We start from the raw sequence: 113,567 nt of genomic DNA on the forward strand, positions 1-113,567 counted from the left end.
CAGGCCCAGCCGGGCGAGCCGGGTGCCCCGCTCCGTGGCCCGCCCGTCGGCGCCGACGGCTCCGATCGCGGTCAGGACGGCCCCGGCCGCCGCCATTGCCCCGGCCGGGGGCGGATCGAGCAGGGCGAGTCCGGAGGCGTCGGGATCGCCCCAGCAGGCCGCCTGCAGCGCGAACGCCGTCAGGTCGGCCACCTTGATCTCGGGGGAGGGGAACCGCGGCAGCCGGACGTCCTCCGCCTGTGCCCAGCACCGGTACACCGCGCCCGGCGCCTCGCGCCCGGCCCGTCCCGCCCGCTGCCGGCCCGCCGCCTGCGAGGCCCGTACCGTCGTCAACGCGCTCAGCCCGCGCGCGTGGTCGACGCGGGGCTCACGCGCGAGGCCCGGGTCCACGACCACCCGGACCCCCGGCACCGTCAGCGACGACTCCGCCACCGAGGTCGCCAGCACCACCCGGCGCCGCTGCCCGGGCGCCAGCACCGCGTCCTGCACGGCGGCCGGCGCCCGCCCGTGCACCTGGAGCACCTCCACGTCCGGGAGCGGCCCCAACTGCGCGGCCACCCGGGCGATCTCGCCCACGCCCGGCAGGAACACCAGGACGTCCCCGTCCCGTTCGGTCAGCGCCCGCCGCACCACCGACGCCACATGTGTCAGCAGCACAGGGTCGACCCGCATGCCGTGCGGCGGCCGCACCGGACGGACGGGAGGCGCCCACACGACCTCCACCGGGTGCGCCGTCCTGCGCGCCTCGACGACGGGCGCGTCGCCCAGCAGCCGTGCCCAGCCCGCCGCGTCGGTCGTCGCCGACGCGGCCACCAGACGCAGCTCCGGACGCAGCGTCTCGCGCACGTCGCACAGGAACGCCGCCGCCGTGTCCGCGTCCAGATGCCGCTCGTGGCACTCGTCGAGGATCACGACGTCCACGCCGGTCAGCTCCTGGTCGCGTTGCAGCCGTTGCAGGAGCACGCCGGTCGTGACGACCTCCACGCGCGTGTGCCGTCCGGTCACCCGCTCCCCGCGCACCGTGAAGCCCACCGACCCGCCGGGCTTCTCGCCCAGCAGCCAGGCCATCCGCCGGGCCGCCGCGCGCGCCGCGATCCGTCGCGGCTCGGCGACCAGGACCCGCCGCGCGGGACCGGCACCGGCCAGTCCTGCCAGCACCAGCGGCACCAGGGTCGTCTTGCCGGTGCCGGGCGGTGCGACCAGGACGGCGGTGCCGCGTTCCCGAAGGGCGTCGGTCAGCGGGGCAATCACCTCGCGCACCGGGAGGGCGCCGAGAGCGTCATGACGGATCACGCACTCAGTCCCGTACGCACACGAAGATCGCCGTCCCCGGGATCAGCCGGCCGCGCAGGGGGGACCAGCCGCCCCACTCGGAGCTGTTCCACTCCGGCCACTGAGGCTCCACCAGGTCCACCAGACGGAAGCCCGAGGCGGCGACGTCGCGGACCCGGTCACCCAGTGTCCTGTGGTGCTCGACGTACACCGCGTGGCCCTCCTCGTCCTGCTCCACGTAGGGCGTGCGGTCGAAGTACGACCCGGAGACACTCAGCCCCTCCGGGCCGGGCTCGTCCGGAAACGCCCAGCGGATGGGATGCGTGACGGAGAAGACGAACCGGCCGCCCGGCCGCAGCACCCGGCGCACCTCGCGCAGCACCAGCCGCGGGTCGGCGACGAAGGGCAGCGCCCCGTACGCCGAGCAGGCCAGGTCGAAGGAGCCGTCCGCGAACGGCAGGGTGCCCGCGTCCGCGCACACCAGCGGGAACGGGCCCCCGATGCGCAGCGCGTGCTGCAGCTGCCGGTGCGAGATGTCCAGGGCCACCGGGCGCGCGCCCTGCGCGGCCAGCCAGCGCGAGCACTGGGCCGCGCCGGCGCCGAGCTCCAGGACGGTGCGGTCCTTCAGCTCCTCCGGCGGGCCGAGCAGCTCGGCCTCCACCTCGTCCAGCCCCTCGGGGCACCACACGAAGCGGTCGTCGCCGAGGAACGTGCCGTGCTCGACCTGGTACTCGTCCGCGTTGCGGTCCCACCAGCCGCGGTTGGCGCGGGCGCTCTCGGTGACGCCGGCGTCCCGTCGGGTCGCCTCCGGCCCGGATGCTTCGGGACCTTCGGGCTCTTGGATGATCGGCTCCATCGTCGTACTCTTCCGTCCAGTCGCCCCGGCTGTCGTCACAGGGGCGCACAGTGTCCTGCTGCGTGTGTCCGAAGTGGTGTCCGCGGGGTGGGTTCCGCGGGGCAGCGAGGCGGCATCCGACGTGCGGCTCTCCCCCGGACGGGGGAATTGTGCCGGTTTTGCGGCGATCCGCCCCGGGTGGGGGGCTTCGCGCATTGACCCTGCCCGGCTGCCCCCGTATGCTACAAGTTGCGCTGCGAGCCTGCGCACCTCAGACATAGCAGGTTGTGCTCGCATCTGTTGTATGTCCCCTCGGTTGTCGAGGCGCCACCGGACACCCGGTGTCCGGTTGAATGGCGCTTCCTAGGCTGTCCGGCTTCTGCAGAGCGAAACGGGCTCGGGCGTAGCAGTACCTACGACTCACTGTCCGTACCGGAGCCCTTTCCCACATGACGAGCAGCACCGAGACCACCGCCACCACCCCGCAGGTTGCGGTCAACGACATCGGTAACGAGGAAGCCTTCCTCGCCGCGATCGACGAGACGATCAAGTACTTCAACGACGGCGACATCGTCGACGGCGTCATCGTGAAGGTCGACCGGGACGAGGTCCTGCTCGACATCGGTTACAAGACCGAAGGTGTCATCCCGAGCCGCGAACTCTCGATCAAGCACGACGTCGACCCCAACGAGGTCGTCGCCGTCGGTGACGAGATCGAAGCCCTTGTTCTCCAGAAGGAGGACAAGGAAGGCCGCCTGATCCTCTCGAAGAAGCGCGCCCAGTACGAGCGTGCCTGGGGCACCATCGAGAAGATCAAGGAAGAGGACGGCATCGTCACCGGTACCGTCATCGAGGTCGTCAAGGGTGGTCTCATCCTCGACATCGGCCTCCGCGGCTTCCTCCCGGCCTCCCTGGTCGAGATGCGCCGCGTCCGCGACCTCCAGCCCTACGTGGGCAAGGAGCTCGAGGCGAAGATCATCGAGCTGGACAAGAACCGCAACAACGTGGTCCTGTCCCGCCGTGCCTGGCTGGAGCAGACCCAGTCCGAGGTCCGCCAGACGTTCCTCACCACCCTTCAGAAGGGGCAGGTGCGTTCCGGCGTCGTCTCCTCGATCGTCAACTTCGGTGCCTTCGTGGACCTGGGTGGCGTCGACGGCCTGGTGCACGTGTCCGAGCTGTCCTGGAAGCACATCGACCACCCCTCCGAGGTCGTCGAGGTCGGTCAGGAAGTCACTGTCGAGGTCCTCGACGTCGACATGGACCGCGAGCGTGTCTCCCTGTCGCTGAAGGCGACCCAGGAAGACCCGTGGCAGCAGTTCGCCCGCACCCACCAGATCGGCCAGGTCGTGCCCGGCAAGGTCACGAAGCTGGTTCCGTTCGGTGCGTTCGTCCGCGTGGACGAGGGCATCGAGGGTCTGGTCCACATCTCCGAGCTGGCCGAGCGCCACGTGGAGATCCCGGAGCAGGTCGTCCAGGTCAACGACGAGATCTTCGTCAAGGTCATCGACATCGACCTCGAGCGCCGCCGCATCAGCCTCTCGCTGAAGCAGGCCAACGAGGCCTTCGGCGCCGACCCGTCGGTGGTCGAGTTCGACCCGACCCTGTACGGCATGGCCGCGTCCTACGACGACCAGGGCAACTACATCTACCCCGAGGGCTTCGACCCCGAGACCAACGACTGGCTCGAGGGCTACGAGACCCAGCGGGAGGCGTGGGAGACCCAGTACGCCGAGGCGCAGACCCGCTTCGAGCAGCACCAGGCGCAGGTCATCAAGTCCCGCGAGGCGGACGAGAAGGCCGCTGCCGAGGGTGTCGACACCGCGGGTGCGGCTCCGGCCGCGTCCGGTGGCGGTGGCGGTGGCGGTGGCTCGTACTCCTCCGAGGGCGGCGACAACTCCGGCGCCCTGGCGTCGGACGAGGCGCTGGCCGCGCTGCGCGAGAAGCTGGCCGGCGGCCAGAGCTGACCTCCCGCCGGAGGCGGACCCCCACCCGCTGAGGCATGACCGGTGACTGAAGGGCCGCACCTTTCGAGGTGCGGCCCTTCAGCGCTGCGCTCCGGGGCGGGCGTTGCCTGCGTGCGGGCCGGTGGAGTCTTGTCGCGCAGTTCCCCGCGCCCCTCCCCTCGGGGAGTCGCCCTCACCTGGGAATACCGGTGCCCCGTGTCACGTTGTCCACGGGGAAACACGAGGAGGGGCGGTCACTGTGCTTGATCCGCAGGATTTGTACGCATGGGAGCCGAAGGGGCTGGCGGTCGTCGACATGGCGCTCGCCCAGGAATCGGCCGGTCTTGTCATGCTCTACCACTTCGACGGGTACATCGACGCGGGCGAGACCGGCGACCAGATCGCCGAGCGGCTGTTCGACTCGCTGCCCCACCAGGTCGTCGCCCGGTTCGACCACGACCGGCTCGTCGACTACCGGGCCCGTCGCCCTCTGCTGACCTTCACGCGTGACCGCTGGACCGACTACGAGGTACCCGCGCTCGAGGTGCGGCTGGTCCAGGACGCCACCGGAGCGCCGTTCCTGCTGCTCTCCGGCCCGGAACCGGATGTGGAGTGGGAGAGGTTCGCCGCCGCGGTGCGGCAGATCGTGGAACGGCTCGGCGTCCGCCTGTCGGTGAACTTCCACGGGATCCCCATGGGCGTCCCGCACACCCGCCCCGTGGGTATCACCCCGCACGGCAACCGCACCGACCTCGTCCCCGGCCACAGCAGCCCCTTCGAGGAGGCACAGGTTCCCGGCAGCGTCGAGGCCCTCGTCGAGTACCGGCTCATGCAGGCCGGACACGACGTGCTCGGCGTCGCCGCGCACGTGCCGCACTACATCGCCCGCTCCCCTTACCCGGACGCGGCGTTGACCGTCCTGGAGACCATCACGGCCGCGACCGGTCTGGTCCTGCCCGGCGTGGCGCACGCCCTGCGCACCGACGCGCACCGCACCCAGACCGAGATCGACCGCCAGGTGCAGGAGGGCGACGAGGAGCTCACGGCCCTCATCCAGGGCCTCGAGCACCAGTACGACGCCGCCGCGGGTGCCGAAACCCGGGGCAACATGCTCGCCGAGCCGGTGGAGATCCCGTCGGCGGACGAGATCGGACTCGAGTTCGAGCGATTCCTGGCGGAGCGCGAAGGCGACGTCTGAGACCGCCGGGGCCCACCCGGCCACGGGCGGGGCCGGGATCCCGCCCGGCGTGCTGCCGGCGGCAGGCCCTAAGCTCTCGGACATGCTGAAGGTGGGACTGACCGGTGGGATCGGTGCCGGCAAGAGCGAGGTGTCGCGGCTGCTCGTCGAGAGCGGCGCCGTACTGATCGACGCGGACCGCATCGCGCGCGAGGTCGTCGCACTGGGGACGCCCGGTCTCACGGCAATCGTGGCGGCCTTCGGTGAGGAGATCCTCACCGAGGACGGCAGCCTGGACCGGCCGGGGCTCGGCGCGATCGTCTTCGCCGACGCGGAGAAACTCGCCCTCCTCAACTCGATCGTCCACCCGCTGGTGGGCGCCCGCTCCCGGGAGCTGGAGGAGGCCGCCTCCGGGGACGCCGTCGTCGTCCACGACGTGCCCCTCCTCACGGAGAACGGCCTCGCGTCCCTCTACGACCTCGTGATCGTGGTCGACGCGAGCGCCGGGACCCAGCTCGAGCGGCTCGTCGGCCGACGCGGCATGAGCGAGGAGAACGCCCGCGCGCGCATGGCCGCCCAGGCGACGCGCGAACAGCGCCGGGAGATCGCGGACATCGTCATCGACAACGACGTACCTCTGGACGAGCTGGAGCGGCGGGTCGAGGACGTATGGGCCGAGCTCGTACGCCGGGCGGAGGCGGCCCGGCGGCCCGCGCAGGAATAGAGGTGCCCGGCCGGGGCGTTGAACCGGTTCGGCAAGGGAAGGATGCGGCTGTGCCCCAGAACAGTGGTTCGACCGGACGTACGCCCGAGACGCATGTCATCGACTTCCGTGCCGCCGAGCACCTGCTTGCCTCACGGGACCCGCGGGGTGCGGTGAAGCTGCTGGACGGGGTCATCGACGCGTATCCGGAGAACACGGCGGCGCGTCTGCTGCGCGCGCGGGCGTTCTTCGCGGCGGCCCAGCTGCGTCCGGCGGAGCTCGAGTTCTCCATCGTCCTGGAACGCGAACCGGACAACGCCTTCGCGCACTTCGCGCTCGCCCGCACCTACCAGCGACAGCGGCGGCCCGACCCGGCCAGGCGCCATTTCCGGCTGGCCGCCGCCCTGGACCCGAACCCGGAGTACCTGAAGGCCGCGCGCTTCGACGACAGCCAGGACGACGAGGGCTGAGGCGGCGACGCGCCGAGAGGGAGCATCCGGGTCACCTCGTGTCCCGGGGCGGATCGTACGGTGGTGCATCACGACCCGGCTGGTAGCGAGGTCCCTGGCGCATACGCCGGACGATCACGATCAGGTTGACGGTGACGACCAGCCACAGCAGCGCGCATCCCAGGGCCCAGCCGGGATGCCCGGCGACCGCGAACGCCACCGTCCCGAAGACGGTCCAGGCCTCGCCCCACACGCTCAGCCAGAACCGCATGCGCAGCGCACTGCGCGCGGTCCTCGGCTCACTGCCCGTTCGCATGCCGTCACCACCATTCCTCTTTCCACGGTTCCACGGTTCCACGGTTCCACGGTTCCACGGTTCCACGGTACGTCCGGCCGGTGGGAAGCGGCCGCTGTCGCCTGTCGGAGGCATGCCGTCACTCGGTCGAGTGAACTGGGGGAGCGTGGGAACGGGTGTGCGGATCCGGTCCGTTGGACGGACATGAAGCCGAAGATGCGTGAGGGGTACGAGGGGGCGGGCCCCGGGGCGATCACCCCGGACGGCTGCGCGGTGGAGCTGTACTCGCGGCTGCCCGTCGGGGACGAGCCGGACATCATCGCCGCCGCGGTACCGGCGGGCGCGCGGGTCCTGGAGCTGGGCAGCGGTGCGGGGAGGATGACCCACGCACTGCTGGAACGCGGGTTCACGGTCACGGCCGTGGACGAGTCCGCCGAGATGCTGGAGCGCGTGCGCGGGGCGCGGACCATGTGCGGCCCCATAGAGAAGCTGCGGCTGGACGAGACGTTCGACGTGGTGCTGCTCGCCTCGTTCCTGGTGCACGCGGGCGACGCCGAGGTGCGTCGGGGACTGCTGCGCACCTGTGTGCGGCATCTGGCGAAGGGAGGGTGCGTACTGATCCAGCGGGAGGGCGAGGACTACCACACGAACGTGCCCCGCGAGCGGGTGGACCCGGCGGGCTTCACCGTGCGCATCGTGTCGGTCGAGCCGGTCGGCGACGGAGTCGACGCGGTGCACGTCGGGTATGTGTTCCCGGACGCGGTGTGGACGCAGACGTTCCGGTCACGGCCGCTGACGAAGACGCGGTTCGAGGAGGCGCTGGGGGAGGAGGGCCTGCGCGTCGACCGGTATCTGACGGAGGACGGGATGTGGGTGAGGGCGGTGGCGGCAACGACCGAGGGCTGAGCGGAACGCGGTGACTTCCGTTCCAGGCCGCTGCCGCCGTGCGTTCACGGCCGCGCGGTGCCGCCGGAACGTCTGCCACGGTTTTTGCGACCGGCGGACTTTCCTTGATCCACGAGACCGCTGGGGTCCCCGGACCCGCCGCGGCCACCGGGCCCGGCCGGTCCGGCGGATCCTTCCAGGGCCCGGGGGATGTCGGGGCCACCCGGGCCGCCGAGGCCGCGCAGGCGTTCCAGTTCCCGGCGGTCGCGCTTCGTCGGGCGGCCCGCGCCGCGGTCCCGGATGCCGGCCGGGGCGACGGCGTCGCGGGGCGGGGACGGAGGGGAGTTGTCGATGTAGCACTGGACCGCGACCGGGGCGCCCACCCGCTTGCGGATCAGGCGCTTGACGACGACGACCCGTTCCCGCCCGTCGTGCCGCAGGCGCACCTCGTCGCCGACGCGCAGGGAGTGCGCGGGCTTCACCCGCTCACCGTTCACGCGTACATGGCCGCCGCGGCAGGCGTTGGCACCGAGGGAACGGGTCTTGACCAGGCGTACGGACCAGATCCAGCTGTCGGTCCGGACGGTCTCCCCGCTCTGCGGTCCGGCAGCCTCGGCAGCCGCCACAGCGGCGGCGGTGTCGGGCCCGGGGGGCGCGGAGGCCGTCGCCTTCGCCGTGTCCCCGTCGCCGCGCGTCCCGCCGTACTGAGCATCCTCGGAAGCCATGGTCCGACTCTAATCCTCCGGGGCGGCCCGGTGAGAAGGGATTTCGGCCGCCGCCGCACCGCCGGTGAGCAGGCCGGGCGGACGGGGCAGCCGCCGGCGCCTGCCGGTGCGCCCTACCGTGGAGGGATGGACCACCCCAGTGGCCTCCCCGGCTTCCGCGGCCTCCCCGATCTCCCGGCCTCCTCCGGTGCCCGCGACCCTTCCGGCCTTCCCGGTCTCGACCGGCGCGTCACCGGGTGCCGTGCCTGTCCGCGGCTGGTGGACTGGCGTGAGGAGGTCGCCCGGACCAAACGCGCCGCGTTCGCCGACCGGACGTACTGGGGCCGGCCGGTGCCGGGATTCGGACCGCCGGACGCCCGGCTGCTGATCGTAGGGCTGGCGCCCGCCGCGCACGGCGGCAACCGCACGGGACGGATGTTCACCGGAGACCGGTCCGGGGACGTGCTGTACGAGGGGCTGTACGACGTCGGGCTCGCCTCGCAGCCGACGTCCACGCACAGCGGGGACGGACTGGAGCTGTACGGCGTACGCGTCACCTCGCCCGTGCACTGCGCCCCGCCCGCCAACAGACCGACCCCCGGCGAACGGGACACCTGCCGGCCCTGGCTGGTGCGGGAACTGCGGCTGCTGCGGCCGACGCTGCGGGCCGTTCTCGTCCTCGGTGCCTTCGGCTGGCACGCCTCGCTGCCCGCCCTCGACGCGGCGGGCTGGACCGTGCCCCGCCCCCGCCCGGCCTTCTCCCACGGCGCCCACGTCGTACTCTCCGCCCCGGACGGCGACGACCTGCGTCTCTTCGGCTGCTTCCACGTCAGTCAGCGCAACACCTTCACCGGCCGGCTCACCCCCACCATGCTCCGAGAGGTCCTGCGCACGGCGGCCGAAGCAGCGGGGCTGCCCGCGCGAAAATGAGAGGACCCCCCGCGCCGGGCGCGCTACGGTGCCCCGATGGGCCGCTACCCGGACATCGAACCGTACGACCACGGCATGCTGGACGTCGGCGACGGCAACCGCGTGTACTGGGAGACCTGCGGGAACCCGCACGGCAAGCCCGCGCTGGTGCTGCACGGCGGCCCGGGAAGCCGCGCGACCCCCGGTCTCCGCCGCTACTTCGACCCCGACGCCTACCGCGTCGTGCTCCTCGACCAGCGTGGCGCCGGACGTTCGACGCCGGGCGCCGCCGACCACACCACCGACATGAGCGTCAACACGACCGCCCACCTCATGGCCGACCTGGAGCGCCTGCGTGCCCACCTGGGCATCGAGCGGTGGCTGGTGTGGGGCGTCTCCTGGGGCTCGGCGCTGGGACTGCGGTACGCGCAGACGCACCCCGGTGTGGTGTCCGAACTGGTGCTCACCGGAGTCACCACAGGGTCCGACCCCGAGGTGGCCCTGCTGACCCGGGGACTGGGGAAACTCTTCCCGGAGGCCTTCGAACGCTTCGTCGGCGAACTGCCCGCCGGTGAGCGCGACGGCAACCTCGCCGCCGCCTACAACAGACTGCTCGAGTCCCCCGACCCCGACGTCCGGGAACGGGCCGCGCGGGCCTGGACCGACTGGGAGACGGCGATCATCCCCGCCCCGCCGGGCTCGGTCGCGCGTTTCCAGGACCCCGGGTTCCGCAGGGGTTTCGCCCGCACCGTCACCCACTACTGGGGCAACGGCCACTTCCTCGGCGACGGCGGGGGCGTCGTCCTCCGCGACGCCCACCTCCTGAAGGGCATCCCCGGCACCCTGGTCCAGGGCAGCCTCGACCTCGGCAACCTCCTCGGCACCGTCTGGCGGCTCCACCACGCCTGGCCGGACAGCGAGTTGACGATCGTGGACGAGGCCGGCCACGACGTCGGCGCCGTCGGCGACGACGTCCTGGTGGAGGCGACGGACCGGTACGCGCGCGGCGGCGGATGAACACCGCCGCACTGTGCTCCATAGGAGGTAATTCCGGCTCTCCGCAAGCGTGATATCCCTGGCGGACATACGATTCCGGCAAGGGGAGGAAATCGCAGCGGAATTCCAGCCGAGGAGGGTCGGTGGCTAAACGTATCACCCGACGACGTGGCTATCGAGAAGGCATCTTCGGTGAGATGCTCGCCGAATTTCTGGGAACATTCGTCCTGATTCTCCTGGGTACCGCTTCGGTGGCCGTAGCCGTCGTCGGACTACCCGGATCAGGCCGGCAGGCGGTGGAGTTCGGGGCCGACAACTGGCTCATCATCACGTGGGGCTGGGGCCTCGCCGTGGTGTTCGGCGTGTATGTGGCCGGCGGAATCAGCGGCGCCCACATCAACCCCGCCGTGACCCTGGCCTTCGCCGTACGGCGGGACTTCCCCTGGCGGAAGGTCCTGCCCTACTGGCTGGCGCAGGTCGTGGGTGCCTTCGTGGCCGCCGCGCTCGTCTACGCCTGCTACAGATGGGCGATCGTCGCGGCCGAAACCCAGGCGGGCGTCCCGCGGGACGAATCGCTGGCAACCTACTCGATCTTCGCCACATTCCCCGCCGAATACTTCGGGAATTCATGGTGGGGTCCCTTGCTCGACCAGATCGTGGGAACCGCAATTCTGCTTCTTCTGATCTGTGCTCTCATCGACATGCGCAACACGGCTCCGATGGCGAATCTCCACCCGTTTCTCATCGGCCTGGTGGTCACCGTCATCGGCCTGACGTTCGGTACCAACGCCGGATACGCGATCAATCCCGCACGGGACTTCGGCCCCCGGCTGTTCACCTATTTCGAAGGCTGGGGCTCGATCGCCCTGCCCGGGTCATTCCAATGGTTCAGCGGCTACTGGTGGATTCCCGTCGTCGGCCCGCTCATCGGCGGAGTCCTCGGGATGGCCGTGTACGACCTGCTCATCAGTCCGGTGCTCAAGGCCCGGGCCGGAGAGGCCGAAGAGGGCCCGGCCACCGAAGAACCCTAGGCACACCAGGAGGCGGCAACGATGCCCGAATTCGTCGGCGCGGTGGACCAGGGGACCACCAGTACGCGCTTCATGATCTTCGATCACGCCGGGAACGAGGTGGCGAGGCACCAGCTCGAGCACCGGCAGATCCTGCCGCGGTCGGGGTGGGTCGAGCACGACCCGGTGGAGATCTGGGAACGCACCAACACGGTGATCCAGAACGGCCTCCGTGCCGGAGGACTGACAGCCGCCGATCTGCGGACCATCGGCATCACCAACCAGCGCGAGACGACCGTGGTATGGGATCCGCGCACCGGCCGCCCCTACCACAACGCCATCGTCTGGCAGGACACCCGCACCGACAGCATCGCCGCCGCCCTCGAACGCGACGGCCACGGCGACGTCATCCGTCACAAGGCCGGACTGCCGCCGGCCACCTACTTCTCCGGCGGCAAGATCAAGTGGCTGCTGGAGAACGTGGACGGGCTGCGTGAGGCCGCCGAGGCGGGCCACGCCCTGTTCGGCAACACGGACGCCTGGGTGCTGTGGAACCTCACCGGCGGCCCCGGCGGGGGCGTGCACTGCACCGACGTGACCAACGCCAGCCGGACCATGCTGATGAACCTGGAGACCCTGGACTGGGACGACGGACTGCTGAACATCTTCGGCATCCCCCGCTCGATGCTGCCGACCATCCAGCCCTCGTCCGATCCCGAGGCGTACGGCGAGGCCCGCACCTCCCGGCCACTGGGCGCCGCCGTCCCGATCACCGGAGTACTCGGCGACCAGCACGCGGCGACCGTCGGCCAGGTCTGCTTCTCTCCGGGCGAGGCCAAGAACACCTACGGCACCGGCAACTTCCTGGTACTGAACACCGGCACGGAACTGGTGCGCTCGAGCCACGGGCTGCTGACGACGGTGGCGTACCAGTTCGCGGACAGCCCCGCGGTCTACGCGCTGGAGGGCTCCATCGCCGTCACCGGCGCCGCCGTGCAGTGGCTGCGCGACCAGCTGAAGATCATCACGAGTGCCTCGGAGAGCGAGCAGCTGGCACGTTCGGTGGAGGACAACGGCGGGATGTTCTTCGTGCCGGCCTTCTCCGGCCTCTTCGCCCCGTACTGGCGCTCCGACGCCCGCGGCGCCATGGTGGGCCTGGCCCGCTACAACACCGGTGCGCACATCGCCCGGGCCACGCTGGAGGCCATCTGTTACCAGAGCCGCGACGTGGTCGAGGCCATGGAGCAGGACTCGGGTGTGCACCTGGACGTGCTCAAGGTCGACGGCGGTGTGACCGCCAACGACCTGTGCATGCAGATCCAGGCCGACGTGCTGGGTGTGCCGGTCAGCCGTCCCGTGGTCGCCGAGACCACCGCGCTGGGTGCCGCCTACGCCGCCGGACTCGCGGTCGGCTTCTGGCGCGACACCGACGAACTGCGCTCCCACTGGCAGGAGTCGAAGCGCTGGAACCCGGAATGGAGCGAGGAGCGCCGCCAGGGCGGCTACCAGGACTGGAAACGGGCCGTGGAACGCACCCTGGACTGGGTCAAGGTCACCTGACGCCCCACGTGGACGGCCCCCGCCGGCAGCCGGCGATGTCCGCCGCTTCCCTCACCCACGTCTCCCGCAGGGGCACGAGGACGTGACGGAAGCAGCCGACACCTCGTCGTCGGAGCGGGGCCGGGCCACGCCCGGCAGCGCGGCGGCGAAGGACCGCAGCCGGACGGCGGCCGAGACGTCGGCGTCGCCCGAAACGGCCCGGAGCGGACTCACTGCCCGGTCACCGGTCATCACGCGTCGGCGGCGTCCGGTACGACCGCCGTCGCCGTGATCTCCACGAGCTGCCCGGTGTACCCGAGACAGGCCACGCCGATCAGGGTCGACGCGTGGGGGCCCGTGCTCAGCCCGGACGCCTCCACCACGTGCCACACGGCGGAGAGCACCGCGGGCTCACCGCTCACGACATACACGTCCGTCGCGATGACATGGGCGAAGTCGCTTCCCACCGAGCGCAGCTGCTCCTCGAGGTTGGCGATCACCCGATGGGCCTGCCGCACCGGGTCCCCCTCGCCGACCAGCTTCCCGCCGACGTCCAGCGGGACCGACCCGGCGAGGAACGCCAGCCTGGTGCCCGCCTCGACGACGGAGACGTGGGAGTAGGCGGGTGGCGGGAAGAGCGAGGGGACGGTGACGCGCCGGATCACGCGGACTCCGATCTACGGGTACGGCGGACGAGCCCCCGATCCTGTGCGACCCGGCACGCCACCGCATCCGAATTTCGGTCACCCCCTCGGTCACCCCCGTATCCGCGTCGGTCAGGGCGTACGTCGTCGTGAGGTACTGCGTCGGACTGCAGACGGCTCCGACGGCTCGGGCAGCGCGGAGACCTGGATCGAGGTCGGTCGCCTGCGGCACACGAGCTTCGTGGTGGACCGGCTCGACGCAGGCACGAGAGGACGGTCCAGGCCGTGACGCCGGACGTGCCGACCGCGGCCCGCCGGGACCACGGGGGCACCCTGTCAGTGCCGGGCGAACTGGACACGCGTCGGCTGCACGACATCCGGCCGCACGCTGATGCCGTCGACGGTCAGCCGCTCCCCGTAGATGTCGGTGAGTCTCAGGGCGCCGCCGCAGCCGGTGCCGTCGGGGGAGAGGAAGTAGTTGTACCCGGTACGGGTCAGCCGGAGCCAGCCGGAGCCGGTGGCGACCTCCAGCCGGGCCAGCGGGTTGCGGTGGCCGATCGCCTGGATGCCGCACCAGTGGCTGCTGGAACCGGTCTTGTAGCGGATCGAGACGGTGTCGGACGTTCCGGGGCTGAGCAGGCTCCACGTGACCGGGATCCGCCCGGCGGAGAGGCCGGCGAGCCCGGCGAAGGCTTCCTTGCTCAGGTCGAGCTGCCCGGGAGCGCAGGGCGAGGGGCACTCGTCGGTGATCCGGACCGTCACGGAGGCGCCACCGGCCGCGCGGACGAAGACGTACGCACCGCACGCCCGGGACGTCTCGTAGTCGGTGGTGTTCATCGCTGCGGTCATGAGGCCGGGGCTCGGACCGTAGAGACAGGCGCCGTCACCGTCCCCGGCGTCGTAGTGGGTGGCGACTCCGCTGTAGGCGGCCCGGGGCTCGATCCGCCCCGCCAGTGGTGCCCCGCCGGAGGCCGGGCGCGGGGCGGCCGTGGGGGTGCTCCCGCGCGACGGCTGGCCCGACGCGGTGGTCGCGGAGGGCTTCGGGGCCGGGGACGCCGTGGACGGCTTCGCCTTTGGTGTCCGCCCGGTCGCCGTGGGCGTGATGCTCGGCCGGGCGCCGGTGGCGGATGTGGCCGTGGCCTGCACGGTGTCGGACTCGCCGTCGGGAGTGAGGGCGACGACCAGCGATATGAGGAGCCCGGCGGCGGTCACGGCGACGGCCGGGACCAAGGGGCTGCGCCGCTCGAGGCAGGGGCGGCGGTGGGAGGGGGATACCACGGACGAGTCCTTACGTGGTGCGGGAGAACACGCGCTTTCGGCTCGGCAGTGGTCACAGCCGCCGGAAAGGTTGCCGGACTCGGACCCGGTGGCGCCGGCCCCGCCCCGCGGAGCACGTGATCACGCCTCTCGGGGCTCGGGGCTCGGGGCCCTCGTCCACCGAGGGCGGGGCCGGGGGTGAGGGTGAGGCGGGAGGCATGACGAGGAAGGCGGCCGCCGGGTCGACGTCGGCGGCGTGGAACAGGGTGGGCAGGTCGTGATCGAGGAGCCCCGCCGTCTCGATCATTTGAATGGGACCGAGCGGGCCACACCGCCGAGGACATAGCGCTGACGCTGCAAGGCGGCGACGCGGGCACCAGCGACCGTCTTCAGCACCTCGGTCTCCCGCACGAAAGGCAGCCGGGTCTCCGGGTCGACCACCGTGGCCGTGACGGCCTTCGCCGTCGCGGGCTCCCCGCCCGGCGACTGCCCGAGGCGGACCAGACCCGTGCCGCCGTGGCCGATGCGGCCGAGCAGCTCGAAACCGCCGAGTGCGGCCGGGTCCCCGGGACCCGGCGGAGCCGCGTTCGTGGAGGAACACGGACCTGGTTCGCACCGTCACATCCCGGAAACGCACGGGTTCGCTTCCCTCCTCCACTCCGCTTATCGTGGACACCACGTCCCCCGCCCGGTCACCGTCGCCCGCGAGCCCGCCCCCGCCCTCGACGTGACGACTGGAGCCCCGTGTCCCGTACCGCGCCCGCCGTACCCCCGTGGCTCGCCCATGCCCTGCGGGCCCAGCGCGGACCGGTTCCGTGGAGCGCGGTCACGCGTGGGGCGCTGTCGGCCGGGCCGGTGCTGCTCGTCGCGGTGCTCGCCGGGCAGCCCACCGCCGGAGTCGCCGCCGCCATCGGCGCCATGCTCGCCGGGGTCAACGACCGGCCCGGGAGCCGGCGGGCCTCGGTCGGACGGATCGGGGTGCCCGCGCTCGCGGGGGCGGCCGGGCTGGCCGTGGGGACGTATGCGGGAGACCACACCCCGGCCGTCCTGCTGACGCTGCTGATGGCCGGGCTCGGCCTGGTCGCCGGCGGGATCAGCGCCCTCGGGCCGGTCGGTTCCGCCGTCGGCACGCAGTTGCTCGTCGGTGCCGCGGTCGGCGCCGGGATGCCGTTGCCGGAGAGCGGCTGGGAGCGGGCGCTCGCCTACCTCGCCGGGGCCTGCTGGCTGCTCCTGCTGAGGCTGGTGCTGCCCACGCCGGGCTCCCTGACGGGGGACTCCCGGTTCGGCTTCCGGTTCGACGGGGAGCGGCACGCCGTGGCCGGCGTGTACGAGGCCGTCGCCGCACTGCTCGAGGCCACCGGCTCGGACACCGCCACCGCGCGGCGGGCCGCCCTCACCGCCGCCCTCGACCAGGCCCAGGACGCGCTCGCCGGGCCCCGGCTGCGGCGGTACGCCAGTTCCGAGGCCGAACGGCGACTGCACGCGCGGTACGCCGCCGCGCTGCCGCTGGCCGAGGCCGCGACCGCGCTGGCCTGGGCCGGGGAGGCCGTACCGGCCCGCGCGTCCGAAGGACCCCGGCGGCTCGCCGTCGCCGTACGCGGCGGCACCTCCACCGGGGCCCTGCCCGCACCGTCCCGGTCCGTCCCCGCGCTGCGCGCCCTCGACGACGCCCTCCTGCGCGCCGCCGTGGCCTTCGACCGGGCCGAGGGCGGTGACCTGCACACGCGCCGGCGGTCCCGCGCGGCCCTCACCCGTACCGCCCTCGGCGCCCGGGGACGGGAGTACGGCATGCGGGTCGCCCTCTGTTTCGGCGTGAGCGTCGCCGTCGCCCAGGCCCTGTACCACTCCGGCTGGTACGGGCAGCACGAGCACTGGTACTGGCTGCCCGCCACCGCCGTCTTCCTCGTCAAGCCCGACCTCGGGCCGCTCGCCTCCCGGGTGCTGAACCGCGCCGCCGGGACCGTGCTCGGGGCGCTCCTCTTCGCCGGGTTCGCCGCCGTGCTGCCCCGCCCGGAAGGGCTCATCGCGCTGGTGGCGGTCAGCGGGGCGCTCATCCCCATCGCCGCCCGGCACTTCGCCGCGCAGACCACCGTCGTCACCGTGCTCGTGCTCGCCCTGGTGATGGTGGGCGGTGAACCGGAGGCCTCCGCCGCGCGGATCGGCGAGACGCTGCTGGCCTGCGCCATCGTGCTCGTCGTCGGCCATCTCCCGATGCCGGGACAGCGCGGCCACGGCATCCGGGCCCGGCTCACCGAAGCGGACGGCGCCGCCCACGCCTACCTCGCCCACGTCCTCGACACGTCCGACGACCGTGCCGCCCGCTGGGTCCTGCGCCGCGAGGCCTACCGCACCCTCGCCGAGGCCCGCAGCGCCATCGCCCTGGCCTCCGCCGAGCTGCCCGCGCTCGCCCGGCACTCCCGCGGCACGGACGAGTTCGCTGCCCTCCTCGAGGAGCTCGTCGACACCACCACCGCCTGTGCCGTCCACCTCGACGACACGGGCCGGCTCGACCCCCGTCACACCGGGCGGCTCGCCGAACTCCGAAAGGAACTGGCGACGTGCCGCGAGCGGGTGGGTGTCCGGCTGCCGGAGGTGCCCGTCGCGGGGTGAGCCGGGCACCCCCTCGCGCGCGGCGCGAGACGAATACGAAGCGTAGGACTTCACGCGCGGAAAGCGACCGAACGTCCGGAAGATCGGAGAGCCGGCTCGCACCTGACGGTGAACGCGTGTCGAGTACGTCTCAGTACGGTCTCCGAGCGAGGCGTTCACCCCGTCGTTGGCGTTTGATTCCACGAGTACAACGCTGGACGAGAGGCTGCCGGTGAACGGGCGAACGGTGCTTGAACGCTTTCCCGCGGGTGGACCGCGCGGGTCCTGGCCCGCGGAGGAGTTCGCGCGGGCACGACGTATGGAGGGCCTGCCCGCCGAGGTGGTCATGGACCTCGCGACCGACATGTTCCTGGTGATCGTCCGCGGCGGCGACGGCAGCGCCGACGCGGTCGCGTGAGGCTCGGGAGCCCTATGCGGTGACCGGGCGGGACCAGCTCGGGGTCGTGTCCGTCAGACGGCACACCGCCAGGTAGAGCGGTATCGGCGGAGTGTACGGAAGCGTCCCGTCCGGGCGGTGGATCAGACCGGGGGAGGCCGGGGCGTCCGGTACGACGGCCCCCGTGTCGTACCGCGCGGGGGCGGGCCACTCCAGGGCGTAGTCCGAATCGGACGGAACCAGCCACCACCAGTGCGCCTCATCGGCGTACACACACCCCACCCGTGGCAGCCGGGGCATGACCAGCGGTCCGAAACGGGCCGGCACAGCCACCGCGTCGCAGCCCATCGGTGCCGTCATCCCGTCGGGGACGGGCAGGCGCCGGAGCGGTGCGGGCGGGGTGAACAGCCCGCGCTGAAGGCGGACCAGCGTGTTCAGGCTCAGGGCCCGAGAGCCCGTCACACCCACCCCCCGTCCCGGCGGTACTGGCGCGGGGCCATGTGCTGACGAGGAGATGTCTGCGGGGCCGTCGGAGCCGCTTTGGAGCGGTGCCGCTGCTCGGGCTCCTCGGCGTCGCCCTGGCCGTCGGCCGGGCCCGGCTTGGGGCGCTCGCCCCAGCCGAGGTCGTTCTGCGGCCCGTCGGGCGGGCGCGGTGTGTCGGCCTTGCGGGGCAGCTCGGCCCAGACCAGCAGGCCGGGACCGTGCTCGTGGGCGCCCCAGGCGTGACACATGGCGTCGACGAGAAGCAGTCCCCTCCCGTGCTCCTCCTCCGGCTGCTGCCGGGTGTTCGCACGGGGCTGGCCGGGCGCACAGCCTTCGTCGCGCACGGCTATGCGCACCAGTTCGTCGCCGTCGTGCAGCTCGCAGACTATGTGGCTGCTCGCCGTGTGCACGATGGCGTTGGTGACGAGTTCGGAGACGACCAGAGCCGCTGTGTCGCAGGTGTCCTCGCACACCGACCAGCCGGTCAGCCGGGCCCTCGTCAGGCGTCTGGCCTGTGCGGGAGAACCCGGATGGGCGGCCAGTTCGAAGCGGAACCGGCGCTGGACAACAGTCCCCGCGGGGTCGGCGGCTCCCTGGGCGGGGCCGGGACCGAAGGGGCGCGCAGCGGCGTCTGTTCCTAAGGGCACGGACGGAATCACGCTTGCCACTATCGCCCCGCCGTGCACACTTGGCAAGTGCCACTCTGAAAAATCCAGAGTGCTGCGTGACGGTCTGGACGGTCGTGGCACACTGCTCGCAACAGCACCCTGCGCGGCGCCAGTTGAGGTCGTCGAAGAAGTGTTCGAGTGAATGGGCTTGAGCAAACCTTCGAACGGTTCTCGGATTGGCGCCGCAGAGCTGTGGGGGGCTCTCGCGGCTGCAGGCGTCAGCGATGCCAGGAACGTCAGGAATCCTTTTCGGGGAGGTGGAGCGTGAGCGAACCGCGGTCCGCGCCGACGGTCGGCCAGGTCGTCCTCGGCCGGCGACTGCTGGATCTGCGGGAAAGTGCCGGCCTCAAGCGCGAGGAGGCCGCACGCGTCCTGCGCGTCGCCCCCGCCACGGTCCGGCGCATGGAGATGGCCGAGGTCGCGCTCAAGATCCCGTACCTCCAGCTCCTGCTGAAGGCCTACGGGGTCTCCGACGAGGAGGCCGACGCCTTCGTGCAGCTGGCGGAGGACGCCAACCGGCCCGGCTGGTGGCAGCGCTTCCACGAGATCCTGCCCGGCTGGTTCTCGATGTACGTGAGCCTGGAGGGCGCGGCTACGCTCATCCGCAGCTACGAGCCCCACTTCGTCCCCGGACTGCTGCAGACCGAGGACTACGCACGTGGCGTGCTGCGCTCGGGTGCCATCGGGCAGACCAGGCCCGAGGACATCGAGGGTCACGTCGCCCTGCGCATGCAACGGCAGGATCTGCTCACCCGTGACGACGCACCCCGGCTGTGGGTCGTGATGGACGAGACGGCGCTGCGCCGCCCGGTCGGCGGCCCGGAGGTGATGCGTGCCCAGATCGACAGACTGATCGAGGCCACGAAGCTGCCCAATGTCACGCTCCAGGTCGCCCCGTTCGCCAGCGGGCCGCACCCCGGCACGTGCGGGCCGTTCGTGCTGTTCCGATTCGCCATGCCCGAACTGCCGGACATGGTCTACAGCGAGTACCTGACGGGCTCCGTCTACCTGGACGCGCGCTCCGAGGTGGCGACCCACCTCGAGGTCATGGACCGCATGGCGGCGCAGGCCGCTACAGCACATCGCACGAAGGTGATCCTCAGGGATCTCCGCAAGGAGCTGTGAATGAAACGCATCAAACCCCTGTCCTCGTCCCCGCTGCCGGTGCCCCCGCAGCGGGTCCGCACCGAGATGATCTACAACGGCATGCCCGCGCGGGAGCTGGGCAGCGAGGGCTGGCACAAGCCGTGGAGCGGTGGCAACGGCGGCAACTGCCTGGAGGCGATGAAGCTCGACGACGGTCGGATCGCCGTACGGCAGTCCACCGACCCGGACGGTCCTGCGCTCATCTACACCTCGGCCGAGATGACGGCCTTCATCGAAGGAGCCAAAGCCGGAGAGGCGGATTTCCTGCTGTCCTGAACTTCGTTGACCGTTCTACCGTTGCTTCCCAGCGTTCCCCGACGTTGCTTGCCCCCGTCCCTTGCCCCGTCCCCGTCCCCGTCCCCGTCCCCTTCTTCCCCACTCCGCTCACCACACTGGCTCGGCACTGAAATTGATCACTAACAGTTGCAGACACTTACGGAGTTCGTCATGACCGGGCAGCAGCACCCCGTCGAGATCGACACGAGCAAGCCGCACACCGCGCGGATGTACGACTGGTACCTCGGAGGCAAGGACAACTACCCCGTCGACGAGGCCATGGGCCGGCAAATGCTCGCCCTCGACCCGAGGGTGCCCGTGATGGCGCGGGTGAACCGCGCCTTCATGCAGCGCGCCACGCGCTGGCTCACCGGCCAGGGTGTACGCCAGTTCCTCGACATCGGCACCGGCATCCCCACCGAGCCCAACCTCCACCAGATCGCCCAGGGCATCGCACCTGACGTGCGCGTCGTCTACTGCGACAACGACCCGATCGTGCTGGCCCACGCCGGCGCGCTGCTGCGCGGCACCGACGAGGGGGTGACCGAGTACCTCCAGGGCGATGTGCGTGAGCCGGAGAGTATCCTGGAGGGCGCGCGGAAGATCCTCGACTTCGACCGGCCGGTCGCGGTCTCCCTCATCGCGCTGCTGCACTTCATCTCCGACGAGGACGGCGCCCACGAGCTGGTCGGCCGGCTGCTCGCCGATCTGCCCTCCGGCAGCTACCTCGTGATCTCCCATGCGACGTCCGACTTCACTCCCGAGGAATCCAGGGCGGCCACCGAGAAGCTCAAGGCCGCGGGTGTCAACCTGGCCCTGCGCTCCCGCGAGGAGTTCACCCGCCTCTTCGACGGCCTCGAACTGGTCGATCCCGGCATCCAGGTGCCCCAGTTGTGGCACCCCGAACTGGGCGAGCCCGTTCCCGGTCAGGACGACGGGGTGATCCCGGGGTACGGGGCGGTCGGGCGCAAGGCGTAGGTCCGGGCGGGGCGAGGGCACCGAGGGTGAGGGGTGGGCGTTCCCCGTCGGTGTGCGTCACGCCGTCATCGGACGGTCGTACGGGCCGATGGGGGACGGGAGCCGGGTGGTGCCGTCGGTCAGGTGACGGTCGACGGCCGCCGCCACCGCCCGGCCCTCGGCGATCGCCCACACGATCAGCGACTGGCCGCGGGCGGCGTCCCCGGCCGCGAACACGCCCGGCACGTTCGTGGCGAAGCCGGCGTCGCGCGCGATCGTGCCGCGCGGCTCCAGCTCCAGACCGAGCCCGGCGACGAGCCCGTCCGCCCGGTCGGGGCCGAAGAAGCCGAGCGCGAGGAGGACGAGGCCGGCGGGCAGCACCCGCTCGGTGCCCGGCAGAGGGCGGCGCTGTGCGTCCACCCCGGCCAGGTGCAACGCCCGCACCCGCCCGTCCGCGTCGCCGGTGAGACGCAGCGTGGACGCCGCGAACAGCCGTGCGTCCGAGTCCTCGGCCGCCTCCGGCGCCGTCCGCAGTGCACCGGCCTCCTCGTGCGAGGCGGACAGCCGGTACAGCTTCGGGTACGTCGGCCAGGGCTCGGTGGCCTCGTCGCGCTCGCCGCCCGGGCGGCCGTAGATGTCCAGCTGCGTCACGGACGTGGCCCCCTCCCGCACGGCCGTGCCCAGACAGTCGGAGCCCGTGTCACCGCCCCCGACGATGACGACGTCCCTGCCCAGGGCGGACAGCGGGGAGGCCTCCAGGTCCCCCTCGCACACCCGGTTGGCGAGCGGCAGATATTCCATGGCCTGGTGAACACCGGTCAGTTCCCTTCCCGGGAGGTCCAGTTCGCGCCACGCGGTCGCCCCGGTGGCGATCACCACGGCGTCGTAACGCGCCCGCAGCCCGGCGGCGTCGACATCGCGCCCGACCGTCGTGGACGTACGGAACTTCGTGCCCTCGGCCCGCATCTGCCCGATGCGTCGCTCCAGATGACGTTTCTCCATCTTGAACTCGGGGATGCCGTACCGCATCAGCCCGCCGATCCGGTCGTCCCGCTCGTACACGGCGACCGTGTGGCCCGCCCGGGTCAGCTGCTGGGCCGCGGCCAGTCCGGTGGGGCCCGAACCGATCACGGCGACCGTCCGGCCGGAGAGCCGGTCCGGCGGAACCGGCCCGGCGAAGCCCTCCTCCCAGGCCCGGTCGGCTATGGCGCACTCGACGTTCTTGATGGTCACGGCGGGCTGGTTGATGGCGAGCACACATCCCGCCTCGCAGGGCGCCGGGCACAGTCTGCCGGTGAACTCGGGGAAGTTGTTGGTCGCGTGCAGCCGCTCCGCCGCGGCCCACCAGTCGTCGCGCGCGACCAGGTCGTTCCAGTCGGGGATCAGATTGCCCAGCGGGCAGGCGTCGTGGCAGAAGGGGACACCGCAGTCCATGCAGCGGTCGGCCTGCGCACCGACGATGGGCAGCAGCGCGCCGGGGACGTGGACCTCGTTCCAGTCCCGGACCCGTTCCCCGACGGGCCTGCGCGGCCAGTCCTGGCGCGGCGTGGTCAGGAACCCCTTGGGATCGGCCATGGCAGCCGTCTTCCTTGTATGCGCGTTCTTTCCTGCGTGCACGAGCGGCCGCGCCGTTCACGGTCGGACGGCACGCACTCCTGCGGGCCGGGGGTGGCTTTCTCCCCGGTGTCTCTCGTCTCTCCGGACCGGCGCTCCGGATGTGGTGCTGCGGGCCGGGCGCTCTCCGGAGCCCGGCATTCTCCTCCACGATACGACTGCTCGTGCCCGCGTGCAGGCCGCCCACGGCGCTTTCCGCGACGTCCGGGTCGTCAGGTGAGACACCGTCAGCACGAAGTGCGGTCCGTCCGTCACGTCGCCAGCTCCCACCCGTCCCCGACCGGGAACCCTCCCGGCGGCCACCGTCACCACCAGTGAAGCCGGACCCGGGCGCGGTACCCATGGCCGAGCGTCGCGGGGCCACACGCGGGCGTCCAGCAGGCCGGCGCATCATGGCGGTGTGCGATTCGAAGCGATCACCTGGGACCGGCTCGGCGACCTCCTCGCCGGGCGTGTGGCGAGGCTGAAGACGTCCGACGGCGGCCCCTGGCCGCGTGTCGCCTTCGACGGTGCCCCGGCCGCCGGTCCCGAAGGCCTCGCCGGACGGGTCGCAGACGCCCTGCGCGTCCGCGGACGCGCATCCGTCGTCGTGAGCGCCGAGGGTTTCCTGCGCCCCGCCTCGGTCCGGCTGGAGTACGGTCACCAGGACGTGGAGTCGTACTACGCCGGCTGGTACGACACCGGTGCCCTCCGGCGCGAGGTGTTCGGGCCTCTCGAACCCGGCGGGAACGGACGGGTCCTGCCCGACCTGTGGGACCCGGTCACCGACCGCGCCACCCGCAGCCCCTACGTCCCGCTCCCGCCCGGCGGCGTACTGCTGCTGCACGGCCCGCTCCTCCTGCGGCACCGGTTCCCCTTCGACCTGAGCGTCCACGTCTCGCTCTCCCCGGGCGCCCTGCGCCGCCGCACCCCCGAGGACGGGCACTGGACCCTGCCCGCCTTCGAACGCTACGAGCGGGAGACCGACCCGGCCTGCACCGCCGACGTCCTGGTACGCGCCGACGACCCCCGCCATCCGGCGTGGCACGGCTGAGCCGTACGGGCGAAGGTGCGGGGCCCCGGCCACACGACGACAATGAAGGGCGCCGGTACTCGCGGTGCGCCCCGCGCCGCGCCGGCCGTCCGGCACCGGGAGGTACCTCATGACCACCGCCGGAGACATCATGCACCGCGGCGCCCAGTGGATCCCCGCCCACGAGACGGTCGACCGCGCCGCTCAGCTGATGCGAGACCTGAACGTCGGCGCGCTGCCCATCAGCGACGAGAACGAGCGCCTGTGCGGCATCCTCACCGACCGCGACATCGTCGTCGGCTGCGTGGCCATGGGCCACGATCCGGCCAGGGTCACAGCGGGGGAGATGGCCAAGGGCACACCGCGCTGGATCGGGGCGGACGCCGACGTCGACGAGGTCCTCCGAGAGATGCAGACACACCGCATCCGCCGGCTCCCCGTCATCGAGGACAAGCGTCTGGTCGGCATGATCAGCGAGGCCGATCTCGCCCAGCACCTGACGGACGGCCAGATCGCCACCTGGGCGGAGCACGTCTACGCCAGGACCCCGTCCGGCTGAACGCGCACCGTTGCACCGAGCCGTGCGGCGGTGGGTGTCGGAGCCGACGGCTGCGCCGGAAGAACCGGTACGGCAGCGGACACGCGACGGGTACGACGCCGATGACCGTGCCGTAGCCGTACCGCCGGCCTAGCTGCAGGACATCGGCCGCCACCTCGCCGCCGTCGCCGCGGCACCTGGATCTGGCGACGACCCTTGTGGTCTCGGCCTGGAGACGTATGGCCCGACCCTGCCCGGGGACGCGGGACGCAAGCCCGAGACCACGGTCCGTCGGAGGTCGGAGGTCGGAGGTCGGAGGTCGGAGGTCGGACGAGGCCGTCAGGCCGGTCGCGGCGGGCGGCCTCCCTCCTGACGCACGGCCAGCGCACCCGCCCTGCACCCCTCGGCCGCCGCATGCTCCGGGTCGGCGCCCGCCATGAGGGCGGTGAGGAACGCGCCCGTGAAGGCGTCGCCGGCGCCCGTGCTGTCCCGGGGTGTCGCCGCTACGGCGGGAACGCGGACGCACACTTGGCCGGCCCGGGCCAGCAGCGCACCCTCGGCTCCTTGTTTGGACACGACCAGCGGAACCCGCCGGCTCAGCCGCGCCGCCGCGTCCGCAGCCCCGGACAACCCCGTGAGCAGGTACGCCTCGTCCCGGCTGGGCAGCAGGATGTCCACACCCTCGACGAGGGACAGGAACCGGTCGGCGCCCAGCTGCGCGAGGAAACCGGCCGACGCCGGATCCACGCTCACCGGCACTCCACGTGCGCGTGCCGCCGTCAGAGCCTCTGCCACGAGCGCCCGGCCCGGTTCGCCGAACAGCAGATAGCCCGACAGGTGCAGACGGGCCACCCCGTCCAGCAGCGCGTCCGACCAGTCAGCGGGTCCGAGCCGCAGCGAGGCGCCACTGTCGGTGAGGAAGGTCCGCTCGGCCGCCGCGCCCTCGTCGACCAGACAGATCACGCTCCCGGTGGGCGCCTGTGGATCGACCACCAGCAGGGGACGCACCCCGCAGGCGGCCAGTTCCCGGGTGTGCCACGCCGCCGCGTCCTCGCCCACCCGTCCGAGCAGCCGCACCTCCGCGTCGCCCCAGCACGCAGCCCAGCAGGCCACATTGGCTCCCGCGCCGCCGGGCACCGTCCGGATCGCCGCCACGGTGTCCGTACCCGGGGCGAGCGGCCCCCGGTGCCGGGCGACCACATCGGTGATGACGTCACCGATGACCAGCAGCGCGCCGGACCGGGCACGGGCACCCGCGCCGGAGCGTGCGCCGGCCGTCTCCGTCGCACGCTCCGCCCCGACGGCGTCGCCGCCCCCGTCACCCGGGATTACCGCCGTCACGCCTCCTCACGCCCCGGTCCAGGCCGTCGCGATGCGGGCCGCCAGCCGTACGTTGCCCCGGACCGCCGCCAGGTTGGCGGCGAGGGACGCACCGTCGGTGTGCCGTACCAGGTGGTCGAGCAGGAACGGAGTGACCGCCTGACCGGTGACGCACTCCTCCTCGCACGCGCGCAGCGCCTCGTCGAGCACCCGCGCGTGCAGCCCGGGGTCCAACTGCTCGTCCTCAGGCACGGGATGGGCCACGATCAGCGCCGACTCGGCTCCGCCCAGGGCGTCCTGCGCCCGCATCACCTCCGCCACCTGCTCCGGCGCGTCCAGCCGCCAGTCCACGGGGTGCCCGGAGTCCGACAGATAGAAGCCGGGGAAGCGGTCCGTGCCGTACCCGGCGACCGCGACCCCCAGGGTCTCCAGCCGCTGCAGCGTCGCAGGTACGTCCAGGATCGACTTCACGCCCGCGCACACCACGGTGATTCTGGTCCGCGCCAGCAGTCCGAGGTCGGCCGACTCGTCCTGGGTCACCGTCCACTCACGGTGCACGCCACCGAGCCCGCCGGTCGCGAACACCCGTACGCCCGCGAGCGCGGCCAGCAGGGCGGTGGCCGACACCGTGGTGGCACCGCTCGCCCCGGACGCCACCGCGAGCGGCAGGTCGCGATGGCCGAGCTTGCGGATGCCGTCCTCATGGGCGATCCGCTCCAGCTGCTCCTCGTCCAGGCCGACCCGGGGCTGCCCGTCCAGCACGGCGACCGTGGCGGGCACGGCGCCCTCCCGCCGCACCACCGCCTCCAGCTCCCTCGCCACCCGGAGACTGCGCGGCCGGGGCAGCCCGTGCGCGATGATCGTGGACTCCAGGGCCACCACCGGTCGGCGGGCGGCGATCGCCTCCCGTACCTCTTCGGACACCGTAGGGCTCACGCGCCGTCTCCCGTCTGTCGCTCCTCCCTCATCCCTGGCGGGTCGGGCAGCCGGTCAAACACCTTGCGGGCCACCACGGATCTCGCGGAGCCTGGGACCCATGACGCAGAAACCCATGACGCAGAAACCCACGACCGGGAACACGGCACGTCTCGACCACGTCGTCCTCTGGGTGCGCGATCCGATCGAGGCCGCCGGATTCTACGAGAAGGCGGTCGGCCTGGAAACGGTCAGGCTCGCCGACTTCTCCGTGGGGGAGGCGCCCTTCCCCTCGGTACGGGTCAACGAGGAGACCATTCTCGACCTCATGCCGCTCGCCATGGCGGAACGCATGACGATGCTGCCCGGCGCCGCCGAAGCCTCCGGCCACCCCGTCAACCACGTCTGCCTGTCCCTGCCCGCGGACGACTTCGACGCCCTCCGCAGCCGCCTCGAGGAACAGTCCGTACCCATGACGGAGCTCTCGCACGGCTCCTTCGGCGCACGCGGACCAGCCAGGCGCAGTTTCTACTTCCGCGACCCCGACGGAAACGTGTTCGAAGCGCGGCACTACGGCTGACCCGCGCGACCGGGCCCGGTGGTCAGAACAAGGGGTCCGGCAGCACGCCCTCCAGGGCGAGCAGCCGGCGTTTGGCCTCCAGCCCGCCCCCGAAGCCGCCGATGCCGCCGTCGCTCTCCACGACCCGGTGACAGGGCACGACCACGGGCAGGGGATTCGCGCCCATCGCCGCGCCGACGGCCTGGGCGCCTTCCGGCCGGCCGACCCGCCCGGCCAGATCGCCGTACCCCACGACCGTGCCGTACGGCACGCCGGCGGCCAGCTCGCGCAGGACCTCCCGGCTGAAGCCGGAGATCAGCGACCAGTCCAGGGGCAGGTCGAAAGCGCGCCGCTCACCCGCGAAGTACGCCTCGACCTGGTGTATCGCCTCGGTGAGCAGCGGGGAACCGGGATCCTCGGCGGGCTTGCTGCCGAGCCGGGACGCCAGCCGCTCCAGCGCGCTGTCGCGGACCTCGTCCGTGGCGTGGAACACGACGCTGACCAGGCCCTCACGGGTCGCGGCCAGCAGCAGAGGACCGATGCCGGTGCCGACGACGGCCCACACGACCCGCTGTTCGTACTGCCCATGGCTGTCCATGCGCCCTACCGTACGACCCGCCACCGACAACCCTCCGAAGGGGAGCAGAGATCAGCCGCCCACCGCGTTCCGCACCACGTCGGGCTTGTTGGTGATGATCCCGTCGACACCGAACCCGGCGGCCCGCCGGGCCGCGGTCGCCTCGTCCACCGTCCAGGTGAGGACCTCCAGAGGCTTGCCGTGCGGTCCCTCGAAGCCCTGGACGGCGGCGACGTAGCCGACGGACAGGGAGGTGTGCGAGGGGTTGATCTGGTCGGCGAAGTCCGCGTACGCGGGCAGGTCCTTCACGGGAGGCGCACCGAGGAAGCCGGTCCTCACCCCGGGTTTCAGCTCGTGCACGGTCCGCACGCTGTCCGCGCTGAAGCTCTGCACGACCAGCCGGGTCTCCAGATGCGCGCGGTCGAGCCACCCCTCGTTGCTCAGGGTTTTCAGGGTCTCGCTCTCGATGCCGGGGTACAGCCGGGGGTTCTTGATCTCCAGGAGCAGCTTCTGGCCGTGTCGCTCGACCCTTCGGACGAACTGCTCCAGCGTCGGCACGCGCGTGCCCGCGAAGGCGGGACCGAACCAGCTGCCCGCGTCGAGCCGGGCGATCTCCGCCGCGGTGAAGTCCTTCACCTTCCAGGGCGACCGGCCGGGGAAGACCTCCTCGACGTCCGTGGTGCGCGCCAGGCTGTCGTCGTGCAGGACGACGAGTTCGCCGTCCCTGGTGCGCTGGACGTCGTTCTCCACCCAGTCGATGCCGAGCCCGGCAGCCGTGTCGACGGCCGGAAGAGTGTTTTCAGGTGCGTATCCGGAGGCGCCCCGGTGGGCGACGACCAGGGGGAGCGCGCCACTGCCGGCGCCATGTGCGGGGGAGGGGGAAAGCAGGAGGGCGGCGGCTCCCAGGAGCGCGGTGGCCGAGGCGACAACGGTGTGCGTGTGCATGCGTACTCCTCGCGTCGAGCGGTCGGGTCGTCGTCCGGCAGGCGGATCACCGCCGGGCGGGTGGGTGGGTGACGCCAGGGCGGTCGGATCATCGTCCTGCGTCGAGATATCACGGGCAGCTCAACTGTGACAGCAGAGAATCGACGGAGAGTGTGCGCAGAATGACCACAGAGTGAACAGGCTTGCCCAACTGTGCACGCCGGAGCCGCACAAGTGAGGCAAGGGCGTGTTTCTTTGCCCGATAGTCGTTGAACCATTCCGGTGAGGTCATACTCTCTGCGTCAACCCTGACCGTCGGCGCGGTCCTGGGAGGGGGTTCACAACCGGGAATTCCGGGACGCAAAGGGTGGGAAGGGCAGCCGCGCATGCAGAGCACGGTCGACGGATTCAGCTACGGTCTGGTCACACCAGTGGCGGCCTTCCTCATGGCCTGCCTCGGTGGCGCCCTGGGGCTCAGATGCGCCACCCGGCCGCTCGTCATGGCCGGGTCGTGGCGCCCTGGCTGGCTCGCCCTGGGCTCGGCGGCCATCGGATCCGGCATATGGACGATGCACTTCGTCGCGATGATGGGCTTCACGATCGAGAGCACGCCGATCCACTACGACCGCGTGATGACGTTCGCCAGTCTCGCCGTCGCCGTCGTCATGGTGGGTACCGGGATCTTCATCGTCGGCTACCGGGGTGCCACCGGAACGGCCCTGTTCACCGGCGGCACCATCACCGGCCTCGGCATCGCCTCCATGCACTACCTGGGCATGGCCAGCATGAGCCTCGACGGGCGGCTGGAGTACAACACCCTCACCGTCGCCGCGTCCGTCGCCGTCGCCATGGCCGCCGCGACCGCCGCCCTGTGGGCGGCCGCACAGGCCAGGGGTTTCCTGTGGAGCGTGGGCGCGAGCCTTGTCATGGGCCTCGCGGTCACCGGCATGCACTACACCGGCATGGCGGCCCTGGAGATCCACATCCACGGGACGGCAGATCCCACCACGGGAGAATCCGCAGCCGCCCTGCTCGCGCCCATGATGCTCGGGCCGCTCGCCCTCCTGGTCCTGGCCGGCATCGTGGTGATCTTCGACCCGTTGGTGATCATGGGACGGCCCGGCCCCGCACCCGTCGAACACAAGCCCGGCATCCCCGCCCACCCCTGGCACCACTCCTCCTCGACGCACCCGACGCGCCTGCGACTGCGTGCCCGCGGCCCGGTCGAGCACCGCACCCGCACCCCGCAGAAACGCTGACCGGGACCCCTTGTCAGTGGGGGGCCGTACGGTGGGTGGCATGCGGCCCGTTTCCCAGATCGAACGCACGGTGGCGCCCTTCGAGGTCGTCAGCCCCTACCAACCCGGCGGCGACCAGCCGACGGCCATCGCCGATCTCGCCCGGCGTATCGAAGCCGGCGAGAAGGACGCCGTCCTCCTGGGCGCGACCGGCACCGGCAAGTCCGCCACCACCGCGTGGATGATCGAAAAACTCCAGCGCCCCACCCTGGTCATGGCGCCGAACAAGACCCTGGCCGCCCAGCTGGCCAACGAGTTCCGTGAGCTGCTGCCGAACAACGCGGTCGAGTACTTCGTCTCGTACTACGACTACTACCAACCCGAGGCGTACGTCCCGCAGTCGGACACCTACATCGAGAAGGACTCCTCGGTCAACGAGGAGGTCGAGCGGCTGCGCCACTCCGCGACCAACTCGCTGCTCACCCGCCGTGACGTCGTCGTGGTGGCCTCGGTCTCCTGCATCTACGGTCTCGGCACCCCGCAGGAGTACGTGGACCGCATGGTGCCGCTCCGCGTCGGCGAGGAGTTCGACCGGGACGAGTTGCTGCGCCGCTTCGTGGACATCCAGTACACGCGCAACGACCTGGCCTTCACCCGGGGCACCTTCCGCGTCCGCGGCGACACCATCGAGATCTTCCCGGTCTACGAGGAGCTCGCCGTCCGCATCGAGATGTTCGGGGACGAGATCGAGGCGCTCTCCACGCTCCACCCGGTCACCGGTGAGATCATCAGCGACGACCAGCAGCTGTACATCTTCCCGGCCTCCCACTACGTCGCCGGCCCCGAGCGGATGGAGCGGGCCGTGGGCGACATCGAGAAGGAGCTCACCGGCCGCCTCGCCGAGCTGGAGAAGCAGGGCAAGCTCCTGGAGGCCCAGCGTCTGCGGATGCGCACCACCTACGACCTCGAGATGCTCCGCCAGATCGGCAGCTGCTCCGGCGTCGAGAACTACTCGATGCACTTCGACGGCCGCCTGCCCGGTTCCCCGCCGAACACCCTGATGGACTACTTCCCCGACGACTTCCTCCTGGTCATCGACGAGTCCCACGTGACCGTGCCCCAGATCGGAGCCATGTACGAGGGCGACGCCTCCCGCAAGCGCACCCTCGTCGACCACGGCTTCCGTCTCCCCTCCGCCCTGGACAACCGCCCGCTGAAATGGGAGGAGTTCCAGGAGCGCATCGGCCAGGCCGTGTACCTGTCGGCCACCCCCGGCCAGTACGAGCTCTCCCGGTCGGACGGCGTCGTGGAGCAGATCATCCGCCCCACCGGCCTGGTCGACCCCGAGGTCGTCGTCAAGCCCACCGAGGGCCAGATCGACGACCTGGTGCACGAGATCCGCTCGCGCGTCGAGAAGGACGAGCGCGTCCTGGTGACCACGCTCACCAAGAAGATGGCCGAGGACCTCACCGACTACTTCCTCGAACTCGGCATCCAGGTGCGCTACCTCCACAGCGACGTCGACACCCTGCGCCGTGTCGAGCTGCTCCGGGAGCTGCGCAGCGGCGAGTACGACGTCCTCGTCGGCATCAACCTGCTGCGTGAGGGCCTCGACCTGCCCGAGGTGTCCCTGGTGGCGATCCTCGACGCAGACAAGGAGGGCTTCCTGCGCTCGGGCACTTCCCTGATCCAGACCATCGGCCGCGCGGCGCGCAACGTCTCCGGCCAGGTCCACATGTACGCGGACAAGATCACCCCGTCGATGGAGAAGGCCATCGACGAGACCAACCGCCGCAGGGAGAAGCAGGTCGCCTACAACCGGGCGAAGGGCATCGACCCCCAGCCGCTCCGCAAGAAGATCAACGACATCGTCTCCCAGATCGCCCGCGAGGACATCGACACCGAGCAGCTGCTGGGCTCCGGCTACCGACAGGCCAAGAAGGACGGCGGCGGGGCCAAAGCCCCCGTGCCCGCGCTCGGTACCAAGACGGCCAAGGGCGCGAAGGCCAGGGCCAAGGGCGCCGGACCGGTACCCACCGACCGGCCCGCGGCTGAGCTCGCCGAGCAGATCGAGGAGCTCACCGCGCGGATGCGGGCCGCCGCCGCCGACCTGCAGTTCGAGATCGCCGCCCGGCTGCGCGACGAGGTGTCCGAGATGAAGAAGGAGTTGCGGCAGATGCGGGAGGCGGGCCTGTCCTGACGGCGCCGCGTTCCGGCACGGCGTCCGTCCGGCACGGGCTGTGTTGCAAGACCGACACAAAGTGCGGACCGGGGTGCGTCACTGTCAGTTCTCCTGCGTAGGGTTCTGAGCATCCGCGGTTTCGCGGCAACAGGGGAAGTCCGAGAGGGGAATCAGCGCGTGACCGTCAACATGACCAAGGGTCAGGCCATCAGTCTGCAGAAGAACGACGGCGGCAGCCTGACTGCGGTCCGTATGGGTCTCGGCTGGCAGGCGGCCCCCCGCCGCGGCCTGTTCGGCTCGCGTACCCGGGAGATCGACCTGGACGCCTCCGCAGTCCTGTTCGCCGACAAGCAGCCGGTCGACGTCGTCTTCTTCCGCCACCTGGTGAGCGACGACGGCTCCGTGCGCCACACCGGCGACAACCTCGTCGGCGGCGTCGGCCAGGGCGGCGACGACGAGGCCATTCTCGTCGACCTGTCCCGTGTCCCGGTCCACATCGACCAGATCGTCTTCACCGTGAACTCCTTCACGGGCCAGACCTTCCAGGAGGTGCAGAACGCGTTCTGCCGTCTCGTCGACGAGACCAACGGTGAGGAGCTCGCCCGCTACACGCTGGCCGGCGGCGGCTCCTACACGGCCCAGCTGATGGCGAAGGTGCACCGCTCGGGCACGGGCTGGACGATGACGGCCCTCGGCAACCCGGCCAACGGCCGCACCTTCCAGGACCTGATGCCGGCGATCCTGCCGGTGCTCTGAGCGTCCAGAGCGGCCCCCGGACCACCGCAGGCGACGCGGCGGGCAGCGCGTCACCAGCGGTACGTCACGCACGGCAGAACACGAGCGACACACGCGACACAGGGGGAAGAGGGCGATGACGGCTGAGCTGGTGCGGGGACAGAACCACCCGCTCTCCCGGTCCCGTCTCGAGATCCGGGTCTCGGCCGGCACGCCGGTCGTGACCGCGGCCGCGCTCGGCGACGAGAACGGCAGGATCCACGGGATGGAGTGGGTGGCCCACCCGGGCTCGCCCACCCAGCCCGGTCTGGAGGTGTCACGGCAGGCCGCGGCCGACCACCGGCTCGCGGTGGACCTGGACGCCCTGGCCGACGCGGTCCACCGCGTCGGTGTGCTGCTCGCCCTGCCCGCCCCCGCCGGCCAGGGCCCCACCCGCTTCGGCGCCGTCGCCGCACCCTTCGTCGCGGTCACCGGGCTGGACGGCACCGAGGTGGCCAGCTACACCATCACCGGCCTGGAAGCCGAGACGGCCGTCGTCGCCCTGGAGCTCTACCGGCGCCAGGGGGCCTGGAAGGTGCGCGCGGTCGGTCAGGGATACGCAGGCGGCCTGGCCGAGCTTCTCACCGACCAGGCCCTGCCCCAGGCACGGCAGCTCGCGGGCAGCATCGAGGAAGTGGTCGCCCGGGGCCTGGCCCGCTCCGTGCAGGCGCCCCCGCCCCGCCCTTCCGAAGGCGACCGTTCCCGCCGGGCGGCCACTCCGGCCCGCCACCCCGACCAGGCCGGCGGCACCGCACCCCCGGGCGCCCCCGGCCCCGTGCCGCCCGCGTACGGTGGGCAGCCGACCGGGCCGCCGGGCCAGGGGGGACCACAGCCGGCCTGCCCCGGAGGAGCCGCGGATCCGTCCACGACGACCGTCGGCGGCCCCATCGACTACAGCCATCCCCGCCGGCAGAGTACCGCCCCGCCGACCGCGCCCCAGGCCCCGCCGGGACAGCCCGCGCAGCCCGTCGCGGGCGACGCGACCGGCTGGTCCATGGAGGAGCGCCTCTACAACCAGGTCTGGGGCATGTTCGAGGACCTGGCCCGCACCACCGCCGCCTACCGCAGTGCCGTCGATTTCGCCGAGTCCCGCATGGACAAGGAGCTGGAGCAGGTCCTGTCCGACCCGCGCAACCGGATCGGCGGCCAGGGCGACGCGGCGCGCGAGGTGGCCAGAGCCCGGCAGGCCCAGCTCGTCGACCGGGCGAGGGAGGCCCTCGACCGCGACCTCGCCCAGCTCGCCGCCGAGGCCGGGGTCGTCGAACCCGCCCTGCCCGCGGCGTACGCCCGCTGGGACAACCCCGTCTGGTGCGCCTACCGGGTACCGATGGAGATTCCCATGGCGCTGCGCCTGGGCGACCTCCGGCTGCCCGAGGCCGACCGGATCCGCATCCCGATGCTGCTCCGGCTGCCGCTGGAGCGCGGCCTGTGGATCGACAGCGGCCGGACCGAGGCCCTGGACGAGTTGTTCACCGACGCCCACGACATGCGGCGTCTCGCCGTGGAGGCGGCGGTGGCACACGCGGCACGCCTGCTCGCGGTCTATCCGGCGGGCGAATTCACCGTGCACGTCGTCGACCCGGCCGGGGCGGGCACGCAGCCGCTGGTGCCGCTGACGCGCAACGGTGTGCTGGCGGCCCCGCCCGCCCAGGGTGCCGCGGGCGTCACGGATGTCCTGGGCCGGCTCACCCGGCGCGTCGACCTGGTGCAGATGGCGCTGCGTGGCTCAGCGGCCGACTCGCTGCCGCCCGGCTTCGACACCTCCCAGCAGCTGCTGATCGTCAACGACTTCCCGCACGGTTTCGACGACCGTGCCGTGAACCAACTGCGCTACCTCGCCGACGAGGGCCCGTCCTCCGGCGTCCACCTGATGATGGTCGCCGACCGTGAGGAGTCCTCCGGATACGGCCCGCTGCTCGACCCCCTGTGGCGTTCCCTGCTGCGGCTGACCCCGGTGGCCGGCAGTCATCTGGCCGATCCGTGGGTCGGACACGCCTGGACGTACGAGCCTCCGCTCCTGCCGCCGGGCAGCCAGGTTCTCCAGCAGGTGCTCACCCGGGTCGCCGAGGCCCGACGGGCACGGCGGCCCTGACCGGGAACCCGTGACCGTGCGTCCACAACCGCCGCAGTGGTGTCCCACCTCTTGGACCATGTCTCCGTAAGACCGCCTCCCAACTGGGCCCTTGGGGTTTCTTTTACCTCGCTCTTTACCAAACCTTGGTGATGAGGGTAAAGTTTTGCACACGGAGGGGAGTACTCCCCGTCTGTGCGGCGACCCCGTCAATACGGATCAGGCCTGATCCCGGGGCGTCGGCCCATGGGCCCGTCCGGGTGCCGGCAAGCACCAAAGGGCCTGGGTGGAAGAGACCTCCGGCAGCGATGACGCTGACATTTCCCGTGAGACGTATCTGCCGGAGGCGCAGTGGACGTTACCCCGACCCTTTGGGTCCTGACCGTCGTGGGCCTTGTCGCCCTCATCGCGATCGACTTCTTCATCGGGCGCAAGCCGCACGACGTTTCCCTCAAGGAAGCCGGGACCTGGACCGTTGTCTGGATCGTCCTGGCCGTGCTCTTCGGGCTCGGCCTGCTGGTCTTCGGTGGAGGGCAACCCGCAGGTGAGTTCTTCGCCGGCTACATCACCGAAAAATCTCTGAGCGTAGACAACCTGTTCGTCTTCGTCCTGATCATGGCGAAGTTCGCGGTGCCGTCGCAGTACCAGCAGAGGGTGCTCCTGATCGGTGTGGTCATCGCCCTGGTGCTGCGGACGATCTTCATCGCCGCGGGCGCCGCGATCATCGCCAGTTTCTCGTGGGTCTTCTACCTCTTCGGTGCCTTCCTGATCTACACGGCCTGGAAGCTCGTCCAGGAGGCCCGCGCCGACGAGGAGGACGAGGAGTTCGAGGAGAACAAGCTCCTCAAGGCCGCCGAGCGCAGGTTCGGCGTGGCCGACCGGTACCACGGCACCAAGCTGTGGATCGAGCAGAACGGCAAGCGGGTCATGACCCCGATGCTGGTCGTGATGCTCGCCATCGGCACCACGGACGTGCTCTTCGCGCTCGACTCGATCCCCGCGATCTTCGGTCTGACCCAGGACCCGTACATCGTGTTCACCGCGAACGCGTTCGCCCTCATGGGTCTGCGGCAGCTGTACTTCCTCATCGGCGGTCTGCTGCGGAAGCTGGTCCACCTGTCCTACGGCCTGTCGATCATTCTCGGCTTCATCGGCGTGAAGCTTGTCCTGCACGCACTGCACGAGTCCGGGGTGCATGTTCCCGAGATCAGCATCCCGGTGTCGCTGGCTGTGATCTGCGGTGTCCTGGTCGTCACCACGATCACCAGCCTCAGGGCCTCCAAGAAGCAGGCGCTGAAGGGCCAGGCGGAGAAAGGCCGGTCCGAGGGCACCGACAAGGACAGCGTCGACGTCTGACCCGACGTCCTGCCCGTCCGGGGACGGGCAGGGGGTTTCCGGGAGCGGGGTGCGGCAGGCAGTCGCGCCCCGCTCCCGGCATCTGCCTGTCCCCTGCCGGACCAGGAAAGAACAACCCGCGGGGGGACGCGGCCACGCTCACTGCCGTCCGCCCATGACCGTCCCCTCAGCCAGTAGAGGAGATCATGCGCGACCACCACGACCACCACCTCGAAACGACAGGGACGACGCGAGCGATCGGGTCCGCCGGGTGTCGGCGAGACCGGTCGCACGGCCGGACACCCGCACAGGGCGGGAGTCTTCAAGTGGCCGATATGATGATTCATCCCTCGGGGCGCCGAGCGGCCGAACTCCGGGGTCCGTTCAGGTCCGAGGGCTCCGCATGAACACTTCGAGCAGAACACTCGCGGGCCGGTGGACGACCGCGGTACCCGTCCTCGCTGTGGTTCTCCTGGCTCTGACCTGGGGAAGCAAACTGTCCGGCGTGGTCATCGCCGTGACGGTCGTGGCGCTGGCGGCAGCTGTGCTGGCCGCGGTGCACCACGCGGAGGTGGTGGCCCACCGGGTCGGTGAACCGTTCGGGGTGCACCTGGTGATCCTCGCGGCCTATCTCGAACTGGCGATCAACCCGTAGCACCGAACCTGGAAACCGCCTCCGGGCGGGGGCGTGTCCCGCGCAGACCCACGTGCCGACGCACCCCCACCCGGAGGGCTCCGTCGGCACGGCGGTACCGGGGCAACCATCGGCATGGGGCGTGATAGACCTTTTCCCGATCTTTTTCGAACGGACCGGAGGAACTGTGCACCGCAGCCTGGCCGATGCCCCGATCATGATTCTCAACGGTCCCAATCTGAACCTGCTCGGGCAGCGGCAGCCGAAGATCTACGGCTCCGAGACGCTCGCCGACGTGGAGGTGCTGTGTGTCGAGGCGGCAGGCGCCCACGGAGGCACGGTGGACCTGCGGCAGTCCAATCACGAGGGCGAGCTGGTGGACTGGATCCACGAGGCGCGGCTGAACCACAGTGGCATCGTGATCAATCCCGGTGCCTACTCGCACACCTCCGTCGCCATCCTGGATGCCCTCAACGCCTGCGACGGACTGCCCGTGGTGGAGGTCCACATCTCCAACATCCACCGGCGCGAGTCCTTCCGGCACCACTCCTACGTCTCGCTGCGGGCCGACGGGGTCATCGCGGGCTGCGGGGTCCAGGGGTACGTGTTCGCGGTGGAGCGGATCGCGGCGCTGGCCGGCACCGGGCGGGCACCGGCGTGAGCCCCGCCCTGGAAAGGCGGGGCTCACGCCGGACCTGCGCCCGGGCCGTGGGGCCGTGCCGCCCGGCCGCCCCTCACCAGCCTCGTGCGTGCCACTGTGGCAGTTGCGGGCGCTCCGCGCCCAGCGTGGTGTCGTTGCCGTGCCCGGGGTGGACCCAGGTCTCGTCCAGGAGCACGTCGAAGATCTTCGTCTCGACGTCATGGAGCGGTCGGGCGAACGCCTCCGGGTCCTTCTGAGTGTTGCCCACACCGCCGGGGAACCCCGCGGTCCGGCAGATGACCGGCCGGGACCAGGAGGAGACCGCGGCCGTCCTCAGCACCCCCGGCATCCCGGAGCTGATCGCCGCGACCACCCAGGCCGCCCGCGCGTTCCTCGCCGGGCCGAGCGCCGGACCGCTGAACATTGCGGTCGGCTGCGTCGGCGGACGTCACCGAGGTCGTACGTCTGTCCGGACGGGCGGCAGGTCATGGGCGGTGGCGCTTCGGCGAGCGGGCGTGAGTCCGTCCTGATCTCGTCGAAGCCCGGCTTCAAGAGCGAGGGTGCCCGCAGCGACGGCTGGTGGGGTCAGGCGGGCAGCTTCTACGAGCCGATCACCTTGGACGTATACGTGACGAGCGCCGGCAGGTAGCAGCCGGAGCATAGGAGGGCCCGCCGACCCGACCGGCCGTGCAAGCCCTCTGCTGCGCGGGGCGGGGGCCCTGAGGTCAGACTCCGAGCAGTGAGCCGCGGGACCCAATCGGATGGTGGACCTGGACGTCGGGTCGGCAGAGGCGCGGTCGGCACCGGTCTTACGGAGCGCGCTCTGGCGCCAGTGGGTGGGGGGCAGCCGTTGCGCCGCGTCCCTGAGGGGGTGGGGTGCGGCCGTGCAAATCCAGTCGCCCTCGGTCACCAGCCCCGTGCGTGCCACTCCGCGAGGTTGGGCCGCTCCGCGCCGAGGGTGGTGTCGTTGCCGTGCCCGGGATAGACCCACGTTTCGTCGGGGAGGACGTCGAACACCTTGGTCTCCAGGTCGCTCATCAGGGAGTCGAACTCCTCCGGCTCTGTTGTCCGGCCAGGACCGCCGGGGAAGAGACAGTCCCCGGTGAACAGATGGGGATGCCCGTGCGGATCGTCGTAGACGAGGGCGATCGAGCCGGGCGTGTGGCCGACGAGGTGACGCGCGGTGAGTTCCACGTGTCCGACCCTGATCGTGTCGCCGTCGTCGACCAGGACGTCCGTCGGCACCGGGATGCCCTCGGCGTCGTCCCGGCCCGCGTGGGTGCGGGCGCCGGTGGCCGCCACCACCCGGTCGAGTGCCTGCCAGTGATCGCCGTGGCGGTGCGTGGTGACGACGGAGGCGATGCCGTCGTCACCGATCGTGCTCAGCAGGGTGTCCGCGTCGTTGGCCGCGTCGATCAGCAGCTGCTCGTCGGTGGCCCGGCAACGCAGCAGATAGGCGTTGTTGTCCATGGGGCCGACGGCGACCTTGGTGATCATCAGGTCCTTGAGTTCGTGCACGTCGGCCGGTCCGCCGACCGTCACACGCCCGCTGTACGTCATGGCGGCCAGCCTATAGCGGAGGGAGGGCGGGCAGGGTGCCGGACGTCACCGTCAGCCCCGAGCCGTCACGGCGCCCGGCGAGCCAGCCGAGCAGCTCGGCTGGTGGCCCCCCGGCCTCGACCGGGTCGCCGGCCGCCCCGCCTCCGGTGCTCCAGGTCCGGCCGCCGGTGGTGGTCAGGCGGGTCGTGGGCACGTCCTGGTGGCCGTCGAAGCGCGCCGCCAGGAAGCCGATCTCCCGCTCGGTGAACTCCGCCGGAAGGTCCTCCAGCTCGTAGCCGACATCGAGGTCCACGTGGTGCAGTTCCACCTCGACCCAGCGCCGGAAAGGCACCCGGGCCGCCCGGTCCGTGACACCGCCGCGCAGTTCCACGGTGCGCGACCAGTCCGCCGGTGCCGCACCCACCTGCTGGACGCGGGCCGCCGTCTCCCGCAGGTCCGCGAGCTGGACGTCGAGGGGACGCAGGGCGTCCCGCCCGATATCGGCCTCCCGCGCGGCGCCGGAGACGTACATGGGTCGCCCCTCCAGAACGTTCACCAAGGCGTCCGCGTTGCGTGCGAGGTGGGCCAGCACATGTCCACGGGTCCAGCCCGGAAGCCGTGACGCCTTCGTCACAGCGGCGTTGTCCAGTGTGCCGACCGCGAGGAGCAGCCGCTCGGTCGCGTCGTGTACGGACGCCAGGTCATGAGCGTGATCAATCATGGCGCCGACCCTAGTCCCGCCACACCTTCGGGTGAAGGCGGCGAAAGAAGAGCGTGAATCGAATACACGTGCTATAAGCTCGGATGCGGCGTCGGGCATGCTGGAGAGCCGGGGATTGTTGTGAACCCGTGAATCCGACCGGCGTTGTCAGTGGCTCGCCCCAGTGTGAGAAGGCACGGGGGTCCCGCCCCTGTCACTTCCCTCAAGAAAGGTGCGGACCGGCGTGGCCGACCGTCTCATCGTCCGTGGAGCGCGCGAGCACAACCTCAAGAACGTCTCGCTCGACCTCCCGCGTGACTCGCTCATCGTCTTCACGGGCCTGTCGGGGTCGGGCAAGTCCTCGCTGGCCTTCGACACGATCTTCGCCGAGGGACAGCGGCGCTATGTGGAGTCGCTCTCCTCGTACGCCCGGCAGTTCCTCGGCCAGATGGACAAGCCGGACGTCGACTTCATCGAGGGACTGTCCCCGGCCGTCTCCATCGACCAGAAGTCGACCTCGCGCAACCCGCGCTCCACGGTCGGCACCATCACCGAGGTCTACGACTACCTGCGGCTGCTCTTCGCGCGCATCGGCAAGCCGCACTGTCCCCAGTGCTCCCGGCCCATCTCGCGCCAGTCGCCGCAGGCCATCGTCGACCGGGTGCTGGAGCTGCCGGAGGGCAGCCGCTTCCAGGTGCTGTCGCCGCTGGTGCGGGAGCGCAAGGGCGAGTTCGCCGACCTCTTCGCCGAGCTCCAGACCAAGGGCTACTCCCGCGCGCGGGTGGACGGCGAGACCGTCCAGCTGTCCGACCCGCCCACGCTGAAGAAGCAGGAGAAGCACACCATCGAGGTGGTCGTGGACCGCCTCACGGTGAAGGACACCGCCAAGCGCCGCCTCACCGACTCCGTCGAGACCGCGCTCGGCCTGTCCGGCGGCATGGTCGTGCTCGACTTCGTCGACCTCCCGGAGGACGACCCCGAGCGCGAGCGCATGTTCTCCGAGCACCTGTACTGCCCCTACGACGACCTGTCCTTCGAGGAACTGGAGCCCCGCTCCTTCTCCTTCAACTCGCCCTTCGGAGCCTGCCCCGAGTGCGGCGGCATCGGCACGCGTATGGAGGTCGACCCGGAACTGATCGTCCCCGACCCGGACAAGAGTCTCGACGAGGGCGCCATCCACCCCTGGTCGCACGGACACACCAAGGACTACTTCGCCCGGCTGATCGGCGCCCTCGCCGACGCGCTCGGCTTCCGCACCGACATCCCCTTCGCCGGTCTGCCGCAGCGAGCCAAGAAGGCCCTGCTGAACGGCCACAAGACCCAGGTGGAGGTCCGCTACCGCAACCGGTACGGGCGCGAGCGCCGGTACACGACGGCCTTCGAGGGGGCCCTTCCCTTTATCAGGCGCCGGCACAGCGAGGCCGAGAGCGACGCCAGCCGCGAGCGCTTCGAGGGGTACATGCGAGAGGTCGCCTGCGCCTCCTGCGCGGGCACCCGTCTCAAGCCCATCGTCCTCGCCGTCACGGTGATGGGGAAGTCGATCGCCGACATCTCGGCCATGTCCATCAGCGAGTGCGCGGACTTCCTGGGCGAGCTCAAGCTCTCCGCCCGTGACAAGAAGATCGCCGAGCGGGTGCTGAAGGAGGTCAACGAGCGGCTGCGGTTCCTGGTCGACGTGGGCCTCGACTACCTCTCGCTGAACCGCGCGGCGGGCACCCTCTCCGGCGGTGAGGCCCAGCGCATCCGCCTGGCCACCCAGATCGGCTCCGGCCTCGTCGGTGTCCTCTACGTCCTCGACGAGCCGTCCATCGGCCTGCACCAGCGTGACAACCACCGGCTGATCGAGACGCTGGTCAGGCTCCGCGACATGGGCAACACGCTCATCGTCGTCGAGCACGACGAGGACACCATCAAGGTCGCCGACTGGATCGTCGACATCGGTCCGGGCGCCGGTGAGCACGGCGGGAGGGTCGTACACAGCGGAGACCTGAAGGAACTGCTCGAGAACACCGAGTCACAGACCGGGCAGTACCTGTCCGGCCGGAAGGCGATCCCGCTGCCGGACGTCCGCCGCCCGCTCGACCCGTCGCGTCGGCTCACGGTGCACGGAGCCCGCGAGAACAACCTGCGGGACATCGAGGTGTCCTTCCCCCTCGGCGTGTTCACGGCGGTCACCGGCGTCTCCGGCTCCGGCAAGTCCACGCTGGTCAACGACATCCTGTACACCCACCTGGCCCGCGAACTGAACGGCGCCCGCCACGTCCCCGGCCGGCACACGCGCGTGGACGGCGACGACCTCGTCGACAAGGTCGTGCACGTCGACCAGTCGCCCATCGGGCGCACCCCGCGGTCCAACCCGGCGACGTACACCGGTGTCTTCGACCATGTCCGCAAGCTGTTCGCCGAGACGGCGGAGGCGAAGGTCCGCGGCTACATGCCCGGCCGGTTCTCCTTCAACGTCAAGGGAGGCCGCTGCGAGAACTGCTCGGGCGACGGCACCATCAAGATCGAGATGAACTTCCTCCCGGACGTCTACGTCCCGTGCGAGGTCTGCCACGGCGCCCGCTACAACCGGGAGACCCTGGAGGTCCACTACAAGGGCAAGTCCATCGCCGACGTCCTGAGCATGCCGATCGAGGAGGCCATGCACTTCTTCGAGGCCGTCCCGGCGATCTCCCGTCACATGAAGACACTCCACGACGTCGGTCTCGGGTACGTGCGGCTCGGCCAGGCGGCCACGACCCTGTCCGGCGGCGAGGCCCAGCGGGTGAAGCTCGCGAGCGAGTTGCAGCGGCGCTCCACCGGCCGCACGGTCTACGTCCTGGACGAGCCGACCACCGGACTGCACTTCGAGGACATCAGCAAGCTGCTGACCGTCCTTTCCGGCCTGGTCGACAAGGGCAACACGGTCATCGTCATCGAGCACAACCTCGATGTGATCAAGACTGCGGACTGGGTCGTCGACATGGGCCCCGAGGGCGGCTCCGGCGGCGGTCTGGTCGTCGCGGAGGGCACGCCCGAGCAGGTGGCCGCCGTCCCGGCCAGCCACACCGGCAAGTTCCTGCGCGACGTCCTCGGAGCGGACCGGATCAGCGACGCCGCCCCGGTGACGGCCCCGCGCAAGGTGGCGGCGAAGAAGGCCACGGCCAAGAAGACGGTCGTCACCAAGACACCTGCCGGCAGGACGGCCGCCGCCAGGACCGCCGGGAAGGGGGCGGCCCGGACGGCGAAGACCTGACCTGTCTGCCCGGCCGGACGGACCCGGATCCGTCCGGTTGGGGCGAGCGGTACGGTGCGGAGGCCTGCGGCACGTACGATCCGCCCGGCCGATCCCCCCTCGTGCCTGGGACGTGGGCCTCAAGCCTCCAGTTCGTGGGCGTACGGAGGCTCCGCGCCCGCGCGTGAGCAGGTGATCGCCGCCGCGCGCGCCGCGAAACCGAGCAGCTCCCGCCAGCCGTCCGCGCCCAGCTTGGCCGCCCCCCGCTCACTGAGCGCGTCCCGGGCCGCCAGACCGTGCAGCAGCGCCGCGGTGACGGTGTCACCCGCGCCGATCGTGTCCACCACCGCGACCCGCTCACCCGGCACGGTGTACTCGCCGCCCTCCCGGGTGAACACGGTCAGCCCGTCACCGCCCCGGGTGACCACGACCGCCGCCGGACCGGCCGCCAGCCACCGGGCGGGGGTGCCGCCGAGCCACCGGGCGTCCTCCTCGGACAGTTTCAGCAGCGACACCGACGGCAGCCAGCTCATGAACCGGCTCCGGTAGGCGTCGGGGTCCGGGATCAGCCCCGGCCGGATGTTGGGATCCAGTGCCGTGAACACGCTCCGTGAGTGGGCGGTGCGCATCAGCTTTTCGTACGCGCTCGCTCCTGGCTCCAGCACGAGGGAGCAGGTGCCGAACGACACCGCGCGGGTGCCGGCCGGCAAGGCGTCCGGCACCGCGAAGAGCCGGTCCGCCGTCCCCTCCACGTAGAAGGAGTAGACCGCCGAGCCGTCCGCCGCGACCGTGGCGACGGCGAGCGTCGTGGGCTCGTCACCCCGCTGCACCGACGACACCGCCACTCCGGTCTCGCGCAGCCGGTCCAGCAGTGCCTCGCCGAAGGCGTCGCGGGACACCCGGGAGCAGAAGACGGCGGGGGAGCCGAGACGGCCCAGTGCCACCGCTGTGTTGTAGGGGCCGCCACCGAGCGCCGGCGTCAACGCCGCGAGCGCGCCCGCGCCCTGCGGTACCAGGTCGATCAGTGCCTCACCGGCTACGACGATCACGAGGGGTCCCTTTCTCGGGTTCCGTGGGGGGCTGCCGTGTCCGGGCAGCCGCAGGACGTGCGGTGCACGAAGGCGCAGGAGAGCCGCTCGGTCCGCGCGGGCCGGTCCGGCGCGGCCAGGCGGTCCAGGAGCACCTGGACGGCACGGGTGCCGATGTCCCTGCCGGGCTGGGCGACCGCGGTGAGCCGGGGGGAGAACAGGTCCGCCCAGGCGAAGTCGTCGAAGCAGCACAGTGCGATGTCCCCGGGCACGGAGAGACCGCGGGCGCGCAGGGCGCGCAGCGCGCCGATCGTCATGGCGTTGTTCCCGGTGACCAGCGCGGTCGGGGGAGCGCCGAGGGAGAGCAGGCCACCGGTGGCGCGTTCGGCGCCGGCCGACTCGGAGTCGCCGTGCACCAGGAGCCGTTCGTCGAACGGCAGCCCCGCGCCCGCCAGGCCGTGCCGGTAGCCGGTGATCCGCTCGGCGGTGGTGCTGAACCCGGGCCGCCCCGCGACCAGGGCGATCCGGCGGTGACCGAGCCCGGCGAGGTGCGTGACCAGCGCGGCCGTCGGCTCGGTGTTCTCGGCGCAGACCTGGTCGAAGCGCGGGCCGCCCTCCTCGGAGTCCCCGACCACCCGGTCCAGGAACACAGCCGGCACCTGATGGCGGCCGAGGTAGGCGAGCAGCTCGCGCGGCTGCGCGGACGGTGCGACGACCACGCCCTCCACCCGGCGCTCGTACAGCAGCTGCACCACCTTGCGCTCGTGCTCGGGGTCGTCGTGCGGATCGGCGATGAGCAGGCTGTAGCCGCACTCCAGGGCGGCCGCCTCGACGCCCTGGAGGATCTCGGTGAAGTACGGGTTGCTGATCGCCGACACCGCGAGCCCGATCGAACGGGTGCGGGAGGTCACCAGCGAGCGGGCCAGCGTGTTCGGGGTGTAGCCGAGTTCCTCGACGGCGTCCAGGACCGCCCGGCGGGTGTGCGGGAGCACCGGACGTGTGCCGTTCAGGACGTGCGAGACGGTCGCGACCGAGACCCCGGCGCACCGCGCCACGTCCGTCATGGTCGCCATCGCCCACTCCCTTCGCGCATCCGGCCGGCGCGGGTGCCTCGTCGAGGCTCCGTGACGGGGAAACTATCTCATCCGACGGTAGGCGTAAACGCTTGCGCAAACGTTTACGTCGCTCGGGCACGTCCGGTCCCGGCCAGCCCCGTCCCACCGTCCTCACCCGCCCCCCACCCGGCAAGCGGAAGGGGCACTCCCGGTGTGGTCGCCCCGTACCACCGCCCGACCAGCGAAGATCCCCTGCCCGGCCGATCCGCCGCGAGCCGTCGTACCGTCCTCAGAGGTATGGCCCTCACCCCTGTCGCCGGACTCGGCCTCACCGCCTGCGGGGGGGGCGAGGAGAGGCCCTCGCAGCCGGCAGGGCCCGTCGGACTCGGCACGGAGGGCGAGGTCGCCCCAGGGAGCAGCAAGCCGTTCCGGGACCACGACATCGTGGTCAGCCGGGACGGGAACGGCTCCTTCACGGCGTACAGCACCCTCTGCACGCACGCGAGCTGCCCCATCAGCCAACTGGAGGGGACGAAGCCGATCTGCCCCTGTCACGGCAGCGAGTTCGACGCCACCGCCGGCAAGGGGCTGCGCGAGCCGGCGGCACCGCTGACACCGCTCTCCGTCGAGGTCCGCAACGGCACGATCGTCGCGAGGCCGCAGACCTGAGCCGCTGGGCCGAGCCGCAAGGACCGGCCCAGCTCGGAGGCGAGGTTCAGTCCCAGTCCCAGCCGATCCCCACGTACCCCGTTCGCACGCGCGGTTCGACCAGGTGCACCGAGCGGTGTCGGGCGCTGACCGCCAGCTCCTGACGGCCGCCGCGCGGCGCCGCCGCGGAGTGCTGGGTGAACCGGTGGCAGCGCGCCGGGAGGACGCCGGTGTCGAAGCACACCTGGAGCGCGTACTGGCCGCCGGGGGAGTCCGTCCCGTGCACGTACTCGCGTGAGACACCGGCGGTGCCGTCCTCCACGGCGTACCGGAAAAGGAACGTGTCACCGGCCCGCAGCCGTGTGTCGAAGAGCAGCTCGGCCGCGAGCAGGCCGGTGTCCTGCTGCCGGCGGACGCGGCCGGTACGGCAGTTGTCCAGGGCGTGCACGGTCATCCGGGCCGGTGCGGCACCGGGGTCGCCGTGGTGGACGGCCACGAAGCGGTCGATGCCGTCCCGGTGGGCGCGCACGATGTGGTGGGACTCACGCTCCGCCAGCTCCCGGTGCTCCCCGATCCGGACCCGCTCATGGTGCCCCAGGGTCTGCAGCCCGCTGTCCCGGGTGGCGTCGAGCTCGGCCAGCAGCCTCGCCAGGACGCCGGAGGCCTCGACCAGCGAGCGGTAGGAACGGCCCGTGGGGCGGCCGTCCGGGGTCTGCTCGTCGGACTCGGCGAGCAGACGGATCAGCGACTCCTCCGGCAGCTCCAGGATCTCCTCCAGCGCCCGTACGGCCCGCAGCGACTCGGCGCGCTGCGGGCGGCGGGCGCCCTGTTGCCAGTAACTGAGGCTGGTGACCCCCACCTTCACGCCGTGGCGCGACAGATGGTGCTGCACCCGTTGCAGCGGCAGGCCGCGAGCGGCTATCGCGGCCCGCAGGGCGACATGGAAGGGGCCGCCGCGCAGGGCCGAGTCCAGCTCCGCGGTGGTGGTGTCCGTGTGCGGTGTGGCGTGCGGCATGCAGGGGCCTTTCTCTGAATGTCCACAACGGCTGGTCAGGCCGTTCGCTCGGCGCACCCCGGGGCCCTCCCTGTCGGCGCGGAGGGGTCCTCACATCCGTACACCGCCGTTCAGGGCCCCCGAGTTCCCCCGCATTGAAGCGTGTTGACCAATTCCCGACAACACCTGATGCCCTACACGTGGGCACCGCGCGGCGCTCGCCGCGCGGGTCGCCGCCGACCCGCGCCCGCTGCAGGCGCTCGTCACAACGCCGGCGTCCCGGTGAACGTCCCGGTCGAAGTCCTGCCGATGGCCGAGTGGCGGCAGGTCCTCAAGGCCAATCTGTTCGGTCACCTGGCCGTCATCCAGGCGCTCCTGCCCGCGCTGCTGTGCGACAAGGGCCGCGTGATCAACATCAGCTCGATCGGAGACAAGCACGCCATGGCCGCATACGGCGCGTACGCCGGTGCGGAGTTCGCCCCGGAGGCGGTCGGTGACTCGCTCCGCCGGAAGGCCGCGCCGCTGGTCGTCCAGGTGGTCGTGGCCGAGCCCGGCGGCGTCCGCACGGAGACGGCCGCCCGCGGGATCGCGACGGCGGACGACCTGGCCGCCCGGATGACGCCGGAGCAGGAAGAGCGCCACGGCAGCCTGGTCCGGGCGAACAACGAGTTGACGGCCTCGGGCACCGCGTCGGGCCTGACCGCCGGTGCCGCCGCCCGAGTCGTCGCGAAAGCCGTGACGGCCCGCCGCCCGCGCACCCGCTGCACCGCCGGCCGGGATGCCGCCCTGATCATGGGCCTGGGCCGGATGCTGTCCGACCGCACGCCGGACCGTGTCCTCGCCGCCGGCCTGCGCCGCCACCACCCGAAGGGAGCCGTCGGCCGACGAGGGCTCCGCGGACAGCTCCGTCCCAGTGGCGCGGCCACCAGTGAGGAAACAAGGAGGGCCGACGGGACCGGCAGCCCCACCCCAGCCTCACTTCGAAACGGACATCACCTCACGAACCGCCCCCTGGCGCCCTGACGGGGGACCGGCGGAGCATAAGTGGTGTGTTCCACAAGGTCACATTGCCGGCCGGATCGCCACAAGGCGCTGGAAGCACGTCACTTGTTCATCGACGGGCTCCGGGAAGGGTCCCCGTGACTTCCCTACGACCGTCCTGCCGCGTCCCGGCCGCCCTGCGGACGCCGACCCAGGCGCTTGGCGCGCACGATGTCGGGGTCGCGCGGGTCGAGGGACTCGAAGAGGGTGGCCGTCTCGTCCGTGTGCCGACGGGCGCGGGCGGCCGGCCGTCGTGTTTTCTCGATCCGTGTCTGTCGCATTGTCCGACCAGCCCTCCGACTCGTGACCGCGTCCGCATCCTGCTGGCATCCCGCCCGAGGGGCCGGACCCCCCACCTTCCCGCTTCCCACCGGTCGTAACCCTTCTCCGGAGCGGTGCCCGACCCGTGGCCGCACGGCCCCGCCGCCGTGTCGGTCCCCGCCAGTAGGGTGTGAGACATGGCCGACCCCTCCAGCTACCGCCCCAAACCGGGCGAGATCCCCGACTCGCCGGGGGTCTACCGTTTTCGCGACGAGCACCGCCGGGTGATCTACGTCGGAAAGGCGAAGAGCCTGCGCCAGCGCCTGGCGAGCTACTTCCAGGACCTCGCCGGGCTCCATCCCCGTACCCGCACCATGGTCACCACGGCGGCCTCCGTGGAGTGGACGGTGGTGTCCACGGAGGTCGAGGCGCTCCAGCTGGAGTATTCCTGGATCAAGGAGTACGACCCCCGGTTCAACGTCAAGTACCGCGACGACAAGAGCTACCCCTACCTCGCGGTGACGATGAGCGAGGAATTCCCGCGCGTGCAGGTGATGCGCGGTCACAAGAAGAAGGGCGTCCGGTACTTCGGCCCGTACGGGCACGCGTGGGCGATCCGCGACACCGTGGACCTGCTGCTGCGGGTGTTCCCGGTGCGTACCTGCTCGGCCGGTGTCTTCAAGAACGCCGCCCGTACCGGCCGCCCCTGCCTGCTCGGCTACATCGACAAGTGTTCCGCGCCCTGCGTGGACCGCGTCTCCGCCGAGGAACACCGTGAACTCGCCGAGGAGTTCTGCGACTTCATGGCCGGCCGCACCGGCACCTACGTGCGCCGCCTGGAGCAGCGGATGACCGAGGCGGCCGAGGAGATGGAGTACGAGCGGGCCGCCCGTCTGCGCGACGACATCGGGGCCCTGAAGAAGGCCATGGAGAAGAGCGCGGTGGTGCTCGCCGACGCCACCGACGCCGACCTGGTCGCGGTTGCCGAGGACGAGCTGGAGGCGGCCGTCCAGATCTTCCACGTGCGTGGCGGACGTGTACGCGGCCAGCGCGGCTGGGTCACCGACAAGGTGGAGGAGATCACCACCGGTGCCCTGGTGGAGCACGCCCTGCAGCAGCTGTACGGCGAGGAGACCGGCGACGCCGTCCCGAGGGAGGTCCTGGTCCCCGCGCTGCCCGACCCGGTGGAGCCCGTCCAGCAGTGGCTCACCGGGCGGCGGGGCTCGGGGGTCTCCCTGCGGGTCCCGCAGCGCGGGGACAAGCGGGCCCTGATGGAGACCGTGGAGCGCAACGCCCAGCAGGCCCTCGTCCTGCACAAGACCAAGCGCGCCTCCGACCTGACCACGCGCTCGCGCGCGCTGGAGGAGATCGCCGACGCCCTGGGCCTGGACAGCGCCCCGCTGCGGATCGAGTGCTACGACGTCTCGCACCTCCAGGGCGACGACGTCGTGGCCTCCATGGTCGTCTTCGAGGACGGGCTGGCCCGCAAGAGCGAGTACCGCCGCTTCCAGATCAAGAGCTTCGCCGGCCAGGACGACGTCCGGTCCATGCACGAGGTGATCACCCGCCGGTTCCGGCGCTATCTCGCCGACAGGGAGCGGACCGGCGAGTGGAGCGACGGCGCGGAGCCCGATGGCGGCCGGCCCGTGGACGGCACCGCCGGCACCGCCGCGAACGCCGGTGGTTCCGCCGTACCGGCCGCGAACACGCTCACGGAGGACGACGGCCGCCCCAAGCGCTTCGCGTACCCGCCCCAGCTGATCGTCGTCGACGGCGGCGCCCCCCAGGTCGCGGCGGCCCGCCGGGCCCTGGACGGGCTCGGCATCGACGACATCGCCGTGTGCGGCCTCGCCAAGCGGCTGGAGGAGGTGTGGCTGCCGGACGACGGCGACCCGGTGGTGCTGCCCCGCACCAGTGAGGGCCTCTACCTGCTCCAGCGCGTCCGGGACGAGGCCCACCGTTTCGCCATCAGTTATCAGCGCGTCAAGCGGGCCAAACGCTTCCGGTCCGGTCCGCTGGACGATGTGCCCGGCCTCGGAGAGAGCCGCAAGCAGGCGCTGATCAAGCACTTCGGCTCGGTGAAGAAGCTGCGCGCGGCGACCATCGAACAGATGTGCGACGTGCCCGGCGTGGGCCGCAAGACGGCCGAGGCGATCACCGCAGCCCTCGCCGGGGCGGTCCCTTCCGGTCCCGCCGTGAACACGGCGACGGGCGAGATCATGGATGACATGGTTGAGATGGATGGCATGGACGACGTGGAAGAACCCGGGGAGTCCGGGGGTTCTCCCGGGGAGCCCGTGTCCACGGGCGCCCCGGACGACCGACGGGGGCTGGAGACATGACCGAGTACGAGACACGCAAGGAAACGGGCCAGGACGCGGGTGCGGGCCGGGACACCGGCCGGGGCCGGACCAAGGACCCAGGCCCCGGGACACGGCAGGGCGACGGCGACGGAACAGGTGACGGAGCACAGGTGAGTACGGGCAAGGAAGCGGCCGGGGCCCCCGAGATGGCGATCCCCGAGCTCGTGATCATCTCCGGCATGTCCGGGGCCGGCCGCTCCACGGCCGCGAAGTGTCTGGAGGACCTGGGCTGGTTCGTCGTCGACAACCTCCCGCCCGCGCTGATCCCCACCATGGTGGAACTCGGCGCCCGCTCCCAGGGCAACGTGGCCCGGATCGCGGTCGTCGTCGACGTCCGCGGCCGGCGCTTCTTCGACAACCTCCGCGAATCCCTCGCCGACCTCGACAACCGGGGCGTCACCCGGCGGACCGTCTTCCTGGAGTCCTCCGAGGAAGCCCTGGTGCGCCGCTTCGAGTCGGTACGCCGACCGCACCCCCTCCAGGGCGACGGCCGCATCGTCGACGGCATCACCGCCGAGCGCGAACTGCTGCGCGAACTGCGCGGCGACGCCGACCTGGTGATCGACACCTCCAGCCTCAACGTGCACGAACTGCGCGCCAAGATGGACGCCCGGTTCGCCGGCGACGAGGAGCCCGAGCTGCGGGCAACCGTGATGTCCTTCGGCTTCAAGTACGGCCTCCCGGTCGACGCCGACCTGGTCGTGGACATGCGGTTCCTGCCCAACCCGCACTGGGTTCCGGAACTGCGTGCCTTCACCGGCCGCAACGAGGAGGTGGCGGCGTACGTCCTCAACCAGCCCGGCGCCAAGGAGTTCCTCGACCGGTACGCCGAGCTGCTGCGGCTGATCGCCGCGGGTTACCGCCACGAGGGCAAGCGCTATGTGACCATCGCCGTCGGCTGCACCGGGGGCAAACACCGCTCGGTCGCCATGTCGGAGAAGCTCGCCGACCGACTCGCCGCGGAGGGTGTGGAGACGGTGGTCGTTCACCGGGACATGGGACGGGAATGACCGCACGTACTCCGCGGCTGAACCGGCTGCGCCGGGTGATGCCCGAAGGGCGCGCTGCCGGACGGCAGGCCGGGGCCCGCGGCGCCAAGCCGCGGCGCCGCGGCGCCCAGCCCAAGGTGGTCGCCCTCGGCGGCGGCATGGGACTGTCCGCCTCGCTCGCCGCGCTGCGCCGGATCACCGGCGATCTCACCGCCGTCGTCACCGTGGCCGACGACGGCGGCTCCAGCGGGCGGCTGCGCGACGAACTGGGTGTGCTGCCGCCCGGCGACCTGCGCAAGGCGCTGGCCGCGCTGTGCGGCGACGACGACTGGGGCCAGACCTGGGCCCGGGTCATCCAGCACCGCTTCCAGTCCAAGGGCGAGCTGCACGAGCACGCGGTCGGCAATCTGCTGATCGTCGCCCTGTGGGAGCAGCTCGGCGACCACGTCCAGGCCCTGGACCTGGTGGGCCGGCTGCTCGGCGCGCACGGGCGGGTGCTGCCGATGTCGGCCGTACCACTGGAGCTCCAGGCGCTGGTGAAGGGCCATGCCCCCGAGCGCCCCGAGGCCGTGGACACCGTCCGCGGCCAGGTGGCCGTCGCCCTCACCCCCGGCGAGGTGCAGTCCGTGCACCTCGCGCCGAACGATCCGCCCGCCGTCCCCGAGGCGGTAGAGGCGGTCCTCGACGCCGACTGGGTGGTGCTCGGCCCCGGCTCCTGGTTCTCGTCGGTCATCCCGCACCTCCTGGTGCCGGAACTGCTGGACGCGCTCATCCGCACCAAGGCGCGCCGGGTGCTCTCCCTGAACCTCGCTCCGCAGCCCGGAGAAACCGAGGGCTTCTCCCCGCAGCGTCATGTGGAGGTTTTGGGACGACACGCCCCTAAACTCGCCCTGGACGTGGTGCTGGCCGACGAGGCCGCCGTGCCCGACCGCGACTTGCTGACCGATGCCGCCAAGCGGCTCGGCGCCGCGGTCGAGCTGGCGCCGGTGGCCCGGCCCGACGGAAGCCCCCGGCACGACCCGGAGCTGTTGGCCGCCGCGTACGACCGTATTTTTCGGATGCATGGAAGGATCGGCCCATGGCGATGACGGCAGCGGTGAAGGACGAGGTTTCCCGGCTCCCCGTCACCCGGACCTGCTGCAGAAAGGCGGAGGTCTCCGCCGTTCTGCGGTTCGCCGGCGGCCTCCACCTGGTGAGCGGGCGCATCGTGATCGAGGCGGAGCTGGACACGGCGATGGCCGCCCGCCGCCTCAAGCGGGACATCCTGGAGATCTTCGGTCACGGCTCCGAACTGATCGTGATGGCACCGGGCGGGCTGCGCCGCGGCTCGCGCTACGTCGTCCGGGTGGTCGCGGGCGGCGATCAGCTGGCCCGCCAGACCGGCCTGGTGGACGGCCGGGGCCGTCCGATCCGCGGGCTGCCCCCGCAGGTGGTCTCGGGGGCCACCTGCGACGCCGAGGCGGCCTGGCGCGGGGCCTTCCTGTCGCACGGCTCCCTCACCGAGCCGGGCCGCTCCTCCTCACTGGAGGTGACCTGCCCCGGTCCGGAGGCCGCGCTGGCCCTGGTCGGTGCCGCCCGACGCCTGTCCATCGCCGCCAAGGCCCGCGAGGTGCGCGGCGTGGACCGGGTCGTCGTCCGTGACGGCGACGCCATCGGTGCGCTGCTCACCCGGCTGGGCGCGCACGACTCGGTGCTGGCCTGGGAGGAGCGCCGGATGCGCCGCGAGGTGCGCGCCACGGCGAACCGGCTGGCCAACTTCGACGACGCCAACCTGCGCCGCTCGGCCCGCGCGGCCGTCGCCGCCGGCGCCCGGGTGCAGCGCGCCCTGGAGATCCTCGCCGACGACGTCCCCGAGCACCTCGCCGCGGCCGGGCGGCTGCGCATGGAGCACAAGCAGGCCTCGCTGGAGGAACTGGGCGCGCTCGCCGACCCGCCGCTGACCAAGGACGCCGTGGCCGGCCGGATCCGCCGGCTGCTCGCGATGGCCGACAAGCGCGCCACCGACCTCGGCATCCCCGGCACGGAGGCCAACATCGGCGAGGAACTCGCGGACAACCTCGTCGGCTAGTTCCGTCCTCCGCGGGTCACTCTTTTGTACAGCCTCCGAGCTTGATCACGGTCCTGAAGCGATCGTGCTTCGGCGGGTTCTGCACCGCGGACCGCTGCGCTGATCGGTGGCTGACCAGCTGTGATCAGTTGATCTTCCCGAATGGGTGACCTGCGGAGGATGGGGCTAGTCGGCCAAGGGCTGTCCGGCGGTTCAACTCGGCAGCGGGACAGGGGGTGTGTGGCCTCCGGCTCAGGCCGAGCCGCCCTTCGTGACGGAGCCGCGGCAGGTCCCCCGGCCTGGGCGGTCCGTACCCTACCGGCGGGTAAGGGGCGGCCTGCCGGGAACGGCCCGACTCGATGTCACGGGCATGGGGCCGGAGAGGTAGGGTCGGGGGTGGTCGGGGACATCCCAATACAGCTCGCCGGCGACTTGAGCCGGCGCACCAACGAGGAGATCGGTTCGTGACGATCCGCGTAGGCATCAACGGGTTTGGCCGCATCGGCCGGAACTACTTCCGCGCATTGCTCGAGCAGGGCGCAGACATCGAGATCGTGGCGGTCAATGACCTGGGTGACACCGCGACCACTGCCCACCTGCTGAAGTACGACACCATTCTGGGCCGCCTCAAGCAGGAGGTGACCCACACCTCCGACACGATCACCGTCGGCGACAAGACGGTCAAGGTGCTCTCGGAGCGCGACCCCGCGGACATCCCGTGGGGCGAGCTGGGCGTCGACATCGTGATCGAGTCGACCGGCATCTTCACGAAGAAGGCCGACGCCGAGAAGCACATCACCGGTGGCGCCAAGAAGGTCATCATCTCGGCTCCGGCCAAGGATGAGGACGTCACCATCGTGCTGGGCGTCAACCAGGACCAGTACGACCCGGCGAACCACCACGTCATCTCCAACGCCTCCTGCACCACCAACTGTGTGGCGCCGATGGCGAAGGTGCTCGACGAGAACTTCGGCATCGTCAAGGGCCTGATGACGACGGTGCACGCGTACACGAACGACCAGCGCATCCTGGACTTCCCGCACAAGGACCTGCGCCGCGCCCGTGCCGCCGCCGAGAACATCATCCCGACGACGACCGGTGCGGCGAAGGCCACCGCCCTGGTGCTCCCGCAGCTCGAGGGCAAGCTGGACGGCATCGCGATGCGCGTCCCGGTCCCGACGGGCTCGGTCACCGACCTGGTCGTCGAGCTCGGCCGCGAGGTCACCAAGGAGGAGGTCAACGCCGCCTTCCAGAAGGCCGCCGAGGGCGAGCTCAAGGGTCTCCTCGAGTACACGGAGGACCCGATCGTCTCCTCCGACATCGTCAACGCCCCGGCGTCCTGCACGTTCGACTCGTCCCTGACCATGGTCCAGGACGGCAAGAGCGTGAAGATCATCGGCTGGTACGACAATGAGTGGGGCTACTCCAACCGCCTCGTGGACCTCACGGTCTTCATCGGCAACCAGCTCTGATCGTGGGGCAGACCGCCTGACATGAGTGCAGGGCTCGGCCGGCGCGCCAACGCGCTGTCCGAGCCCTGACGCGCGTATCGGAGCGGTCGACCGCTTCCGATCACGAGCGATCACGAGCGAACACAAGCTCTTCTCCAGGAGTCCCTTCATGAAGACGATCGACGAACTCCTCTCCGAAGGGGTCGCGGGCAAGCGGGTCTTCGTCCGCGCCGACCTCAACGTGCCGCTGGACGGCACCACCATCACCGACGACGGCCGCATCCGCGCGGTGCTGCCCACCGTCAAGGCGCTCGCCGAGGCGGGCGGCCGTGTCGTCGTCGCCTCGCACCTGGGCCGCCCCAAGGGCGCCCCGGACCCCGCCTTCTCGCTCGCCCCGGCCGCCGCCCGCCTGGGTGAACTTCTCAGCGCCGAGGTGGCGTTCGCGACGGACACCGTCGGTGAGTCCGCCACCGCCACCGTCGCCGGCCTCGCCGACGGACAGGTCGCCGTCCTCGAGAACCTGCGCTTCAACGCCGGAGAGACCGCCAAGGACGACGCCGAGCGCGGCGCCTTCGCCGACCGCCTGGCCGGCCTGGCCGACCTCTACGTGGGCGACGGCTTCGGCGCGGTGCACCGGAAGCACGCGTCCGTGTACGACCTCCCGGACCGCCTGCCGCACGCCGCGGGCTACCTCATCGCCACCGAGGTCGGTGTCCTGAAGAAGCTCACGGACGACGTCCAGCGGCCCTACGTCGTCGCCCTCGGCGGCGCCAAGGTCTCCGACAAGCTCGCCGTCATCGACGAACTGCTCGGCAGGGCCGACCGCATCCTCATCGGCGGCGGCATGGCGTACACCTTCCTCAAGGCCAAGGGGTACGAGATCGGCACGTCGCTGGTCCAGGAGGACCAGCTGTCCGTCGTCACCGAGTACCTGGAGCGCGCCGAGAAGAACGGCGTCGAACTGCTGCTGCCGGTCGACACCCTGGTCGCCGAGGCGTTCCCGGACCTGAAGACCAAGGCGCCGGCCCACCCCGTCGCCGTCGCCGCGGACGCCATGCCGGCCGGCCGGATGGGTCTGGACATCGGCCCCGAGACCTGCACGCTCTACGCCTCGAAGCTCGCCGACGCGGCCACCGTCTTCTGGAACGGCCCCATGGGCGTCTTCGAGCACCCCGACTACGCCGAGGGCACCAAAGCGGTTGCCCAGGCCCTCCTCGACTCCCCGGGCTACACCGTGGTCGGCGGCGGCGACTCCGCCGCGGCCGTCCGCATCCTGGGCTTCGACGAAAAGGCATTCGGCCACATCTCGACCGGCGGCGGCGCCTCCCTCGAATACCTCGAGGGCAAGACGCTCCCCGGCCTCGCCGCACTGGAGGACTGACCCTCAATGACCGCTGCTGAAAAAGGCCGCACCCCGCTGATGGCGGGCAACTGGAAGATGAACCTCAACCACCTCGAGGCCATCGCCCACGTCCAGAAGCTCGCCTTCGCACTCGCCGACAAGGACTACGAGGACGTCGAGGCCGCCGTCCTGCCGCCCTTCACCGACCTGCGCTCCGTGCAGACCCTGGTCGACGGCGACAAGCTGAAGATCAGGTACGGCGCCCAGGACATCTCGGCGCATGACGGCGGGGCCTACACCGGCGAGATCTCCGGCCCGATGCTGGCCAAGTTGAAGTGCACGTACGTGACGGTCGGGCACTCCGAGCGCCGGCAGTACCACGGCGAGACCGACGAACTCGTGAACGCCAAGGTGAAGGCCGCGTACAAGCACGGCATCACGCCGATCCTGTGCGTCGGCGAGGAACTGTCCGTCCGCGAGGCCGGCAGCCACGTCGCCCACACCCTCGCCCAGGTCGAGGGCGGTCTGAAGGACCTGACCGCCGAGCAGGCCGAGTCCGTCGTGATCGCCTACGAGCCCGTGTGGGCCATCGGTACCGGCAAGGTCTGCGGCGCCGGGGACGCCCAGGAGGTCTGCGGTGCCATCCGCGGCAAGCTCGCCGAGCTGTACGCGCAGGACGTCGCCGACCGGGTCCGCATCCAGTACGGCGGCTCGGTCAAGTCGGGCAACGTCGCCGAGATCATGGCCCAGACCGACATCGACGGCGCCCTGGTCGGTGGTGCCTCACTGGACGCGGACGAGTTCGTCAAGATCATCCGCTTTCGCGACCGGTGAGTAGGCTCTAGCCGAGATCCGTCGTACCCTTGCGGGGTCCAGTCCTGTGCTGGACCCCGCGTCGTCCATCCGAATCCGAGGAAGTTGGTCCAGCCGTGGTTTTGGGGTTCTCGATCGCCCTGATCGTCTTCAGCCTGCTGCTGATGCTGCTGGTGCTGATGCACAAGGGAAAGGGCGGCGGCCTCTCCGACATGTTCGGTGGAGGCATGCAGTCCTCCGTCGGCGGCTCCTCGGTCGCCGAGCGCAACCTCGACCGGATCACCGTCGTGGTCGGTCTGCTCTGGGCCGTGTGCATCGTCGCGCTCGGCATCATGATGAAGACGAGCTGACCCGGGCGAAAGACCCTGGCGGACAATACGCCCGCATCGGGTACGCATTCCCCGCGTAAGGTCCCATGTCCGGTACGCGCGGCACAGCGCGGCCTATCATGGGGCTTGCGTCTGGACAGGGGAGCGGTAACTCCAATCACTGGACGCGCGTTGGGCCTTACGTAGACTGAGGCGCTCGCAGCGAAGCGGAACGCCGACTCGCTTCGCCGCACCATCACGCAGGGAGTTACAACCGTGGCAAGTGGCAACGCGATCCGGGGAAGCCGGGTCGGGGCGGGGCCGATGGGCGAGGCCGAGCGCGGTGAGTCAGCGCCGCGGCTGCGCATCTCCTTCTGGTGCTCCAACGGGCACGAGACCCAGCCGAGCTTCGCGAGCGACGCGCAGGTCCCCGACACGTGGGACTGCCCCCGCTGCGGCTTTCCGGCGGGCCAGGACCGGGAGAACCCCCCGGACCCGCCGCGCACCGAGCCCTACAAGACGCACCTCGCCTATGTGCGGGAGCGGCGCAGCGACGCGGACGGCGAGGCGATTCTCGCCGAGGCGCTCGCCAAACTGCGGGGCGAGATCTAGCGGTTCGGTTCGACACCAGTGCTGCGGTGTACCTGTGCCGTGCTCATGCCCGGCTGTTCACCGTCGGCTCCTTGCCGCGCCCCTGCTCCTTTTTCCCGCCCGTGGCCCCGCCCGACGTCCTGCCCCTCGCCGTACCGACACCCCGGGGCCGGACAGCCGTATCTGTTGTTGCGTCCCACGACGGCGTCACGACAGGTGACGTCCACCTCTGATCAATTAGGTTGGAAACCGGCAGCGGGGCGGATACGCAGCACAGGCAGCAAGGAAGAAGGCTGAAGTCCGAGATGAACGCAGACGGCCGTACCAGGCTCGACCAGACTCCCGAGTGGACCGCACTGACCAAGCACCGCGAGGAGCTCGGGGACCTGCGGTTGCGCGAGGTGTTCGCCGCCCACCCGGACCGGGGCACCGCGTACACCCTCCGGGTCGGTGACCTGTACATCGACTACTCCAAGCACCTCGTCACCGACGACACCCTGCGGTTGCTGCGCGAACTGGCCGCAGCCACCGATGTGTTCGGGTTGCGCGACGCCATGTTCCGCGGCGAGCGGATCAATACCACCGAGGACCGGGCCGTCCTGCACACCGCCCTCAGGGCGCCGCGCGACGCGGTGGTCGAGGTCGACGGTGAGAACGTCGTCCCCGGCGTGCACGCCGTTCTCGACAAGATGGCCGGCTTCGCCGGCCGGGTGCGTTCCGGCGAGTGGACCGGCCACACCGGCAAGCGCATCCGCACCGTGGTCAACATCGGCATCGGGGGCTCCGACCTGGGCCCCGCGATGGCGTACGAGGCGCTGCGCGCCTTCACCGACCGCGACCTCACGGTCCGCTTCGTGTCCAACGTGGACGGCTCCGACCTGCACGAGGCCACCCGCGACCTGGACCCGGCCGAGACGCTGTTCGTCATCGCGTCCAAGACCTTCACCACCATCGAGACGGTCACCAACGCCACCTCCGCGCGGACCTGGCTGCTCAACGCGCTCGGTGACGAGAGCGCCGTCGCCAGGCACTTCGTCGCCCTGTCGACGAACGCGGAGAAGGTCGCCGACTTCGGCATCGACACGGCGAACATGTTCGAGTTCTGGGACTGGGTCGGCGGACGCTACTCGTACGACTCGGCGATCGGCCTGTCGCTGATGATCGCCATCGGACCGGACCGCTTCCGGGAGATGCTCGACGGGTTCCACCTCGTCGACGACCACTTCCGCACCGCCCCCGCCGAGTCCAACGTGCCGCTGCTGCTGGGGCTGCTGGGCGTCTGGTACGGCAACTTCCTGGGCGCCCAGTCGCACGCGGTGCTGCCGTACTCGCACTACCTGTCGAAGTTCACCGCCTACCTCCAGCAACTCGACATGGAGTCCAACGGCAAGTACGTCGGCCGGGACGGGCGCGAGGTCCGGTGGCAGACCGGCCCCGTCGTCTGGGGCACGCCGGGCACCAACGGGCAGCACGCCTACTACCAGCTGATCCACCAGGGAACGAAACTGATCCCGGCGGACTTCATCGGCTTCGCCGAGCCGGTCGCCGAGCTGAGCGACGAACTGAAGGCGCAGCACGACCTGTTGATGGCCAACTTCTTCGCCCAGACACAGGCCCTGGCCTTCGGCAAGACGCCGGACGAGGTGCGCGGCGAGGGCGTGCCCGAGGAACTGGTACCGCACAAGACGTTCAAGGGCGACCACCCCACGACCACGATCCTCGCGCGCGAGCTGACGCCGTCCGTCCTCGGCCAGCTCGTCGCCCTCTACGAGCACAAGGTGTTCGTGCAGGGCGCGGTCTGGAACATCGACTCCTTCGACCAGTGGGGCGTGGAGCTCGGCAAGGTGCTGGCCAAGCGCGTCGAGCCCGCGCTCGCCGAGGGCGCTGACGTGCCCGGCCTGGACGCCTCCAGCCGGGCCCTGGTCGCCACCTACCGGGAACTGCGCGGCCGGAGCTGAGAGCGGAGCGGGAAGCGGACGGCGCACTGTCGTCCGCTTCCCGTAGAATCCCCCGTCGATCATGACGACCACCATCACGGCAGACGTTCGGGGGCGCTCAAGTTGGTTCGTGCGCGCGGGAGTTGGACAGGCGGAACGCTCAAGGTCGCGACAATCCTGAAACCCCATCAGCTGGCGCGGGCGCTGTTCCACCCCGCGTGGGTACCCGACTCGCCCGATCCGTCCGTCGAACGGCTCAAGCGCATACGGACCATCGCCGGACTGGCCGCCACTCTCGGCGTGTACACCTTCCTCGCCGGCGGGTTCGACTTCACCGAGCTGCTGACGAACACCCTGACCGCGGCCCTGGTTCTCCTCTTCCTCACCCCGCTGACGGTCGGCGTGATGCTCCTGGTGTGGCGGCGCACCGGCACCGTACGGCAGCTGCGGGTACCGCTGTTCGACGCGCTCAAGCTGCTGCTGCTCTTCGTCTGCGCCTTCGCCGCCCCGGTGCTGCTGGGATGGGCGATGCTCGGGCTCGGGAGGGAGGACCTGGGGCTGTTTCTGGTCCTCTGCCTGGTGATGCTGTGGCTCTTCGTCTTCGTCTTCGCCGCGGCGCTGCGGGTCTCCGGGAACTTCTTCGGCACGGGCGCCGTGCACCGCTCGCTGCCGGCCCTGCTCGCCGTCGTCACCTGCTGGCTGATGTCCCTGCCGGACCTGATCACCGGTGATCTGAAAGGACTCGGTCTCGGCCTGGGCGTCGTCTTCATCCTGGCCGCCCCGGTGACCGTCACCGGGATCGCGCTGCTGGAACTGCGACGGCTCAAGCGGCGCTACGGGATCCGGCTGGCGGATCACCCGGAGACCCGGGGGCCGCTCCCCGGGCCCGTCCCGCAGACCCCGGCCCCGGCATCGCACCCGGCCTCCGCTTCCCGCCACGCCCCGGCGCACGGTCCGGGGCAGCCGCACATCCCGGTGCAGGGGAACCCCTACGTCTATCCGCAGTCCCCGTACGCCCCGGGCACGCCCGGCCGTCCGCACGGAGCCTCCGCCCCGCAGAACCCGTACGCGCGCTGACCCGCCGGAGGAACCCTCCGCGCACCCACACCTGCCTGCCGCAGCCCCCGGGGCCGGCAGACCGTCACGCGACCGCGCTCAGGGTGCCCGCGAGGCGGCGCCGGGCCGCGCGGGCGGCCGGGACGGCGGTGCCCAGCACGGCGGCGGTGCCGAGCAGCGCCAGGAGCGCGGGGGAGGGATCCCGGGCATCCCGGCGCCGATGCCGCTGGACCGCCCCTGGGCGTCGATCAGCCAGTGCGCCGGCGGCAGCCCCATGGCGACGAGCACGGCGGCCAGTGCCGTGCAAAAGGCGGCCGTGCCCGTGATTCCGGTGATCTGTCGCGGCGAGAGGCCAATCGCCTTGAGCGCGAGCAGGTCCCCTTCGCCCTCGCGCACCGTGCCGCCGATCGCGCTGAGCAGCCCGATCAGTCCGATCGACCGGATCAGTCCGATCAGGGCGAGTACGGCGATCAGCCCGACGACGACCGCGCGCAACGCGGACAGCCCCTCGGCGGGGTTGTGGTCACCGCATGCACGTCCAGCCGGCCGTCTCCCACCCCGGCCAGCCGTTCGGCGACGGGCCGCGGGGTCGGCGCCGGGCTCCAGCCGGAGCTGGTAGAGGGCGGGCCCCAGCCCGGGGTCGTTGCCGCGGAGGGTGTCGAGCGAGGTGGAGATGCCCCGTCCGGCGTTCTCCGGCTCGATGCTGCGGCCGACGATGCGCAGCTCTCGGCCCGGTAGGGGCCTCCTCCTCGAACTCCCCAGGCTCTTCGTGCAGGGAGGTGCCCCCGGACGGGACGGTCAGGCCGACGCCGGCGGATAGAGCGACCGGGGCAGCTGCGAGGCCGCTGCCGCGTCCAGGAGCCACAGGGTGCGGGACCGGCCGTACGCGCCTGCCGCCGGGGCCTGGATCTCGCCCGCGCCCGACAGGGCGATCGCCGCGGCCTTCGCCTTGTCCTCGCCGGCCGCCAGCAGCCACACCTCGCGTGCCGTACGGATCGCCGGCAGGGTGAGCGTCACCCTGGTCGGCGGCGGCTTGGGCGCGCCGTGGACGCCGACCGCCGCGCGCTCCGTCTCCCGGACCGCGGGCAGCTCCGGGAAGAGGGACGCCACGTGCGTGTCCGGGCCGACGCCCAGCATCAGCACGTCGAACTCCGGCACCCCTCCGTGGTTCGCCGGTCCCGCGGCACGGGCCAGCTCCTCCGCGTACGCGGCCGCCGCCGCGTCCACGTCGGTGCCGTACGGTCCGTCGGACGCGGGCATGGCGTGCACGCGCTCCGGGTCCAGCGGCACCGCGTCGAGCAGCGCCTCGCGTGCCTGGGTGACGTTGCGCTCCGGGGCGCCGTCCGGCAGGAACCGCTCGTCGCCCCACCACAGGTCGATCCGGCCCCAGTCGACCGCGTCCCGGGCGGGCGCCGCCGCGAGCGCGGCCAGCAGGCCGTTGCCGTTGCGGCCGCCGGTCAGGACCACGGACGCCGAGCCCCGTGAGGCCTGGACGTCCACGACCCGGGTGATCAGCCGGGCCGCCGCGGCCTGTGCCATCAGCTCCTTGTCGCGGTGCACGACGAGCTGCGGTGCCGTACTCATGTCGCCGCCGCCCCCTTCACCGGTGCCTGCGCCGCCGCCGCGGCGGCCCGGGAACCTTCCGCAGCCGCTTCGCCGGGAGCGGCGCTCCCCGCTCCCGGCGCTCCTGCTCCTTTGGCCGGCGACTCACCCGCCGACTGCTTCCCGGAGTCACCGGACGCCTCGTCCAGTTCCCGCGACACATCGTCGAGGGTGCTGGACGCCTCGGTGAGCCCGCGCGACACCGCCGTCAGCCGTTCGCCCGACGGCGCCTTCGGCGCCCCCGGATCCGCCGCCGGCCGGTGCGCCGGGTTCCTCAGCCGCTCGACCCCGTACCGCAACGCCGACGCGTACGTGTCGTCCGGGTCCAGCCGGCGCAGCTCCTCCGCGATCAGCTCCGACGTGGCCCGGCGCTTGAGCGCCACCGCACGCCCCGGCTGACCCTGGATCGACAGCGTCGCCAGCGAACCGTCGGCCCGGTCCAGCACGATCGGGCCGCAGTCGGTCGTCAGACGGACCGCCGTGAGTCCGGGACCGGCGGACAGCGAACGTTTCACGGGGACGTCCAGCCGGTCCGCGAGCCACATCGCCAGCAGCTCGCAGCTCGGGTTGGACTCCTCGCCCTCCACCTCGACGCCCTGCACCTCGCAGGCCACCTGGTCCAGGGCCGCCGCCAGCATCGAACGCCAGGGCGTGATCCGCGTCCAGGACAGGTCGGTGTCGCCCGGGGTGTAGGAGTCGGCACGGGCGGCGAGCTCCCGCACCGGCTGCTCGCAGGCGTAGGTGTCGGTCACCCGGCGCTGGCCCAGCGCGCCCAGCGGATCGCCGGCCGGGTCCAGCGGTGCGTCGACCGGCCACCAGACCACCACCGGGGCGTCCGGCAGCAGCAGCGGCAGCACGACGGACTGGGCGTGGTCGGCGACCTCGCCGTACAGCCGTAGTACGACCGTCTCGCCGGTGCCCGCGTCGGCGCCGACCAGCACCTCGGCGTCCAGCCGGGACTGCGTACGGCCGCGGTGCGGGCGGGAGACGCGCTTGATGACGACCAGGGTGCGCGAGGGGTGTTCGCGCGAGGCGTCCCCGGCGGACTTCAGGGCGTCGTAGGCGTTCTCCTCGTCGGTGACGATGACCAGGGTGAGCACCATGCCGACGGCCGGGGTGCCGATGGCCCGGCGGGCCTGCACCAGCGATTTGTTGATCTTGCTGGCCGTGGTGTCCGTGAGGGCTGTCTTCATGGCCGGCGCCAGCTCCGTCCGTCTCGCTCGAGCATGTGGTCCGCCTCGACGGGCCCCCAGGTGCCGGCCGGATACTGGGCCGGCCTGCCGTGGTTGTCCCAGTACTCCTCGATCGGGTCGAGGATCTTCCAGGACAGCTCGACCTCCTCGGTGCGCGGGAAGAGGTTGGAGTCGCCGAGCAGCACGTCGAGGATGAGCCGCTCGTACGCCTCCGGGCTGGACTCCGTGAACGACTCGCCGTAGGCGAAGTCCATCGACACGTCGCGGATCTCCATCGACGTACCGGGAACCTTCGAGCCGAACCGCACCGTGACACCCTCGTCCGGCTGGACGCGGATCACGATGGCGTTCGACCCGAGCTCCTCGGTGGCCGTCGTGTCGAACGGCGAGTGCGGTGCCCGCTGGAACACGACCGCGATCTCGGTGACCCGGCGGCCCAGCCGCTTGCCGGTGCGCAGGTAGAAGGGGACGCCCGCCCAGCGGCGGTTGTCCACGCCCAGCTTGATCGCCGCGTACGTGTCGGTGTTCGAGGAGGCGTCGATGCCCTCCTCCTCCAGGTACCCGACCGCCTTCGCGCCGCCCTGCCAGCCCGCCGCGTACTGCCCGCGCACGGTGTCCCGGCCCAGGTCCTTCGGCAGCCGCACGGCGCCGAGCACCTTGGTCTTCTCCGCGGCCAGCGCGTCCGCGTCGAAGGACGCCGGCTCCTCCATGGCGGTGAGCGCCATGAGCTGGAGCAGGTGGTTCTGGATGACGTCGCGGGCGGCGCCGATGCCGTCGTAGTAGCCGGCCCGGCCGCCGATGCCGATGTCCTCGGCCATGGTGATCTGCACGTGGTCGACGAAGGACCGGTTCCAGATCGGCTCGAACATCGTGTTCGCGAAGCGCAGGGCCAGGATGTTCTGGACGGTCTCCTTGCCCAGGTAGTGGTCGATCCGGAAGACCTGGTCCGGGGCGAACACCTCGTGCACGATCGCGTTGAGCTCCTCGGCCGACCTCAGGTCGTGGCCGAACGGCTTCTCGATCACCGCGCGCCGCCAGGAACCGCTCGACTGGTCGGCCAGCCCGTGCTTCTTCAGCTGCTGGATGACCACCGGGAAGGAACGCGGCGGCACCGACAGGTAGAACGCGAAGTTCCCGCCCGTGCCCTGGGCCTTGTCCAGCTCCTCGATCGTGCCGCGCAGCCGTTCGAAGGAGTCGTCGTCGTCGAAGGTGCCCTGGACGAACCGCATGCCCTGGATGAGCTGCTGCCAGACCTCCTCGCGGAAGGGAGTGCGGGCATGCTCCTTGACCGCGTCGTGGACCTCCTGCGCGAAGTCCTCGTGCGCCCACTCGCGGCGGGCGAAACCGACCAGCGAGAAGCCCGGCGGCAGCAGACCCCGGTTGGCGAGGTCGTACACCGCCGGCATCAGCTTCTTGCGCGACAGGTCGCCCGTGACCCCGAAGATGACCAGGCCCGACGGCCCCGCGATACGCGGGAGCCGTCGGTCTGCTGGGTCACGCAGCGGATTGCTGCTCGACAAGGTGTCAGCCCTCCGAGGGGGCGAGGCGCGCGAGCTCCGCCTCGGTCGACTTCAGCAGGTCGGTCCAGGACGCCTCGAACTTCTGGATGCCCTCGTCCTCCAGCAGCTGTACGACGTCGTCGTACGCGATGCCGAGCTTCTCCACGGCGTCGAGGTCGGCGCGGGCCTGCGCGTAGGTGCCGGCGATGGTGTTGCCGGTGATCTCGCCCGACTCCTCGGTGGCCTCCAGCGTGGCCTCCGGCATGGTGTTCACCGTGTTCGGCGCCACCAGCTCGTCGACGTACATCGTGGTCTTGTACGCCTTGTCCTTCACCCCGGTGGAGGCCCACAGCGGACGCTGCTTGTTGGCGCCCTCGCGCTCCAGCGCGCTCCAGCGGTCGGTGGCGAAGACCTCCTCGTACGCCTGGTAGGCCAGGCGCGCGTTGGCGACGGCGGCCTTTCCGCGCAGCGCCTTGGCGGCGTCGGTGCCGAGTGCGTCGATGCGCTTGTCGATCTCGGTGTCCACCCGGGACACGAAGAACGACGCCACCGAGTGGATCTTCGACAGGTCCAGGCCGCGCTCCTTGGCCTTCTCCAGGCCGGTCAGGAACGCGTCCATGACCTTGCGGTAGCGTTCCAGCGAGAAGATCAGCGTGACGTTGACGCTGATGCCCAGGCCGATGGTCTCGGCGATCGCCGGGATGCCGGCCTCGGTCGCCGGGATCTTGATCAGGGCGTTGGGCCGGTCCACCAGCCAGGCCAGCTGCTTGGCCTCGGCCACGGTGGAGCGCGTATTGTGCGCGAGCCGCGGGTCGACCTCGATGGAGACCCGGCCGTCCTGGCCGCCGGTGGCGTCGAAGACCGGGCGCAGGATGTCGGCGGCGTCGCGGACGTCCGCCGTCGTGATCATCCGGATGGCCTCTTCGACCGTGACCCTGCGGGCGGCGAGGTCGGCGAGCTGCTGATCGTAGCCGTCGCCCTCGGAGATCGCCTTCTGGAAGATCGACGGGTTGGTGGTGACGCCCACGACGTGCTGCTGGTCGATCAGCTCGGCGAGGTTGCCGGACGTGATCCGCTTGCGCGACAGGTCGTCCAGCCAGATCGCGACGCCTTCGTCGGAAAGGCGCTTGAGTGCGTCTGTCATGGAAATTCCATCTCCTACGTCTCGTGTCGTATGTGAGCGTCAGCGCTGGGCGGCGGTCAGCGATTCCCGGGCGGCGGCAGCCACGTTCCCGGCGGTGAAGCCGTACTCCTCGAACAGCACCTTGCCGTCGGCGGACGCGCCGAAGTGCTCCAGGGACACGATGCGCCCGGCGTCCCCCACGTACTTGTGCCAGGTGAGACCGATGCCGGCCTCGACGGCGACGCGGGCCTTCACGGCCGGCGGCAGGACGCTGTCCCGGTACCCCTGGTCCTGCTCCTCGAACCACTCCACCGACGGCATGGACACCACGCGCGTCGGCACACCGGCGGCCTGCAGCCGCTCGCGTGCCCCGACGGCGACATGCACCTCGGAACCGGTGGCGATCAGAACGACCTGCGGAGCGCCGCCCTCGGCCTCGAACAGCACGTAGCCACCGCGCGCGGCGTCCTCGTTCGGCTCGTAGGTCGGCACACCCTGGCGGGTGAGGGCCAGACCGTGCGGGGCGCCCTTGCCGAACTCCTTCGTCCAGCGCTTGAGGATCTCCCGCCAGGCGATCGCGGTCTCGTTGGCGTCCGCGGGGCGCACGACGTTCAGACCGGGGATGGCGCGCAGCGAGGCCAGGTGCTCGACGGGCTGGTGGGTCGGGCCGTCCTCGCCCAGACCGATGGAGTCGTGCGTCCACACATAGGTCACCGGCAGGTGCATCAGGGCGGACAGCCGCACCGCGTTGCGCATGTAGTCGGAGAACACCAGGAAGGTGCCGCCGTAGATCCGGGTGTTGCCGTGCAGCGCGATGCCGTTCATCTCCGCGGCCATGGAGTGCTCACGGATGCCGAAGTGGATCGTGCGGCCGTACGGGTTCGCCTCGGGCAGCGGGTTGTCCGCCGGGAGGAACGACGACGTCTTGTCGATCGTCGTGTTGTTGGAGCCCGCCAGGTCGGCCGAGCCGCCCCACAGCTCCGGGACGACCGCGCCGAGCGCCTGGAGCACCTTGCCGGACGCGGCGCGCGTGGCGACCGCCTTGCCCGGCTCGAAGACCGGGAGCTTGTCCTCCCAGCCCTTGGGCAGCTCACCGGCCGCGACCCGGTCGAACTCGGCCGCGCGCTCCGCGTTGTTGCTCCGCCACTCCCGGAACGACTTCTCCCACTCGGCCCGCGCCTGCCTGCCGCGCTCCAGCGCCCCGCGGGTGTGGCCGATGACCTCGTCGCTCACCTCGAAGGTCTGCTCCGGGTCGAAGCCCAGCACCCGCTTGGTGGCGGCCACCTCGTCGTCGCCGAGCGCCGAGCCGTGCGCGGCCTCGGTGTTCTGCGCGTTCGGCGCCGGCCAGGCGATGATCGAGCGCATCGCGATGAACGACGGCCGGTCGGTGACCTTCTTCGCCCCGGCGATCGCGTCGTAGAGCGCGCTCGGGTCCAGGTCGCCGTCCGGCTTCGGAGCGACACGCTGCACGTGCCAGCCGTAGGCCTCGTACCGCCTGACGGTGTCCTCGGAGACGGCCGTCCCGGTGTCGCCCTCGATCGAGATGTGGTTGTCGTCCCACAGCAGGATCAGGTTGCCGAGCTTCTGGTGACCGGCCATCGAGGACGCCTCGGCGGAGATGCCTTCCTGCAGGCAGCCGTCGCCGGCGACGCAGTACACGAAGTGGTCGAACGGGGACGTGCCGGCTGCGGCCTCGGGGTCGAACAGACCGCGCTCGTAGCGGGCGGCCATCGCCATGCCGACCGCGTTGGCGACCCCCTGGCCCAGCGGCCCGGTCGTCGTCTCCACGCCGGTGGTGTGCCCGTACTCGGGGTGACCCGGCGTCTTCGAACCCCAGGTGCGGAACGCCTTGAGATCGTCCAGCTCCAGACCGAAACCGGCCAGGTACAGCTGGGTGTAGAGGGTCAGGGACGAATGGCCGGCGGACAGGACGAAACGGTCCCGCCCGACCCAGTCGGCGTCCGAGGGGTCGTGCCGCATCACCTTCTGGAAGAGGGTGTACGCGGCGGGCGCCAGGCTCATCGCCGTACCAGGGTGGCCGTTGCCGACCTTCTGTACGGCATCGGCGGCCAGGACGCGGGCGGTGTCCACGGCCCGCTGGTCCAGTTCGGTCCACTCGAGGTCTGTGATGGTCGGCTTGGTGCTCACCCTGGGTCAGGGCTCCTCTCCACATGTCTTCGGATACCGGACGAGTACATACCGGCGGAGTCGAGCCTACCCCCGCAGGACGTGCTTCCCCCGAGCCCTTCCCGACAGCCCGGGCTCCCGGCGATCCGCCTTCTGACGGGGAAGTATTTGCATGCGGTAGATGAATACGGAGCCGCTCATCCGGTTGCTCAATCGAGCCGGGGTCCGTGCCGTGAACAGCCCCGTCCAACACGACCGGACCCCCGCGAATGTCCGGGTCTGGGCAACGTCTAAGGTGGCGTGGTACGCGCGAGCCTTTACCGCCGCTTCATCCGGGAGGGCTTGCTGGGATGTCTCTGTCAGGGGTGCGAGTGACGGCCGTTGAATCCCGTCCTGCGGGGGTTATCGGGACGAGCCAGAGCCCGAGTCACCGGCCGATCGGGGCCCGTGTCAAGGCGTTCGTGGCGTTGACCAAGCCGCGGATCATCGAACTGCTGCTCATCACCACCGTTCCGGTGATGTTCCTGGCGCAGCGGGGTGTGCCCGATCTGAAACTGGTGTTGCTGACCTGCCTCGGCGGCTACCTGTCGGCGGGCGGGGCCAACGCGCTCAACATGTACATCGACCGCGACATCGACGCGCTGATGGACCGCACCTCGCAGCGCCCCCTGGTCACGGGCATGGTCAGCCCACGCGAGTGCCTGGCCTTCGGCATCACCCTGGCCGTCGTCTCGACCCTGCTGTTCGGCCTCGCCGTCAACTGGCTGTCCGCCTGGCTCTCCCTCGGCGCGCTCCTCTTCTACGTCGTCGTCTACACCATGATCCTCAAACGGCGTACGTCGCAGAACATCGTGTGGGGCGGCATCGCCGGCTGCATGCCGGTGCTGATCGGCTGGTCCGCGGTCACCGATTCGTTGTCCTGGGCGCCGGTCGTCCTCTTCCTCGTCATCTTCTTCTGGACGCCGCCGCACTACTGGCCGCTGTCCATGAAGGTGAAGGACGACTACGCGCGCGTGGGCGTGCCGATGCTCCCGGTCCTAGCCTCCAACAAGGCGGTCGCCAAGCAGATCGTGGCCTACAGCTGGGTCATGGTCGTGGTGTCGCTGCTGCTCACCCCGCTCGGCTACACCGGCTGGTTCTACACCGCGGTCGCGCTGGCCGCGGGCGGCTGGTGGCTCTGGGAGGCGCACGCGCTCCTCAACCGGGCCAGGTCCGAGGCGACCGGCGGCAAGCTCAAGGAGATGCGCCTGTTCCACTGGTCCATCACCTATGTGTCGCTGCTCTTCGTGGCCGTCGCGGTGGACCCCTTCCTGCGGTAGAGCGTCCGCTGACCGTCCGACGGGCGGGGTCCGTGGCCAAGGCCACGGACCCCGCCCGTCGCCGTTCGATCTACCCGTCGGTAGCATCCTGGTCATGGCAGAAACGCAGCAGTCGGACCCGAAGGCCGAGCAGACCTCCGAGCAGCGGGCCGTACAGAAGGCCGAGCGCAAGGCCGACCGGAAGGCGGCCAGGCTCGCCAAGCGGATCAGCGGCTTCGCCGCGGCCCACGGCGGAGCCGAAGGCCAGATCGCGTACCTCGGACAGCGCGGCGCCCGGATCGTGCTGGTCGGAGAGGACGGCGACTGGGGCGACCTGGTCGCCCACTCCTACCCCATCGCCCAGAAGGCGGCCGAGCGGGCGGGCCTCACCCTCCACGAGAACTTCGACGGCGAGTTCGCGGCCAAGGTCAGGACCGGCCCGTACGAATGGACCCGCATGGCGGGCCTCCAGATCGGCGGCCCGGCCAACGGCTGAACCCCGCCCCCGGGCGGCGCCGGGGCCGGGCAAAACCTACTCGCCGGTCCGCCGTTAGGCCCTGCGACACCAGCGCAGCGCCCACCTGGGGAGTCCGGATGATCGACCCGCCGTCCCTCGTGGACCAGTACTGCCACGGCGTGCTGCGCACCGAGCTGGGCCTCGGCACCTTCGAGGCCCAGCTCGTCCCCAGTGATGGCCCGCCCGCCCCGGGCACCACCCTCTTCGACACCCAGACCGGTTTCGCCGTACGTCGCTGGTGCCCGCCCCTGCTGGGCCTGGAGCCGCACTGCCCTCCCGCCCACTACCTCGCCCGGCGCCGCGAGCTGGGTGTCGTCGAGACGGGCCGACGGCTGTTGCGGGCCAGCGGCATCACCACCTACCTCGTCGACACCGGGCTGCCCGGCGACCTCACCGGCGCGGCCGAGCTGGCCACGGTCGCCGCCGCCGGGGCCCACGAGATCGTGCGCCTCGAGCAAGTCGCCGAGCAGGTCGCCGACACCTCCGGCACCGTGGAGTCCTTCCTCGCCAACCTCGCCGAGTCCGTGCACGCAGCCGCCGCGCACGCCGTCGCCTTCACCTCCGTCGCCGGCGTCCGGCACGGTCCGGCACTCGCCCCGCAGCCGCCGGGGCCCGGTGAGGTGCGCGGCGCGGCCGCGCGCTGGCTGGCCGGACGCCGGGTCGGGGACGAGCTGGGCGACCCGGTGCTGCTGCGGCACCTGCTGTGGATCGCCGTAGCCTCGGGCCGGCCCCTGCAACTGCACACGGGGCCCGGCGCACCCGGCACTCGGGCCGGGGCCGCCGACCCGGTGCTGCTGGGCGGCTTCGTCCGGGCCACCGCCGGACTCGGCACCGACCTCGTCCTGCTGCACGGCTACCCGGGCCACCGGCACGCCGCACACCTGGCCGGCGCCTACCCGCATGTGTACGTCGACGCCGGCGCCGCCCTGGCCCGCACCGGCGCCGGCGCGGCGACCGTCCTCGCGGAGATCCTGGAGCTCGCCCCCTTCGGCAAGATCCTCTTCTCCAGCGGAGCCCAGGGGCTGCCCGAACTGCACGTCGTGGGCGCACGCCTGTTCCGAGAGGCCCTCGCCCGGGTCCTCGGCGGCTGGGTCGCCGAAGGCGCGTGGGCGCCCGGCGACGCGCAGCGGGTGGCCGCGATGATCGCCTCGGAGAACGCGTGCAGGGTGTACGGGCTGGAGTGAGGCGCAGGGTGTACGGGCCGGACCGGCGCGTGAAGACTGGGCGGATGCCGACCGACGCCCTGCTCGACCGCTTCCTCAGCGGCCTCGCACCGCGCACCCCCGTCGCACTCTGGGCCCACGGCTCGCTGGCCGGCGGCGACTACCAGGAGGGCCGCAGCGATCTGGATCTGATCACCGTCCTGGACCACCCGGTCACGGCGCGGACGGTGTGGCGGGTGGCGCTGCTGCACGCCCGCCTGCGGGCGAGCCGCTCGCCGACCGGCTGCACCGCACCTACCTGACGCCGGACACGGCGGGAGACACCGAGCGGCGCCACCTGACCTGGGCGCACGAGCAGCTTTTCCGTCGAACGGTCACCCCGGTCACCCGGACCGAGCTGCACCGCTTCGGGCGGGTCCTGCACGGCGTGCCGCCCGCGGGCGCGCTGCCGCCGGTGCCGGACGGCGAACTCGCCGCGTTCGTGGTGCGCGACCAGCGCGACTTCTGGCGCCGGGAGGTGGACCGGGCCGCGAACTGGACGCAGGACGTATGGGTCGACCTGGGCCTGCTGACCTTCGCCCGTGCCACGGTCACCCTGCGCGAGGGCCGTCTGATCTCCAAGCGGGAGGCACCGGAGGCGCTGCCCGGCCCCGGTGCCCCCGGCGAAGTCGTCGCGGACGTCCGAAGGAGGCGCTACGGCGATCCCGCGCCGGCCGATCCCGCCCCCACCAACGGAAAATGGGTCCAGCGCAGGGCCGGGCTGACCCGGGACTACCCGGGGCCGGCGATCGACTCGCTCGGGGCGCGGGACGACTGAGCGGGCGGCACCGGCACCTCGGCCACCGGCGCATCCGGCCGCTCGCGCAGCGACAGCAGGACCCGCACCACCCAGATCCACATCACGCAGGAGCCGAACATGTGGGCGCCGACCAGGACCTCGGGGAGGTCCGTGAAGTACTGGACGTATCCGATCACGCCCTGCGCGAGGATGATCAGGAACAGCTCGCGGCTGCGGTGCAGCGGGCCCGCGGGGGCGTCCACCGCCTTGAGGACGAACCACAGGGCGAACGTCAGCGTCGCCACGATCCACGCCAGCACGGCGTGCAGCTTGCTGACCGTCTCCCAGTCCAGCGGCATCCGCTCGACCTCGCTGGAGTCCCCCGCGTGCGGCCCCGCGCCGGTCACCACCGTGCCGACCGCGATCAGCAGCACGGAGACCGCCACCAGGAACCACACCAGCTGCCGCACCGGCTTGCCGACCAGAGGCCGGGGCTCCCCGTCGCCCTCGCCGACGCGGTGCCACATCAGGGTGGCCACCGCGATCAGCGCCGAGGAGAGCAGGAAATGTGCCGCGACCGTGTACGGATTGAGGCCGACCAGGACCACGATGCCGCCGAGGACCGCGTTGCCCATCACGATCCAGAACTGCGCCCAGCCCAGCCGGGTCAGGCCGCGCCGGTAGGGCTTCTGGGAGCGCGCGGCGACGATCGCCCAGCCGACGGCGGCGCAGAGCACGTACGTCAGCAGCCGGTTGCCGAACTCGATCAGACCGTGGACACCCATCTCGCGCGTGGAGGCGATGGAGTCCTCGGTGCACTTGGGCCAGGTCGGGCAGCCCAGGCCGGAACCGGTCAGCCGCACGGCGCCGCCGGTGACCACGATGACCACCGACATGACGAGCGCGGCGAGGGCCGCCCGCCGGACCGTCCGGGGGTCCGGGGTCCAGCGTGCGGCGATGAGGGCGAGGGGGTTGCGCCGGGCCGCCTGGGCGTCGGCGCGGGTCAGATTTGGCACGCGACCATCGTAGGGCGCCGCTTGTGCACGCTTTCACGAGGGTCCCGGTCGGCGGTCCCGCCGGCCCGCTCACTCCCAGCGGAAGAAGCGGCCCGCCGCCGCCAGCCCCGCGACCGCCCACACGGTGAGGATCGCGACCTGGCCCCACGGCAGCCCCGCCCCGTCCTGGAGCACGTCCCGCAGGCCCTGTGACAGCGCCGATACGGGCAGCAGCCCGAGGACGTCCTGCGCGGTGTCCGGGAAGTTGTCCAGCGGCACGACGACCCCGCCGCCGACGAGCAGCAGCAGGAACACCAGGTTGGCGGCGGCGAGCGTCGCCTCGGCCTTCAGGGTGCCCGCCATCAGCAGGCCGAGCCCCGAGAAGGCGGCCGTGCCCAGCACCAGCAGCACCAGCACCGCGAACGGGCCGCCCCGCGGCGACCAGCCCAGCGCGAACGCGATCCCCGTCAGCAGGACGATCTGGAGCACCTCGGTGACCAGCACCGACAGCGTCTTCGCGGTCATCAGCGCCCAGCGCGGCAACGGCGAGGACGCCAGCCGCTTCAGCACCCCGTACCGGCGCTCGAAACCGGTGGCGATGGCCTGCCCGGTGAACGCCGTCGACATCACCGCCAGCGCGAGGACGCCGGGGGCGAGGAAGTCCACGGCCTCGCCTGCGCCGGTGTCCACGATGTCCACCGTGCTGAACAGCACCAGCAGCAGCGTGGGGATGACCACGGTGAGCAGCAGCTGCTCGCCGTTGCGCAGCAGCATCTTCGTCTCGAGCGCCGCCTGCGCCGCGATCATGCGGGAGAGCGGCGCCGCGCCCGGCTTCGGTGAGTAGGTGCCGGTGGCCGTCACGAGCGCAGCTCCTTGCCGGTGAGCTCAAGAAAAACGTCTTCGAGGGTGTGCCGCTCCACCGAGATCCGGTCCGGCAGCACGCCGTGCTGCGCGCACCAGGACGTGACGGTGGCGAGCAGTTGCGGGTCCACCTCGCCGACCACCCGGTACGAGCCCGGGGTCACCTCGTCGGCCTGGGAGCCGGACGGCAGCGCCTTGAGCAGGGAGACCGCGTCCAGCCCCGGCCGGCCCGAGAAGCGCAGGGTGTTCTTGGCACCGCCCCGGCACAGCTCCTCGGGGCTGCCCTGGGCCACCACCCGGCCGGCGTCGATGATCGCGACGTCGTCGGCGAGCTGCTCGGCCTCGTCCATGTGGTGCGTGGTGAGGATGACGGAGACCCCGTCGGCGCGCAGATCCCGTACGAGGTCCCAGGTGGCGCGGCGGGCCTGCGGGTCGAGTCCGGCGGTCGGCTCGTCCAGGAAGACCAGCTCCGGGCGTCCGACCACGGCCATCGCCAGTGCGAGCCGCTGCTGCTGGCCGCCGGAGAGCCGCCGGTACGTCGTACGGCCGCAGGAACCGAGGCCGAGGCGCTCGATCAGCGCGTCCACGTCCAGGGGATGCGCGTGCAGTTTCGCCATGTGCCGGAGCATCTCGTCGGCCCGCGCGCCCGAGTAGACGCCGCCGGACTGGAGCATCACGCCGAGGCGGGGCCTGAGCGCGGCCGACTGCCGCACCGGGTCCAGGCCCAGGACGCGCACGGTGCCGGAGTCGGGGCGCCGGTATCCCTCGCAGGTCTCCACCGTGGTCGTCTTGCCCGCCCCGTTGGGGCCGAGCACGGCCGTCACGCCCTGCCGTGCCACCAGGTCGAGGCCGTCCACCGCGGTCTTCGTGCCGTACCGCTTCACCAGGGCCTGTACCTGGACCACGGGCTCGCTTCGCATGGTTCACGAGTCTAGGTACGGGCCGGGGGCCTCGGACCGGCGGGTTCGGGAACTCCTCCGTACGAGGGCGGCGCAGTTCCAGCCACCGCCGCGCGTACGCCACCGCGTCCGGCAGTGGGAACAGCCGGACCTCGGCGGCCCTGACCGTGCCCCGGAGGACGGGACGGCCGGCGGGACGGTCCCGCTCGAAGTCGTGGCCCCGTTCGTCGAAGCGCCCGGAGGTGACCGACACCTCGGGCCGTGTCTCCCGGCCCACCGCCCCGAGCGGGGACGATATCCGGTACTCCGCGAGGTGGAAGCAGGCGCAGGTGTCGTACCCGGTGCCCGGCAGCACCCGGGCGTCCAGCCGCTCCAGCGCCGCCAGCGGGCTGAGCTCACCCAGCCGGCAGTCCTGCGCGTGCACCGCGACGATCTGTGCCGCGTGTCTGCCGAGCGCGGCGAACGAGATCTGCGGATGGGCGCTGCGCGGGGCGCTCGGCCAGGTCCGGACCGTCTCCGGGACGACGCCGACGCCGACGCCGCGGGTGGGGGTGGTCGCCGGGCCGTAGCCGGGCATGGTGGCGAGGAGGGTCTCCCACCAGGCCTCCGGCACCGGCGGATCGCTCCACAGCGCCGGGTCGGAGAGGCCGCCGGACTGGGCGGGGACGACCAGCGTGCCGTCCGGGCCCAGCGCGTCGAACAGAGCGCCGACGACCGCGACCGGACCGCCGTTGACCCAGCTCAGGGAGCTGAGCGAGGAGTGCACGAGGAGGGTCTCGTCGCGCCGCACACCGAGATCCGCGAGTCCGGCGGCGAGGGTGTCCCGGGTCACAAGAGGGCCGGTCGGAAGGGGTGCGGGCATGCTCGGGAGTGCCCTGGAAGGCCCCTCGGAACGCCGTCGATTTCCTCGACTACCTGATCGACCGGAGATCGTTTCCGCAGGTCAGCTTAGGTTTGCCTAAGTGATGCAGCGCACCCCGGGGTGGATCATGCGCGGCTTGCCCGGTCCGGATGAATTACGCAACAATGGCGTTGTGAAAAACGTCGGTGAGGCTCCGCAGGAGGAACTCGCGACCGGTGAGCGGTCCACCCGCAACCGGGTCGCGAGGTCCGTCCTGGACCACGGCCCCTCGACCGTCTCCGAACTCGCCCAGCGGCTCGGACTGACCCAGGCGGCCGTCCGCCGGCACCTCGACACCCTGGCGGGTGACGGAATCGTGGAGGCGCGCGAGCGCAGGGTGTACGGCGCACGTACACGCGGACGCCCCGCCAAGGTCTTCGCCCTCACCGACTGCGGACGGGACGCCTTCGACCAGTCGTACGACAAACTGGCCGTGGACGCCCTGCACTGGATCGGCGAGCAGGAGGGCGGCGACGAGGCGATCACCGCGTTCGCCCGCGCCCGGATCGCCGCCCAGGCCGGCGCGTACCGCACGGCGGTGGAGACGGCCGCCCCGGAGGAGCGGGCCCAGGCCTTGGCCAGGGCGCTCACCGCGGACGGGTACTCTGCCACCGCGCGCAGCGCACCCCACCCGCAGCAGGGCGAGCAGCTGTGCCAGCATCACTGTCCGGTCGCCCACGCCGCCGAGCGGTTTCCGCAACTCTGCGAGGCGGAGACGGAATTCTTCGCCGAGCTGCTCGGCACGCATGTCCAGCGGCTCGCCACCATCGCCCACGGCGACGGCGTCTGCACCACCTTCATCCCGAAGTCCTCGACGGCCTCGACCGGCCAGGCGGGCACGGAGGCCCCCCAGGCCCCACCACCCCCGAAGCCGGGGAGGCCCCCGGGAGCCTCCGGGACGAAGACCAAGAAGAACTCGCTCCACATCCACAACGAATCCGCATCCGCAAGCACGGCCGGGAGGAACCCCGCATGACTCTCCCCACGGAGACTGCCCACCCCGAACTCGAGGGCCTGGGTACGTACGAATTCGGCTGGGCCGACTCCGACACGGCAGGCGCCGCGGCCAAGCGCGGTCTGAGCGAGGACGTCGTCCGTGACATCTCCGCGAAGAAGAACGAGCCGGAGTGGATGCTGAAGCTGCGGCTCAAGGGCCTGCGCCTGTTCGACAAGAAGCCCATGCCCAACTGGGGCTCGGACCTGTCGGGCATCGACTTCGACAACATCAAGTACTTCGTGCGCTCCACCGAGAAGCAGGCCGCCTCCTGGGAGGACCTGCCCGAGGACATCAAGAACACCTACGACCGGCTCGGCATCCCCGAGGCGGAGAAGCAGCGCCTGGTCGCCGGTGTCGCCGCGCAGTACGAGTCCGAGGTCGTCTACCACCAGATCCGCGAGGACCTGGAGGAGCAGGGCGTCATCTTCCTCGACACGGACACCGCGCTGAAGGAGCACCCGGAGCTCTTCCAGGAGTACTTCGGCACCGTCATCCCCGTCGGCGACAACAAGTTCGCGTCGCTGAACTCGGCCGTGTGGTCCGGCGGCTCGTTCATCTACGTCCCCAAGGGCGTCCACGTGGACATCCCGCTCCAGGCCTACTTCCGGATCAACACCGAGAACATGGGCCAGTTCGAGCGGACACTGATCATCGTCGACGAGGACGCCTACGTCCACTACGTCGAGGGCTGCACCGCCCCGATCTACACCTCGGACTCGCTGCACAGCGCCGTCGTCGAGATCATCGTCAAGAAGGGCGGCCGCTGCCGCTACACGACCATCCAGAACTGGTCGAACAACGTCTACAACCTGGTCACCAAGCGCGCCGTGGCCTACGAGGGCGCGACCATGGAGTGGGTCGACGGCAACATCGGCTCCAAGGTGACGATGAAGTACCCGGCCGTCTACCTCATGGGCGAGCACGCCAAGGGCGAGACCCTGTCCATCGCCTTCGCCGGCGAGGGCCAGCACCAGGACGCCGGCGCCAAGATGGTCCACATGGCCCCGAACACCTCGTCGAACATCGTCTCCAAGTCGGTGGCGCGCGGCGGCGGCCGCACCTCCTACCGCGGTCTGATCGAGATCGGTGAGGGCGCCTCCGGCGCCAAGTCCAACGTGCTGTGCGACGCGCTGCTCGTGGACACCATCTCCCGCTCGGACACCTACCCCTACGTCGACGTCCGCGAGGACGACGTGTCCATGGGCCACGAGGCGACCGTCTCCAAGGTCTCCGACGACCAGCTCTTCTACCTGATGAGCCGCGGTCTGTCCGAGTTCGAGGCGATGGCGATGATCGTCCGCGGCTTCGTCGAGCCGATCGCCAAGGAACTGCCGATGGAGTACGCGCTGGAGCTCAACCGGCTGATCGAGCTGCAGATGGAAGGCGCGGTCGGCTGACCCGCTGCGCCGCCCCCGTGGGCGGGCCGGCCCGGCCCGCCCCGTCGGACAGCACACGTCCCACTCAGAAAGAGAGCACTACGACAGCCATGGCTGAGGCTCAGAATCCCCCGGTGGGCTCCACCACCGCCGGCTCGATCGCGGTGGCCGCCGAGTCGACCGTCGCCACCCGTATGAGCGCGCCCCCGTCCTTCGACGTGGCGTCCTTCCCGGTCCCGCACGGCCGCGAGGAGGAATGGCGGTTCACCCCGCTGGAGCGCTTGCGCGGCCTGCACGACGGCACCGCCGTCGCCACCGAGGGCGTCAAGGTCGCCGTCGAGGCGCCCGAGGGCGTCCGCGTCGAGGCCGTCGGCCGTGACGACGCGCGGCTCGGCCGGGCCGGCAAGCCGGTGGACCGCGTCACCGCCCAGGCGTACAGCGCCTTCGAGCAGGCCTCGGTCGTAACCGTACCGAAGGAGACCGTGCTCACCGAGCCGATCCGTATCGCGGTGCACGGCGACGGCGGCACCGCCTACGGTCACCAGGTGATCGAGCTCGGCGCCTTCGCCGAGGCGGTCGTCGTCATCGACCACACCGGTGACGCGGTGCTCGCCGCCAACGTCGAGTACGTCCTCGGCGACGGCGCCAGGCTCACCGTCGTCTCCGTCCAGGACTGGGACGACAAGGCCGTGCACGTCGCCCAGCACAACGCCCTCGTCGGCCGCGACGCCTCCTTCAAGTCCGTCGTCGTCACCTTCGGCGGCGACCTGGTCCGGCTGCACCCACGGGTCGCCTACGCGGGCACCGGCGGCGAGGCCGAGCTGTTCGGTCTGTACTTCACCGACGCCGGCCAGCACCAGGAGCACCGCCTCCTGGTCGACCACAACGTCCCGCACTGCAAGTCCAACGTCGTCTACAAGGGCGCGCTGCAGGGCGAGGGCGCGCACGCCGTGTGGATCGGTGACGTGCTCATCGAGGCCAGGGCCGAGGGCACCGACACCTACGAGATGAACCGCAACCTCGTCCTCACCGACGGCGCCCGTGTCGACTCCGTGCCCAACCTGGAGATCGAGACCGGCGAGATCGTCGGTGCCGGCCACGCCTCGGCGACCGGCCGCTTCGACGACGAGCAGCTCTTCTACCTGATGGCCCGTGGCATCGCCGAGCAGGACGCCCGTCGTCTGGTCGTCCGCGGCTTCTTCGCCGAACTCGTCCAGCAGATCGGCGTCCCGGACATCGAGGAGCGTCTGATCGCCAAGATCGAGGAGGAGCTGGAGGCGTCGGTCGCATGACCTTCCAACGCGCCTGCGGGCTGAGCGAGCTGGAGGAGGACACCCCGAAGCGGGTGGAACTCGACGGCACGCCGGTCTCCCTCGTGCACACCGGGGGCGAGGTGTTCGCGATCAACGACATCTGCTCGCACGCGAACGTCTCGCTCTCGGAGGGCGAGGTCGACGACTGCCACATCGAGTGCTGGCTGCACGGCTCGCGCTTCGACCTCCGCTCGGGCAAGCCCGACAGTCTTCCGGCCACGCGCCCCGTCCCCGTATACCCCGTAAAGACCGAAGGGGACGACGTGCTCGTCTCCCTCACCCAGGAGTCCTGAGGCACCCATGGCAACGCTTGAAATCCGAGACCTGCACGTCACCGTCGAGGCCGACAACGCCACGAAGGAAATCCTCAAGGGCGTCGACCTCACCGTGAAGCAGGGCGAGACGCACGCCATCATGGGCCCCAACGGCTCCGGCAAGTCGACCCTCGCCTACGCCCTGGCCGGTCACCCCAAGTACACCGTCTCCGGCGGCAGCGTCACCCTCGACGGCGAGGACGTCCTGGAGATGTCCGTCGACGAGCGCGCCCGCGCCGGTCTGTTCCTCGCCATGCAGTACCCGGTCGAGGTCCCCGGCGTCTCCGTCTCCAACTTCCTGCGCACCTCCGCCACCGCCATCCGCGGCGAGGCCCCCAAGCTGCGCACCTGGGTGAAGGAGGTCAAGGAGACCATGGAGCGCCTCCACATGGACCCCGCCTTCGCCGAGCGCAACGTCAACGAGGGCTTCTCCGGCGGTGAGAAGAAGCGCCACGAGATCCTCCAGCTGGAGCTCCTCAAGCCGCAGATCGCGATCCTCGACGAGACCGACTCAGGCCTGGACGTCGACGCGCTGCGCATCGTCTCCGAGGGCGTCAACCGCGTCCGCGAGTCCGGCGAGGTCGGCACCCTGCTGATCACGCACTACACGCGCATCCTGCGCTACATCAAGCCTGATCACGTCCACGTGTTCGCCGACGGGCGGATCGCCGAGTCCGGCGGCGCCGAGCTCGCCGACAAGCTCGAGAACGAGGGCTACGAGGCCTACGCGAAGGGTGGCGCATCCGAGTGACACAGACGCCGGGCCTCCTCACCGAGCCCAGGCTCCTGAGCGAGGCGATCCGCAAGGACTTCCCCATCCTGGACCGTCAGGTCCACGACGGCCGAAAGCTCGTCTACCTGGACAACGCAGCGACCAGCCAGAAGCCGCGTCAGGTGCTGGACGCGCTCAGTGAGTACTACGAGCGCTACAACGCCAACGTCCACCGGGGTGTGCATGTGCTCGCCGAGGAGGCCACGGCGCTGTACGAGGGCGCGCGCGACAAGGTCGCGGAGTTCGTCAACGCGCCCTCGCGCGACGAGGTGATCTTCACGAAGAACGCCTCGGAGTCGCTCAACCTCGTGGCGAACATGCTCGGCTGGGCCGACGAACCCTACCGGGTGGACCACGAGACCGAGATCGTCATCACGGAGATGGAGCACCACTCCAACATCGTGCCGTGGCAGCTGCTCGCGCAGCGCACCGGTGCCAAGCTGAAGTGGTTCGGCCTCACCGACGACGGCCGCCTCGACCTGTCCAACATCGACGAGGTCATCACCGAGAAGACGAAGATCGTCTCCTTCGTGCTGGTCTCCAACATCCTGGGCACGGTCAACCCGGTCGAGGCGATCGTGCGCCGCGCCCAGGAGGTCGGCGCCCTGGTGTGCATCGACGCCTCCCAGGCCGCCCCGCACATGCCGGTGGACGTACAGGCCCTCCAGGCCGACTTCGTGGCCTTCACCGGCCACAAGATGTGCGGCCCGACCGGGATCGGCGTCCTGTGGGGGCGCCAGGAACTGCTCGAGGACCTGCCGCCGTTCCTCGGCGGCGGCGAGATGATCGAGACCGTGTCGATGAGCTCGTCGACCTACGCGCCGGCCCCGCACAAGTTCGAGGCGGGCACCCCGCCGATCGCCCAGGCGGTCGGTCTCGGTGCCGCGATCGACTACCTGTCGGCCATCGGCATGGACAAGATCCTCGCCCACGAGCACGCGCTCACCGAGTACGCCGTCAAGCGGCTGGCCGAGGTCCCGGACCTGCGCATCATCGGCCCCGACACGGCCGAGGACCGTGGCGCCGCGATCTCGTTCGCGCTGGGCGACATCCACCCGCACGACGTGGGCCAGGTCCTCGACGAGCAGGGCATAGCGGTCCGGGTCGGCCACCACTGCGCGCGGCCGGTCTGCCTGCGGTACGGAATTCCCGCGACCACGCGAGCGTCGTTCTATCTGTACTCCACACCGGCCGAGATCGACGCGCTGGTCGACGGCCTGGAGCACGTACGGAACTTCTTCGGCTGAGGGGCTGGCTGGGCGTGAAGCTTGATTCGATGTACCAGGAAGTCATCCTGGACCACTACAAGAACCCGCACGGGCGGGGCTTGCGGGACGGCGACGCCGAGGTGCACCACGTCAACCCGACGTGCGGCGACGAGATCACGCTGCGGGTGAAGTACGACGGCACGACGGTGAGCGACGTCTCGTACGAGGGGCAGGGCTGCTCCATCAGCCAGGCCTCCGCCTCCGTGCTGAACGACCTGCTGGTCGGCAAGGACCTCGCCACGGCGCAGCGGATCCAGGAGACCTTCCTGGAGCTGATGCAGTCCAAGGGCAGGATCGAGCCGGACGACGCGATGGAGGAGACCCTGGAGGACGCGATCGCGTTCGCCGGGGTGTCCAAGTACCCCGCCCGCGTCAAGTGCGCCCTCCTGAGCTGGATGGCGTGGAAGGACGCGACAGCCCAGGCCCTGGGCTCCGACGCCGAAAGGACAACGGCATGAGCGAGACCGTGGAGATGAAGCCGGCCTCGGAGGAGGAGCTCCGCGAGGCCCTGATGGATGTCGTCGACCCCGAACTGGGCATCGACGTCGTCAACCTCGGCCTGATCTACGGAGTCCACGTCGACGACTCCAACGTGGCGACCATCGACATGACCCTGACATCCGCGGCCTGCCCGCTGACCGATGTCATCGAGGACCAGGCCAAGTCCGCCACCGAAGGCCTGGTCAGCGAACTGCGCATCAACTGGGTCTGGATGCCGCCGTGGGGCCCCGACAAGATCACGGACGACGGCCGCGAACAGCTGAGGGCACTCGGCTTCAACGTCTGAGACGTCCGGTACCGGTTCTCCCGCAGAACGGCGACACCCGGCAGGGGTGTCGCCGTTCTGCGGGTACGGGATTTCGCACGCGCGTTCCGCGCCGGGACGCCGGACCGGTGTGTACGCTCGTACACATGGGATACCTGCTGCTCGCCGGGGCGATCGCCGCGGAGGTCGGCGCCACCACCGCCATGAAGTACAGCGAGGGCTTCAGCAGACTCTGGCCCTCGCTGCTGACCCTGCTCGGCTACGTGGTCTCCTTCACCCTGCTCGCGCAGACGCTGCGTACCCTCTCCATCGGCACCGCGTACGCCATCTGGGCGGGGGTGGGCACGGCCGCCATCGCCGCGATCGGCGTCATGTTCATGGGGGAGGGGCTCACCGTCGTCAAGGTCGCCGGGATCGCGCTGATCATCGTGGGCGTGGTCGTGCTCAACCTCGGTGGCGCGCACTGATGGCCCGGCGGTACGACCCCGAGCGGCGTCGGCGGATCACCGACGCGGCGATCCGCGTCGTCGGCAGGAGCGGCATCGCGGGCCTCAGCCACCGCAGCGTCGCCGCCGAGGCCGATGTGCCGCTCGGCTCCACGACGTACCACTTCAAGACCCTCGACGAGCTGCTGGTGGCCGCGCTGCGCCAGGCGAACGAGGGCTTCGCCAAGGCCGTCGCCTCACGCGGCGGCCTGCAGGACCCGCGCACCGACCTGGCGGCCGAACTCGCCGGCCTGCTCGGCGAGTGGCTCGCGGGCGAACGCACCGGCGTCGAGCTGGAGTACGAGCTGTATCTGGCGGCCCTGCGCCGCCCCGCCCTGCGTCCCGTCGCGGCCGAGTGGTGCGAGGACGTCACCGAACTGCTGTCCCGCCGCACCGACCCGGACACCGCCCGCGCCCTGGTCGCCCTGATGGACGGCATCTGTCTCCAGACCCTGTTGACCGGAACGCCGTACGACGAGGAGTACGCGCGGGAGATGCTCGGCCGGGTCCTGGTCGGGGAGTGAGAGGGCGTCAACCCGCTGCTCCGCCTCCTCGGGGCCGTCTCCACGGAAACTCGGAACGCCTGCCCTCGACGGTCGTTCCGGCCGCGGCGTCAGTGGCATGGCCTACGGTGACACGTGGCCGGTGGAAACATCCCCTGGTGGGGGCGCGGCGCCTCACCGCCGCATGTTCGTTCTATTTCCATGTATCGGGGTGCCGAGGGAAGGGTAGATTCCACCGCCCGGGCCTTCCGAATCGTGTCAATGATCATGATGCGATGATGTGACCATCAGCAGTAACTTGTGCCCCTGTGATTGACACTCAGCTCTCTCGCCAGCAGGACGTGTCCGACGAACTCGCCACCGCGCTGTTCGGTACCCGCGCCGCGAGTCTCCACCACCCCTGGAAGCGGCTGTTCAGCTCTGCACCGTTCTCCTACCAGGAGGGTCTCAGTCACGAAGAACGTATCCGGCTGTCGTACGAGCGTCTGCGTCTGGTCAACGACGCCGTCGACCATCCGTCGGCCTTCGCGACCGACCCCGCCGCGCTGAGCGCGATGCACGAGTGGGCCGGCGTCACCGACGCCGGCATGGCGACCTGCGCCAGCATCCACTACAACCTCTTCCTCGGCAGCCTCCTCGATCACGACCACGACCAGCGGGACCTGACGGAGTATCTGCGGATGGCCCGCGTCGGAACGTTTCTGTGCACCGAACTCGCGCACGGCAACGACGCCGCCCAGATGGAAACCACCTGCACCTTCGACCGTGCCACCGGTGGCTTAGTCCTCCACACCCCCCGCCCCGAGGCCTGCAAGTGGATGCCCAACACCAGCGCCGTGGGCGGGCCCAAGGACGCAGTGGTCGCCGCCCGCCTCCTCGTCGACGACCGGGACCTGGGCGTCTTCCTGTTCCTGACTCCGCTGCACGACGCCCACGGCACACCGATGCCCGGCATCCGAATACGCCGCCTGCCCCGGACGGCCAGCAGCCCGGTCGACCACTGCGCCACCAGCTTCGACCACGTCGGCCTGCCCTACACCGCACTGCTCCAGGGCGACCACGGCCGCCTCACTCCCGACGGCCGCTTCACCAGCAACCTCGGCAACCCCCGCAAACGCTTCCTCCGCTCCATCGGACGCGTCACCATGGGCAAACTCTGCATGAGCGCCTACAGCCTCGGCACCACCCGCCACGCCCTGACCGTAGCCACCCGCCACGCCCACAACCGCCACACCTCCGGCATGACCAGCGGCCACAAGGTGCCGCTGTTCGCACACCGCAGCCACCACGCCCCGCTGCTGGAAGCCACCGCCACCGCCTACGCCGCCACCCTCCTGCAACGCAGTGTCACCCAGCAGTGGACACAGGCGACGGACGACGACCTGCAGGACTGCGAACGGCTCGTCGCCGTGGCCAAGGGATGGATCACCTGGCAGGCACGCGCCATCATGACCGAATGCCGCGAACGCTGCGGCGCCCAGGGCCTGATCCTCGCCAACGGCATCGCCGGCCAGCTCGCCGCGAACGAGGGCACCATCACCGCCGAAGGCGACAACAAGGTCATCTGGGTCAAGGCCGCAGGCGAAATGCTCCTCGGCGGCTTCGCCCCGAAACCGGCCAGTGAGATCCCGCCGGGGCAGCGCGTGCTGGAGGACCCGCACTACCTGCAGGAACTCCTGACGGACGTCGAGCGGATATGGCACGAACGAGCCCGCACCCGGCTGCGCGGCGGCCGGCCCCCCTCCCCCCTGGCCCGCTGGAACGCCACCGTCACCCCCGCCCTCCAACTCGTCGAGGCCCACGCCCACCGCCTGGCCGGCGACGCCCTCCTCGACGCGGCGACCCGGGCAGGCGCCGCGGCAGCCCGGCAGATCCTCGCCGACCTGCACCGGCTGTTCACCCTGCGCCGCATCGCCGCGCACAGCGGTGACCTGCTGGCCCAGGGGCGGCTCACCACCGACCAGGTACAGCGGCTGCCCGACGCCGTCGAGAGTGCCGTCGCAGCCCTGGAGCCCCACGCGCTGACGCTGGTCGGAGGATTCGACGTGCCGGAGGAACTGCTGAACAGCCACCCCGTACTGCACGCGGACAATCCGGAAGCCCTCGTCTCCGCATAGCGGCCGGCCGTCATCGGCCGGCCGTCATGGAGGGCCCGCCCGGTACCTGAGACGGCGCGGCACCGGTTCGCATCGCCGGGCCCGCGCCGGTTAGGTTGCCCTCATGACCGACTCGACTGCTCAGAGCACCACCGGCGCAGTGGCCGCCGGCCTCGCCACCCTCACCGCCGACGGAACCGTCCTCGACACCTGGTTCCCCGCCCCCGAACTCGCCGCCGCGCCCGGCCCGTCCGGCACCGAGCGGCTGTCCGCCGAGCGCGCCGCCGAACTCCTCGGCGCCGGCGCGACCGCGGCGATCGGACCGGACGCGCGCCGGGGTGTCGAAGTGGTCGCGGTCCGTACGGTCATCTCCTCGCTCGACGAGAAGCCGACCGACGCGCACGACGTCTACCTGCGCCTCCACCTGCTCTCGCACCGTCTGGTCAAGCCGCACGGCCAGAACCTGGAGGGCATGTTCGGCTTCCTCGCGAACGTCGCCTGGACCTCGCTCGGCCCCGTCGCCGTCGACGACGTCGAGAAGGTGCGGCTGAACGCCCGCGCCGAGGGCCTGCACCTGGCCGTCACGTCCATCGACAAGTTCCCCCGGATGACGGACTATGTCGTCCCCAAGGGCGTCCGCATCGCCGACGCGGACCGGGTCCGCCTGGGCGCCCACCTCGCCGCGGGCACCACGGTCATGCACGAGGGCTTCGTCAACTTCAACGGGGGCACCCTCGGCACCTCCATGGTCGAGGGCCGCATCTCCGCGGGCGTCGTTGTCGGCGACGGCTCGGACATCGGCGGCGGCGCCTCCACCATGGGCACGCTGTCCGGCGGCGGCAGCGTGATCATCGCCATCGGCGAGCGCTGCCTGGTCGGGGCCGAGGCGGGCGTCGGCATCGCGCTCGGCGACGAGTGCGTCGTCGAGGCAGGCCTGTACGTCACCGCGGGCACCCGCGTGACCATGCCCGACGGCGAGGTCGTCAAGGCCCGCGCGCTGTCCGGCGCCTCCCACATTCTCTTCCGCCGCAACTCGATCACCGGCACGGTCGAGGCCCGCCCGAACAATGCGGTCTGGGGCGGCCTGAACGACGTCCTGCACAGCCACAACTGACGGGGAGCCGCGGATCCGCCCCGTGGGCGCGCCCGGGTGCGACGACCGTACCCGGGCATGCTCCCCCGACGGTTCCGGACCCCGGCCTCAGCGGCTCAGGACTGTTTCCCGGCGCATGTGGGACAGCTTCTCCGGGTTGCGTACGGCGTACAGGCCGGTGACGAGGCCGCCCTCGACGCGGACCGTCAGGACGGTGTCGAGTTCGCCGTCGACCCGCAGGAGCAGTGCCGGGCGGCCGTTGACCTCGGCCGGCAGGAACGAGGAACCGGCGGGGATCCTGCCCAGGCCCGCGGTCAGCAGGCGGGCCACCTTGTCGGCCCCGACGATGGGCCGCAGGACGGCCTGCCTGACCCCGCCGCCGTCGCCCAGCAGGACCACATCCGGTGCCAGGATGTCGAGCAGGTTCTGGAGGTCTCCCGTCTCGACCGCCCGGCGGAACGCGTCGAGCGCCTTTCGGGAGTCCGTCGACGAGACGTGTTCGCGCGGCCGGCGTGCCGCCACGTGGGCGCGTGCGCGGTGCGCGATCTGGCGGACCGTGGCCGGTTTCCGGTCGACGGCCTCCGCGATCTCGTCGTACTCCAGGGCGAACACCTCGCGCAGCACGAACACCGCCCGCTCCGTCGGCGTGAGTGTCTCCAGCACCAGCATCATCGCCGTCGAGACGCTGTCGGCGAGTTCGACGTCCTCGGCCACGTCGGGCGTGGTGAGCAGCGGCTCGGGCAGCCACGAGCCCACATAGGACTCCTTGCGGCGGCCGAGCGTGCGCAGCCGGTTCAGCGCCTGGCGTGTGGTGATCCGGACCAGGTACGCCCGCCGGTCCCGCACCGTGCCGAGCTCGACCCCCGCCCACCGCAGCCAGGTCTCCTGCAGCATGTCCTCCGCGTCGGCGGCCGAGCCCAGCATCTCGTAGGCGACCGTGAACAGGAGGTTGCGGTGGTCGACGAACACCTCGGTGGCGGCATCCGTTCCCGCTTCGCCCGCGGGGCGCCCGGCCGTGGGCTCGCTTCGTTCGCTCTTCACCGGACGTTCCTTCGCTTTTGACTGCGTCATGCGCACAGGGCCCGATCCCCGCGATCCTGCGGCCCCTGTCTGCCATGGCCCGTGTCACAGGGCGGGTCCGTCACACGAAGCCGGCGACCGGCATCGCGTGTTCATTCGATATAACACCACAAGTAGGGACGACGCCATAAATGCCTGATTCGATCTGTTCGTCAACGAACCCGTCCTCGAGTTCGTCAAGCGGTTGGCCGGCGCCGGCCGGATCGACGGCTGAGGCCGCCGCGCCGACCTGCGCACCGAGGAGGCCGCTGCCGCCCGGCGCGGGTCCACCACGTTCACCGAGGCCGGGCAGGCCCTCGCGGAGGAGGCCGTCCGGCTCGGCGACGCCCACCAGGGCGTGTCCGACGGGGCCTGGGCCCGGGTGCGCAAGCACCGTGACGGCGACCGGACCGTCGCCCTGGTCGCCCCGGTCGTGCGGCCAACCGGCTCGCCGTGATCGTCCGACGGAAGGGAGGGGCGTGCGAGCCGGGCGTGTTCGCCCATGCCCTCGGCTGAGGGACGGGCGCGTGCGGCGAGCGGTGACGGTCAGCCTGCCGTGAGGTTCTCGTAGAGTGACCTGAGGCTGTCGGTCGTCCTCCGGTCCGCCGGCAGTCCGGGGGTGGTGAGGAGGGCCGTGACCGTGCCGGGCGGGCCGGCGGCGGTCATCGCCTCGATGAGGGCGGCCGACCTGCCGTTGGGGATCCGCCGCGCGGGCCGTGTCGCCCGCGTCGAAGGCGTCCAGGACGGCGCGCAGGTGGTCCGGGACCACGTTCGCGACCGTACTGACGTAATCGGCGGCGCCGACCGCGTACAGGGCCAGGAGGTGCTCGTCGCAGCCCGCGTAGTAGGCGAGGTCCGTGCGGGCGAGGATCCTCTGGGCGGTCGGAAGGTCGTGAGCAGTCCTTCACCGCGACGATCCGGGGGTGCTCGGCGAGCCGCAGCATCGTGCCGGGGTCGATGCGGGTGCCCGCGCGGGCCGGGATGTCGCACCGGGCCAGGGGGAGGTCCGTGGCGTCCGCGATCTCGCGGAAGTGGGCCTCGATCGCGTCCTGCGGTGGGCGGCTGTCGTACGGGGCGACGACCAGGAGGCCGTCCGCGCCCGCCCTCTCGGGCGACTGCGGCGCTGTGCGCGGTGTCGGCGGTGCCGACTCCGGCGACGATCGTGGCGCGACCGCCCACGGCCTCCCGTACCGCTGTGACGAGGGCGGACTTCTCGGCGTCCGTCGTGGTGGGGACTCTCCCGTCGTACCGGACAGGGCCAGGCCGTCGCAGCCGCGGCTCACCAGGTGGTCGACCAGACGCGCGGCGCCGTCCAGGTCCAGGGCCCCGGCGGGGGTGAAGGGCGTGACCATGGCGCAGAGGGCGCGGCCGAAGGGCGACGGGGAGGGCGAGGAGGTGGTCATGGGGGTAGTCTCGGTGCGATCAATGCGTAGCTCCACTGATATCTACTATCCGCCCATGGTAAGCATTTGTAACTGGTGGTGGCTCGGGATAAGGACCACGAGGTCCGGGTACCCGGACGTTCCCGACCGAGAGGAGGCGGAACGCCGTGACCGTAACCATCGAGCATCGTCCGGCCCGTGACACGCACAGCCGTGACCAGCAGAGCCGCGAGTACGGCGGCGGCACACGCGTGCGTGACGGCCACAGCCATGACGAGCACAGCGTGGGCGAACTCGTCGGACAGGCCACCGAGCAGGTCTCCCGGCTGGTACGGCAGGAAGTGGCCCTGGCCAAGGTGGAGCTGGCCGAGAAGGGCCGCCGGGCCGGAATCGGCGGTGGCATGCTGGGCGGCGCGGGCGCCTTCGCCTACGCGGGCCTGCTCGCGGCGGCCTTCACCGGGGGTGCCGCGCTCTCCCTCGTCCTGCCGGTGTGGGCGGCGGCGCTGGTCATCACGGCCGTGCTGTTCGTGATCGCGGGTGCGCTGGCCATGGCCGGACGCGGCCAGCTGCGGAAGGCCACGCCGGCGGCCCCGGAGCAGGCGCTGGGCAGTGTGAAGGCCGACGTGGAGGAGATCAAGGAAAGGGCACACCGATGACGCGGGACGTGAACGGCGTGAACGCGCCTGCGAAGACGGCCGGTTCCGGTTCCGGGGCCCACATCGAGGCCGGGGTCGAGCAGGATGCCGCCCGCGGGGTCAAGGGGCCGGACGAGCTGCGGCGGGAGATCGAGCGGACGCGGCACGAACTCGGCGACACGGTGGAGCAGCTGGCCGGGAAGATGGACGTCAGGGGGAACGCGATGGCCCGCGTGGAGGACCTGCGCGACAAGGCCGGGGCGATGACCGTGCAACTGCGGAGCAACGCCACGCAGGCCCGGCGGGCCGGGACACGCAAGCCGTGGCCGGTGATGGTCGCCGGCGGGACGGTGGCCGGACTGGCGGCGACGGCGGTACTGCGGCGGCGCGGGACGCACTGACGGCGGACCGGGCCGGGCGGGCACGGCCGAGGGCCGGCCGGACGGGAACGTCCGGCCGGCCCTCGTGCGGATGTGCGGGTGCAGGTGTGTACGCCCTACGGACGGAAGCGCAGGATCTGCGGGTCGTGGTCGCTGATCTGGTCGTGGAACTCGCTGTTGAGGTGCACGCTGTCGTACGTGAACGCCCCGCCGCGGCGGATCGACGGGCTGATCAGGATCTGGTCCAGGACCTGACTGCTGCCCTGGTAGACGTACGAGTAACGCTCGCTCCTCGGCAGGGACCTGACCGCCGACCAGAGAGTGCCCCGGCCCTCGAGGATCCTCGTCGTCGCGGAGAACTCGAAGTCGTTGATGTCGCCGAGGACGACGACGTCCGCGTTCTTCTGGGCGGCGAGGATCTTCGCGGTGAAGTCGTGGACCTCCTTCGCCTGGAGGTGGCGCTGCGTCTCCGAGCCGCGCGACGGCGGCTGGTACTGCGACGTCAGGGCCTGGTCGCCGCCCTTGGAGGCGAAGTGGTTGGCGACCACGACCACCGTGCGGCCGCGGAAGACGAACTCGCCGGCCAGCGGTTTGCGGCTGTCCTCGAACGCCTCGGACTCCGGGGCGACGCGGCCGGGGGAGACCGTCAGGGCCGCCTTGCCGCGCACCTTGGTGACGCCGGTGGCCGTCGTGGCGTCGCCGCCCGCGCGGTCGGTGAAGGAGACCCGCTCCGGGTTGAAGAGGAACACCAGGCGGATGTTGCCGCCCGGCTCGCCGCCGTCGGTCTTGTCGGCAGGGTCGATCCCGCGCCAGTCGTAGCGCGGTCCGCCCGCCGCCTCGATCGCGTCGATCAGCTTCGCCACCGTCAGGTCGGCGGCGACCGTGCCGTCGTCGGTGGCACCGTTGTTGTCCTGGATCTCCTCCAGGGACACGATGTCGGGCGACTTCAGGTTGTCCACGATCGCCTCGGCGTGCGCGGCGAACGTGTCGTCGGACGGGTCGAGGTTCTCCACGTTGTACGTGGCGACCGCCAGCTCGCCGGAGCGCTGCGCGCGCGTCGACTCGCGCCGCAGGTTCCCGCTCTCGAGCGTGCCGAGTTGGCCGGCCACCAGTGTGTAGCCGCCGTACTGGCTGAAGTCCAGCGGCCCCGCGGTGGTGCCGGCGAGGGTGTCGCCGACGTCGGCGTCGGGGAAGTCCGCGGCCCGCCCCAGGGACTGGATCTGCAGACGCCCGGTGTTCTGGGCGCCGTAGGAGCCGTAGACCGTGCCGCCGCGGTGGTTGCGGTTCTCCCGCGGCTTCACCGTGACCCAGAGCTCGGTGTACGGGTCGGTGGCACCGACCACGCGGGTGTCGGAGACCTGGACGTTCATTCCCTCGAGGGACTCGTAGAAGTCCAGGGCGTAGCGGCCCGGGCGCAGCGGCAGGGCGTTGACCGAGCCGTTCGCCGCGGTGTCCCCGGCCGGGGTGTAGGCGGCGGGGACGGATCTGGCATCGATCCTGGTGGCGGCCGGGACCGGGTTGCCGCTGGAGACGACGGTGAACGTGGCGCGGGTGATCTCCGTCAGCGCCTGGTTGCCGGAGGCCGTGCCGCCGGGGACGTACTCCGTGACCGTGCCGGAGACCGTGACGGCATCGCCGACGGCGACTCCCTGCGGGGTCGAACCCGTGTAGACGAAGACGCCCTCGCTGGTGGCCGGATCGGCGTCCGGAGTCGGATCCTGGATCCAGAATCCGCGGGACGAGCCGTAGGTGCGGATGCCAGTGACGATTCCGGCCACATCGGTGACCTGCCGCCCGGCGTATGGAGACATCCGGGTGTTGCCCTGGATGTCGTGGATGCGCACGGACTCCGCGTGCGCGGGCGAGGTGAGGACGATCGTGGACGCCGCGCACACGGCGGCGACGGTGAGCGCGGCGAAGCGCGTGGACGACTTGCTCGGCAACGGATTCCCTCCGGGAACGTGATGAGTGCCGGGACGAGGGGGAAGGACGTGCGACGTGCTGGGACGGCGGGAGTGGTTCGGGCCGGTGGGGCTGCTGGGGCCGAGGGGGCGTGTGAGGCGGGTCGGGCAGGTGTGACGTGCGTGGAGGGTGTGCTCCCGTGAGCCCTGCGAGTACCCCCCCAGGACGCCTCCGTGGAAGGCGCTCGCGGGTGGATTCCGCTCCGGTGAACGACGGTCCGCCGACTTCTACGCGCGTCAATCTCCAGCCTGGCCGGGCCACTTGTCAAGGTTTCAGCCATGTACAGGGGTGGAAGCAGAGGTGAAGCGGGCGGCTTGGGTGGAAATCCGTCTAGGCTGAGCGGCTGAGTCGTAGAAGGCGCCGAGGTCAGAACCTGGGTCTTTCCGGAGGAGAACAGCCGATGTCAGACAGCTCCATGCCGCCGGTGCGGCTGCACCCCGAAGCGGAGCTGGCGCGCGAAGCACTGTCCACGCCGCTGCTGTCCCGGGCCGCCCGGCTCGCCCGCTGGGCCGGGCCCGAAACACGGGTCGACGCCGGTGGCGGACTCGTCGACGAGCAGCTGCCCGCGGCGGCCGAGGCGCTCGGGCTGAGCGGAGAGGACACCACCGCCGACGCCAGTGCCGCATGGCGCGTCGCCGTGGACGCCGGGCTCGTCGAGGTCGTCGACGAGGAGGAGGGCACCGTCACCGCGGGCGCCGACCTGGCGCTGCTCACCGGCGGTTCGCCGCAGGACGTGCTCACCGTGTGGCTCGCCGCTCTGGAGACGGTGCTCGCCGACGCGAGCGTGCCCGGCCTGGACGGGCTCGTCGACGCCCTCGCCGCCGGGGACGGCTCCGGAGAACTCGACCTCTCCTCGGTCGGCTGGGACCCCGACGCCGAGGCGGAGTTCCTCGACGGGGTCCTCGGCAACCTGTATCTCCTGACCGCAGGCGAGGCGGGGCCCGTCGGCCCGCCCGTGCCGCTGCCCGCACTGGCCGCCTCCGTGATCGTCCCCGACGGCATGCCGGAGCCCACCGACGACGTGCTCCAGCAGGTGTCCGACGCGATGATGCGGCTGGACGACCAGTTCCGCCTGCTGGAACCGGCAGGACTCGTGGAGTACCAGCCGGTCGACGAGGCGCTGCTGGCCGAGGGCGACGAGGAGCCCGCACCGCCCCAGGACGACACCGACGTCACCCGCTACGGCGTGGTACGGCTGACCCCGCTCGGCCTGTACGGGCTGCGCGCCCGCCTGCTGGAGGCCGGGTTCGACGCCCCGGCGGTCGGGGACCTCACGGACAAGGGCGCCGACGCGCTGCTCGACGGCACCTCCGTGTTCCCGCCGGCGGCGGCCCACGCGGAGACCGAACAGTGGCTCGCCCGCCGCGAACCCCTCGCTGCGGCCCGGGAGCTGCTGGCCGCCGCGCGCGGCACCGACGAGAACGCGCCGCTGCGGCGGCTGCAGTGCCAGCAGGCGCTGTCGCTGGTCGGTGTCTCGGCCGAGCCCGCCCTGCGCGAGGTACTCGACGACGCGGAACTCGGCGGGCTGGCCCGGGTGTGGCTGACCGAGCACGGGGCGACGGACGTACCGCCGCCCTCCGAGGCCATGGTCTTCTGGCTGACCATCGACACGGTGGCCGCACAGCTCTCGGCCGAGGGCAACTCCGAGGAGCTGCAGGCCCTGGTGGAGGGCCTGGCCCGCCAGCACAGAGGCTTCTTCGCCGCAGCCTGGCGGGTGGAGCACCCGGCCACGGCGGAGGTGCTGGAGGCGATGGGGCGGCTGCACCCGGACAAGGCGATCGCCAAGGCCGCACGCAAGGCCGCCTTCAAGGCGCGTTCGCAGCAGGGGAGCTGACGCGCGGACGGGGGAGCTGACCGGACGGGCGAACGCCTCGCGCCGGTCGTCGGCAGAGCGAGCGGGGCGAGCAGCCGCGCATGGCCCACCGAAGCGGCCGCATGTGGCTCACCGGCGTGTGCGCGCGGGTTCACCGAAGCGGCCGCCGGGGAGCCCCGCGGAGTTCAGCCGGCGTTCAGACACGGGCGGAAGCGTGACGGTGAACGAGGCCCGACCCCTCACCCCCTCACGGCAACCCACCGTCACCGGAGGCTTCATGTCGCTCACCCGCAGGGACTTCGCCAGGACATCCGCGGTCGCCGGTGCCGGTGTCGCACTGGTGGGCAGCGTAGGCGCTCTCGCCTCCGCGCCGGGTGCCCTCGCGTCCCACGACGCCGAGAGCGCGGGTGAGGAGCGGGAGGCGGCCCGGCCGCCCCACCCCACGGTCGGCTACGGCCCCCTGGTCCCGGACCCGGCCGGCATCCTCGCCCTGCCGGCCGGCTTCACCTACCGCACCCTCACGTACACCGGGAGGACCCGGCTGGAGTCCGGCGAGTACACCCCCTCCCACCACGACGGCACCGCCGCCTTCGACGGGCCCCGCGGCACCACCCTGCTGGTCAACAACCACGAGATCGACGGTCCGCGCGACGAGGCGGAGCACCCGGTCCCGCTCACCGAAGGGCTCGTCTACGACCCGGGCGCGCCCGGCGGCTGCACGGTCGTCGAGGTGCGCCCCGACGGCAGCGTCGCCGAGTGGGTCGGCATCGCGGGCACCGCCAACAACTGCGCGGGCGGCAGCACCCCCTGGGGCACCTGGCTCACCTGCGAGGAGAACTCCGACCGGGCCGGCGAGAACGGCATGACCAGGGACCACGGCTACGTCTTCGAGGTCGACCCCGCCGACCGGCGCGTCAACCGCGACCCCAAGCCCCTCAAGTTCTTCGGCCGGTACGACCACGAGGCCGTCGTCATCGACCCCAGGCGCGGCCACGCCTACCTCACCGAGGACGCCGACGAGCCCAACGGCCTGTTCTTCCGCTGGACCCCGCCGAAGGACTTCCGCCACGGCCCCGGCAGGTTCCGCACCCTCGCGGACGATGCGGGCGTCCTCCAGGCGCCCAAGTGCTACGACTCCGGCGGCCGGTTCGTCGACGACTTCTCCCGCGCCACCCGGACCGGCACGGTGTACGGCGTCGACTGGGTGGACGTGCCCGACCGCGACGCGCGGACCCTCTCCGTGCGCGAGCAGTTCGGGGCCGGCGAGATCACCCGAGGCCGCAAGCTGGAGGGCATGTGGTGGGGCGACGGCGGAGCGTACTTCGTCTCCTCGTACGCCCGTGAGGAGAGTCCCGGCCGGCACGACGGGCAGGTCTGGTTCTACGACCCGCGGCGCCGCACCGTGACCCTCAAGGTCCTGCTCGGCGTGAACCCGGACCCTTCCGAGGACGGCGCCTTCGACGGCCCCGACAACATCACCGTCTCTCCGTACGGCGGCCTGGTCATCGCCGAGGACGGCGACGGCGTGCAGCACCTGTTCGGCGCCACCGACAGCGGACGCACCTACCCCATCGCCCGCAACGACCTGAACATCGGCACCGAACAGGATCCGGAGTTCGGCGAGTTCACCGGCGTCACCTTCTCGTCCGACGGGAAGACCCTGTACGCCAACATCCAGGAACCGGGCATCATGCTCGCCGTCACGGGCCCCTGGAAGCGCCAGAAGCGCGGCTGAACCCACGGCACGGAACCACACTCCGCCGGGTCCGGCCCGCGACCGTCCCCTCCCCGGGGTCACGGTGTACGGTGCGGGCCGCCCGGCCGGCGGAACGTGTCATCGAGGGAGCCCGGCGGTCCTGAGCCTGTCCGGCAAGCCTGTCCTTCCTCGCGTCGTGGCCGGTGAGCAGCGGTGTACGCGGGGCGGGGCACGAAGGGCAGGTGAACGGGCGTGAGAAACGGGACGGAGCAAGCGTCCGGCGCGGCGCAGGCGCCATGGAGGTGAGGCGCTGCCGGCAGATGGCGCCGAGTTCTGCTCGGACACGCGTCGGCGATGCTCGTCGCTGGCTCGGACGGATGGAATCCAAGCAGGTGGCGCGCACGAGCTACCATCACGGAGCGCGCTTCGGCAAGCGCTGATCGATGGTGCCAGAGACGTCCTGGCCGAGCGGGGCACGAGCAGTTCAGCCTCAACTGTGCCGCCGGCAAGGAGACGGCCGAGCTGCCCGAGGCGGGATCTGCTCCCGGGACGGTCACCGACCCTGTCCACGAGGGCAAGCCGGCGGCCCGCCTCGTCGACCCGATGTACCTCGGCGAGATCGGCCGCGAGTCCACCGTCCTCTACGCTCATCCGGCCGGCCCCGAACGCGTACAGCGCGCTGTTCTGACCGCCCCGGGCCCTCGGTAGGGTACCGAGGGGGTTGCCGGGGTCGGGGAAGGGCTGGGGCTGATGGCGCAGGTCAGGGCCATGCGGGCGGACGCCAGGCGCAATCACGCGCGGCTGCTGGAAGTGGCCGTCGAGGCGTTCGCCGCCTACGGCGAGGGCGCCTCGCTCGACGACATAGCCAGGCGGGCAGGGGTCGGCTCCGGCACGCTCTACCGGCACTTCCCCACGCGCCGGGCGCTGCTGGAGGCCGCCTACGTCGACCGCATCGACGCGATCGCCGCGCGCGCCGACGAACTCGCCGAACGGCTGCCGCCCGGCGAGGCGCTGACCGAGTGGCTGCACGAACTCGGCACCGGGATGATCCGGATCCGAGGTCTGCGGGCACTGCTGGGCTCCGCCGTCGGTGGCGACGGTGGTCCGTCCGGCGACACCACCGACTGCTGCGAGCCCTTGAAGGGCGCGGTGGCGCGGCTGGTCGGCGCGGCTCAGGACGCGGGGACGCTGCGCCGGGACATCGAGCCGGTCGACGTGCTGCGCCTGGCCCACGGGGTCGCCACGGCCTCCGGACTGGCGGACGGGGAGGGGAAGCACATCCGCCGGTACCTGGGGCTGCTGACAGAGGGCTTGCGGCCGCAGCAGCCGTAGCGGCCCGGCAGTCGTAAAGGGCGGGGCCAGGGTGCGCCCCCGCCCTCGGCACACCCGGAGCGGGGAGTGCTCTACAGTGCCTGGGCGGCCGGCTTGACCATGCCCCTGACCGTGCGGGACTTCACGAAGTCGCCCATCGCGGTCATCTCCCACTCGCCGGAGAACTGACGGATCAGCTTCGCCATCATCACGCCCGTCTGCGATTCGGCGGAGGTGAGGTCGAAGCGCACCAGTTCCTCGCCGGTGGCGGCGTCCAGGAGGCGGCAGTAGGCCTTGGCGACCTCGGTGAACTTCTGGCCGGAGAACGAGTTCACCGTGAAGACCAGGCCGGAGACGTCCTGGGGGAGACGGCCGAGGTCGACCGTGATCGTCTCGTCGTCCCCGCCGCCCTCGCCCGTGAGGTTGTCGCCGGAGTGCTTGATCGCGCCGTTCACGATCTGGAGCTTGCCGAAGTAGCAGCTGTCGATGTGGTTGCGCTGCGGGCCGTAGGCGATGACCGAGGCGTCGAGATCGATGTCCTTGCCCCGGTACGCGGGTTCCCAGCCGAGGCCCATCCGGACCTGCGAGAGCAGCGGCCGGCCGCCTTTCATCAGGGAGACGGTCTGGTTCTTCTGGAGGCTGACCCGGCCCTTGTCCAGGTTGATCTTCCCGGTGCCCGGCGCGGCGGCGGGAGGCGCCGGGGGTGCGGCGGGGGCGGGCGGAGCCTGCGGGGCGGCCATCGACGGGGCCGGGGGGGCCGGCGGAGGGGGAGTGGCCGGCTGCGCCGGAGCGGCGGGCTGGGCGGGTGCGGCCGGTTCCTCGACCGTGACGCCGAAGTCGGTCGCGATGCCGGCCAGGCCGTTGGAGTAGCCCTGCCCGACCGCGCGGGCCTTCCAGGCCCCGTGGCGCAGGTAGACCTCGACGATCACCAGGGCGGTCTCGTCGCCGAGGCGCGGGGGAGTGAAGGTGGCCAGGACCGCGCTGTCGTCCGCGCTCCGGATGGTGGCGGTCGGTTCGATGCCCCGGAACGTCTGGCCCCGGGCGTCGGGGCTCGCGGTGACGACGATCTTCTCGATGCCGGGCGGGACGGCCGTGGTGTCGATCGTGATGGCGTCCGGAGCGCTGCCGCCGCCGGAGCGGTAGGCCACGCCGGGGCCCGCGGGCTGGTTGTAGAAGACGAAGTCGTCGTCGGAGCGCACCTTGCCGTCGGCGGTGAGCAGCAGGCCCGATACGTCGAGCCGCACCGGGGCGGCGACGTCCACCGTCACGCGGGCGGTGGGAAGAGGGATGTTCGAGCCAGGGGTCATAGCTGTCATGCCGGGTGAACGAGCGGGGGCGTTTTGCCGTTCCCTTACCTGTGACCCGTTCGGCGCAGTCGGTTTCCGGACGGGTGGCGGCCCGGTCGGCGGCGGTTGCGGGGGTGGTCGCGCGCGGCGCGTTCGTTGCCGCGTTTGTGGTTGCCGGTCCAGCGGGCCATGACGAGCTGGGGGTCGCCGGCGGTGGTGACCTCGCTGAGGAAACGGGCGGCCCGGCCGCCGTTCAGGGGGGTCACGGGCGGTTGTGGTGGGCGATGCGCACACTGCTGTTGATGTGGGCATGGCAGGCGAAGCCGTGGGGTCGGGGCATGCGGGGATGGTACGGCGGCGGGGGCGGGGCGCCCAGGGGCTTTCGCCCCCACCGCCCCTGCCCTGCCGGCTCTCCCCGCCCCCGGGGCCGTTTCCCTTTACGGCACGACCACGATCTTCCTGCCGACCCCCGCCGCGAACTGCTCCAGCGCCTGCGGGTACTGGTCCAGTGGGATGCGGTCGCTGATGAAGACCTCGGGGTCCAGCACGCCGTTCGCGAAGAGTTCCGCCGCTCGCTCGTAGCTGTGCAGCACCGCCATCGACCCCGTGATCGTGATTTCCCGGTTGTAGATGCGGTACGGGTCGATCGTCACGCGGGTCGCGTAGTCCGCGACGCCGAACTGCAGGAAGGTGCCCGCCTTGGACACCCGGTCCAGGCCGTCCTGGATCGCCGCCGCGTTGCCCGTGGCGTCGATGACGAGGTCCCAGCCCTGGGGGCGGTCCAGTTCGTCCGGGTTCGCCGCCGAGGCGGAGACGCCCAGCCGCCGGGCGGTCTCCAGTCGGGCCGGGTTCAGATCCACCATGTCCACGCTCGCCGCGCCGGTCCGCTTGGCCAGCTCCAGCATGATCAGGCCCATGGTTCCGGAGCCGTAGACCAGGACGTGCGCGCCGAGGCGGGACTGCAGGACGTCGTAGCCGCGCACCGCGCAGGAGAGCGGCTCGATCAGGGCCGCGTCCTGGGTACGGACGTGCTCGGGCAGCTTGACGCAGTTGGCCACCGGGGCCACCGCGTACTGGGCGGCCCCGCCCGCCGTGGTGACACCGATCGCCGCCCAGCGCTCGCACAGGTTGTTGTGGCCGGTACGGCAGTAGCGGCACTCGTAGCAGTACAGGGAGGGGTCCACGGCGACCTGGTCGCCGAGCGCCACCTCGGTGACCAGGGAGCCGACGCCGACCACCTCGCCGGCGAACTCGTGTCCCGGCACGATCGGCAGTGTGGGAGCGAACTCGCCCTGCAGGATGTGCAGGTCCGTGCCGCACAGTCCGCAGGCCGCGACCTCGACGACCACCTCGCGGGGCCCTGGCGTCGGGTCCGGGACCTCGGCGACGACGGCCTTGCCCGCGGACTCGATGACGGCGGCCTTCATTTCACGGCTCCCAGCGACAGGCCCTGGACGAGTTTGTCCTGGGCGGCGAACCCCGCGGCGAGCACCGGCAGGGAGATGACGAGCGACGCGGCGCACACCTTGGCCAGGAACAGGCCCTGGCTGGTGATGAAGCCGGTCAGGAAGACGGGGGCGGTCTCGGCGACCACGCCCGTCAGGACCCGGGCGAACAGCAGTTCGTTCCAGCTGAAGATGAAGCAGATCAGGGCCGTCGCCGCGATGCCGGGCAGCGCCATCGGGGCGATGATGCGGGTCAGCACCGTCGGCAGCCGGGCGCCGTCGATCTGGGCGGCCTCGATCACCGCGACCGGTATCTCCGAGAGGAACGAGTGCATCATCCACACGGCGATCGGCAGGTTCATGGAGGTGTAGAGCAGGACGAGCAGCCAGATGTTGTCGAGCATCCCGGCGTTCTTGGCGAACAGGTAGATCGGCAGCAGGCCCGCCACGACCGGCAGCATCTTGGTGGAGAGGAAGAAGAACAGGACGTCCGTCCACCGCTTCACCGGCCGGATGGACAGGGCGTACGCAGCCGGGAGGGCGAGCAGCAGGACCAGGACCATCGACGCCACGGACGCCACCGTCGAGTTGATCAGCGACGGCCAGGGACTCGCGCCGCCGCCCGCGCCGAAGAACTCCCGGTAGCCGTCCAGGGTGAGGGCGGCGGTGAACGACGGCGGGTTGGTGGCCGCGTCCTCCTCGGAGTGGAAGGACGTCAGCGCCATCCATGCGATCGGCAGGAAGAAGACGATGCCGGCCAGCCAGGCCACCAGGCCGAGCCCCGCTCCCTTGCGGATCCGGGTCCGCGGCCGGCCGCGGTCGGGTGCAGCGATGGTGCTCATGCGCGGGACGCCTCCTCGCGGAACAGGGACGACACGACGCGCAGGGCGAAGGTCGCGATGATGATCGAGCCGATGACCACCAGGACACCGGCGGCCGAGGCCAGACCGTTCTCGTGGGCCTGGTAGAAGGTCTGGTACACGGTGTACGGGAGGTTGGCGGTGCCCAGGCCGCCGGACGTGATCGTGAAGACCGCGTCGAAGTTCTGCACGATGTAGATCGACCCGAGCAGGGCGCCCAGTTCGAGATAGCGGCGCAGGTGGGGCAGGGTCAGGTGGCGGAAGATCTGCCAGTCGCCGGCGCCGTCCACCCGGGCCGCCTCGATCTGCTCCTGGTCCCGGCTCTGCAGGCCGGCGAGCAGGATCAGCATCATGAACGGCGTCCACTGCCACACCAGCGCGGCCTCCACCGCGAGCAGCGGCGTGTCGGAGATCCAGTCGGGCTGCGGGCCGCCGACGTAGTGCAGCAGGCCGTTGAACAGGCCGTACTCGGGGTTGTAGAGGACGTGCTTCCACAGCAGGGCCGCCGCCACCGGCACCACCAGGAACGGGGCGATGAGCAGGGTGCGGACGATGCCCCGGCCGCGGAACTTCCGGTCAAGGAGCAGGGCGAGGAGCAGTCCGAGGACCAGGCTGGTGAGGACGACCGCCACTGTCAGCAGGATCGTCGTCCACACCGACTGGCGCAGGTCGGAGTCGCCGAGGACCTCCCCGTAGTTCGCGAGGCCGGCGAACTCCCGGGCGTCGGGGTAGAGGGAGTTCCAGTCGAAGAAGGAGATCACCAGCGTCGCCACGAAGGGCAGCTGGGTCACCGCGATCATGAAGATCAGGGCGGGCAGGAGCGGGGCCCGGGTGGCCCAGCCGCGCAGGCGGTCGGAGCGCCGTCCGCCGCCGGGGCGGAGGTCCGGGGCGGCCACGGGGGCCGTTGTCGTGGCGGTCATCGGCCCTCGTACTCCTCTGAGATCTCTTCGGCGAGCTGCTGGGACTTCTTCAGGGCCGACTCGACGGACTGGCGTCCGGCGATGGCCGCGCTGATCTCCTGGGAGACCTGGGTGCCGAGGTCCGTGAACTCGGGGATGCCGACGAACTGGATGCCGGGCGCGGGCCGCGGCTGCACGCCCGGGTCGTCCGGGCGGGCCTGCTCGATGGCCTTCCTGGTCATCTCCTGGAAGGCCGAGGCCTCCGCGCGGTAGTCCGGGTTCTCGTAGGTGGAGGCGCGCTTGCCGGCCGGGACGTTGGACCAGCCGATCTCGTCGCCGACCAGCTGCTCGTACTCCTTGCTGGAGGCCCACGAGACGAACTTCCAGGCGTTGTCCGGGTTCCGGGAGGCGTTCTGGATGCCCCAGGCCCAGGTGTAGAGCCAGCCGGCCGACTCCGTCTTCTCCACGGGGGCGGGGGCGTAGCCCATCCTGCCCCTGACGGGGGAGTTGGCGGACTCCAGGGAGCCAGCCGCGGACGTGGCGTCGTACCACATCGCGGTCTTGCCCTGGGTGGTGTTGTTCAGGCACTCGGCGAAGCCGGACTGGGCGGCGCCGGCCTCGCCGTGCTCGCGCACCAGGTCGACATAGAACTTCACCGCCTGCTGCCACTCCGGGGAGTCCAGGCGGGCGTTCCAGTCCTCGTCGAACCAGGTCCCGCCGAAGGTGTTCACCACGGTCGTCAGCGGTGCCATGACCTCGCCCCAGCCGGGCAGACCGCGCAGGCAGATGCCCTTCATGCCGGGCTCGGCCCCGTCGAGCTTCGCCGCGATCTCGCCCACCTCCTGCCAGGTGGGGTTGGAGGGCATCGTCAGGCCCTCCCGCTCGAGGAGGTCCTTGCGGTACATCAGGAACGACGACTCGCCGTAGAAGGGCTGGCCGTAGAGCTTGTCGTCGTCCCCGGTGAGGGACTGGCGCATCGGCTTGAGGACGTCCTGCTCGTCGTAGTCGGGGTCCTCGTCGACGTAGGAGTCCATCTCCTTGAGCCAGCCGTTGCGGGCGTAGATCGGGATCTCGTAGTTGGACAGGGTGGCGACGTCGTACTGGCCGGCCTGGTTGGCGAAGTCCTGGCTGATCTTGTCGCGGACGTCGTTCTCCGGCAGCACGGTGAAGTTCACCCTGATGCCGGTCTCCTTGGTGAAGTGCGCGGCGGTGAGCTTCTGCAGCTCCACCATCTGGGGGTTGTTGACCATCAGGACATTGATGGCATCACCGCCTGATCCGGCCCCGCCTGCTCCGACCCAGCAGCCGGAGAGCAGCGGGGCGAGCAGCGTCCCTGCGGCGACCGCGGCGAGTGTGGCTCGCGGCGGCCTCCGACGGCTCTGGGTTCGCATGGATCGCTCCTGGACGTATAGGGAGGTACCGGGCGTCGCCTGGGGCGGCTCCGCCCGTGGGGAAGTGGAACCTTGTGCGGTGAATCGCCGAACAGATGAGCTGGCGAATCGGTGTTGGTGCGGCGGGGTCCGACGGGTCGGCGTCGGTCAGACGCGGATGACCTGGGGGCCCAGCAGGGAGTAGCGGTGGGCCTCGGCCGCCGGGAGCAGCGTGCTCGTGACGATCGCCTCCAGCGCGCCGACGTCGGCGAACCGGCAGAAGCTGACCGCCCCGAACTTGCTGTGGACGCCCGCGAACACCACCCGGCGCGAGGCCCGCGCCGCCTGTGTCTTGACCTCGCTGACCGCCGGGTCGGGCGTGGTCAGACCGTGTTCGCGCGAGATGCCGTTGGCGCCGATGAACGCCAGGTCGATGACGAAACCGGAGAGCATCCTCGTCGTCCAGTGGTCGACGGTGGCGAGGGTGCCGGAGCGGACCCGGCCGCCGAGCAGCAGGACGGACACGGTGCCGGCCTCGGCGAGCGCGCCCGCGACCGGCAGGGAGGCGGTGACCACGGTCAGCGCCCGGTCCCGGGGCAGTGCCTCGGCGATGAGCTGCGGGGTGAAGCCCTCGTCGACGAACACCGTCTCCGCGTCGCCGAGCAGCTCGGCCGCCGCGTTCGCGACCCGCCGTTTCTCGGCCACATGGCTGGTGGCGCGGAAGGCGAGCGTGGTCTCGAAGGCGGCGCTTTCCACGGGATAGGCGCCGCCGTGGGTACGGCGCACCAGGCCGTGGTCCTCCAGAGCGCGGAGATCCCGCCGTACGGTTTCCTTGGCCACGCTCAGATCGGCGGCGAGCGCTGTCACGTCGACCGAGCCGGTGGCGCGCGCCACCCGCACGATCTCGCGCTGGCGCTCCTCGGCCGTTCTGTCGCTCATGGCCGCACACCTGCTTCCTGCGTTGGTTGCCCGTTCGGGCCCCGTGAGGGCCTGCAGGAAGTTGTACAGCGGCTGTGCGGAGCTGACCAGGCCTGTTGCGTGACCGGTCCTGCCCGTTTGTGCCCGTTCGGTTGGAGAGGTGCCCGCCTCGGACCTGGGCGGGGGGCGGAAGGGGCGGGGAAGCGGGCATCTCAGGTGCCCGAATGCGGCGGCGGGCGGGCCCGCTCGGTGCCCGCCCGCCGCCGCGGACGTCGATTTTCCGCCGCGATCGCGCCGCCGGTGTCGTCAGTACGGCCAGATCGGCGGGTCGGTGACGAAGTGTCCGCCGAGGCGTGCCTGTGCCGGGTCGGCCGGGTCCAGTTCGCCCTGCTCGGCGACGAGTTTCGCGGCGAACGGCTCGGAGTCGTCCTGCGGGTCGTAGCCGAGGGCGCGCGCGGAGGCGAGGTCCCACCACAGCCGGGTGTTGCCGGACGAGCCGTGGACGACCGTGTGGCCGACGTCCTCGGCGGTCAGGGCCGCGTGGAAGAGGCGTGCGCCGTCGGCGGGGCTCATCCACACCGAGAGCATCCGCACGCTGGTCGGCTCGGGGAAGCAGGAGCCGATGCGTACGGAGACGGTCTCCAGGCCGTGCTTGTCCCAGTACAGCTGGGCGAGGTCCTCGCCGAAGCACTTGGACAGACCGTAGAAGGTGTCCGGACGGCGCGGGGTGTCGACGGGGATCAGGGGGTCGTCGCCCTGAGGGCGCGGGGTGTATCCGACGGCGTGGTTGGAGGAGGCGAAGACGATGCGTCCCACTCCCTCCTCGCGCGCGGCCTCGTACAGGTGGTAGGTGCCCTCGATGTTCGCCGCGAGTATCCTCTCGAAGGGGGCTTCCAGGGAGATGCCCGCGAGATGGATGATCGCGTCGACCCCGCGGACCGCCTCGCGTACGGCCTCCCGGTCTGCCAGATCCGCGACGACCGCGTCCGGCTCGCCCTCGACCGGCCGCAGGTCGAGCAGGCGCAGTTCGTAGCCGTAGTCCGGGAGCAGGCCCCGCATCAGGGTGCCGAGGCCGCCGGCGGCGCCGGTGAGCAGGACGGTGCGGGGAGCGGGCATCGAGGATCTCCTTGCGTCACCGGCCGTGCATGTGCGCGCACGGCATTCATATGCGTGGACACGGTAAGGAGGCGTCCCGCCGTCCGTCAAGTATTCTCCGCTCTCCTGTGGACTGGGAGAATCGGCTGACGCGTGACGGGTCGGCATGCTTGACCGGCGTCCCGGCGGCGGCCTAGCGTGGCATTGTTCAGAAATGTAGACGGCAATCAAGAATATGGACCTGGGAGAGCTTGTGACGTCAGCCCCTCTCGCCGCCCGGCTCGGCATCCCCGGCGGACCGCTGTTCTTCCCGGTCACCGCCTACGGACACGACGGCTCCGTCGACCTCGGGACCTACCGGCTCCATGTGCGCGGCGGGGTCGAGGCCGGGGCCGCCGCCGTCTTCGCCTGCTGTGGCACCGGGGAGTTCCACGCCCTGACGCCCGAGGAGTTCGAGGCGTGCGTGCGGGTCGCCGTCGAGGCGGCCGACGGACGCGTCCCGGTCGTCGCGGGCACCGGGTACGGCACCGGCCTCGCGGTGCGCTGGGCCGGGATCGCCGAGCGGGCCGGGGCGGACGGGCTGCTCGCCATGCCGCCCTACCTGGTGCGGGCCGGCCGGGCGGGACTGGTCCGGCACTACCGCGAACTCGCCGCGGCGACCACCCTCCCGGTGATCGTCTACCAGCGGGACAACGCCCTGTTCACGCCCGAGGGCGTGGTCGACCTGGCCCGCACCGAGGGGATCATCGGCCTCAAGGACGGTCACGGCGACCTCGACCACATGCAGCGGATCGTCAGTGCCGTACGCGCCGAAGTGCCCGGTGAGTTCCTGTACTTCAACGGGCTGCCCACCGCCGAACAGACCCAGCTCGCCTACCGCGCCCTCGGCATCCCCCTCTACTCGTCCGCGGTGTTCTGCTTCGTCCCCGAGATCGCCCTCGCCTGCCACCAGGCCCTGCACACCGGTGACCGGGCCACCGTGGACCGCCTGCTCGACGGCTTCTACCGGCCCTTCGTCGAACTGCGCGACCAGGGCCGCGGATACGCCGTCTCCCTGGTCAAGGCGGGGGTGCGGCTGCGCGGCCTGGACGTGGGCGAGGTCCGGCCGCCGCTCGACGAACCGGCCGGGGATCATGTCAGGCAACTCGCTCGGCTGATCGAGCGGGGACTCGCACTGATCGAGGAGGCCAAGTGAGGGCATCGGCGTTCGTCTACCCCTGGGACGTCAACGGGGATCCGGAGGCCCCCGCGCGGATCGCCGGGCTCGGCGTGGCGCAGGTGACGCTCGCCTCCGCCTACCACTCCACGCGCACGCTGACTCCCCGTCACCCGCGCCACCGTGTCGTCACCGCCGAGCACGCGGCCGTGCTCTACCCGCCCGGCGCCCACTGGGCCGGCCGCAGCCCGCGCCCGTACCCGTCCGGAGACTGGGCACCGGGCGACGCCTTCGGCGAGGCGGCCGGCGCGCTCGCGGCCGCAGGCCTTCAGGTGCACACCTGGGCCGTGCTCGCGCACAACTCCCGCCTCGGCGCCGACCATCCGGACACCTCGGTCGTCAACGCCTACGGCGACCGCTATCCCTGGGCCCCCTGCATCGCGCAGCCCGCCACGCGCGCCTACCTCACCGCCCTGGCCGCGGAGGCCGCGGTGCGGCCCGGGGCGAGCGGCACCGAACTGGAGTCCCTCGGCTGGTACGGCCTCGCCCACCTGCACGCCCACGACAAGACCGCCGGCGTCGGCCTGGGCGACGCCGGGCAGTACCTGATGTCCCTGTGCTTCTGCCCGTCCTGCCGCGAGGGCTACGGGGCCCAGGACCTGGACGCCGGTGTACTGGCCGCGACCGTACGGGCCGCCCTGGAGCCGGTGTGGCGGGGGGCTCCCTCCGGCGGAGGGTGGGCGGGAGTGGGCAAGCTCCTCGGCGAGGACACGGCGGCCGCCACGCGCGCGTGGCGCGACGCAACGGCCCGCACGCTCCAGGAGGCGGCGGTCCTGGCGGTACGTGACGCGGCCCCCGAGGGCTTCCAGGTCCTGCTGCACGCGGACCCGGTCTCCTACCACTGCGGCGCCAACGTCGGCGTCGACCCCGCACACATCCTCTCCGTCGCCGACGGCGTGGTCGTCCCCTGCACGGGAAGCCCCGCCCCGCTGACCCCGTTCGCACAGGAGGCGCGGAGGGCGGGGGAGGCGCAGGCGGACCGTCCGGGCACGGTCCTCGCCGCCAACTTCACCGTCGTCTCCGGTATGGGCGGCAGCCCCGCCACCCTTGCCGCGGACGCGACCGAGGCCCGCCGCCTCGGCGCGACGGAACTGCGGCTGTATCACGCGGGACTGGCCTCGGACGGCGATCTGGAGCAGGTGAGCGGGGCACTCGCCGCCCTCTGAGGCGATGAGTTCCGGGGCCGGGGCCGGTCCACTCCTCAGGAGCCGAACCGCCGGCGGCGCCGTGCCCGGACCCGCTCGGGTCCGTGCGCGCGGTGCCGCCAGCGGAAACGTGAGGAGCACCCCATGACCGACCCGACCCCGACCCTCGACCTCGGACCGCAGGCACGGATCGTGGCGCGCCTCGCCGAGGGGGTCACCGACGAGCAGCTGACGGACGGGACACCTTGCCCGGAGTACGAGGTGCGCCACCTGCTGGGCCACCTCGCCGGGCTGTGCGCCGCCTTCCGTGACGCAGGGCGCAGGAACTTCGGCGCCACCACCGACACCAGTCCCGACGCCGCCCTACCGGACCTCGGCCCCGGCTGGAGCGAGGGCCTGCCCGTGGCGCTCGGTGAACTCGCCGAGGCGTGGCGTGACCCCGCGGCCTGGACCGGCATGACCAGGGCCGGGGGTGTCGACCTGCCCGGAGAGGCGGCCGGAGCCGTGGCGGCCGGCGAACTGGTGATCCACGGCTGGGACCTGGCCCGCGCCACACGCCAGGACTACGCCCCCGACCCCGCCGCACTGGAGGCCGCGCACGCCTTTCTCCTCGCCGCCGCCGCGGAACCCGGCCGGGACGGCGGCGAGGGTGTCTTCGGCCCCGTCGTGCCCGTACCGTCCGACGCCCCGCTGCTGGACCGGACGGTGGGGCTGAGCGGCCGCGATCCGGGATGGACGCCCAGGAACTGACCGGGGGGTCTCCCGAGCGGCCGGGCACCCGGGCAGGACGGTGCCCGGCCGGTGCGTGCGCGGTGACGGAAACCCGAACTTCCTTTGTCGGAAGCATTGACGAAACCCCGGGCCGCTCCTAGTTTCATCGCGTCGTACTTCGTACGTCATATATGAGACGCGATATGCGAGATCCCGAGAGGCGCGCATGACCTCTGTGCCCATGCCGATCCCCTCCCGCACGCAGTACGTGCTGGAAGAGATCAAACGACGCATCCTCACCGGCAGGCTCATACCGGGCCAGGCTCTGGTCGAGACCGAACTCGCCGCGCAGTTCGGGGTGTCCAAGACCCCGGTGCGGGAGGCGCTCAAGACCCTGGCCGGCACCGGACTGGTCGTGATGAGCCAGTACAAGGGTGTCACGGTGCGCATGGTCGACGCGGACATGGCACGCGAGGTCTACGACGTGCGGCTGCTCCTCGAACCCGAGGCGCTGCGGCGCGCCGTCCGCCGAGGCGCCTCCCTGGACGCCGCCCGCGACGCGCTGACGCGGGCCGACAAGGCCACCGACACCGCTGAACGCTCCCTGGCCAACCGTGAGTTCCACCGCGCTCTGTACCTGCCGTGCGGCAACCCGCTGCTCAGCCGCATGCTCGACGAGGTCCGCGACCAGGCCGCACTGGTCTCCGCCGTCGCCTGGGCCGCCGACCCCTCCTGGCAGCGGGAGGCGAGCGAGCACCGCGAGATCCTGCGGCTCGCCCTGGACGGCGACGCGGGCGGCGCGGCGCGCGCCCTGCACGCGCACATCGCCTCCTTCGTACGACGGGCCTTCCCCGGCGCGGAACTCGGAGTCGAGGAAGGCCTGGGACTCCGGGGAGCCCAGGACATCCTCGAAACCACGGACAACCCCGAAGTCACGGCCGCCCCGGCAGCCCAGAAAGAGGACGGTCAGGCATGACGACGACGTTCGAGACCCAGCGGGCGGCCCTGGCCGACGTGGTGGCGATCCCGGTGACCCCGTTCGCCGAGGACGGCTCCGTCGACCCGGCCGGGTACCGGGCCCTGCTGCGCCGCCTCCTCGACGCCGGCATCACCACCCTGACGCCCAACGGCAACACCGGCGAGTTCTACGCCCTCACCCCCGAGGAGCGGCGCACGGTCACCGAGCTGACCCTCGAGGAGACCGGCGACGGCTCGTCCGTCCTGGTCGGCGTGGGGCACGACGTGCCGACCGCCGTCGCCTCCGCACGGCACGCCCGTGACCTCGGTGCGCGGATGGTGATGGTGCACCAGCCCGTCCACCCCTACGTCTCCCAGAGCGGCTGGGTCGACTACCACCGCGCCATCGCCGAGGCCGTGCCCGGCCTGGGCGTCGTCCCCTACATCCGCAACCCCCAGCTCACCGGTGCCCGCCTCGCCGAACTCGCCAACTCCTGCTCCAACGTCATCGGCGTGAAGTACGCCGTGCCGGACGCGGCGAAGTTCGCCGCCTTCGCGCGGGACGCCGGCATCGAGCGGTTCGTGTGGGTCGCCGGGCTCGCCGAACCGTACGCACCCTCCTACTTCTCGGCGGGCGCCACCGGCTTCACCTCCGGCCTGGTCAACGTCGCCCCGTCGGTGTCGCTCAACATGATCGGGGCGCTCAGATCGGGTGACTACGCGAGTGCCATGAAGATCTGGGAGCAGATCCGCCGCTTCGAGGAACTGCGCGCCGCCAACGGTTCCGCCAACAACGTCACCGTCGTCAAGGAGGCCCTCGCCTCCCTCGGCCTGTGCCGCCGCGAGGTCCGTCCGCCGAGCAGGCCGCTGCCCGAGGACGAGCGGGCCGAGGTCGCCGCGATGGCCGCGGGGTGGTCCGTGTGAGCACGCCGAAGAAGCGGCCCGAGGAACTGCGCAGCCACCAGTGGTACGGCACGGACGGGCTGCGTTCCTTCAGCCACCGCGCCCGCACCCGCCAGCTCGGCTACTTGCCCGAGGAGCACCTGGGCAAGCCCGTCGTCGCGATCCTCAACACCTGGTCCGACATCAACCCCTGCCACGTCCATCTGCGCGACCGTGCGCAGGCTGTGAAGCGCGGGGTGTGGCAGGCAGGCGGCTTCCCGCTCGAGTTCCCGGTCTCCACGCTCAGCGAGACCTTCCAGAAGCCGACCCCGATGCTCTACCGCAACCTCCTCGCCATGGAGACCGAGGAACTGCTGCGCTCCTACCCGGTCGACGGGGCGGTGCTGATGGGCGGCTGCGACAAGTCCACGCCCGCCCTGCTCATGGGCGCGGCCAGCGCCGACCTGCCGGCGGTGTTCGTGCCGGCCGGACCCATGCTGCCGGGGCACTGGCGGAATGAGGTGCTCGGCTCCGGCACCGACATGTGGAAGTACTGGGACGACAAGCGGGCCGGTGCCATCGGCGACTGCGAGATGCAGGAACTGGAGAGCGGCCTGGCCCGCTCGCCCGGCCACTGCATGACCATGGGCACGGCGTCCACACTGACCGCCGCCGCCGAGGTCCTCGGCGTCACGATCCCGGGCGCCTCCAGCATCCCGGCCGTCGACTCCGGGCACGACCGGATGGCCGCCGCGGCCGGGCTGCGCATCGTCGAGCTGGTCCACCGGGACCGGAAGCTGAGCGACATCCTCACCGCGGACGCCTTCGAGGACGCGGTGACGACCGTTCTGGGCCTCGGCGGCTCCACCAACGCCGTGATCCACCTGATCGCCATGGCCGGCCGCGCGGGCGTCGCCCTGACCCTCGACGACTTCGACCGCATCGCCCGCACCGTCCCGGTGCTCGCCAACGTACGGCCCGGCGGGCAGACGTACCTGATGGAGGACTTCCACTTCGCGGGAGGCCTGCCCGGTTTCCTCTCCCGGATCGGGGACCTGCTCCACCTGGAGAGGCCCACCGTCTCCCACGACACCCTGCGTGAACAGATCGCAGGCGCGCAGGTGCACCACGACGACGTCATCCGGCCCCGGGACAGGCCCGTCGCCGACGAGGGCGGGGTCGCCGTCCTGCGCGGCAACCTCTGCCCCGACGGCGCCGTCATCAAGCACATCGCCGCCGAACCGCACCTGCTCAAGCACACCGGCCCCGCCGTCGTCTTCGACGACTACCGGACCATGCAGCGCACCATCAACGACCCGGACCTGGGTATCACCGCCGACCACGTGCTGGTGCTGCGCAACTCCGGCCCCAAGGGCGGGCCCGGCATGCCCGAGTACGGCATGCTGCCCCTGCCCGACCACCTGCTCAAGCAGGGGGTACGGGACATGGTGCGGATCTCCGACGCCCGGATGAGCGGCACGAGCTACGGCACCTGCGTGCTGCACGTCGCCCCCGAGTCGTACGTCGGCGGACCGCTGGCCCTCGTACACACCGGGGACCTGATCACCCTCGACGTCGAACGACGGCTGCTCCGGCTCGAGATCGACGACGAGGAGCTGGAACGGCGCAGGGCCGCGTGGACGCCCCCGCCCGCACGGTACGAGCGCGGATACGGCGCGCTCTACAACGAGCAGATCACCCAGGCCGACACCGGCTGCGACTTCGAGTTCCTCGCCCGACCGGGCACGGTGCAGGATCCCTACGCGGGCTGACCGCGAGCACCACCCCCGTACAGCACGGTCCGGCCCCGGACCGCGTGGACACCCGCAGACCTGGAAAGAAAGCGCTTCACCTACGCACCGCACGCACGACGTACACCGAGAAACGGAGAAAGTCATGGCCCAAGCCGCAGCCGTGGCGAAACCGCCCACGCCACCGAGGCGGCGCCATGCCTCCGCCACGCCGCGCAGACTGCCCTACCTGCTGATCGCCCCGGCAGGCCTGCTCATGCTGGGCTTCATCGCTTACCCGGTCATCAGCGTCTTCTACTACAGCCTGCAGGAGTACAACCCCACCAAGCCGTGGCGGAACGGCTTCGCGGGCTTCGACAACTTCGTCCACCTCTTCACCGAGGACCCGCTGTTCTGGGACACCCTGATCTTCAGCGCCAAGTGGGTCGTCGTCGAGGTCGGCCTCCAGCTGATGTTCGGGCTCGCGCTGGCGCTCATCGTCAACCAGACCTTCATCGGCCGGGGCGTCGGCCGCGCCCTGGTCTTCTCCCCGTGGGCCGTCTCCGGCGTGCTGACCTCGGCGATCTGGGTTCTCCTCTACAACTCCCAGACCGGCATCACCCGTTACCTCGCCGACATGGGAATCGGCGACTACGGCACCAGCTGGCTCTCGGATACCTCCACCGTCTTCTCGGCGGTGGTCGTCGCCGACCTGTGGCGTGGTGTCCCCTTCTTCGCCATCCTCATCCTCGCCGACCTCCAGTCCGTCCCCAAGGACCTGTACGAGGCCGCCGAGGTCGACGGGGCCAGCCGCTTCCAGCAGTTCATGCACATCACACTGCCCCACCTCAAGGACGCCATCATCCTGTCCACGCTGCTGCGCGCGGTGTGGGAGTTCAACAACGTCGACCTGCTCTACACCCTCACCGGCGGCGGACCGGCCGGCGTGACCACGACGCTCCCGCTGTACATCGCCAACACCAGCGTCGACGCCCACGACTTCGGTTACGCGTCGGCACTCACCACGGTCGCGTTCGTGATTCTGCTCTTCTGCTCGATCGTCTATCTGCGGCTGAGCAAGTTCGGAGGCGAAAGCAAGTGATCACCGAAGAGGCCGCCCCGGCCGCACCCGCATCCGCCCCCGCGCGCTCCGCCGCCGAGCCGCCGAGCCGCCCCGCGAGGAAGAAGCACCACGCCTGGGACGAGGTACCCCGCTGGCACATCTACCTTCCCCTGGGCGCCTACCTCCTGTTCACCCTCATCCCCTTCTACTGGATCCTGCTCTTCGCCCTGCGCCCGGCCGGCTCGACCTCGCTGGTGCCCTGGCCCATGACCACCGCCCACTTCGAGAAGGTGTGGACGGACCGGGCCTTCGGCACCTTCTTCCAGAACAGCGTGCTCGTCGGTGTCGCCACCCTGATCACGACGACGCTGGTCGCCCTGGCCGGCGGCTACGCGCTCGCCCGGTTCGACTTCCGCGTCAAGCGGGTCTTCATGCTCGCCCTGCTGTGCTCCCAGTTCGTGCCCGGCGCACTGCTCCTGGTCCCGCTGTTCGAGATCTTCGCCGGACTGCAGATGATCAACTCGCTGCTCAGCGTCATCATCGCCGAGACGGTCTTCCAGTTGCCGCTGTCGATGCTCCTGATCAGCAACTTCATCAAGAACGTGCCGTACTCACTGGAGGAGGCCGCCTGGGTCGACGGGTGCAGCAGGATGCGGGCGTTCAGGGTGGTCGTCCTGCCGCTGCTGCGGCCCGGTCTGATCGCCGTCGGCTCCTTCGCCTTCGTCCACTCCTGGAACCACTTCCTGTTCGCCCTGATGTTCCTCAACAACCAGGAGAAGCAGACCATCCCGGTCGGCCTGAACACCCTGATGAGCGCGGACAGCGTCGACCTCGGCGCCCTCGCCGCGGGCGGCATCATCGCGGCCGTGCCCGTCGTGATCGTGTTCGCCTTCATCCAGAAGTGGCTGATCACCGGTTTCAGCGCGGGGGCGGTGAAGGGATGACCGCATCCGAGGCCGCATCCGG

At 71.3% G+C, this 113,567-nt stretch carries 105 protein-coding genes and 9 pseudogenes (2 of these 114 cut by a window edge); 71 read left to right on the top strand and 43 right to left on the bottom strand.

Going from position 1 to position 113,567, the window contains the following annotated elements:
• Both hrpB and HUV60_RS25870 read right to left on the bottom strand, forming a co-directional pair.
• Positions 1-1,293: the 5' portion of an ATP-dependent helicase HrpB gene (gene hrpB, locus HUV60_RS25865; protein WP_257849605.1), read on the bottom strand. The gene continues 1,284 nt to the left of window position 1, outside the view; only the first 1,293 of its 2,577 coding nucleotides appear in the window; its start codon is at positions 1,291-1,293; its stop codon lies off the left edge, out of view.
• Between the two features lie 4 nt (positions 1,294-1,297).
• On the bottom strand, positions 1,298-2,233 hold the full coding sequence (locus HUV60_RS25870) for a class I SAM-dependent methyltransferase (RefSeq protein WP_443047548.1): 936 nt from the start codon (positions 2,231-2,233) through the stop codon (positions 1,298-1,300).
• Positions 2,234-2,556: 323 nt separating this feature from the next.
• Between HUV60_RS25870 and rpsA the strand changes: the two genes are divergently transcribed.
• The 4 genes from rpsA (at position 2,557) to HUV60_RS25890 (ending at position 6,400) form a co-directional block, all read left to right on the top strand.
• Positions 2,557-4,071, top strand: coding sequence for a 30S ribosomal protein S1 (rpsA, locus tag HUV60_RS25875; protein ID WP_257849607.1), 1,515 nt, complete (start codon positions 2,557-2,559; stop codon positions 4,069-4,071).
• A gap of 238 nt (positions 4,072-4,309) precedes the next feature.
• On the top strand, positions 4,310-5,248 hold the full coding sequence (locus HUV60_RS25880; protein ID WP_257849608.1) for a PAC2 family protein: 939 nt from the start codon (positions 4,310-4,312) through the stop codon (positions 5,246-5,248).
• Between the two features lie 82 nt (positions 5,249-5,330).
• On the top strand, positions 5,331-5,951 hold the full coding sequence (gene coaE / locus HUV60_RS25885) for a dephospho-CoA kinase (RefSeq protein ID WP_257849609.1): 621 nt from the start codon (positions 5,331-5,333) through the stop codon (positions 5,949-5,951).
• A 50-nt stretch (positions 5,952-6,001) separates the two neighbouring features.
• A complete protein-coding gene (locus HUV60_RS25890; RefSeq protein ID WP_257849610.1) occupies positions 6,002-6,400 on the top strand; it encodes a tetratricopeptide repeat protein in 399 nt (132 codons plus the stop codon).
• A gap of 31 nt (positions 6,401-6,431) precedes the next feature.
• Here the strand turns inward: HUV60_RS25890 and HUV60_RS25895 are convergent, their stop codons facing one another.
• Complete coding sequence (locus tag HUV60_RS25895) at positions 6,432-6,695, bottom strand: DUF6343 family protein (protein WP_257849611.1); 264 nt, start codon at positions 6,693-6,695, stop codon at positions 6,432-6,434.
• Positions 6,696-6,878: 183 nt separating this feature from the next.
• On the opposite strand from HUV60_RS25895, the gene HUV60_RS25900 reads away from it, so the two are divergent.
• A complete protein-coding gene (locus tag HUV60_RS25900; protein WP_257849612.1) occupies positions 6,879-7,580 on the top strand; it encodes a class I SAM-dependent methyltransferase in 702 nt (233 codons plus the stop codon).
• 44 nt (positions 7,581-7,624) lie between these two features.
• Here HUV60_RS25900 and HUV60_RS25905 read toward each other — a convergent pair whose 3' ends face one another.
• Positions 7,625-8,284 carry an RNA-binding S4 domain-containing protein gene (locus tag HUV60_RS25905; protein WP_257849613.1) on the bottom strand — a complete coding sequence of 220 codons (660 nt, stop codon included), beginning with the start codon at positions 8,282-8,284 and terminating at the stop codon, positions 7,625-7,627.
• Positions 8,285-8,410: 126 nt separating this feature from the next.
• Between HUV60_RS25905 and HUV60_RS25910 the strand changes: the two genes are divergently transcribed.
• The 4 genes from HUV60_RS25910 to glpK all read left to right on the top strand — a co-directional run bounded on the left by HUV60_RS25910 (position 8,411) and on the right by glpK (position 12,738).
• A complete protein-coding gene (locus HUV60_RS25910) occupies positions 8,411-9,193 on the top strand; it encodes a uracil-DNA glycosylase (RefSeq protein WP_257849614.1) in 783 nt (260 codons plus the stop codon).
• A 36-nt stretch (positions 9,194-9,229) separates the two neighbouring features.
• Positions 9,230-10,189 (top strand): prolyl aminopeptidase, encoded by a 960-nt coding sequence (pip, locus tag HUV60_RS25915; RefSeq protein WP_257849615.1) that lies wholly within the window; start codon positions 9,230-9,232, stop codon positions 10,187-10,189.
• A gap of 176 nt (positions 10,190-10,365) precedes the next feature.
• The gene (locus HUV60_RS25920) at positions 10,366-11,199 is read left to right on the top strand and encodes an MIP/aquaporin family protein (RefSeq protein ID WP_257850259.1); all 834 of its coding nucleotides are present in this window, start codon (positions 10,366-10,368) and stop codon (positions 11,197-11,199) included.
• 21 nt (positions 11,200-11,220) lie between these two features.
• On the top strand, positions 11,221-12,738 hold the full coding sequence (glpK, locus tag HUV60_RS25925) for a glycerol kinase GlpK (RefSeq protein WP_257849616.1): 1,518 nt from the start codon (positions 11,221-11,223) through the stop codon (positions 12,736-12,738).
• A gap of 230 nt (positions 12,739-12,968) precedes the next feature.
• Here glpK and HUV60_RS25935 read toward each other — a convergent pair whose 3' ends face one another.
• Positions 12,969-13,382, bottom strand: coding sequence for a RidA family protein (locus HUV60_RS25935; RefSeq protein WP_257849617.1), 414 nt, complete (start codon positions 13,380-13,382; stop codon positions 12,969-12,971).
• A gap of 315 nt (positions 13,383-13,697) precedes the next feature.
• Entirely contained in the window at positions 13,698-14,639 is a 942-nt protein-coding gene (locus HUV60_RS25940) for an expansin EXLX1 family cellulose-binding protein (RefSeq protein ID WP_257849618.1), read from the bottom strand.
• A 723-nt stretch (positions 14,640-15,362) separates the two neighbouring features.
• On the opposite strand from HUV60_RS25940, the gene HUV60_RS25945 reads away from it, so the two are divergent.
• Positions 15,363-17,228 (top strand): FUSC family protein, encoded by a 1,866-nt coding sequence (locus HUV60_RS25945; protein WP_257849620.1) that lies wholly within the window; start codon positions 15,363-15,365, stop codon positions 17,226-17,228.
• Positions 17,229-17,439: 211 nt separating this feature from the next.
• Positions 17,440-17,625, top strand: a complete 186-nt coding sequence (locus HUV60_RS25950) for a hypothetical protein (RefSeq protein WP_257849621.1) — start codon at positions 17,440-17,442, stop codon at positions 17,623-17,625.
• Positions 17,626-17,637: 12 nt separating this feature from the next.
• Here the strand turns inward: HUV60_RS25950 and HUV60_RS25955 are convergent, their stop codons facing one another.
• Both HUV60_RS25955 and HUV60_RS25960 read right to left on the bottom strand, forming a co-directional pair.
• Positions 17,638-18,066 carry a hypothetical protein gene (locus HUV60_RS25955; RefSeq protein ID WP_443047416.1) on the bottom strand — a complete coding sequence of 143 codons (429 nt, stop codon included), beginning with the start codon at positions 18,064-18,066 and terminating at the stop codon, positions 17,638-17,640.
• Positions 18,063-18,782 carry an ATP-binding protein gene (locus tag HUV60_RS25960; RefSeq protein ID WP_257849623.1) on the bottom strand — a complete coding sequence of 240 codons (720 nt, stop codon included), beginning with the start codon at positions 18,780-18,782 and terminating at the stop codon, positions 18,063-18,065. The genes HUV60_RS25955 and HUV60_RS25960 overlap by 4 nt, the downstream gene beginning before the upstream one ends.
• Positions 18,783-19,019: 237 nt before the next feature.
• On the opposite strand from HUV60_RS25960, the gene HUV60_RS25965 reads away from it, so the two are divergent.
• From HUV60_RS25965 to HUV60_RS25975, 3 genes are all read left to right on the top strand, one after another.
• On the top strand, positions 19,020-19,880 hold the full coding sequence (locus tag HUV60_RS25965) for a helix-turn-helix domain-containing protein (protein WP_257849624.1): 861 nt from the start codon (positions 19,020-19,022) through the stop codon (positions 19,878-19,880).
• The gene (locus HUV60_RS25970; RefSeq protein WP_443047418.1) at positions 19,881-20,177 is read left to right on the top strand and encodes a DUF397 domain-containing protein; all 297 of its coding nucleotides are present in this window, start codon (positions 19,881-19,883) and stop codon (positions 20,175-20,177) included.
• 171 nt (positions 20,178-20,348) lie between these two features.
• Positions 20,349-21,155 (top strand): SAM-dependent methyltransferase, encoded by an 807-nt coding sequence (locus tag HUV60_RS25975; RefSeq protein ID WP_257850260.1) that lies wholly within the window; start codon positions 20,349-20,351, stop codon positions 21,153-21,155.
• A 57-nt stretch (positions 21,156-21,212) separates the two neighbouring features.
• Here the strand turns inward: HUV60_RS25975 and HUV60_RS25980 are convergent, their stop codons facing one another.
• Positions 21,213-22,709 (bottom strand): glutamate synthase subunit beta, encoded by a 1,497-nt coding sequence (locus tag HUV60_RS25980; RefSeq protein ID WP_257849625.1) that lies wholly within the window; start codon positions 22,707-22,709, stop codon positions 21,213-21,215.
• Between the two features lie 439 nt (positions 22,710-23,148).
• On the opposite strand from HUV60_RS25980, the gene HUV60_RS25985 reads away from it, so the two are divergent.
• Positions 23,149-23,781, top strand: a complete 633-nt coding sequence (locus HUV60_RS25985; protein ID WP_257849626.1) for a uridine kinase — start codon at positions 23,149-23,151, stop codon at positions 23,779-23,781.
• Positions 23,782-23,890: 109 nt separating this feature from the next.
• Positions 23,891-24,319: a CBS domain-containing protein gene (locus HUV60_RS25990; RefSeq protein ID WP_257849627.1), complete on the top strand. Its 429-nt coding sequence runs from the start codon at positions 23,891-23,893 to the stop codon at positions 24,317-24,319.
• 318 nt (positions 24,320-24,637) lie between these two features.
• On the opposite strand, the gene HUV60_RS25995 is transcribed toward HUV60_RS25990, so the two are convergent.
• Both HUV60_RS25995 and HUV60_RS26000 read right to left on the bottom strand, forming a co-directional pair.
• Entirely contained in the window at positions 24,638-25,528 is an 891-nt protein-coding gene (locus tag HUV60_RS25995) for a carbohydrate kinase family protein (protein ID WP_257850261.1), read from the bottom strand.
• A gap of 117 nt (positions 25,529-25,645) precedes the next feature.
• Positions 25,646-26,554 carry a pseudouridine-5'-phosphate glycosidase gene (locus HUV60_RS26000; RefSeq protein WP_257849628.1) on the bottom strand — a complete coding sequence of 303 codons (909 nt, stop codon included), beginning with the start codon at positions 26,552-26,554 and terminating at the stop codon, positions 25,646-25,648.
• 100 nt (positions 26,555-26,654) lie between these two features.
• Here HUV60_RS26000 and HUV60_RS26005 point away from each other — a divergent pair, with 100 nt between their 5' ends.
• The gene (locus HUV60_RS26005; protein ID WP_257849629.1) at positions 26,655-27,113 is read left to right on the top strand and encodes a VOC family protein; all 459 of its coding nucleotides are present in this window, start codon (positions 26,655-26,657) and stop codon (positions 27,111-27,113) included.
• Between the two features lie 22 nt (positions 27,114-27,135).
• Here HUV60_RS26005 and HUV60_RS26010 read toward each other — a convergent pair whose 3' ends face one another.
• Positions 27,136-27,690 (bottom strand): methylated-DNA--[protein]-cysteine S-methyltransferase, encoded by a 555-nt coding sequence (locus HUV60_RS26010; RefSeq protein WP_257849630.1) that lies wholly within the window; start codon positions 27,688-27,690, stop codon positions 27,136-27,138.
• A gap of 51 nt (positions 27,691-27,741) precedes the next feature.
• Entirely contained in the window at positions 27,742-28,614 is an 873-nt protein-coding gene (locus HUV60_RS26015; protein WP_257849631.1) for a glycerophosphodiester phosphodiesterase, read from the bottom strand.
• Between the two features lie 365 nt (positions 28,615-28,979).
• Between HUV60_RS26015 and HUV60_RS26020 the strand changes: the two genes are divergently transcribed.
• The 7 genes and pseudogenes from HUV60_RS26020 to aroQ all read left to right on the top strand — a co-directional run bounded on the left by HUV60_RS26020 (position 28,980) and on the right by aroQ (position 37,488).
• A complete protein-coding gene (locus HUV60_RS26020) occupies positions 28,980-29,852 on the top strand; it encodes an MHYT domain-containing protein (RefSeq protein ID WP_257849632.1) in 873 nt (290 codons plus the stop codon).
• A 40-nt stretch (positions 29,853-29,892) separates the two neighbouring features.
• The gene (uvrB, locus tag HUV60_RS26025) at positions 29,893-32,031 is read left to right on the top strand and encodes an excinuclease ABC subunit UvrB (protein ID WP_257849633.1); all 2,139 of its coding nucleotides are present in this window, start codon (positions 29,893-29,895) and stop codon (positions 32,029-32,031) included.
• Between the two features lie 159 nt (positions 32,032-32,190).
• Positions 32,191-32,769, top strand: a complete 579-nt coding sequence (locus HUV60_RS26030) for a TerD family protein (protein ID WP_257849634.1) — start codon at positions 32,191-32,193, stop codon at positions 32,767-32,769.
• Positions 32,770-32,884: 115 nt separating this feature from the next.
• Complete coding sequence (locus HUV60_RS26035; protein WP_257849635.1) at positions 32,885-34,879, top strand: TerD family protein; 1,995 nt, start codon at positions 32,885-32,887, stop codon at positions 34,877-34,879.
• Positions 34,880-35,209: 330 nt separating this feature from the next.
• On the top strand, positions 35,210-36,214 hold the full coding sequence (locus HUV60_RS26040) for a TerC family protein (protein WP_257849636.1): 1,005 nt from the start codon (positions 35,210-35,212) through the stop codon (positions 36,212-36,214).
• 382 nt (positions 36,215-36,596) lie between these two features.
• A pseudogene (locus HUV60_RS26045) lies at positions 36,597-36,839 on the top strand (ionic transporter y4hA); the annotation flags it as partial.
• Between the two features lie 175 nt (positions 36,840-37,014).
• Positions 37,015-37,488 (top strand): type II 3-dehydroquinate dehydratase, encoded by a 474-nt coding sequence (gene aroQ / locus HUV60_RS26050; protein WP_257849637.1) that lies wholly within the window; start codon positions 37,015-37,017, stop codon positions 37,486-37,488.
• A gap of 73 nt (positions 37,489-37,561) precedes the next feature.
• Here aroQ and HUV60_RS26055 read toward each other — a convergent pair.
• Positions 37,562-37,747, bottom strand: a pseudogene (locus tag HUV60_RS26055) (MBL fold metallo-hydrolase); the annotation flags it as partial.
• Positions 37,748-37,763: 16 nt separating this feature from the next.
• Between HUV60_RS26055 and HUV60_RS34065 the strand changes: the two are divergent.
• Positions 37,764-37,997 carry a hypothetical protein gene (locus tag HUV60_RS34065; RefSeq protein ID WP_443047419.1) on the top strand — a complete coding sequence of 78 codons (234 nt, stop codon included), beginning with the start codon at positions 37,764-37,766 and terminating at the stop codon, positions 37,995-37,997.
• Positions 37,955-38,116 (top strand): hypothetical protein, encoded by a 162-nt coding sequence (locus tag HUV60_RS26060; RefSeq protein ID WP_257849638.1) that lies wholly within the window; start codon positions 37,955-37,957, stop codon positions 38,114-38,116. The genes HUV60_RS34065 and HUV60_RS26060 overlap by 43 nt, the downstream gene beginning before the upstream one ends.
• Before the next feature lie 257 nt (positions 38,117-38,373).
• On the opposite strand, the gene HUV60_RS26065 is transcribed toward HUV60_RS26060, so the two are convergent.
• Both HUV60_RS26065 and HUV60_RS26070 read right to left on the bottom strand, forming a co-directional pair.
• Complete coding sequence (locus HUV60_RS26065; protein ID WP_257849639.1) at positions 38,374-39,027, bottom strand: MBL fold metallo-hydrolase; 654 nt, start codon at positions 39,025-39,027, stop codon at positions 38,374-38,376.
• A 10-nt stretch (positions 39,028-39,037) separates the two neighbouring features.
• Entirely contained in the window at positions 39,038-39,727 is a 690-nt protein-coding gene (locus HUV60_RS26070) for a maleylpyruvate isomerase family mycothiol-dependent enzyme (RefSeq protein WP_257849640.1), read from the bottom strand.
• Between the two features lie 223 nt (positions 39,728-39,950).
• On the opposite strand from HUV60_RS26070, the gene uvrA reads away from it, so the two are divergent.
• Positions 39,951-42,944: an excinuclease ABC subunit UvrA gene (gene uvrA, locus HUV60_RS26075; protein ID WP_257849641.1), complete on the top strand. Its 2,994-nt coding sequence runs from the start codon at positions 39,951-39,953 to the stop codon at positions 42,942-42,944.
• A 119-nt stretch (positions 42,945-43,063) separates the two neighbouring features.
• Here the strand turns inward: uvrA and HUV60_RS26080 are convergent, their stop codons facing one another.
• Positions 43,064-43,972, bottom strand: coding sequence for a carbohydrate kinase family protein (locus HUV60_RS26080; protein WP_257849642.1), 909 nt, complete (start codon positions 43,970-43,972; stop codon positions 43,064-43,066).
• Positions 43,969-45,024, bottom strand: coding sequence for a LacI family DNA-binding transcriptional regulator (locus HUV60_RS26085; RefSeq protein WP_257849644.1), 1,056 nt, complete (start codon positions 45,022-45,024; stop codon positions 43,969-43,971). The genes HUV60_RS26080 and HUV60_RS26085 overlap by 4 nt, the downstream gene beginning before the upstream one ends.
• A gap of 234 nt (positions 45,025-45,258) precedes the next feature.
• Between HUV60_RS26085 and HUV60_RS26090 the strand changes: the two genes are divergently transcribed.
• A complete protein-coding gene (locus HUV60_RS26090) occupies positions 45,259-45,675 on the top strand; it encodes a Rieske (2Fe-2S) protein (protein WP_257850262.1) in 417 nt (138 codons plus the stop codon).
• Positions 45,676-45,721: 46 nt separating this feature from the next.
• Here HUV60_RS26090 and HUV60_RS26095 read toward each other — a convergent pair whose 3' ends face one another.
• Positions 45,722-46,669 (bottom strand): hypothetical protein, encoded by a 948-nt coding sequence (locus tag HUV60_RS26095; protein WP_257849645.1) that lies wholly within the window; start codon positions 46,667-46,669, stop codon positions 45,722-45,724.
• Between the two features lie 168 nt (positions 46,670-46,837).
• On the opposite strand from HUV60_RS26095, the gene HUV60_RS26100 reads away from it, so the two are divergent.
• Positions 46,838-47,671, top strand: coding sequence for an SDR family NAD(P)-dependent oxidoreductase (locus tag HUV60_RS26100; protein WP_257849646.1), 834 nt, complete (start codon positions 46,838-46,840; stop codon positions 47,669-47,671).
• Positions 47,672-47,796: 125 nt separating this feature from the next.
• Here HUV60_RS26100 and HUV60_RS26105 read toward each other — a convergent pair whose 3' ends face one another.
• Positions 47,797-47,970, bottom strand: a complete 174-nt coding sequence (locus HUV60_RS26105) for a hypothetical protein (protein ID WP_257849647.1) — start codon at positions 47,968-47,970, stop codon at positions 47,797-47,799.
• Between the two features lie 177 nt (positions 47,971-48,147).
• Here HUV60_RS26105 and uvrC point away from each other — a divergent pair, with 177 nt between their 5' ends.
• The 11 genes from uvrC (at position 48,148) to HUV60_RS26160 (ending at position 60,868) form a co-directional block, all read left to right on the top strand.
• Positions 48,148-50,292: an excinuclease ABC subunit UvrC gene (gene uvrC, locus HUV60_RS26110; protein ID WP_257849648.1), complete on the top strand. Its 2,145-nt coding sequence runs from the start codon at positions 48,148-48,150 to the stop codon at positions 50,290-50,292.
• A complete protein-coding gene (gene rapZ / locus HUV60_RS26115; protein ID WP_257849649.1) occupies positions 50,289-51,323 on the top strand; it encodes an RNase adapter RapZ in 1,035 nt (344 codons plus the stop codon). Before uvrC ends, rapZ begins: the two co-directional genes overlap by 4 nt.
• The gene (locus tag HUV60_RS26120; protein ID WP_257849650.1) at positions 51,320-52,390 is read left to right on the top strand and encodes a gluconeogenesis factor YvcK family protein; all 1,071 of its coding nucleotides are present in this window, start codon (positions 51,320-51,322) and stop codon (positions 52,388-52,390) included. The genes rapZ and HUV60_RS26120 overlap by 4 nt, the downstream gene beginning before the upstream one ends.
• Positions 52,381-53,370, top strand: coding sequence for a DNA-binding protein WhiA (gene whiA, locus HUV60_RS26125; protein ID WP_257849651.1), 990 nt, complete (start codon positions 52,381-52,383; stop codon positions 53,368-53,370). Before HUV60_RS26120 ends, whiA begins: the two co-directional genes overlap by 10 nt.
• A gap of 443 nt (positions 53,371-53,813) precedes the next feature.
• Positions 53,814-54,821 carry a type I glyceraldehyde-3-phosphate dehydrogenase gene (gene gap / locus HUV60_RS26130; protein ID WP_042166212.1) on the top strand — a complete coding sequence of 336 codons (1,008 nt, stop codon included), beginning with the start codon at positions 53,814-53,816 and terminating at the stop codon, positions 54,819-54,821.
• A gap of 148 nt (positions 54,822-54,969) precedes the next feature.
• Entirely contained in the window at positions 54,970-56,181 is a 1,212-nt protein-coding gene (locus tag HUV60_RS26135; protein WP_257849652.1) for a phosphoglycerate kinase, read from the top strand.
• Positions 56,182-56,187: 6 nt separating this feature from the next.
• Positions 56,188-56,976 carry a triose-phosphate isomerase gene (gene tpiA, locus HUV60_RS26140; RefSeq protein ID WP_257849653.1) on the top strand — a complete coding sequence of 263 codons (789 nt, stop codon included), beginning with the start codon at positions 56,188-56,190 and terminating at the stop codon, positions 56,974-56,976.
• 95 nt (positions 56,977-57,071) lie between these two features.
• Positions 57,072-57,305, top strand: coding sequence for a preprotein translocase subunit SecG (secG, locus tag HUV60_RS26145; RefSeq protein ID WP_257849654.1), 234 nt, complete (start codon positions 57,072-57,074; stop codon positions 57,303-57,305).
• 234 nt (positions 57,306-57,539) lie between these two features.
• The gene (locus tag HUV60_RS26150) at positions 57,540-57,875 is read left to right on the top strand and encodes an RNA polymerase-binding protein RbpA (RefSeq protein ID WP_078649359.1); all 336 of its coding nucleotides are present in this window, start codon (positions 57,540-57,542) and stop codon (positions 57,873-57,875) included.
• 284 nt (positions 57,876-58,159) lie between these two features.
• On the top strand, positions 58,160-59,812 hold the full coding sequence (pgi, locus tag HUV60_RS26155) for a glucose-6-phosphate isomerase (RefSeq protein WP_257849655.1): 1,653 nt from the start codon (positions 58,160-58,162) through the stop codon (positions 59,810-59,812).
• 102 nt (positions 59,813-59,914) lie between these two features.
• On the top strand, positions 59,915-60,868 hold the full coding sequence (locus HUV60_RS26160) for a hypothetical protein (RefSeq protein WP_257849656.1): 954 nt from the start codon (positions 59,915-59,917) through the stop codon (positions 60,866-60,868).
• A 64-nt stretch (positions 60,869-60,932) separates the two neighbouring features.
• Here the strand turns inward: HUV60_RS26160 and HUV60_RS26165 are convergent.
• From HUV60_RS26165 to tkt, 6 genes and pseudogenes are all read right to left on the bottom strand, one after another.
• Positions 60,933-61,570 (bottom strand): annotated as a pseudogene (locus HUV60_RS26165) (ABC transporter permease); the annotation flags it as partial.
• A 75-nt stretch (positions 61,571-61,645) separates the two neighbouring features.
• The gene (gene pgl / locus HUV60_RS26170) at positions 61,646-62,431 is read right to left on the bottom strand and encodes a 6-phosphogluconolactonase (protein ID WP_257849657.1); all 786 of its coding nucleotides are present in this window, start codon (positions 62,429-62,431) and stop codon (positions 61,646-61,648) included.
• Positions 62,428-63,642, bottom strand: a complete 1,215-nt coding sequence (gene opcA / locus HUV60_RS26175; protein ID WP_257849658.1) for a glucose-6-phosphate dehydrogenase assembly protein OpcA — start codon at positions 63,640-63,642, stop codon at positions 62,428-62,430. Before opcA ends, pgl begins: the two co-directional genes overlap by 4 nt.
• Complete coding sequence (gene zwf, locus HUV60_RS26180) at positions 63,639-65,162, bottom strand: glucose-6-phosphate dehydrogenase (RefSeq protein ID WP_257849659.1); 1,524 nt, start codon at positions 65,160-65,162, stop codon at positions 63,639-63,641. The genes opcA and zwf overlap by 4 nt, the downstream gene beginning before the upstream one ends.
• 4 nt (positions 65,163-65,166) lie before the next feature.
• Positions 65,167-66,285: a transaldolase gene (gene tal / locus HUV60_RS26185; RefSeq protein ID WP_257849660.1), complete on the bottom strand. Its 1,119-nt coding sequence runs from the start codon at positions 66,283-66,285 to the stop codon at positions 65,167-65,169.
• Between the two features lie 39 nt (positions 66,286-66,324).
• A complete protein-coding gene (gene tkt, locus HUV60_RS26190) occupies positions 66,325-68,412 on the bottom strand; it encodes a transketolase (protein WP_257849661.1) in 2,088 nt (695 codons plus the stop codon).
• A gap of 329 nt (positions 68,413-68,741) precedes the next feature.
• On the opposite strand from tkt, the gene HUV60_RS26195 reads away from it, so the two are divergent.
• The 4 genes and pseudogenes from HUV60_RS26195 to HUV60_RS26210 all read left to right on the top strand — a co-directional run bounded on the left by HUV60_RS26195 (position 68,742) and on the right by HUV60_RS26210 (position 72,186).
• Positions 68,742-69,710 (top strand): heme o synthase, encoded by a 969-nt coding sequence (locus HUV60_RS26195; protein WP_443047422.1) that lies wholly within the window; start codon positions 68,742-68,744, stop codon positions 69,708-69,710.
• 94 nt (positions 69,711-69,804) lie between these two features.
• Positions 69,805-70,185, top strand: a complete 381-nt coding sequence (locus tag HUV60_RS26200) for a hypothetical protein (RefSeq protein WP_257849662.1) — start codon at positions 69,805-69,807, stop codon at positions 70,183-70,185.
• A gap of 98 nt (positions 70,186-70,283) precedes the next feature.
• Positions 70,284-71,390, top strand: a complete 1,107-nt coding sequence (locus HUV60_RS26205) for an amidohydrolase (RefSeq protein ID WP_257849663.1) — start codon at positions 70,284-70,286, stop codon at positions 71,388-71,390.
• A gap of 44 nt (positions 71,391-71,434) precedes the next feature.
• A pseudogene (locus HUV60_RS26210) lies at positions 71,435-72,186 on the top strand (nucleotidyltransferase domain-containing protein).
• Here the strand turns inward: HUV60_RS26210 and HUV60_RS26215 are convergent.
• The 4 genes and pseudogenes from HUV60_RS26215 to HUV60_RS26230 form a co-directional block, all read right to left on the bottom strand.
• Complete coding sequence (locus HUV60_RS26215; protein WP_257850264.1) at positions 72,141-73,154, bottom strand: COX15/CtaA family protein; 1,014 nt, start codon at positions 73,152-73,154, stop codon at positions 72,141-72,143. The pseudogene HUV60_RS26210 and the gene HUV60_RS26215 overlap by 46 nt on opposite strands.
• A gap of 78 nt (positions 73,155-73,232) precedes the next feature.
• Complete coding sequence (locus HUV60_RS26220) at positions 73,233-74,003, bottom strand: ABC transporter permease (protein ID WP_257849664.1); 771 nt, start codon at positions 74,001-74,003, stop codon at positions 73,233-73,235.
• A complete protein-coding gene (locus HUV60_RS26225; RefSeq protein WP_257849665.1) occupies positions 74,000-74,923 on the bottom strand; it encodes an ABC transporter ATP-binding protein in 924 nt (307 codons plus the stop codon). The genes HUV60_RS26220 and HUV60_RS26225 overlap by 4 nt, the downstream gene beginning before the upstream one ends.
• A 52-nt stretch (positions 74,924-74,975) precedes the next feature.
• A pseudogene (locus tag HUV60_RS26230) lies at positions 74,976-75,764 on the bottom strand (aminoglycoside N(3)-acetyltransferase); the annotation flags it as partial.
• Between the two features lie 172 nt (positions 75,765-75,936).
• Between HUV60_RS26230 and HUV60_RS26235 the strand changes: the two are divergent.
• From HUV60_RS26235 to dapD, 12 genes are all read left to right on the top strand, one after another.
• The gene (locus tag HUV60_RS26235) at positions 75,937-76,779 is read left to right on the top strand and encodes a helix-turn-helix transcriptional regulator (protein WP_257849666.1); all 843 of its coding nucleotides are present in this window, start codon (positions 75,937-75,939) and stop codon (positions 76,777-76,779) included.
• A complete protein-coding gene (gene sufB, locus HUV60_RS26240; RefSeq protein ID WP_257849667.1) occupies positions 76,776-78,197 on the top strand; it encodes a Fe-S cluster assembly protein SufB in 1,422 nt (473 codons plus the stop codon). Before HUV60_RS26235 ends, sufB begins: the two co-directional genes overlap by 4 nt.
• Before the next feature lie 89 nt (positions 78,198-78,286).
• On the top strand, positions 78,287-79,468 hold the full coding sequence (gene sufD / locus HUV60_RS26245; RefSeq protein ID WP_257849668.1) for a Fe-S cluster assembly protein SufD: 1,182 nt from the start codon (positions 78,287-78,289) through the stop codon (positions 79,466-79,468).
• Entirely contained in the window at positions 79,465-79,782 is a 318-nt protein-coding gene (locus HUV60_RS26250; RefSeq protein ID WP_257849669.1) for a non-heme iron oxygenase ferredoxin subunit, read from the top strand. Before sufD ends, HUV60_RS26250 begins: the two co-directional genes overlap by 4 nt.
• A 7-nt stretch (positions 79,783-79,789) precedes the next feature.
• Positions 79,790-80,554, top strand: a complete 765-nt coding sequence (gene sufC / locus HUV60_RS26255; protein WP_257849670.1) for a Fe-S cluster assembly ATPase SufC — start codon at positions 79,790-79,792, stop codon at positions 80,552-80,554.
• Positions 80,551-81,822 carry a cysteine desulfurase gene (locus HUV60_RS26260; protein WP_257849671.1) on the top strand — a complete coding sequence of 424 codons (1,272 nt, stop codon included), beginning with the start codon at positions 80,551-80,553 and terminating at the stop codon, positions 81,820-81,822. Before sufC ends, HUV60_RS26260 begins: the two co-directional genes overlap by 4 nt.
• A gap of 14 nt (positions 81,823-81,836) precedes the next feature.
• Positions 81,837-82,301, top strand: a complete 465-nt coding sequence (gene sufU / locus HUV60_RS26265; protein ID WP_257849672.1) for a Fe-S cluster assembly sulfur transfer protein SufU — start codon at positions 81,837-81,839, stop codon at positions 82,299-82,301.
• The gene (locus tag HUV60_RS26270) at positions 82,298-82,630 is read left to right on the top strand and encodes a metal-sulfur cluster assembly factor (protein WP_257849673.1); all 333 of its coding nucleotides are present in this window, start codon (positions 82,298-82,300) and stop codon (positions 82,628-82,630) included. The genes sufU and HUV60_RS26270 overlap by 4 nt, the downstream gene beginning before the upstream one ends.
• A gap of 125 nt (positions 82,631-82,755) precedes the next feature.
• A complete protein-coding gene (locus tag HUV60_RS26275; RefSeq protein WP_257849674.1) occupies positions 82,756-83,076 on the top strand; it encodes a DMT family transporter in 321 nt (106 codons plus the stop codon).
• On the top strand, positions 83,076-83,618 hold the full coding sequence (locus tag HUV60_RS26280; protein WP_257849675.1) for a TetR/AcrR family transcriptional regulator: 543 nt from the start codon (positions 83,076-83,078) through the stop codon (positions 83,616-83,618). The genes HUV60_RS26275 and HUV60_RS26280 overlap by 1 nt, the downstream gene beginning before the upstream one ends.
• 287 nt (positions 83,619-83,905) lie before the next feature.
• The gene (locus HUV60_RS26285) at positions 83,906-85,714 is read left to right on the top strand and encodes an acyl-CoA dehydrogenase family protein (protein ID WP_443047423.1); all 1,809 of its coding nucleotides are present in this window, start codon (positions 83,906-83,908) and stop codon (positions 85,712-85,714) included.
• Between the two features lie 103 nt (positions 85,715-85,817).
• Positions 85,818-86,807 (top strand): 2,3,4,5-tetrahydropyridine-2,6-dicarboxylate N-succinyltransferase, encoded by a 990-nt coding sequence (gene dapD, locus HUV60_RS26290; protein WP_257849676.1) that lies wholly within the window; start codon positions 85,818-85,820, stop codon positions 86,805-86,807.
• 87 nt (positions 86,808-86,894) lie between these two features.
• Here the strand turns inward: dapD and HUV60_RS26295 are convergent, their stop codons facing one another.
• The 4 genes and pseudogenes from HUV60_RS26295 to HUV60_RS34075 all read right to left on the bottom strand — a co-directional run.
• Positions 86,895-87,857, bottom strand: coding sequence for an RNA polymerase sigma-70 factor (locus HUV60_RS26295; protein ID WP_257849677.1), 963 nt, complete (start codon positions 87,855-87,857; stop codon positions 86,895-86,897).
• Positions 87,858-87,927: 70 nt separating this feature from the next.
• Positions 87,928-88,197: a hypothetical protein gene (locus HUV60_RS33660; protein ID WP_331462024.1), complete on the bottom strand. Its 270-nt coding sequence runs from the start codon at positions 88,195-88,197 to the stop codon at positions 87,928-87,930.
• 396 nt (positions 88,198-88,593) lie between these two features.
• Positions 88,594-88,716 (bottom strand): annotated as a pseudogene (locus HUV60_RS34070) (4-hydroxy-tetrahydrodipicolinate synthase); the annotation flags it as partial.
• Between the two features lie 79 nt (positions 88,717-88,795).
• Positions 88,796-89,248 (bottom strand): annotated as a pseudogene (locus tag HUV60_RS34075) (dihydrodipicolinate synthase family protein); the annotation flags it as partial.
• A gap of 230 nt (positions 89,249-89,478) precedes the next feature.
• On the opposite strand from HUV60_RS34075, the gene HUV60_RS26310 reads away from it, so the two are divergent.
• Positions 89,479-89,883: a phage holin family protein gene (locus HUV60_RS26310; RefSeq protein WP_257850266.1), complete on the top strand. Its 405-nt coding sequence runs from the start codon at positions 89,479-89,481 to the stop codon at positions 89,881-89,883.
• Positions 89,880-90,263 carry a DUF3618 domain-containing protein gene (locus HUV60_RS26315; RefSeq protein ID WP_257849678.1) on the top strand — a complete coding sequence of 128 codons (384 nt, stop codon included), beginning with the start codon at positions 89,880-89,882 and terminating at the stop codon, positions 90,261-90,263. The genes HUV60_RS26310 and HUV60_RS26315 overlap by 4 nt, the downstream gene beginning before the upstream one ends.
• A gap of 95 nt (positions 90,264-90,358) precedes the next feature.
• Here the strand turns inward: HUV60_RS26315 and HUV60_RS26320 are convergent, their stop codons facing one another.
• Entirely contained in the window at positions 90,359-92,185 is a 1,827-nt protein-coding gene (locus HUV60_RS26320; protein WP_257849679.1) for an endonuclease/exonuclease/phosphatase family protein, read from the bottom strand.
• A 419-nt stretch (positions 92,186-92,604) separates the two neighbouring features.
• Here HUV60_RS26320 and HUV60_RS26325 point away from each other — a divergent pair, with 419 nt between their 5' ends.
• The 4 genes and pseudogenes from HUV60_RS26325 (at position 92,605) to HUV60_RS26340 (ending at position 97,045) form a co-directional block, all read left to right on the top strand.
• Positions 92,605-94,038, top strand: coding sequence for a hypothetical protein (locus HUV60_RS26325; RefSeq protein ID WP_257849680.1), 1,434 nt, complete (start codon positions 92,605-92,607; stop codon positions 94,036-94,038).
• Between the two features lie 256 nt (positions 94,039-94,294).
• Positions 94,295-95,752, top strand: a complete 1,458-nt coding sequence (locus HUV60_RS26330; RefSeq protein WP_257850267.1) for a PhoX family protein — start codon at positions 94,295-94,297, stop codon at positions 95,750-95,752.
• A 507-nt stretch (positions 95,753-96,259) separates the two neighbouring features.
• Positions 96,260-96,401, top strand: a pseudogene (locus HUV60_RS26335) (1-aminocyclopropane-1-carboxylate deaminase); the annotation flags it as partial.
• Between the two features lie 62 nt (positions 96,402-96,463).
• Positions 96,464-97,045, top strand: coding sequence for a TetR/AcrR family transcriptional regulator (locus HUV60_RS26340; RefSeq protein WP_257849681.1), 582 nt, complete (start codon positions 96,464-96,466; stop codon positions 97,043-97,045).
• 71 nt (positions 97,046-97,116) lie between these two features.
• Here HUV60_RS26340 and HUV60_RS26345 read toward each other — a convergent pair whose 3' ends face one another.
• From HUV60_RS26345 to HUV60_RS26380, 8 genes and pseudogenes are all read right to left on the bottom strand, one after another.
• On the bottom strand, positions 97,117-98,331 hold the full coding sequence (locus HUV60_RS26345; RefSeq protein WP_257849682.1) for a TerD family protein: 1,215 nt from the start codon (positions 98,329-98,331) through the stop codon (positions 97,117-97,119).
• A 44-nt stretch (positions 98,332-98,375) separates the two neighbouring features.
• Positions 98,376-98,650, bottom strand: a pseudogene (locus HUV60_RS26350) (hypothetical protein).
• Between the two features lie 97 nt (positions 98,651-98,747).
• Positions 98,748-99,737, bottom strand: coding sequence for a zinc-dependent alcohol dehydrogenase family protein (locus tag HUV60_RS26355; RefSeq protein ID WP_257849683.1), 990 nt, complete (start codon positions 99,735-99,737; stop codon positions 98,748-98,750).
• Complete coding sequence (locus HUV60_RS26360; RefSeq protein WP_257849684.1) at positions 99,734-100,597, bottom strand: carbohydrate ABC transporter permease; 864 nt, start codon at positions 100,595-100,597, stop codon at positions 99,734-99,736. The genes HUV60_RS26355 and HUV60_RS26360 overlap by 4 nt, the downstream gene beginning before the upstream one ends.
• The gene (locus tag HUV60_RS26365; protein ID WP_257849685.1) at positions 100,594-101,535 is read right to left on the bottom strand and encodes a carbohydrate ABC transporter permease; all 942 of its coding nucleotides are present in this window, start codon (positions 101,533-101,535) and stop codon (positions 100,594-100,596) included. The genes HUV60_RS26360 and HUV60_RS26365 overlap by 4 nt, the downstream gene beginning before the upstream one ends.
• Positions 101,532-102,905, bottom strand: a complete 1,374-nt coding sequence (locus tag HUV60_RS26370; RefSeq protein WP_257849686.1) for an ABC transporter substrate-binding protein — start codon at positions 102,903-102,905, stop codon at positions 101,532-101,534. Before HUV60_RS26370 ends, HUV60_RS26365 begins: the two co-directional genes overlap by 4 nt.
• A 147-nt stretch (positions 102,906-103,052) precedes the next feature.
• Positions 103,053-103,823 carry a DeoR/GlpR family DNA-binding transcription regulator gene (locus HUV60_RS26375; protein ID WP_257849687.1) on the bottom strand — a complete coding sequence of 257 codons (771 nt, stop codon included), beginning with the start codon at positions 103,821-103,823 and terminating at the stop codon, positions 103,053-103,055.
• Between the two features lie 285 nt (positions 103,824-104,108).
• Entirely contained in the window at positions 104,109-104,918 is an 810-nt protein-coding gene (locus HUV60_RS26380; protein ID WP_257849688.1) for an NAD-dependent epimerase/dehydratase family protein, read from the bottom strand.
• Positions 104,919-105,150: 232 nt separating this feature from the next.
• Between HUV60_RS26380 and HUV60_RS26385 the strand changes: the two genes are divergently transcribed.
• The 9 genes from HUV60_RS26385 to HUV60_RS26425 form a co-directional block, all read left to right on the top strand.
• Positions 105,151-106,092 carry a 5-dehydro-4-deoxyglucarate dehydratase gene (locus tag HUV60_RS26385; protein WP_257849689.1) on the top strand — a complete coding sequence of 314 codons (942 nt, stop codon included), beginning with the start codon at positions 105,151-105,153 and terminating at the stop codon, positions 106,090-106,092.
• Positions 106,089-107,279: a hypothetical protein gene (locus tag HUV60_RS26390; protein WP_257849690.1), complete on the top strand. Its 1,191-nt coding sequence runs from the start codon at positions 106,089-106,091 to the stop codon at positions 107,277-107,279. The genes HUV60_RS26385 and HUV60_RS26390 overlap by 4 nt, the downstream gene beginning before the upstream one ends.
• A gap of 123 nt (positions 107,280-107,402) precedes the next feature.
• On the top strand, positions 107,403-108,008 hold the full coding sequence (locus tag HUV60_RS26395; protein ID WP_257849691.1) for a TIGR03086 family metal-binding protein: 606 nt from the start codon (positions 107,403-107,405) through the stop codon (positions 108,006-108,008).
• Positions 108,009-108,195: 187 nt separating this feature from the next.
• Positions 108,196-108,945, top strand: coding sequence for a GntR family transcriptional regulator (locus HUV60_RS26400; RefSeq protein WP_257849692.1), 750 nt, complete (start codon positions 108,196-108,198; stop codon positions 108,943-108,945).
• Positions 108,942-109,850: a dihydrodipicolinate synthase family protein gene (locus HUV60_RS26405; protein WP_257849693.1), complete on the top strand. Its 909-nt coding sequence runs from the start codon at positions 108,942-108,944 to the stop codon at positions 109,848-109,850. Before HUV60_RS26400 ends, HUV60_RS26405 begins: the two co-directional genes overlap by 4 nt.
• Positions 109,847-111,580 (top strand): L-arabinonate dehydratase, encoded by a 1,734-nt coding sequence (gene araD, locus HUV60_RS26410; RefSeq protein WP_257849694.1) that lies wholly within the window; start codon positions 109,847-109,849, stop codon positions 111,578-111,580. Before HUV60_RS26405 ends, araD begins: the two co-directional genes overlap by 4 nt.
• A 124-nt stretch (positions 111,581-111,704) precedes the next feature.
• Complete coding sequence (locus tag HUV60_RS26415; protein WP_257849695.1) at positions 111,705-112,640, top strand: carbohydrate ABC transporter permease; 936 nt, start codon at positions 111,705-111,707, stop codon at positions 112,638-112,640.
• A complete protein-coding gene (locus HUV60_RS26420) occupies positions 112,637-113,545 on the top strand; it encodes a carbohydrate ABC transporter permease (protein WP_257849696.1) in 909 nt (302 codons plus the stop codon). The genes HUV60_RS26415 and HUV60_RS26420 overlap by 4 nt, the downstream gene beginning before the upstream one ends.
• On the top strand, positions 113,542-113,567 hold the 5' portion of the coding sequence (locus tag HUV60_RS26425; RefSeq protein WP_257849697.1) for a Gfo/Idh/MocA family protein. Its footprint extends 1,258 nt past the window's final position; the window shows 26 of its 1,284 coding nt (coding positions 1-26); its start codon is at positions 113,542-113,544; its stop codon lies beyond the right edge, outside the window. The genes HUV60_RS26420 and HUV60_RS26425 overlap by 4 nt, the downstream gene beginning before the upstream one ends.

Source organism: Streptomyces sp. KMM 9044, assembly GCF_024701375.2.
In the GTDB taxonomy this organism is placed as follows: Bacteria; Actinomycetota; Actinomycetes; order Streptomycetales; family Streptomycetaceae; genus Streptomyces.

What these genes read in the sequence shown, in the direction of transcription:
- rpsA (WP_257849607.1), top strand. Translation starts at nt 2,557, where the DNA reads ATGACGAGCAGCACCGAGACCACCGCCACCACCCCGCAGGTTGCGGTC.
- coaE (WP_257849609.1), top strand. Translation starts at nt 5,331, where the DNA reads ATGCTGAAGGTGGGACTGACCGGTGGGATCGGTGCCGGCAAGAGCGAG.
- HUV60_RS25895 (WP_257849611.1), bottom strand. Translation starts at nt 6,695, where the DNA reads ATGCGAACGGGCAGTGAGCCGAGGACCGCGCGCAGTGCGCTGCGCATG.
- HUV60_RS25900 (WP_257849612.1), top strand. Translation starts at nt 6,879, where the DNA reads ATGAAGCCGAAGATGCGTGAGGGGTACGAGGGGGCGGGCCCCGGGGCG.
- HUV60_RS25905 (WP_257849613.1), bottom strand. Translation starts at nt 8,284, where the DNA reads ATGGCTTCCGAGGATGCTCAGTACGGCGGGACGCGCGGCGACGGGGAC.
- HUV60_RS25910 (WP_257849614.1), top strand. Translation starts at nt 8,411, where the DNA reads ATGGACCACCCCAGTGGCCTCCCCGGCTTCCGCGGCCTCCCCGATCTC.
- pip (WP_257849615.1), top strand. Translation starts at nt 9,230, where the DNA reads ATGGGCCGCTACCCGGACATCGAACCGTACGACCACGGCATGCTGGAC.
- HUV60_RS25920 (WP_257850259.1), top strand. Translation starts at nt 10,366, where the DNA reads ATGCTCGCCGAATTTCTGGGAACATTCGTCCTGATTCTCCTGGGTACC.
- glpK (WP_257849616.1), top strand. Translation starts at nt 11,221, where the DNA reads ATGCCCGAATTCGTCGGCGCGGTGGACCAGGGGACCACCAGTACGCGC.
- HUV60_RS25970 (WP_443047418.1), top strand. Translation starts at nt 19,881, where the DNA reads ATGAAACGCATCAAACCCCTGTCCTCGTCCCCGCTGCCGGTGCCCCCG.
- HUV60_RS25975 (WP_257850260.1), top strand. Translation starts at nt 20,349, where the DNA reads ATGACCGGGCAGCAGCACCCCGTCGAGATCGACACGAGCAAGCCGCAC.
- HUV60_RS25980 (WP_257849625.1), bottom strand. Translation starts at nt 22,709, where the DNA reads ATGGCCGATCCCAAGGGGTTCCTGACCACGCCGCGCCAGGACTGGCCG.
- HUV60_RS25990 (WP_257849627.1), top strand. Translation starts at nt 23,891, where the DNA reads ATGACCACCGCCGGAGACATCATGCACCGCGGCGCCCAGTGGATCCCC.
- HUV60_RS26005 (WP_257849629.1), top strand. Translation starts at nt 26,655, where the DNA reads ATGACGCAGAAACCCATGACGCAGAAACCCACGACCGGGAACACGGCA.
- HUV60_RS26010 (WP_257849630.1), bottom strand. Translation starts at nt 27,690, where the DNA reads ATGGACAGCCATGGGCAGTACGAACAGCGGGTCGTGTGGGCCGTCGTC.
- HUV60_RS26015 (WP_257849631.1), bottom strand. Translation starts at nt 28,614, where the DNA reads ATGCACACGCACACCGTTGTCGCCTCGGCCACCGCGCTCCTGGGAGCC.
- HUV60_RS26020 (WP_257849632.1), top strand. Translation starts at nt 28,980, where the DNA reads ATGCAGAGCACGGTCGACGGATTCAGCTACGGTCTGGTCACACCAGTG.
- uvrB (WP_257849633.1), top strand. Translation starts at nt 29,893, where the DNA reads ATGCGGCCCGTTTCCCAGATCGAACGCACGGTGGCGCCCTTCGAGGTC.
- HUV60_RS26035 (WP_257849635.1), top strand. Translation starts at nt 32,885, where the DNA reads ATGACGGCTGAGCTGGTGCGGGGACAGAACCACCCGCTCTCCCGGTCC.
- HUV60_RS34065 (WP_443047419.1), top strand. Translation starts at nt 37,764, where the DNA reads ATGACCGGCCGGGACCAGGAGGAGACCGCGGCCGTCCTCAGCACCCCC.
- HUV60_RS26060 (WP_257849638.1), top strand. Translation starts at nt 37,955, where the DNA reads ATGGGCGGTGGCGCTTCGGCGAGCGGGCGTGAGTCCGTCCTGATCTCG.
- HUV60_RS26065 (WP_257849639.1), bottom strand. Translation starts at nt 39,027, where the DNA reads ATGACGTACAGCGGGCGTGTGACGGTCGGCGGACCGGCCGACGTGCAC.
- HUV60_RS26070 (WP_257849640.1), bottom strand. Translation starts at nt 39,727, where the DNA reads ATGATTGATCACGCTCATGACCTGGCGTCCGTACACGACGCGACCGAG.
- HUV60_RS26085 (WP_257849644.1), bottom strand. Translation starts at nt 45,024, where the DNA reads ATGGCGACCATGACGGACGTGGCGCGGTGCGCCGGGGTCTCGGTCGCG.
- HUV60_RS26095 (WP_257849645.1), bottom strand. Translation starts at nt 46,669, where the DNA reads ATGCCGCACGCCACACCGCACACGGACACCACCACCGCGGAGCTGGAC.
- HUV60_RS26100 (WP_257849646.1), top strand. Translation starts at nt 46,838, where the DNA reads ATGCCCTACACGTGGGCACCGCGCGGCGCTCGCCGCGCGGGTCGCCGC.
- HUV60_RS26105 (WP_257849647.1), bottom strand. Translation starts at nt 47,970, where the DNA reads ATGCGACAGACACGGATCGAGAAAACACGACGGCCGGCCGCCCGCGCC.
- uvrC (WP_257849648.1), top strand. Translation starts at nt 48,148, where the DNA reads ATGGCCGACCCCTCCAGCTACCGCCCCAAACCGGGCGAGATCCCCGAC.
- rapZ (WP_257849649.1), top strand. Translation starts at nt 50,289, where the DNA reads ATGACCGAGTACGAGACACGCAAGGAAACGGGCCAGGACGCGGGTGCG.
- HUV60_RS26120 (WP_257849650.1), top strand. Translation starts at nt 51,320, where the DNA reads ATGACCGCACGTACTCCGCGGCTGAACCGGCTGCGCCGGGTGATGCCC.
- whiA (WP_257849651.1), top strand. Translation starts at nt 52,381, where the DNA reads ATGGCGATGACGGCAGCGGTGAAGGACGAGGTTTCCCGGCTCCCCGTC.
- HUV60_RS26135 (WP_257849652.1), top strand. Translation starts at nt 54,970, where the DNA reads ATGAAGACGATCGACGAACTCCTCTCCGAAGGGGTCGCGGGCAAGCGG.
- tpiA (WP_257849653.1), top strand. Translation starts at nt 56,188, where the DNA reads ATGACCGCTGCTGAAAAAGGCCGCACCCCGCTGATGGCGGGCAACTGG.
- pgi (WP_257849655.1), top strand. Translation starts at nt 58,160, where the DNA reads ATGAACGCAGACGGCCGTACCAGGCTCGACCAGACTCCCGAGTGGACC.
- pgl (WP_257849657.1), bottom strand. Translation starts at nt 62,431, where the DNA reads ATGAGTACGGCACCGCAGCTCGTCGTGCACCGCGACAAGGAGCTGATG.
- opcA (WP_257849658.1), bottom strand. Translation starts at nt 63,642, where the DNA reads ATGAAGACAGCCCTCACGGACACCACGGCCAGCAAGATCAACAAATCG.
- tal (WP_257849660.1), bottom strand. Translation starts at nt 66,285, where the DNA reads ATGACAGACGCACTCAAGCGCCTTTCCGACGAAGGCGTCGCGATCTGG.
- HUV60_RS26195 (WP_443047422.1), top strand. Translation starts at nt 68,742, where the DNA reads ATGTCTCTGTCAGGGGTGCGAGTGACGGCCGTTGAATCCCGTCCTGCG.
- HUV60_RS26200 (WP_257849662.1), top strand. Translation starts at nt 69,805, where the DNA reads ATGGCAGAAACGCAGCAGTCGGACCCGAAGGCCGAGCAGACCTCCGAG.
- HUV60_RS26205 (WP_257849663.1), top strand. Translation starts at nt 70,284, where the DNA reads ATGATCGACCCGCCGTCCCTCGTGGACCAGTACTGCCACGGCGTGCTG.
- HUV60_RS26225 (WP_257849665.1), bottom strand. Translation starts at nt 74,923, where the DNA reads ATGCGAAGCGAGCCCGTGGTCCAGGTACAGGCCCTGGTGAAGCGGTAC.
- sufB (WP_257849667.1), top strand. Translation starts at nt 76,776, where the DNA reads ATGACTCTCCCCACGGAGACTGCCCACCCCGAACTCGAGGGCCTGGGT.
- sufD (WP_257849668.1), top strand. Translation starts at nt 78,287, where the DNA reads ATGGCTGAGGCTCAGAATCCCCCGGTGGGCTCCACCACCGCCGGCTCG.
- HUV60_RS26250 (WP_257849669.1), top strand. Translation starts at nt 79,465, where the DNA reads ATGACCTTCCAACGCGCCTGCGGGCTGAGCGAGCTGGAGGAGGACACC.
- sufC (WP_257849670.1), top strand. Translation starts at nt 79,790, where the DNA reads ATGGCAACGCTTGAAATCCGAGACCTGCACGTCACCGTCGAGGCCGAC.
- HUV60_RS26270 (WP_257849673.1), top strand. Translation starts at nt 82,298, where the DNA reads ATGAGCGAGACCGTGGAGATGAAGCCGGCCTCGGAGGAGGAGCTCCGC.
- HUV60_RS26275 (WP_257849674.1), top strand. Translation starts at nt 82,756, where the DNA reads ATGGGATACCTGCTGCTCGCCGGGGCGATCGCCGCGGAGGTCGGCGCC.
- HUV60_RS26280 (WP_257849675.1), top strand. Translation starts at nt 83,076, where the DNA reads ATGGCCCGGCGGTACGACCCCGAGCGGCGTCGGCGGATCACCGACGCG.
- dapD (WP_257849676.1), top strand. Translation starts at nt 85,818, where the DNA reads ATGACCGACTCGACTGCTCAGAGCACCACCGGCGCAGTGGCCGCCGGC.
- HUV60_RS26295 (WP_257849677.1), bottom strand. Translation starts at nt 87,857, where the DNA reads ATGACGCAGTCAAAAGCGAAGGAACGTCCGGTGAAGAGCGAACGAAGC.
- HUV60_RS26315 (WP_257849678.1), top strand. Translation starts at nt 89,880, where the DNA reads ATGACGCGGGACGTGAACGGCGTGAACGCGCCTGCGAAGACGGCCGGT.
- HUV60_RS26325 (WP_257849680.1), top strand. Translation starts at nt 92,605, where the DNA reads ATGTCAGACAGCTCCATGCCGCCGGTGCGGCTGCACCCCGAAGCGGAG.
- HUV60_RS26330 (WP_257850267.1), top strand. Translation starts at nt 94,295, where the DNA reads ATGTCGCTCACCCGCAGGGACTTCGCCAGGACATCCGCGGTCGCCGGT.
- HUV60_RS26340 (WP_257849681.1), top strand. Translation starts at nt 96,464, where the DNA reads ATGGCGCAGGTCAGGGCCATGCGGGCGGACGCCAGGCGCAATCACGCG.
- HUV60_RS26345 (WP_257849682.1), bottom strand. Translation starts at nt 98,331, where the DNA reads ATGACCCCTGGCTCGAACATCCCTCTTCCCACCGCCCGCGTGACGGTG.
- HUV60_RS26355 (WP_257849683.1), bottom strand. Translation starts at nt 99,737, where the DNA reads ATGAAGGCCGCCGTCATCGAGTCCGCGGGCAAGGCCGTCGTCGCCGAG.
- HUV60_RS26360 (WP_257849684.1), bottom strand. Translation starts at nt 100,597, where the DNA reads ATGAGCACCATCGCTGCACCCGACCGCGGCCGGCCGCGGACCCGGATC.
- HUV60_RS26365 (WP_257849685.1), bottom strand. Translation starts at nt 101,535, where the DNA reads ATGACCGCCACGACAACGGCCCCCGTGGCCGCCCCGGACCTCCGCCCC.
- HUV60_RS26370 (WP_257849686.1), bottom strand. Translation starts at nt 102,905, where the DNA reads ATGCGAACCCAGAGCCGTCGGAGGCCGCCGCGAGCCACACTCGCCGCG.
- HUV60_RS26375 (WP_257849687.1), bottom strand. Translation starts at nt 103,823, where the DNA reads ATGAGCGACAGAACGGCCGAGGAGCGCCAGCGCGAGATCGTGCGGGTG.
- HUV60_RS26380 (WP_257849688.1), bottom strand. Translation starts at nt 104,918, where the DNA reads ATGCCCGCTCCCCGCACCGTCCTGCTCACCGGCGCCGCCGGCGGCCTC.
- HUV60_RS26395 (WP_257849691.1), top strand. Translation starts at nt 107,403, where the DNA reads ATGACCGACCCGACCCCGACCCTCGACCTCGGACCGCAGGCACGGATC.
- HUV60_RS26400 (WP_257849692.1), top strand. Translation starts at nt 108,196, where the DNA reads ATGACCTCTGTGCCCATGCCGATCCCCTCCCGCACGCAGTACGTGCTG.
- HUV60_RS26405 (WP_257849693.1), top strand. Translation starts at nt 108,942, where the DNA reads ATGACGACGACGTTCGAGACCCAGCGGGCGGCCCTGGCCGACGTGGTG.
- HUV60_RS26415 (WP_257849695.1), top strand. Translation starts at nt 111,705, where the DNA reads ATGGCCCAAGCCGCAGCCGTGGCGAAACCGCCCACGCCACCGAGGCGG.